Origin of the sequence: Algoriphagus taiwanensis, assembly GCF_036245645.1 — a bacterium.
GTDB classification, from domain to species: Bacteria; Bacteroidota; Bacteroidia; order Cytophagales; family Cyclobacteriaceae; genus Algoriphagus; species Algoriphagus taiwanensis.
Genome location: NZ_BTPE01000009.1, coordinates 57,672 through 173,014 on the forward strand (window position 1 = coordinate 57,672; position 115,343 = coordinate 173,014).

General features: G+C 44.6%; 94 protein-coding genes and 2 pseudogenes (2 of these 96 cut by a window edge). 46 read left to right on the forward strand and 50 right to left on the reverse strand.

What is annotated here, in order from left to right; genetic code table 11:
• The 16 genes from AAA938_RS13125 to AAA938_RS13200 all read left to right on the forward strand — a co-directional run.
• On the forward strand, nt 1-884 hold the 3' portion of the coding sequence (locus AAA938_RS13125) for a D-alanyl-D-alanine carboxypeptidase (RefSeq protein ID WP_338229195.1). 409 nt of this gene lie to the left of the window's left edge; only the last 884 of its 1,293 coding nucleotides appear in the window; the start codon falls outside the window, past its left edge; the stop codon is at nt 882-884.
• A gap of 434 nt (nt 885-1,318) precedes the next feature.
• The gene (locus AAA938_RS13130) at nt 1,319-2,173 is read left to right on the forward strand and encodes an alpha/beta fold hydrolase (protein ID WP_338229196.1); all 855 of its coding nucleotides are present in this window, start codon (nt 1,319-1,321) and stop codon (nt 2,171-2,173) included.
• Nucleotides 2,170-2,682, forward strand: coding sequence for an RNA polymerase sigma factor (locus AAA938_RS13135; protein WP_338229197.1), 513 nt, complete (start codon nt 2,170-2,172; stop codon nt 2,680-2,682). Before AAA938_RS13130 ends, AAA938_RS13135 begins: the two co-directional genes overlap by 4 nt.
• Nucleotides 2,672-3,277: a hypothetical protein gene (locus AAA938_RS13140; protein ID WP_338229198.1), complete on the forward strand. Its 606-nt coding sequence runs from the start codon at nt 2,672-2,674 to the stop codon at nt 3,275-3,277. The genes AAA938_RS13135 and AAA938_RS13140 overlap by 11 nt, the downstream gene beginning before the upstream one ends.
• A gap of 59 nt (nt 3,278-3,336) precedes the next feature.
• A complete protein-coding gene (locus tag AAA938_RS13145; protein ID WP_338229199.1) occupies nt 3,337-4,374 on the forward strand; it encodes a S66 peptidase family protein in 1,038 nt (345 codons plus the stop codon).
• Between the two features lie 117 nt (nt 4,375-4,491).
• Complete coding sequence (locus AAA938_RS13150) at nt 4,492-5,115, forward strand: SGNH/GDSL hydrolase family protein (protein ID WP_338229200.1); 624 nt, start codon at nt 4,492-4,494, stop codon at nt 5,113-5,115.
• Nucleotides 5,116-5,119: 4 nt separating this feature from the next.
• Nucleotides 5,120-5,821, forward strand: a complete 702-nt coding sequence (locus AAA938_RS13155; RefSeq protein ID WP_338229201.1) for a DUF4377 domain-containing protein — start codon at nt 5,120-5,122, stop codon at nt 5,819-5,821.
• A 108-nt stretch (nt 5,822-5,929) separates the two neighbouring features.
• Nucleotides 5,930-6,541: a fumarylacetoacetate hydrolase family protein gene (locus tag AAA938_RS13160; protein WP_338229202.1), complete on the forward strand. Its 612-nt coding sequence runs from the start codon at nt 5,930-5,932 to the stop codon at nt 6,539-6,541.
• Between the two features lie 52 nt (nt 6,542-6,593).
• Nucleotides 6,594-8,474, forward strand: a complete 1,881-nt coding sequence (locus tag AAA938_RS13165; RefSeq protein WP_338229204.1) for a M23 family metallopeptidase — start codon at nt 6,594-6,596, stop codon at nt 8,472-8,474.
• Between the two features lie 30 nt (nt 8,475-8,504).
• Nucleotides 8,505-8,954, forward strand: coding sequence for a thioredoxin-dependent thiol peroxidase (gene bcp / locus AAA938_RS13170; protein ID WP_338229205.1), 450 nt, complete (start codon nt 8,505-8,507; stop codon nt 8,952-8,954).
• 11 nt (nt 8,955-8,965) lie between these two features.
• Complete coding sequence (locus AAA938_RS13175) at nt 8,966-9,817, forward strand: transketolase (RefSeq protein ID WP_338229206.1); 852 nt, start codon at nt 8,966-8,968, stop codon at nt 9,815-9,817.
• 24 nt (nt 9,818-9,841) lie between these two features.
• Nucleotides 9,842-10,804 (forward strand): transketolase family protein, encoded by a 963-nt coding sequence (locus tag AAA938_RS13180; RefSeq protein WP_338229207.1) that lies wholly within the window; start codon nt 9,842-9,844, stop codon nt 10,802-10,804.
• 101 nt (nt 10,805-10,905) lie between these two features.
• Nucleotides 10,906-11,199, forward strand: coding sequence for a phosphoribosylpyrophosphate synthetase (locus AAA938_RS13185; protein ID WP_338229208.1), 294 nt, complete (start codon nt 10,906-10,908; stop codon nt 11,197-11,199).
• A 19-nt stretch (nt 11,200-11,218) separates the two neighbouring features.
• The gene (locus tag AAA938_RS13190; RefSeq protein WP_338229209.1) at nt 11,219-11,767 is read left to right on the forward strand and encodes a GNAT family N-acetyltransferase; all 549 of its coding nucleotides are present in this window, start codon (nt 11,219-11,221) and stop codon (nt 11,765-11,767) included.
• 58 nt (nt 11,768-11,825) lie between these two features.
• Nucleotides 11,826-13,382: a glycoside hydrolase family 99-like domain-containing protein gene (locus tag AAA938_RS13195; protein ID WP_338229210.1), complete on the forward strand. Its 1,557-nt coding sequence runs from the start codon at nt 11,826-11,828 to the stop codon at nt 13,380-13,382.
• Between the two features lie 145 nt (nt 13,383-13,527).
• Nucleotides 13,528-14,112, forward strand: a complete 585-nt coding sequence (locus tag AAA938_RS13200) for a hypothetical protein (protein ID WP_338229211.1) — start codon at nt 13,528-13,530, stop codon at nt 14,110-14,112.
• Nucleotides 14,113-14,120: 8 nt separating this feature from the next.
• On the opposite strand, the gene AAA938_RS13205 is transcribed toward AAA938_RS13200, so the two are convergent.
• Together AAA938_RS13205 and AAA938_RS13210 are read right to left on the reverse strand one after the other, a co-directional pair.
• Nucleotides 14,121-14,951 (reverse strand): DUF2490 domain-containing protein, encoded by an 831-nt coding sequence (locus tag AAA938_RS13205; RefSeq protein WP_338229212.1) that lies wholly within the window; start codon nt 14,949-14,951, stop codon nt 14,121-14,123.
• Entirely contained in the window at nt 14,948-16,915 is a 1,968-nt protein-coding gene (locus AAA938_RS13210) for a hypothetical protein (RefSeq protein WP_338229213.1), read from the reverse strand. The genes AAA938_RS13205 and AAA938_RS13210 overlap by 4 nt, the downstream gene beginning before the upstream one ends.
• A 599-nt stretch (nt 16,916-17,514) precedes the next feature.
• On the opposite strand from AAA938_RS13210, the gene AAA938_RS13215 reads away from it, so the two are divergent.
• The 3 genes from AAA938_RS13215 (at nt 17,515) to AAA938_RS13225 (ending at nt 19,771) form a co-directional block, all read left to right on the forward strand.
• Entirely contained in the window at nt 17,515-18,012 is a 498-nt protein-coding gene (locus tag AAA938_RS13215; protein ID WP_338229214.1) for a hypothetical protein, read from the forward strand.
• 166 nt (nt 18,013-18,178) lie between these two features.
• Nucleotides 18,179-19,282, forward strand: coding sequence for an alanine racemase (locus AAA938_RS13220; RefSeq protein WP_338229216.1), 1,104 nt, complete (start codon nt 18,179-18,181; stop codon nt 19,280-19,282).
• 90 nt (nt 19,283-19,372) lie between these two features.
• Nucleotides 19,373-19,771, forward strand: a complete 399-nt coding sequence (locus tag AAA938_RS13225; protein WP_338229217.1) for a hypothetical protein — start codon at nt 19,373-19,375, stop codon at nt 19,769-19,771.
• Between the two features lie 399 nt (nt 19,772-20,170).
• Here AAA938_RS13225 and AAA938_RS13230 read toward each other — a convergent pair whose 3' ends face one another.
• The 5 genes from AAA938_RS13230 to AAA938_RS13250 all read right to left on the reverse strand — a co-directional run bounded on the left by AAA938_RS13230 (nt 20,171) and on the right by AAA938_RS13250 (nt 23,509).
• Nucleotides 20,171-20,623, reverse strand: coding sequence for a putative toxin-antitoxin system toxin component, PIN family (locus AAA938_RS13230; protein ID WP_338229218.1), 453 nt, complete (start codon nt 20,621-20,623; stop codon nt 20,171-20,173).
• A complete protein-coding gene (locus AAA938_RS13235) occupies nt 20,620-20,823 on the reverse strand; it encodes a hypothetical protein (RefSeq protein ID WP_338229219.1) in 204 nt (67 codons plus the stop codon). The genes AAA938_RS13230 and AAA938_RS13235 overlap by 4 nt, the downstream gene beginning before the upstream one ends.
• Before the next feature lie 178 nt (nt 20,824-21,001).
• Entirely contained in the window at nt 21,002-21,997 is a 996-nt protein-coding gene (locus AAA938_RS13240) for an MlaD family protein (protein ID WP_338229220.1), read from the reverse strand.
• Nucleotides 21,994-22,740, reverse strand: a complete 747-nt coding sequence (locus tag AAA938_RS13245; RefSeq protein ID WP_338229221.1) for an ABC transporter ATP-binding protein — start codon at nt 22,738-22,740, stop codon at nt 21,994-21,996. The genes AAA938_RS13240 and AAA938_RS13245 overlap by 4 nt, the downstream gene beginning before the upstream one ends.
• 4 nt (nt 22,741-22,744) lie before the next feature.
• Nucleotides 22,745-23,509, reverse strand: coding sequence for an MlaE family ABC transporter permease (locus AAA938_RS13250; RefSeq protein WP_338229222.1), 765 nt, complete (start codon nt 23,507-23,509; stop codon nt 22,745-22,747).
• A gap of 96 nt (nt 23,510-23,605) precedes the next feature.
• Here AAA938_RS13250 and AAA938_RS13255 point away from each other — a divergent pair, with 96 nt between their 5' ends.
• Nucleotides 23,606-24,424, forward strand: a complete 819-nt coding sequence (locus tag AAA938_RS13255; protein WP_338229223.1) for a peptidylprolyl isomerase — start codon at nt 23,606-23,608, stop codon at nt 24,422-24,424.
• Nucleotides 24,425-24,670: 246 nt separating this feature from the next.
• The gene (locus AAA938_RS13260; protein WP_338229224.1) at nt 24,671-24,985 is read left to right on the forward strand and encodes a hypothetical protein; all 315 of its coding nucleotides are present in this window, start codon (nt 24,671-24,673) and stop codon (nt 24,983-24,985) included.
• 33 nt (nt 24,986-25,018) lie between these two features.
• Here the strand turns inward: AAA938_RS13260 and AAA938_RS13265 are convergent, their stop codons facing one another.
• From AAA938_RS13265 to AAA938_RS13275, 3 genes are all read right to left on the reverse strand, one after another.
• The gene (locus AAA938_RS13265) at nt 25,019-26,398 is read right to left on the reverse strand and encodes an MATE family efflux transporter (protein WP_338229225.1); all 1,380 of its coding nucleotides are present in this window, start codon (nt 26,396-26,398) and stop codon (nt 25,019-25,021) included.
• A 140-nt stretch (nt 26,399-26,538) separates the two neighbouring features.
• The gene (locus AAA938_RS13270) at nt 26,539-28,227 is read right to left on the reverse strand and encodes an AMP-binding protein (protein WP_338229226.1); all 1,689 of its coding nucleotides are present in this window, start codon (nt 28,225-28,227) and stop codon (nt 26,539-26,541) included.
• Between the two features lie 73 nt (nt 28,228-28,300).
• Nucleotides 28,301-29,458, reverse strand: a complete 1,158-nt coding sequence (locus AAA938_RS13275) for an acyl-CoA dehydrogenase family protein (RefSeq protein ID WP_338229227.1) — start codon at nt 29,456-29,458, stop codon at nt 28,301-28,303.
• A 144-nt stretch (nt 29,459-29,602) separates the two neighbouring features.
• Here AAA938_RS13275 and AAA938_RS13280 point away from each other — a divergent pair, with 144 nt between their 5' ends.
• Nucleotides 29,603-30,565: a phosphotransferase gene (locus AAA938_RS13280; protein ID WP_338229228.1), complete on the forward strand. Its 963-nt coding sequence runs from the start codon at nt 29,603-29,605 to the stop codon at nt 30,563-30,565.
• Nucleotide 30,566: 1 nt separating this feature from the next.
• On the forward strand, nt 30,567-31,817 hold the full coding sequence (locus AAA938_RS13285) for an ADP-ribosylglycohydrolase family protein (RefSeq protein WP_338229229.1): 1,251 nt from the start codon (nt 30,567-30,569) through the stop codon (nt 31,815-31,817).
• A 49-nt stretch (nt 31,818-31,866) separates the two neighbouring features.
• On the opposite strand, the gene AAA938_RS13290 is transcribed toward AAA938_RS13285, so the two are convergent.
• The gene (locus AAA938_RS13290; protein WP_338229230.1) at nt 31,867-32,457 is read right to left on the reverse strand and encodes a hypothetical protein; all 591 of its coding nucleotides are present in this window, start codon (nt 32,455-32,457) and stop codon (nt 31,867-31,869) included.
• 382 nt (nt 32,458-32,839) lie between these two features.
• Entirely contained in the window at nt 32,840-33,421 is a 582-nt protein-coding gene (locus AAA938_RS13295; RefSeq protein WP_338229231.1) for a hypothetical protein, read from the reverse strand.
• Between the two features lie 177 nt (nt 33,422-33,598).
• Between AAA938_RS13295 and AAA938_RS13300 the strand changes: the two genes are divergently transcribed.
• Both AAA938_RS13300 and AAA938_RS13305 read left to right on the forward strand, forming a co-directional pair.
• Complete coding sequence (locus AAA938_RS13300; RefSeq protein WP_338229232.1) at nt 33,599-34,207, forward strand: hypothetical protein; 609 nt, start codon at nt 33,599-33,601, stop codon at nt 34,205-34,207.
• A gap of 1 nt (nt 34,208) precedes the next feature.
• A complete protein-coding gene (locus AAA938_RS13305; RefSeq protein ID WP_338229233.1) occupies nt 34,209-35,282 on the forward strand; it encodes an alpha/beta hydrolase in 1,074 nt (357 codons plus the stop codon).
• A 165-nt stretch (nt 35,283-35,447) separates the two neighbouring features.
• Here the strand turns inward: AAA938_RS13305 and xylA are convergent, their stop codons facing one another.
• From xylA to AAA938_RS13320, 3 genes are read right to left on the reverse strand one after another with little or no spacing between them, the layout of a single operon-like run.
• Entirely contained in the window at nt 35,448-36,761 is a 1,314-nt protein-coding gene (xylA, locus tag AAA938_RS13310; RefSeq protein WP_338229234.1) for a xylose isomerase, read from the reverse strand.
• Nucleotides 36,762-36,819: 58 nt separating this feature from the next.
• Complete coding sequence (locus tag AAA938_RS13315; protein ID WP_338229235.1) at nt 36,820-38,316, reverse strand: xylulokinase; 1,497 nt, start codon at nt 38,314-38,316, stop codon at nt 36,820-36,822.
• A 3-nt stretch (nt 38,317-38,319) separates the two neighbouring features.
• On the reverse strand, nt 38,320-39,963 hold the full coding sequence (locus AAA938_RS13320; RefSeq protein WP_338229236.1) for a sodium/sugar symporter: 1,644 nt from the start codon (nt 39,961-39,963) through the stop codon (nt 38,320-38,322).
• A 408-nt stretch (nt 39,964-40,371) separates the two neighbouring features.
• Between AAA938_RS13320 and sdaAB the strand changes: the two genes are divergently transcribed.
• Genes sdaAB through AAA938_RS13335 form a run of 3 tightly spaced genes read left to right on the forward strand, consistent with a single transcriptional unit; the run spans nt 40,372 to nt 43,756 of the window.
• The gene (gene sdaAB, locus AAA938_RS13325; protein WP_338229237.1) at nt 40,372-41,049 is read left to right on the forward strand and encodes an L-serine ammonia-lyase, iron-sulfur-dependent subunit beta; all 678 of its coding nucleotides are present in this window, start codon (nt 40,372-40,374) and stop codon (nt 41,047-41,049) included.
• A gap of 40 nt (nt 41,050-41,089) precedes the next feature.
• Complete coding sequence (locus tag AAA938_RS13330) at nt 41,090-42,442, forward strand: TolC family protein (RefSeq protein WP_338229238.1); 1,353 nt, start codon at nt 41,090-41,092, stop codon at nt 42,440-42,442.
• Nucleotides 42,443-42,445: 3 nt separating this feature from the next.
• A complete protein-coding gene (locus tag AAA938_RS13335) occupies nt 42,446-43,756 on the forward strand; it encodes an efflux RND transporter periplasmic adaptor subunit (RefSeq protein WP_338229239.1) in 1,311 nt (436 codons plus the stop codon).
• Nucleotides 43,757-43,820: 64 nt separating this feature from the next.
• Here the strand turns inward: AAA938_RS13335 and AAA938_RS13340 are convergent, their stop codons facing one another.
• Nucleotides 43,821-45,917, reverse strand: a complete 2,097-nt coding sequence (locus tag AAA938_RS13340; protein ID WP_338229240.1) for a fibrobacter succinogenes major paralogous domain-containing protein — start codon at nt 45,915-45,917, stop codon at nt 43,821-43,823.
• Nucleotides 45,918-46,040: 123 nt separating this feature from the next.
• Nucleotides 46,041-48,317, reverse strand: a complete 2,277-nt coding sequence (locus AAA938_RS13345; protein WP_338229241.1) for a TonB-dependent receptor — start codon at nt 48,315-48,317, stop codon at nt 46,041-46,043.
• Nucleotides 48,318-48,468: 151 nt separating this feature from the next.
• Between AAA938_RS13345 and AAA938_RS13350 the strand changes: the two genes are divergently transcribed.
• The 3 genes from AAA938_RS13350 (at nt 48,469) to ggt (ending at nt 51,699) form a co-directional block, all read left to right on the forward strand.
• The gene (locus tag AAA938_RS13350) at nt 48,469-49,125 is read left to right on the forward strand and encodes a metal-dependent transcriptional regulator (protein ID WP_338229242.1); all 657 of its coding nucleotides are present in this window, start codon (nt 48,469-48,471) and stop codon (nt 49,123-49,125) included.
• Between the two features lie 154 nt (nt 49,126-49,279).
• Nucleotides 49,280-49,915: a putative polyvalent protein kinase domain-containing protein gene (locus tag AAA938_RS13355; protein WP_338229243.1), complete on the forward strand. Its 636-nt coding sequence runs from the start codon at nt 49,280-49,282 to the stop codon at nt 49,913-49,915.
• 89 nt (nt 49,916-50,004) lie between these two features.
• A complete protein-coding gene (gene ggt / locus AAA938_RS13360; protein ID WP_338229244.1) occupies nt 50,005-51,699 on the forward strand; it encodes a gamma-glutamyltransferase in 1,695 nt (564 codons plus the stop codon).
• A gap of 235 nt (nt 51,700-51,934) precedes the next feature.
• On the opposite strand, the gene AAA938_RS13365 is transcribed toward ggt, so the two are convergent.
• From AAA938_RS13365 to AAA938_RS13440, 16 genes and pseudogenes are all read right to left on the reverse strand, one after another.
• Nucleotides 51,935-53,074: a phospholipase D family protein gene (locus AAA938_RS13365; RefSeq protein WP_338229245.1), complete on the reverse strand. Its 1,140-nt coding sequence runs from the start codon at nt 53,072-53,074 to the stop codon at nt 51,935-51,937.
• A gap of 3 nt (nt 53,075-53,077) precedes the next feature.
• On the reverse strand, nt 53,078-56,251 hold the full coding sequence (locus AAA938_RS13370) for a type I restriction endonuclease subunit R (protein WP_338229246.1): 3,174 nt from the start codon (nt 56,249-56,251) through the stop codon (nt 53,078-53,080).
• The gene (locus AAA938_RS13375) at nt 56,248-57,528 is read right to left on the reverse strand and encodes a type II toxin-antitoxin system HipA family toxin (RefSeq protein ID WP_338229247.1); all 1,281 of its coding nucleotides are present in this window, start codon (nt 57,526-57,528) and stop codon (nt 56,248-56,250) included. The genes AAA938_RS13370 and AAA938_RS13375 overlap by 4 nt, the downstream gene beginning before the upstream one ends.
• Nucleotides 57,515-57,844, reverse strand: coding sequence for a helix-turn-helix domain-containing protein (locus AAA938_RS13380; protein ID WP_338229248.1), 330 nt, complete (start codon nt 57,842-57,844; stop codon nt 57,515-57,517). The genes AAA938_RS13375 and AAA938_RS13380 overlap by 14 nt, the downstream gene beginning before the upstream one ends.
• An 86-nt stretch (nt 57,845-57,930) precedes the next feature.
• The gene (locus AAA938_RS13385) at nt 57,931-58,053 is read right to left on the reverse strand and encodes a hypothetical protein (protein ID WP_338229249.1); all 123 of its coding nucleotides are present in this window, start codon (nt 58,051-58,053) and stop codon (nt 57,931-57,933) included.
• A complete protein-coding gene (locus tag AAA938_RS13390) occupies nt 58,050-58,346 on the reverse strand; it encodes a winged helix-turn-helix transcriptional regulator (protein ID WP_338229317.1) in 297 nt (98 codons plus the stop codon). Before AAA938_RS13390 ends, AAA938_RS13385 begins: the two co-directional genes overlap by 4 nt.
• A gap of 57 nt (nt 58,347-58,403) precedes the next feature.
• Nucleotides 58,404-58,547, reverse strand: a pseudogene (locus AAA938_RS13395) (hypothetical protein); the annotation flags it as partial.
• 54 nt (nt 58,548-58,601) lie between these two features.
• Complete coding sequence (locus AAA938_RS13400) at nt 58,602-58,838, reverse strand: winged helix-turn-helix transcriptional regulator (protein ID WP_338229250.1); 237 nt, start codon at nt 58,836-58,838, stop codon at nt 58,602-58,604.
• A 57-nt stretch (nt 58,839-58,895) separates the two neighbouring features.
• A pseudogene (locus AAA938_RS13405) lies at nt 58,896-59,021 on the reverse strand (ATP-binding protein); the annotation flags it as partial.
• Nucleotides 59,022-59,095: 74 nt separating this feature from the next.
• Nucleotides 59,096-61,228, reverse strand: a complete 2,133-nt coding sequence (locus AAA938_RS13410) for an ATP-binding protein (RefSeq protein WP_338229251.1) — start codon at nt 61,226-61,228, stop codon at nt 59,096-59,098.
• The gene (locus AAA938_RS13415; protein WP_338229252.1) at nt 61,221-62,534 is read right to left on the reverse strand and encodes an SIR2 family protein; all 1,314 of its coding nucleotides are present in this window, start codon (nt 62,532-62,534) and stop codon (nt 61,221-61,223) included. Before AAA938_RS13415 ends, AAA938_RS13410 begins: the two co-directional genes overlap by 8 nt.
• 30 nt (nt 62,535-62,564) lie before the next feature.
• Nucleotides 62,565-63,902: a restriction endonuclease subunit S gene (locus tag AAA938_RS13420; protein ID WP_338229253.1), complete on the reverse strand. Its 1,338-nt coding sequence runs from the start codon at nt 63,900-63,902 to the stop codon at nt 62,565-62,567.
• Nucleotides 63,895-65,592, reverse strand: coding sequence for a class I SAM-dependent DNA methyltransferase (locus AAA938_RS13425; protein ID WP_338229254.1), 1,698 nt, complete (start codon nt 65,590-65,592; stop codon nt 63,895-63,897). The genes AAA938_RS13420 and AAA938_RS13425 overlap by 8 nt, the downstream gene beginning before the upstream one ends.
• A gap of 265 nt (nt 65,593-65,857) precedes the next feature.
• Nucleotides 65,858-66,865: a UDP-glucose 4-epimerase GalE gene (gene galE, locus AAA938_RS13430; protein ID WP_338229255.1), complete on the reverse strand. Its 1,008-nt coding sequence runs from the start codon at nt 66,863-66,865 to the stop codon at nt 65,858-65,860.
• Nucleotides 66,866-66,927: 62 nt separating this feature from the next.
• Nucleotides 66,928-70,068 carry a PKD domain-containing protein gene (locus AAA938_RS13435; RefSeq protein ID WP_338229256.1) on the reverse strand — a complete coding sequence of 1,047 codons (3,141 nt, stop codon included), beginning with the start codon at nt 70,066-70,068 and terminating at the stop codon, nt 66,928-66,930.
• Nucleotides 70,069-70,089: 21 nt separating this feature from the next.
• Nucleotides 70,090-73,239 carry a PKD domain-containing protein gene (locus tag AAA938_RS13440; protein ID WP_338229257.1) on the reverse strand — a complete coding sequence of 1,050 codons (3,150 nt, stop codon included), beginning with the start codon at nt 73,237-73,239 and terminating at the stop codon, nt 70,090-70,092.
• Between the two features lie 160 nt (nt 73,240-73,399).
• On the opposite strand from AAA938_RS13440, the gene AAA938_RS13445 reads away from it, so the two are divergent.
• The 6 genes from AAA938_RS13445 (at nt 73,400) to AAA938_RS13470 (ending at nt 81,182) form a co-directional block, all read left to right on the forward strand.
• Nucleotides 73,400-75,019, forward strand: a complete 1,620-nt coding sequence (locus AAA938_RS13445; RefSeq protein ID WP_338229258.1) for an ABC-F family ATP-binding cassette domain-containing protein — start codon at nt 73,400-73,402, stop codon at nt 75,017-75,019.
• Between the two features lie 11 nt (nt 75,020-75,030).
• The gene (locus tag AAA938_RS13450; RefSeq protein ID WP_338229259.1) at nt 75,031-76,419 is read left to right on the forward strand and encodes a high affinity choline transporter 1; all 1,389 of its coding nucleotides are present in this window, start codon (nt 75,031-75,033) and stop codon (nt 76,417-76,419) included.
• Nucleotides 76,416-77,597, forward strand: a complete 1,182-nt coding sequence (locus AAA938_RS13455; RefSeq protein ID WP_338229260.1) for a class I SAM-dependent rRNA methyltransferase — start codon at nt 76,416-76,418, stop codon at nt 77,595-77,597. The genes AAA938_RS13450 and AAA938_RS13455 overlap by 4 nt, the downstream gene beginning before the upstream one ends.
• Before the next feature lie 71 nt (nt 77,598-77,668).
• Nucleotides 77,669-78,103: a hypothetical protein gene (locus tag AAA938_RS13460; protein ID WP_338229261.1), complete on the forward strand. Its 435-nt coding sequence runs from the start codon at nt 77,669-77,671 to the stop codon at nt 78,101-78,103.
• A 223-nt stretch (nt 78,104-78,326) separates the two neighbouring features.
• Nucleotides 78,327-80,573, forward strand: coding sequence for a TonB-dependent receptor (locus tag AAA938_RS13465; protein ID WP_338229262.1), 2,247 nt, complete (start codon nt 78,327-78,329; stop codon nt 80,571-80,573).
• A gap of 12 nt (nt 80,574-80,585) precedes the next feature.
• Nucleotides 80,586-81,182, forward strand: a complete 597-nt coding sequence (locus tag AAA938_RS13470) for a hypothetical protein (protein WP_338229263.1) — start codon at nt 80,586-80,588, stop codon at nt 81,180-81,182.
• A 69-nt stretch (nt 81,183-81,251) separates the two neighbouring features.
• Here the strand turns inward: AAA938_RS13470 and AAA938_RS13475 are convergent, their stop codons facing one another.
• A complete protein-coding gene (locus AAA938_RS13475; protein ID WP_338229264.1) occupies nt 81,252-81,758 on the reverse strand; it encodes a hypothetical protein in 507 nt (168 codons plus the stop codon).
• A 132-nt stretch (nt 81,759-81,890) separates the two neighbouring features.
• Between AAA938_RS13475 and AAA938_RS13480 the strand changes: the two genes are divergently transcribed.
• Together AAA938_RS13480 and AAA938_RS13485 are read left to right on the forward strand one after the other, a co-directional pair.
• Entirely contained in the window at nt 81,891-83,483 is a 1,593-nt protein-coding gene (locus AAA938_RS13480; RefSeq protein WP_338229265.1) for an ATP-dependent DNA ligase, read from the forward strand.
• Complete coding sequence (locus tag AAA938_RS13485) at nt 83,473-85,932, forward strand: ligase-associated DNA damage response DEXH box helicase (protein WP_338229266.1); 2,460 nt, start codon at nt 83,473-83,475, stop codon at nt 85,930-85,932. Before AAA938_RS13480 ends, AAA938_RS13485 begins: the two co-directional genes overlap by 11 nt.
• Here AAA938_RS13485 and AAA938_RS13490 read toward each other — a convergent pair.
• The 4 genes from AAA938_RS13490 to AAA938_RS13505 form a co-directional block, all read right to left on the reverse strand.
• A complete protein-coding gene (locus AAA938_RS13490) occupies nt 85,929-87,377 on the reverse strand; it encodes a TrkH family potassium uptake protein (RefSeq protein ID WP_338229267.1) in 1,449 nt (482 codons plus the stop codon). The genes AAA938_RS13485 and AAA938_RS13490 overlap by 4 nt on opposite strands.
• A 3-nt stretch (nt 87,378-87,380) precedes the next feature.
• The gene (gene trkA, locus AAA938_RS13495; RefSeq protein WP_338229268.1) at nt 87,381-88,727 is read right to left on the reverse strand and encodes a Trk system potassium transporter TrkA; all 1,347 of its coding nucleotides are present in this window, start codon (nt 88,725-88,727) and stop codon (nt 87,381-87,383) included.
• Nucleotides 88,728-88,869: 142 nt separating this feature from the next.
• Nucleotides 88,870-90,111, reverse strand: a complete 1,242-nt coding sequence (locus AAA938_RS13500; protein ID WP_338229269.1) for a DNA recombination protein RmuC — start codon at nt 90,109-90,111, stop codon at nt 88,870-88,872.
• Nucleotides 90,101-91,117: an alpha/beta fold hydrolase gene (locus AAA938_RS13505; RefSeq protein ID WP_338229270.1), complete on the reverse strand. Its 1,017-nt coding sequence runs from the start codon at nt 91,115-91,117 to the stop codon at nt 90,101-90,103. The genes AAA938_RS13500 and AAA938_RS13505 overlap by 11 nt, the downstream gene beginning before the upstream one ends.
• 76 nt (nt 91,118-91,193) lie before the next feature.
• On the opposite strand from AAA938_RS13505, the gene AAA938_RS13510 reads away from it, so the two are divergent.
• Complete coding sequence (locus tag AAA938_RS13510; protein ID WP_338229271.1) at nt 91,194-92,420, forward strand: NRAMP family divalent metal transporter; 1,227 nt, start codon at nt 91,194-91,196, stop codon at nt 92,418-92,420.
• A gap of 302 nt (nt 92,421-92,722) precedes the next feature.
• Here the strand turns inward: AAA938_RS13510 and ypfJ are convergent, their stop codons facing one another.
• Nucleotides 92,723-93,625: a KPN_02809 family neutral zinc metallopeptidase gene (gene ypfJ / locus AAA938_RS13515; protein ID WP_338229272.1), complete on the reverse strand. Its 903-nt coding sequence runs from the start codon at nt 93,623-93,625 to the stop codon at nt 92,723-92,725.
• A 183-nt stretch (nt 93,626-93,808) separates the two neighbouring features.
• Here ypfJ and AAA938_RS13520 point away from each other — a divergent pair, with 183 nt between their 5' ends.
• Complete coding sequence (locus AAA938_RS13520; protein WP_338229273.1) at nt 93,809-94,558, forward strand: 3-keto-disaccharide hydrolase; 750 nt, start codon at nt 93,809-93,811, stop codon at nt 94,556-94,558.
• 70 nt (nt 94,559-94,628) lie between these two features.
• On the opposite strand, the gene AAA938_RS13525 is transcribed toward AAA938_RS13520, so the two are convergent.
• On the reverse strand, nt 94,629-96,467 hold the full coding sequence (locus tag AAA938_RS13525; RefSeq protein WP_338229274.1) for a M1 family metallopeptidase: 1,839 nt from the start codon (nt 96,465-96,467) through the stop codon (nt 94,629-94,631).
• 168 nt (nt 96,468-96,635) lie between these two features.
• On the opposite strand from AAA938_RS13525, the gene AAA938_RS13530 reads away from it, so the two are divergent.
• Both AAA938_RS13530 and AAA938_RS13535 read left to right on the forward strand, forming a co-directional pair.
• Entirely contained in the window at nt 96,636-99,761 is a 3,126-nt protein-coding gene (locus AAA938_RS13530; protein WP_338229275.1) for a WD40/YVTN/BNR-like repeat-containing protein, read from the forward strand.
• A gap of 161 nt (nt 99,762-99,922) precedes the next feature.
• Nucleotides 99,923-101,200: an APC family permease gene (locus tag AAA938_RS13535; RefSeq protein WP_338229276.1), complete on the forward strand. Its 1,278-nt coding sequence runs from the start codon at nt 99,923-99,925 to the stop codon at nt 101,198-101,200.
• 5 nt (nt 101,201-101,205) lie between these two features.
• On the opposite strand, the gene AAA938_RS13540 is transcribed toward AAA938_RS13535, so the two are convergent.
• From AAA938_RS13540 to AAA938_RS13555, 4 genes are all read right to left on the reverse strand, one after another.
• Nucleotides 101,206-101,682 (reverse strand): TspO/MBR family protein, encoded by a 477-nt coding sequence (locus AAA938_RS13540; protein WP_338229277.1) that lies wholly within the window; start codon nt 101,680-101,682, stop codon nt 101,206-101,208.
• 71 nt (nt 101,683-101,753) lie between these two features.
• A complete protein-coding gene (locus tag AAA938_RS13545) occupies nt 101,754-102,203 on the reverse strand; it encodes a DinB superfamily protein (RefSeq protein WP_338229278.1) in 450 nt (149 codons plus the stop codon).
• A complete protein-coding gene (locus AAA938_RS13550) occupies nt 102,203-103,030 on the reverse strand; it encodes an N-acetylmuramidase domain-containing protein (protein ID WP_338229279.1) in 828 nt (275 codons plus the stop codon). The genes AAA938_RS13545 and AAA938_RS13550 overlap by 1 nt, the downstream gene beginning before the upstream one ends.
• Before the next feature lie 83 nt (nt 103,031-103,113).
• A complete protein-coding gene (locus tag AAA938_RS13555; protein ID WP_338229280.1) occupies nt 103,114-104,478 on the reverse strand; it encodes a DEAD/DEAH box helicase in 1,365 nt (454 codons plus the stop codon).
• Nucleotides 104,479-104,654: 176 nt separating this feature from the next.
• On the opposite strand from AAA938_RS13555, the gene AAA938_RS13560 reads away from it, so the two are divergent.
• Together AAA938_RS13560 and AAA938_RS13565 are read left to right on the forward strand one after the other, a co-directional pair.
• A complete protein-coding gene (locus AAA938_RS13560; protein WP_338229281.1) occupies nt 104,655-105,716 on the forward strand; it encodes a carboxypeptidase-like regulatory domain-containing protein in 1,062 nt (353 codons plus the stop codon).
• Between the two features lie 99 nt (nt 105,717-105,815).
• Nucleotides 105,816-107,684, forward strand: coding sequence for a gamma-glutamyltransferase family protein (locus tag AAA938_RS13565; protein WP_338229282.1), 1,869 nt, complete (start codon nt 105,816-105,818; stop codon nt 107,682-107,684).
• 49 nt (nt 107,685-107,733) lie between these two features.
• On the opposite strand, the gene AAA938_RS13570 is transcribed toward AAA938_RS13565, so the two are convergent.
• From AAA938_RS13570 to AAA938_RS13580, 3 genes are all read right to left on the reverse strand, one after another.
• Nucleotides 107,734-108,504: a helix-turn-helix domain-containing protein gene (locus AAA938_RS13570; RefSeq protein ID WP_338229283.1), complete on the reverse strand. Its 771-nt coding sequence runs from the start codon at nt 108,502-108,504 to the stop codon at nt 107,734-107,736.
• A gap of 98 nt (nt 108,505-108,602) precedes the next feature.
• Nucleotides 108,603-110,099, reverse strand: coding sequence for a calcineurin-like phosphoesterase C-terminal domain-containing protein (locus AAA938_RS13575; protein WP_338229284.1), 1,497 nt, complete (start codon nt 110,097-110,099; stop codon nt 108,603-108,605).
• A gap of 50 nt (nt 110,100-110,149) precedes the next feature.
• Nucleotides 110,150-111,166 carry an alkaline phosphatase D family protein gene (locus AAA938_RS13580; protein ID WP_338229285.1) on the reverse strand — a complete coding sequence of 339 codons (1,017 nt, stop codon included), beginning with the start codon at nt 111,164-111,166 and terminating at the stop codon, nt 110,150-110,152.
• A gap of 225 nt (nt 111,167-111,391) precedes the next feature.
• Here AAA938_RS13580 and AAA938_RS13585 point away from each other — a divergent pair, with 225 nt between their 5' ends.
• On the forward strand, nt 111,392-112,996 hold the full coding sequence (locus AAA938_RS13585; protein ID WP_338229286.1) for an amidohydrolase family protein: 1,605 nt from the start codon (nt 111,392-111,394) through the stop codon (nt 112,994-112,996).
• A gap of 28 nt (nt 112,997-113,024) precedes the next feature.
• Here AAA938_RS13585 and AAA938_RS13590 read toward each other — a convergent pair whose 3' ends face one another.
• The 3 genes in view from AAA938_RS13590 to AAA938_RS13600 are tightly spaced (at most 44 nt apart) and all read right to left on the reverse strand, a layout consistent with a single transcriptional unit that may run on beyond the window.
• Nucleotides 113,025-113,366: a zinc ribbon domain-containing protein YjdM gene (locus AAA938_RS13590; protein WP_338229287.1), complete on the reverse strand. Its 342-nt coding sequence runs from the start codon at nt 113,364-113,366 to the stop codon at nt 113,025-113,027.
• Nucleotides 113,367-113,410: 44 nt separating this feature from the next.
• Nucleotides 113,411-114,265, reverse strand: coding sequence for a PIG-L deacetylase family protein (locus tag AAA938_RS13595; protein WP_338229288.1), 855 nt, complete (start codon nt 114,263-114,265; stop codon nt 113,411-113,413).
• Nucleotides 114,262-115,343, reverse strand: the 3' end of a protein-coding gene (locus tag AAA938_RS13600; RefSeq protein ID WP_338229289.1) for a HEAT repeat domain-containing protein. 2,332 nt of this gene lie beyond the right edge of the window; only the last 1,082 of its 3,414 coding nucleotides appear in the window; its start codon lies off the right edge, out of view — the gene reads right to left on this strand; it ends in the stop codon at nt 114,262-114,264. Before AAA938_RS13600 ends, AAA938_RS13595 begins: the two co-directional genes overlap by 4 nt.

Genomic DNA, 115,343 nt, shown 5'->3' on the forward strand with positions numbered 1-115,343 from the left:
ACCAAGTCAGCCCGGCTTTTGGCTATGGCTGGCAATGGGACGATTATTACTACGATTATTCAGCGGAAAGAAGTCCCCTACCCATCTATGGAAACCTGCTGGAAGTCAAAAAAGTCGGAAACCGACCGGAAGTCTTTCCTTCCAGATTTCAAAAATCCATTTCAACTACTACGCTGCCCATCAAGGAGTTGGAAAGGGATCTGCATACCAATGATTTCAAATACAGCCCTACTACTTTTCTGGGAAGAGAGCGGTTTATCCCACTTTTGACTTCAGGTCAGCTCACAGCAGAACTAGCTCAAGAATTGACAGGAAAGACTTGGATTTACAAAAAAGAGTCCCTCCCGGAAAACAATCAGGCATTCAGAGGTGCCCCGGTATTCCCTCTCCTTCAGGAAATGATGCTCGAAAGCGACAATTTCATCGCTGAGCAGATGCTTTGGATGGTATCGGACCACCTATTCCAGACTTTAGACACCGAGCGAGCCATTGAGTATATTCAGAAGACTTATTTCTTTGACCTGCCTGACCAACCCAAATGGGTGGATGGAAGCGGGCTTTCCCGGCATAATCTTTTCACTCCCCGATCCATGGTGGTGCTGATCGATAAGCTGTATCGCATCGTCCCGGAAGATCAACTTTACGCCCTTTTGCCGACAGGCGGAAAAACCGGCACCCTCAAAAACACCTTTCAGGCGGCCCAGCCCTACATTTTTGCCAAAAGCGGGAGTATGAGCAATCATTACAGCCTTGCAGGATTGGTTCGCACCAAAAGCGGAAAGACCTACGCCTTTGCCTTTATGAATTCCAATTTCCTCGGAAGACCCTCTGCCATACGGGCTGAGGTGGAAAAGGTGATGGCTTTGGTAAGGGAAGTGCTTTGAGGTTGGAAGACGGAAGGTGAAGTCCGATGTCCGGTGTCGGATGCTCGGTGTCGGAAAAGCTAAAAGCTTGAAGACGGGCGACGAAGAAAGCACATGAAAATCCAAATCGATACAATGTAATTTTCACTTTATGTATGTCCGCTTTCTTACCAGTTACCAAATTTTATTAATGTTCACCTCGACTTCGCTCGGTGAACGTTAGATGTTTTAAGGTGGGGAGTGGAGGAAAATGCGGCTGCGCCGCATTTTCCTCCACTCCCAAAATTAACCCCAAATCCGGAGGCCGAGCTCGGTCACTGAGCTTGTCGAAGTGTCGAGGCCATTTTGATCTACTGGCATCATTACGGATAATCATATTTAACTTTTTCAAAAATTTTTCTTCAAAGTTGTAAGGAAAGCAAAAGGCCTTGGTCTAAAGAAGAAAAACAACCCTCATGAAAAAGTTACTTCTTCTTTACACTCTGATTTTTGCCCTACTTACAACAGCCCAATCCCAAGAATTACAAACTCAAATCTACGGCAAAGGACCAAATCTGATCTTTATTCCCGGTTTAGCATCTTCAGGGGAAGTCTGGGAAGAAACGGTAGCCCAACTCTCCAGCAACTACGAATGTCATGTCCTGACCCTTCCCGGTTTCGGAACCAACCCAGCTACAGAGATGCCTGAAGGTTTTCTGGAAACCATGGAAAAATTGCTCAGCGAGTACATTTTGGAACAAAAGGAAAAAGTCACTCTCATCGGACACAGCCTGGGCGGATTTCTCTCGCTCAGGCTCTCCCGGAGCATCCCCGAACACATCCAAAAAGCCATCATCGTGGACTCTTTTCCCTTTTACTCCGCTGCCTTTAATCCTGCAGCCACGGAAGAAAACATGGTCGGAATGGCCAGCCAAATGAAGCAGCTCATGCTTTCCCAGAGTCCTGAACAGTACCTCACTCAGCAAAAATCCACCATGCCCATGATGACCATCAATGTGGAAAAACTTCCCCTTGCCGTAGAATGGTCTATGCAAAGTGATCGAAATACAACCGCAGTGGCTCTTTATGAATTGATGACTACCGACTTCAGAGATGAATTGACAGAAGTGAAAACGCCCATTTTGGTCTTGGGAGCTTGGGCGTCCGGTAAAAATTATGGCTTGACCGAAGAAAGCGTGAAAAAAACCTTCTCCGATCAATACCAATTGGCTGAAAACGTCCAAATTGAAATGGCCCCCACTGCCCACCACTTTATCATGTGGGACAATCCGGAATGGTTTATGGAAAAACTCAGCGCATTTCTTCAATGAAAACTCAGAAAGAAGCTCAATTTGAGTCCCTTTACCTAGACCACAAAGACAAGATTTACCGACTTTGTCTTGGCTTTGTCCGGGAAAAAGAACTGGCTAATGACCTTTTCCAAGAAATCCTGATCAAAATCTGGAGGCACTTGGAGAGTTTCAAAGGGGAAAGCGAAATCAGCACCTGGATCTACCGAATCGCTTACAATACGGCATTAACGCATACTGCCAAGGAAAAGAAAAAAGCCATTCAGCAAACTGATTTTCCTGAAAACCTAGACCTAGCTGAACCGGAGAGTTATACTCAAGAAAAAGAAAATCAACTTCATGCGCTCTATAAAGCCATTTCCTCACTTCCTGAATTGGATCGGATCATCGCAACTCTGCTACTTGAAGGCACCCCTTACAAATCAATCGCTGAGATCAGCGGAATCAGCGAAAACTATGTGGCTGTAAAAGTCAACCGAATCAAAACTGCGCTCACCCAAAAACTCAACCCTCAACCTCATGGAAACTAACTTCAACGATATACAGCAGCTCTGGCAAAGTCAAAAAGCAAAAGATTTTGATATCCAAGGATTGATTTCCGGACTTAAAAAAACGGAACAAAAACAGCGAAAAGAGCGGATTTCGATCGCGATAATTACACCTGTTACTTTGGCATTTCTGTTTATAGCGATGCCTTGGGCAGAAAGCAAAGCCATCCTGTTTAGTTTACTGGTGATAGCAGTAGCTATGCTTTGGGTAGTTTGGTTGAGTTTCAAATCTACTTTAATGCCTAGTGACAACTCAGAAAGCCTCTCCAACCAAAAGTACCTCGAAACACAACTGGCAAAACTTCGACAACGATACAAAATAGCCGGAACCTACATGTATTACTATGCCCTTCTCTTGGCAATAGCGCTGAATGTTTCCTATTACGTGCTGCTTGCACCTTTTTCTTTGGAAATGAGAATAGCAGTCCATTTGGCCCTAACCCTTATCATTATGGTCATGATGAATTTTAGCATCAAGAGAAGATTGAAAAAATATGACCGAACGATCAAACCAATAATGGAGGAGTTGGAAAGATTGCTTTCAGATATAAAAAAGAAAGAAGTCATTTCCAATTGACCGGAATGTCCTCCTTCGGTTAAAAAAAACAGAGTAAATTCAGCTCAAAATTAACCCGAATGAACAAACGCAGCTTTCTCAAATCTTTCGGCCTCGCGGCGGCTTCAGCTCCATTTTTAAGTTTTGACATCAAAAACAATAAACAACCCCCAGCCCTTTTACCCAAAGGGATACAAAAAGGGGACACCGTAGGCATCATTTCTCCCGCAGCAGCCACAGCAAACCGCATGGAGTTTACCTACGCCAAAGAAGCCATGGAAGGATTGGGGTTCAAAGTCAAACTGGGAGAAAACCTGAAAAACCGGTTTGGGCACTTGGCAGGCACAGATGAGGAGCGTGCGGCTGACCTCAATGCCATGTTTGCAGACCCGGAGGTAAAAGCCGTGATCTGCATCCGAGGAGGTTCTGGTGCTGCTCGGATTCTTCCTTTGATCGATTACGATTTGGTGAAAAATAATCCCAAACCACTGCTTGGCTATTCGGATATTACAGCTTTGCATTGCGCACTTCAAAGTCAGGCGGGCTTGATTTCCTTTCACGGTCCCAATGGCAGTGGGAGTTGGAATAGCTTTAATGTAAGTCAGTTCGAAAGGGTGTTTTTCAACCGGGAAAAAGTAAGCTATGTCAACGAGGGAAGCAAAGGCGATGAGCTGGTTCAGAAGGCCAACCGGATTCAAACTCTTCGAGGCGGTCAGGTGGAAGGTAAGTTGCTGGGGGGAAATCTGACTGTATTATCTGCTTTATCAGGAACACCCTATTATCCTGATTTTCAAGATGCTATTTTATTCATCGAAGACATAGGAGAAGATCCCTATCGTATTGACCGAATGATGAGTACACTCGAACTCAATGGCACTTTATCCAAAATCCAAGGCTTTGTATTCGGGCAATGTACCGACTGTGATCCAGGGGGAGGCTATGGAAGCTTGACCGTGGATCAGATTTTGGATCAGTATATTTTGCCACTCAATATTCCGGCTTATTCGGGTGCAATGATCGGCCACGTGGCAAAGCAGTTTATCCTTCCGGTGGGCGCCCAAGTCAAACTAAATGCTGATGAGGGAAGTTTGTCTTTACTTGAATCCGTATTTGCCTAAGCAAAAGTGAAGTCTAAAAACCCGCGTAATTCTAAATTTCAAATTGGCATGTTTCCCCACCTTGTTTCCATCATTTTCTCCTTATTCCTTTTCCTACAGTGCAAAACAGACGAACCCATGGAACTTAAAACCCTAACCTATCTTGCCCTTGGCGACAGCTATACAATCGGAGAAGGTGTAGAAGAGGAAGAGCGGTATCCTGTTCAATTGGTAAGCCGACTCAATTCTTTGGGAGGACAATATTTCTTTCCTCCGAAGATCATTGCAAAGACTGGATGGACTGTGGATGAATTGGAAACGGGAATTAATGCTGCTGAAACCTCAGCCGAAGGCTATGATTTGGTCACTTTGCTCATTGGGGTAAACAATCAGTACCGAGGAAGGCCCGTTGCTGACTACGAGAAAGACTTTGAAGCCATGCTTCAGCGGGCTATTGCCTTTGCCCGGGGTAATCATGAACATGTCGTGGTGCTTTCAATTCCGGACTGGGGAGTGACTGGCTTTGCTAAAGCTAGAAATACCGATCAAGAAAAAGTAGCCGCTGAAATAGATGCCTACAATGCGGCAAAAAAGGCGATCTGCGACAAATATGAGATCACATTTATCGATATTACAGAGGAATACCGGCAAATCGGCGGTCAGGCAGAAATGATGGCCGGAGATCGCTTGCATCCATCCGGACTGGTTTACACCCGCTGGACGGAGAAGCTTTTGGAAGAAGTCAAAAAAATCAATTTCTAATCCTATGAAGACCTTACTTATTTTCCTCCAGTTCCTAGCTTTAGCCATGGCTTCTTGTACATCTGAAGAAAAAAGTGAGGTCGAAAACACGCTCCCAACAGAAACCTGGTGGATCAATTCGGCCAAAGTCGATTGCATGGGAGTAGGTCCCATGACCTGTTTTCAAATCCAAAAATCTGAATCAATAGAAAGCGGCAAATGGGAGCTTTTTTATGATCAAATCGAGGGCTTCAGCTACGAACCTGGAAACTTATATCGGGTAAAAGTAGAGATTACCGAGAAGCCCAAGCCCATTCCTGCAGATGCCTCTTCCCTCAGCTACAAACTGGTGGAAGTCCTGAGCAAAGAAGCGGACAAGCGATTGGCCCTGACAAACATCTGGAAAGTGGTCTATGTGGGTAGATTTCAGGATCCAAAATCCTTTAAAAACGGAAATGCGCTGACATTTGAGTTGAATGTATCGGCCGGCACCTACTTTGGAGAAATGGGTTGCAATACGGTGAGGGGGAGTTTGGTGGTAGAAGACCAATCGAGAATTACTTTGGGGCCCGGAGCCACCACGATGATGGCCTGTCCGGATATGGAAGTGGAAATCGATATGAAAAAAGCTCTTCAAAAAATCAGCAAATACAAGTTTGACAAAGGCCTGTTGTATTTTTTGGATGAGGAGGAAAAGACCATGATGATGCTGCAGGCGGTGGATTGATTTATTCAGGATATTTTCAAGCAGAGAATTTGGATAAATCGGGATAGTTAAGGAGTATTTTTTAATTTCACCGATCAAAATTGAACTACCCTTTTTTGCTCCCAATCCATGAAGATCATCTGCATCGGCCGAAACTACGCCGCTCATATCGAAGAACTCAAAAACGAAAAACCCGGAAAACCTGTCGTTTTCCTCAAGCCGGATACGGCTTTACTGAAAGGCGGCGCACCCTTTTTTCACCCGGATTTTTCTGAAAATATCCATCACGAAGTCGAACTCGTCCTCAAAATCTCCAAGGAAGGCAAATACGTTCAGCCTCAGTTTGCCCATCGCTATTTTGAAGAAATCGGCTTGGGTATCGACTTTACCGCCAGAGATCTTCAGGACCAATGCAAAGCCAAAGGTCTACCTTGGGAAATTGCAAAAGCATTCAACGGTTCGGCACCGATCGGAGACTTCAAGTCGGTTTCGGATTTTGCTGATCTCAAAGACATCGACTTCCACTTGGAAATCAATGGAGAACTCAAGCAAAAAGGAAACACCAGCCTGATGCTATTTGATTTTGCCACGATCATTTCCTATGTCTCCCAGTTTTTTACCCTCAAAAAGGGAGATTTAATCTATACCGGAACCCCGGCTGGAGTCGGTCCCGTAAAAATCGGAGATCACCTCACTGGATTTATCGGAAATGAAAAAATTCTCGATTTTGAAGTTAAATAAGCTTTGTTTGAGTAAACGTCATTGCGGACGCAATGAAGCAATCTTTGAAGTGATGCTAAACAAGCTAAATCTCCTTTTTTTTGTTTTTGCTCTTTGCCTTGTCCTACCCATTTGTAGTATTGCGCAGCAGATTGAGAAAGGCTATTTCCGCTCTCCGGTCAAACCTGGAGGAAGAAACTACCTTTCCGGCAACTTCTCCGAGCTCCGGCCCAACCACTTTCATGCGGGTTTGGACTTTAAGTTTGGTGGGGCCGAGGGAGAGCCCATTTACGCTGCGGCAGACGGTTGGATTCATCGGATCAAGATTTCATCCTTTGGCTACGGAAATGTCATCTATCTTAAGCATCCAAGCGGGCACATCACGCTGTATGGACACCTGAGAAATTTCGTCCCAAAGCTGCATGACTGGATGGTGGCGAAGATGTATGAGGCCCAGCAAAACGAGCTGGAAATCTACCCTGAAGAGGGAGAATTGCCGGTGAAAAAAGGGGAACTGATCGCATATGGTGGAAATACCGGAAGCTCCGGTGGCCCACACCTTCACTTTGAAATCCGGGACAGCCTGGATAGGGCCATGGATCCGCTTTTGGCCGGATTCTCCGAAATCCTGGACAATACCCCTCCCACTCCTCAAAAAATCGCAATTGTCCCATTGGAGCTAGATAGCCGGGTCAATGGAAAATTTCAACGGATCGAGCTTACGCCTGTGCTTTCTGGCTCAGAATATCGAATCCCCGAAACCATTCGGGTCACAGGACGAGTTGGCCTAGAAATCCAAAGCTACGACCGGCTGGATGGAGCCACTAACCAAAATGGCTTTCCCCTTTTTGAAGTGGCCGATGACACGGGCTTGCTTTTTTCCCTTTTGGTGGACAAAATCGACTATAATTACACCCGGCAGTTTTTGTTGCACACCCATCAAAACCGCTTCACCAAGCTCTATTTTCAGCCCGAATTGAAGTATGATTACATCAGTCCGGCCGATCCTGCTACAGGAGTTTTTGAAGTAGGCTCAGGCGAAAAGAAAAACCTCCAAGTTCGGCTCAAAGACACATATCAAAATACACGGATTGTCAAATTGACGCTCACCGGAGCGGACTTGGATTCAATTATTTCAGATGGGGCGGCTCCTTCTACCCCGCAAGTCAGCTATTTCCGAAATGTGATGAAGATCAAAGTTCGGCAAAGTGATAAAGGCGGATTGGCGAAGTATTTCATTGGAAATCAGGAATATGAAATCCTGCCTGCCTATCAGGATGCCCAAAGCCGAACCTACCTGTGGGATCTGAGATTCGGAATTCCGGAGAAAATTGACCTGTGTTCAGAAGTATATATTCCGGAATTGGTTGGTCATATTCCGATGGGAAAAGAGTATCTGCTCGCCACTTCCAAGCTTAGTGTGAAAACGGAGGAAAACAGCCTGCTTCAGGATTTATATCTCAGAGCTTCTCATTCAGGACCCTCCAATGCACCCATCCTGAGACTTCAGGAAACGACAGAATACCTCTGGAATCCCATCGAGTTGGTTTGGGATGTCAGTGGATACACCGGAGACAAAAGTAAAACACACGTTTACCTTCGCTCTCCCAACGGTTCCCGCTCTTTTGCCGGAGGGGAATGGGAAGGTGGTCAAATCCGCTTCCAAACCAGAAATTTTGGTAGTTTTGCTTTGGCTGAGGATAATGTGAATCCCACAATCACTCCCATCCGGGTCAATGCACAAGGCATGAGATTTACCATCAAAGACAACCTGTCCGGAATCCGAAGCTTTGAGGCTTGGGTGGACGGCCAATGGGTTCTGATGCGCTACGAACACAAGCAGGCCGTAATCTGGTCTGAAACAAAAGATAAACAACCGTTGAAAGGGGCAGTTTTACTTAAAGTCACCGATATGGCCGGCAATGTAGCCGAGTATCGATCGACCATTCCTTAAACATTTGTTCCATTCTAAAATCAAAATTTTATGTCACTAGAAGCAGGCCAAATGGCCCCCGATTTCGAAGCAAAAATTGAAACAGGCGAAACCATCAAGCTTTCGGATTACCGAGGCAAAAAAGTCGTTCTTTACTTTTACCCAAAAGACGCTACTCCGGGCTGCACCGCCCAAGCCTGTAATCTTCGAGACAACTACGATGCGCTGTTGAAAGCAGGCTACGTGGTCTTGGGAATCAGTTCTGATGATGAAAAATCCCACAAGAAATTTATTGAAAAGCAAAACCTCCCCTTCCCGCTCATCGCAGATACGGATCTGAAAGTGCATGAAGCTTACGGTACCTGGGTAGAAAAATCCATGTATGGTCGAAAGTACATGGGCACTGCAAGAACCACTTTCGTGATTGATGAGGAGGGAAAAATTGCTGAGGTGATCGCCAAAGTCGATACCAAAAACCACACTGCTCAAATCCTAAAATAAACCCCCAGCTAATGGAAAAACAATCAATTGAACAACTCCAAAAAATCTGCACACAGCTGCGCAGGGATGTACTGAGAATGGTGCATGCCGTTCAGTCCGGCCACCCCGGTGCGCCACTTGGCTGCGCCGAATTCTTTGTCGCCCTGTATTTCGACCAGCTCCACCACAATCCTGATTTTCAGATGAATGGAGAGGGTGAAGATCTTTTCTTTCTTTCCAACGGGCACCTTTCTGCCGGATGGTACTCCGTCCTTGCCAGAAGTGGATATTTTCCTGTGGAAGAGCTAAAAACCTTCAGAAAACTTAATTCCAGACTTCAGGGACATCCGGCCACCCACGAACACCTCCCGGGAATTCGAGTAGCTTCCGGCTCTTTGGGTCAGGGGCTTTCTGTGGCTTTGGGTGCTGCCCAAGCCAAAAAACTCAACGGAGACGACAAACTCGTGTACATCCTGATGGGTGACGGGGAGCTTCAGGAAGGTCAGGTTTGGGAAGCGGCCATGTATGCAGCACACTATGGAGTGGACAATTTGATTGCCACGGTAGATTACAACGGTCAGCAAATCGACGGTCCGACAACCAAAGTGATGGACCTGAAAAATCTGAAAGCCAAATGGGAAGCTTTTGGCTGGGAAGTCATCGAGACGAAAAATGGGAATGACCTAAAGTCAGTCATTGAAGGCTTGGAGTTGGCGAAGTCATTGACAGGAAAAGGAAAACCGGTGATGAACTTGCTATACACTGAGATGGGCTATGGTGTGGACTTTATGGTCGGCACCCACAAATGGCACGGTTCCCCTCCTAACGACGAGCAATTGGCCAAGGCCTTGGGTCAGTTGGAAGAAACCCTCGGTGATTATTGATTTCCCATTCCAAAAGACAAGAAGATGAGCTTAGACTTAAAATTTACCTATACTGAAAAAAAAGACACCCGTTCCGGTTTCGGTGACGGTTTCCTTGAAGCGGGAAGAAGAAATCCAAACGTGGTAGGCCTTTGTGCCGACTTGATCGGTTCCCTGAAAATGGGTGATTTCCAAAAGGAGTTCCCGGATCGCTTTTTCCAGACCGGAATTGCCGAGGCCAACATGATTGGCTTGGCAGCAGGGTTGACTTTGGGAGGAAAAATCCCATTCGCAGGCACTTTTGCCAACTTTGCCACCGGTCGTGTCTATGACCAAATCCGTCAGTCCGTCGCCTATTCTGACAAAAATGTCAAGATCTGTGCTTCTCACGCCGGTTTGACTTTAGGAGAAGACGGTGCAACCCACCAGATTTTGGAGGATTTGGGCATGATGAAAATGCTCCCTCACATGACAGTTATTAACCCTTGCGACTACAATCAGACCAAGGCTGCGACTTTAGCGATTGCTGAACATGAGGGTCCGGTTTACCTGAGATTTGGACGTCCAAGCTGGCCGATCTTTACTCCTGCCGATCAGAAGTTTGAAATCGGAAAGGCCTGGAAAATGATCGATGGAAAAGACGTCACCATTTTCGCCACAGGCCATTTGGTTTGGGAAGCGGTGGTGGCAGAAGCCATGCTTCGTCAGGAAGGAATCCATGCGGAAGTAATCAATATCCACACGATCAAGCCTTTGGATGAAGAAGCGATTTTGGAATCGGTGAAGAAGACCGGTTGCGCCGTATCTGCCGAAGAGCATCAGATCAACGGTGGCTTGGGGGACAGCATCGCTCAGACGCTTGCCCGTCACAATCCCGCTCCTTTGGAGTATGTGGGAGTAAATGACAGCTTCGGCGAGTCAGGAACTCCTACCCAACTACTTGAAAAATACGGCTTGAATGCTGAAAATATCGTGAAGGCTGCAAAACGAGCTTTAGCGAGGAAGTAAATCTTACCCTTAGATGTTAAACCACAGGCCAAAAGTCTGTGGTTTTTTCTTTTTACCCCCTTTTTCTTCGTAAATTTTTTATTCACTAAACCAATAAATCCATGCCCAACTTCGAACCCACCTTAGTCGAAACACTCGAAAACCTCCGAAAAGAAGGTTATACAGAAGACTTCAATATCCGCTTTGACAGCCTGATTTGCGGAAATGTCTGCCTGCTGCCCAATCAATTTGAAGTTGACAAAACCTTTCGCTTTGAAGGCAACACCAATCCCTCGGATGAGGCCATTCTTTTTGCCATATCCTCTGTTGACGGAGATATCAAAGGCGTATTGGTCAATTCCTATGGCACCTATGCCGATGAAATGACCAAGGAAATGGTAGATAAACTGCGCTAGTTTTCCCTTAATTTCGGGAATGGAAAATCAGATCCTTCTTTCTAATCAACTACGCCTCATCCGCATACAAAACGAAGATCAACCCAGCCTTTTTGCTCTCATGGACCAGGTCTACAAAGACCCCTATCGCTATGTTTGGGAGGACGAAGGCGATTGGTATGTAAATCTGATTTACAATCCCCAAACCCTACAAAAGGAACTTTCACGAAGCCGAACGCACTATTTTTTTGTGGAATGGCGTGAACGAAAAATCGGAATTCTGAAATACGACTTTCCTTTTTCTCCCAGAGAAATCGAAATCCCCAATGCGATGAAGCTTCATCGGCTTTATCTGCACAAGGATGCCCATGGACAGGGCATCGCAAAGGCACTTCTGGACCATTGCGAAATCATTGCCAAGCAAAACCATCTGGAGTCCATTTGGCTGGAGTCCATGGACTGTCAGGTACAGGCCAAACGATTCTATGAGAAAATGGGATTTCAGAAAGTCCTGGCTTACACTCTGGATTTTGAGCGGATTTTTCCAGAATACAGGCAGATTTTGATTTTAAAGAAAGAACTAAAGTAAACCCTAGGCTTTTCCTGCATTTTTCTATATTGAGCCTAAGTAATTTAAACTGAGCTTCATGAATCGGATTTTTCAATTTCTGTCTATTGGTTTGATTGGAAGTATTTTCATCTCCTGTCAAAAAGGGAACACTTCTCAGAGTAAATACCAATCTGCTGATTTGAATCCCATGACCAATTTGATGAATTCTACTCAAGAGGAAAGTGGGGAATTAGTCGGCGTCTACTTTATGCCCTCCTGGAATACCTCCCCCGATCCCAATGTGGATCGGGATAGTTTTTGGTCCTGTCTTCAGGATCCCAAAAACTGCGCTAGTCTTCAGAATTCAGGGATTTGGGGACCCAAAGGGAGAATCTACAATGCCCGGTTTCCCTATGAGGGACCCTATCTTGACCGCAAACCCATCAAAGATCTGAAAGGGTTCTACAAAAGAACCGATCCCGAAGTAGCCCGCAAGCAACTTCAGTACATGAAGGAGTACGGGATTGATTTCTTCGCCTACGATTGGTTTTTTGGAAGGCATTACTACTACCATCTTTACTTTGGCCCCCAATCAAAAATCTACTATCCTCAAGGCTGGAAGATCGATCCCAATCGGGATGGGCGGGTGGCCGTTCCTGGTTTGATCGAATGGGGAGACCAGTTGGAAGTGTTGCTTGCTGAGAATGCTAAGCTACCCAAGGAAAAGCAGATGAAGTTTGCTATCAACTGGTGTGACGATAGCCATGAGCGCTGGATGCTGTGGCTGAAAGTGGGCGCACCGGATGAATTGGCCCGAAAAGCGAATTACGAAGGCGAAAAGCCGAATAAGGAACTCTACCTGAAAGTCCATGAAAAAATCACCCAACTCTGGATCGATCAGTATTTCAGCCGGGGAGATTACCTGAAGGATGATGAGGGTCGTCCTGTGGTCTATTTCTACTTTCCTCAGGATGCAGAATCCCGTGCAGCCTTTTATGGCTTGACATTGAAAGACCTGCTAGATCTTTCCCAGGCCACCGCCAAAAAAGCCAAACTCCCCGGGATCAAATTTATCGCAGTGACTGCAGGTCCTATGCTCGAGCGGGAAAGAACCTACGGCCTCCCTACCCTGTGGAAAGCCAAAAATCCGGCACGGCCGTGGGAAGGCGGAGAATATCAGAAGAAAATGCTTCTGCAGGAATATGTCCCCCGGCTCAAATCCATGGGTTTTGAAGGGATGACCGCGTATGTCTATCACAATTTCATGGACAAAGACAATCGGTCCTATGCAGATATGCGGGAAACCTACCGTGGGCATTGGAAAATGTGGAGTGAAAAGTTTGCTGCCGATCCAGATTTCGAGTATCAGGTGCCCGTGGCAATGGGTTGGGATATGCGTCCGGCAGGTGGCACTTGGCCTCAGCAGACGGGTTTTCCTTCAGAGCCCTACAAAGACCGGGTCCACAGCGACAAATCCACATTCACAGCCAAACTGAAAGAAGCTCAGCAGGTCTCGAGAAAATATCGCTCTACCAATGGCAACACTGTCATGATCTGCTGCTGGAATGAGTACCTAGAAGGCAACTATATCGAGCCTACCGAGGGGCATGGATTCGATTATCTGGAATCGATCCGGGAGGTTTTTGAGCAGTGATTCCTTATTGAAAATCGAGGTATCAACTTGAACCGATTTACTTCAAATTTTCACTTTATCCTTAGGAGGGCAAGTCAAAATTGATCAAACCCTTCCAAAATCCGAGGATTTTAGCTAAATCAAGGAGTCCAAATAACTTTAGTCCATGAAACCAACCCTGCTTCTGTTTTTTGCCATTCTTTGGCTGCCCTTAAGCAGTATGGGACAGCAGGATAAAAAATTGGTGGAGACTGAAATGCTCCGCTACCTTGAGGCTATGGAGACGAAAGACTGGACTACGGTAGTCAATATGGTTAATCCCAAGTATTTCCTTCAGGTTCCCAAAGAACTCCTTATGCAAGTCTATCGACAGATGGACAATCAGCAAGGCCTTCAAATCAGCTTCCTGGAACCCAAGATCACCAGCATCAAAAAGGAGTTGATTCATGCGGATACCAGCTACATTCCGGTGGACTATTCCCTGATTATGCAGATCCGGCCCGCTCCCGAACTTTTCGATTCCGAAAGCGAACTTTTGGATTTGTTTCAGGGATTTGAGCAGAGTTATCAGGGGCAGGAAGTTGTTTTTGACCGGGATTCAGGGCTTTTTTACATTGACTTGAAAAATACCATAATCGCGTCAAGCTCAGGGGATCGGATTTACTTTTTGGAATACCATGCAAAAGATCCCTTTTTGGAGAAAATCTTACCTGCCCAAGTCCTAGACCGGTTGAAATTGGGCTGGAATTAGCCTTATTTCTAAAATACCGGCTGAAACTGTGCCTTGCTTTTTCTCTTTTTGGTCAAATCCAAGGTGTGATAGACCGAAAGTCTGACCAACCCCCGGTTGTTGTAATTGATTCCTGAGGGGCGCTGCTGAAAGCTGAAGGTATAGCCCGCCTGAAACTGAAGATTTTCATTCAGGATGTAGCCCAAACCCAAAAAGGTCCGGTTTTCTTCAAAGGGATTTCTGATGATGGTCTTTCCTGACTGCACAAAAACCTCGTTGTTTACAGACGCGAAGAGCGTTCCTTTTTGCAAAGAGGTACTATTGATGGGAATATAGGCCGAAAGCTTGTATCTCCACCGGAAAGTAAGCTGGAATGGTGACCCTTCGATCCAATCCCTTCTCCAGCGCTGTTCCGTCCGGATTTGGTGGTAAACTTTCACTCGAGAAATGGACTGCACAAAAAGCAATTGCTGCCAAAGCCGATATTGTGGGATGATGTTGTCAAATGGCTCCTCGATCTCCTGATACTCCGGAGGAGCCCAATATAGCGGCAAAACAAACCCACCGGTGACTTCCAGGCTCTTGTCGATAATGTAGGAAAGACCAAAGCGCAAGTACAGCTGCGCCATGTTTTGAACTAGCTGATCCCGAGTTCTCACATGATACTCTCCATAGTAATACAGCTTTTCCCCTATCCTGTATTTGGTATACAGACCTGTCCATAACTCACTTCGGGAGGAAATCACCCGTTCGGGCTCTTCCGCATCATCCTGAGCCTGTACATTTTCTATCCCCAGGCCAAGCAAGACCAAGCTGAGCCACACCGTGAGGCAGGCAATTTTAACTTTTAGGTCTCTCATAGCGAAAGTAATTTTTTGATTTGGTTGATGTTATTTCCTGCTTTGTTGAGCTCTCTTTCCAGCTTTCGGGTATCCAAGTCACGCAATTTTCTGGCTTGGATTTTCAGGGCATTGAGCTCAACCAGATTCTGCTCTACGTCTTCAAATTCTGAGGCATTTTGGATTTGGTCCAATTCGTATTCGGTCAGAGCAACCAGAGCTTCATACACTGGCTTTTGCCGAATCACTTCAAAATCCGTTTCGAAGGTAAATGGGTCAAAGGTCTTTTCTGTGAACAGACTTTTCAGCTCTTGCTGCAGCTGAGAAGCTTCCTCCAAGTCATCCGGAATCCTATTCAAAAATTGCAATAGCTCTACCAATCGATCTCCCAAAACAGCTTTTGCCTCAAAGTTTTCTGCCTGATTAAACTCATCCAAAAGCTCCTGATACTGCTTTTTCCCAATATTCTGATACACCTGATCCATCAATTGCCGATGACGGGAATTGGATGCTTCAGACTTGATGAAGCTGCTGTCCATCTTCGTTTTTTCTTTCAAAATTGCCCTCTGGATTCCGGTCAAATCCTTGGTCTGACGGAATCTCTGTTGACTTTCGGTGATTTTTTGGTCAAAGCTCCTGAAGTAAGAAAGCTCTTTGGCCAAGTAGGCCTGAAGGGCAAGGGAAAGCTTTTTTGCTTCAGCAGATTCTGTATAGTCCAAAACTTGAGAATCCGCGATTTCTTCGAATTGATAGTCGAGCTGAGTGCTATCAGGGAAAAACTCATCCTGAACTTCTTCAAAAAATAAGGGATCAAAGTACAAGATCTCATCAGTCCTGAGCAATTCTATGATCTTCTCCATCTGATTCAGTCTAGAATCAAGGTATTGCAAGTAAGCATAGGCACCTGCGAGTGATTTTTCCGAATTTTTGTTCAATTCCAAAAAGTCGGAAGACTTGATCAGCTCTAGATACGATTGAAGTTGCTCAAATTCAGTGATTGAGTTTTGGTAAATTTTCCTGTCCTCTTCACTTACTTCGTATCGAAACCGTCGGGTTTGGATCGGAGATTTGATCAGTTTTCCTTCGGAAAAAAAACGGGATTCGTCCCATTTTAGAATTCTCTTCAGCGCATCTTCGAGAAGTCGGGTTCCTTGGTATTGCTGCCGAAACTCCTTGCTTTCCTCCACAAAACCATCATTAAATGTCAATCCAAAAAACTGGGCTGAAGGAGTAAAATCCACCTTTTCACCGCGATTGAGCTGATCAAGCTTTGATATGGCCTGAAAAAACACAACTTCATCAATTTTCTCTCCAGTGAGTTCGTTGATTTTTTGGAGCCCGATCAAAAACCCTTTTTCATAACGGCGGATCTCCCGGACTGCAATTCCCTCCTCCTGATAGCGAAATTCCCACACACCATCCATCAAGCCTTCCCCATTGACCTGTCCTTGGATTTGATAAGTGTCCAAGGGGTCCAGATTTTTAAACTCCACCTTGCCGGAAAGGAAATCCCTGCTGAATTGAAGATTTTCAGTGAGAAAAATATCCTGATAGCGTTCCCCTAGCCAAATTCTTTCCTGAAAAGAGGCAGGTCCATCGAGAATCCCCTGACTATAGTTGGCCTTCCACTCGGCAAGTCTAGTCTCCACTTCGGCCACCAACTCCCGATTTTTGATATCCTGAATCCTGATCTGATGAGCTTCTTGAGAGTAGGTCCAGGTTTGGTCTTTCTCGTATTTCTCAAATACTCCCTTGACCTGAAGTTTAGTCAGGTTTTGTTGAGAAAGGCTGTCCAGTACTTGATAGGTGAAGGAAAAATCTCCTTGGAGAATAGGTTCGTTTTTATCATCCAGATAATAGGTGAAATCTCCTATTCCCCTCCTGTCCTGAAAGGTATAGCCTCCCTTGTACGAACGAAGATCTTGCGCAAAAGAAAGGGATGACGCCAAAAAGATTAAAAGCAAAGAAATCAGATTTAATTTCATGCCACCCCTATTTTCTAAAATCTTGCCAAAAATCCTCTCTGATTCAATGCATTGACAAGCCTAGAAAAAGGAAAAAAGGACACCTATTTTTCTATTTCTACAATATTTGGCGTTGGTTTTAAAAACCAAATAAAAAGAATGGCTATTCCCGAAAAGGGAAAATATTTGATGAATAAAAAATTTCCCAAAATTCTGACTTGAGGCCTTTGTAAATCCGAAAAAGATGGAAAAGAATTAAAACAAAAAAACGCAATTCAGAGAACTGCGTCTTTTTTGTCAGGTAGGATTTGATACCCAACTGAGTGATAAACCAACTTTTACCATTATTTTTTTACTCTCATCCATCTTCTGATCATCTCGGTCAAAATCAAAGAACCGACGATCAGAATTAAGGCTAATTCCATTAATCAAAGTTTATAATTAACATTTCGGTAATATTAAGTTCATGATTGTATAACATCCAAAAAATGTATGTTAAGTTTTTCTTTAACCATAAAAACTTAACACTAAGCATATCGTTTTTAACTCTATTATCATCATCTTGGCTTGGATATGGCCCATAGAATTCAGACTTTTATCAAAATCAAACTTTTACACTTATGATCGATCAATTATTAAAAATGGCTGACGGACCCCTGCAGGACCTACTTTCTCAGTCTGGAATGAGCGGTACCGAGAGTACGGCAAGTGCAATTGAAGACACTTTTGGTTCTTTACTGAAAAACAAGGCCCAATCCGGTGATCTCTCTGCTATCAAAGAAATGTTTTCAGGAAGCGATACCAGTCCTCAGAGTCCTGTCATTCAAAATCTCGCCGGAGACTTATCCTCAGGGCTGATGGACAGGCTTGGGATTTCCAGCGAGCAGGCTATGAGTTTGGCTAAAACCGCCCTTCCTTTGCTTATGAATTTCTTCAACCAAAGAATAAATGAAGCCCCTCAGGCTAATGAGGACATCATGAATTCCGTTGTAAAAGCCCTACAAGGTGGTCCAGGTTCCGGAGGTGCCGATATTCTTGGATCTCTACTCGGAGGTGGAAAAGGCGGGGGAATGGACCTTGGCGGATTGATGAATATGGGAAAAGGGCTTTTCAAATAGAAGGCGATCTGCAAGTAAGTTCCACTAACTCACAAATAAACCGAAACCGAATTTTGGCAGGATAATCAGTGGTCTTGTTACCGGTTTCGGTTTTCTTTTCTTGAAGCCGTATTTGTTTTTGAAAAACCACCTTTTGGCTTTAATATTAGATTTTAACCCAAGCCCCATGTCCTATTTAGACCAAATCTCTTCCCCTACTTTACTTATCGACGAAAAAATCACCCGGGCAAACATCAAACGAATGGCTGATAAAGCCGCTAGTCAGGGAAAAAAGCTGGTACCCCATTGGAAAACCGCCCAATCTCATGAAATCGGGAATTGGGCCAAGGAATACGGAATCAAAGAAGTCACCGCGTCCTCCATCAAACTTGCCGAATATCTCTGCGGACAAGGTTGGGATACCATCCATATTGCCTTTCCTTTCAATATTAGGGAGACCAAAAAACTAAATGAATTGGCAGCCAATCAATCACTTTCAGTCCAAATCGTCAATCCCATCACTGCTCAAAAACTATCCGATCAACTGACCAATCCGGTTGGTTTTTTCATAGAAATCGACGCAGGATACGGTCGCACGGGAGTTCATGTGTCTGACTTTGGTACCATCAAGGAAATCCTCAGAATCGCCAAATCAAGCAATAAGCTGAAATTCCGAGGGTTTTACCTTCACCCGGGCCATACCTACTACACACCCGACAAACAGAAAATCTACAAACAAAGCATCGATGCTCTGATCATGCTCAAAACCAAATACAGCAGCGAATTTCCGGATTTGGTCACCCGATTGGGAGATACTCCAGGATGTGCTGTGATGGAAGATTTTGGAGATGTGGATGAACTTGGTCCTGGAAATTTTGTCTTCTTTGATCTGATGCAAGCAGAATTGGGTAGCTGCTCCAGAGAAGATATCGCCGTATGTTTGGCTGTGCCTGTGGTGGATATTAACCGCGAGAGAGGAGAAATATTAATCCATGGAGGAGGTGTTCATCTGGCCAAAGATGTGCTGATAGATAAGGACGGGAACAAAAACTTTGGAGAGGTGGTAGCCCTGCATGAAAATGGGTGGTCTCTTTTGCCCGATCGATCCTATCTGAAAAGTATCTCACAGGAACACGGGGTAATCAAAGCCTCCCAATCACTGTTAAATCAGGTTCAGGTGGGAGATTTATTGGGCATTTTGCCCATCCACTCTTGTATGACGGCAGATTGCATGGGAGGATATCTGAGCTTGGATGGCCAATGGGTTGATCATGCCGAAGGTTGTCATTAATTCATTGATTTTGGCTAAGAGGCATTCTTTAATCCATATTTTGATACTGAAATTCTTAAATTCAAATCTGTTCTTCAATTCACTTTAATTATGAAACATCTAAAAACACTTTCTCTTTTACTCTTCCTTTTCGGAGTAGTTTTCGCCGCTCAAGCACAAGTGCCAAAAATCCCCAATGTAGGAGGAGTTGACCTTTCCAAGCAGGTATTGGGAATATTGGACAATACTTCAGGTCTCAATCTGACCGGAGATCAAACCAGCAAACTAAAGGAAAACAACAAGTCCTTTGTAGACCAATTGTTTAAAATCACCGGTGGTTCTGGATCAGATGATCAGAAAAAAGCAAGCATTCTCGATTTGAAAAATAAACGATTGGGATTCCTTACCAATCTCCTGGGAAGTGGCTTGGCTGATAAATATTTGGGCAGTGTGCTCAAAGGAATCAATCCTCTCAAATCCAAACTTGGGCTGGCGGCTTTAGCCTTCTAGCCAAAATGAGACGAGAAACTCCGGGCAAAACTCGGAGTTTTTTTGATTAATTGAAATTCTCTTTCCCCTTCTCAGCCTTCTTTTGGGCTTTTTCTTGCTTTTTGAAATACTTTCTGAAAGGGAAGTTGGATCGAATCGCCCCCCCTTTAGACGTAGATTCTGAGGCTGGGTGGAATTTGCCAGCCTTCCAAGCCGGCCCAAGGTTAAAATCCTTCGCAGAATGATTTCTTTACGCCTTGTCCTACCCTCATATCCTTACCAATTTGCAATTGGCTAACTATCTTCAGCTCTTTTATCATAGCAAATTACAAATTTGTATTTATATGAAGGCGTAATTGCAAGTTACGCCTAGGCAACGTCACTTTTAAACTCTAACTCAAACTACACTCAGCGGGGAAATTAGAGATCTGACCTTTTCTTTTGAATGTGGATATAGAGCTCATCTGTGGTAATAATCCTACCCCAATTTTTCTTAATTAATCCCTGAATGAGCTTCTTGTCTCCCGTCCACAATTTGGCTTTTGCATGCTCGGCGAGAGCGATGAATTCCGTATCATCAATGTCAATATCACTTGCAATTATTTCTGCCTGTGCGAAAATTTCCAGAGGTATTAATTTGATATTAATGAATCTGATTTTTTGAATGATTAGCCGAATCACTTCGGCTAGTTCAGAATCTGAGTATCCCGAAAGTAGTTTTAATTTGGCCTTATGGTCTTCTAATTCTTCTAAAAGTTGATGGGTAGCGTAAAAATTCAAATTGGTTTTTGGATGAAGGATGATCCTTCCAATTTTGCTATTGCTGTTTAAAATGGCACTAAAAGCAATATTTGTATCAATTACGACTCTCACAGCCCCAATTTGGACTTGGTTTTTTCCCAGCGACCTCTTTTTACTTCACTTACCAGGTTGTCTACATCCTCTTGGGTAGCCTCAGATTTACTGGAAATCTCTTTGTAGCGGATCAAATCCGTCAAATCCTGCAAATCATCCACATTTACTGAGGCAGGAATCCGGATAATCACTTCCTTCTTTGTGCGTTCGATTTTCATGGCTAAGCTTTTTTAAATATACAGGATTCTAAAGATAAGGTTGAAGATATTTCGGTTATGAAATTTTTCTTTCAACTGTCTTTTTTTGGGTTTTGAGGATAGATTACCCCGATAGCTTTATGAGATTGGTCTGGATTGGTGAGGGTTTTACAAACTAATCACAGTGAAGGTTTTTTGATTAATTGGAATTCTCTTTCACCTTTTCAGCCTTCTTTTGGGCTTTTTCCTGCTTTTTGAAGTACTTTCTGAAAAGAAAGTTGGACCGCATCGCTTCCATATTGGTATTGAAGCTTTCCGTGCTTTGCTCTAAGTTGATCATGGTCTGGATCAAGGTTTCTCTAAAAAGCGAGTCTTTCATCAACATCCCAACTGTCCCCTGCCCCTCTTGCACATCCTGAAGGAGAAGTCTGATTTGCTGAAGGGCCTCATTGGCTTCTTGGGTGGTTAATTCCATTTGAGCAAGGGTTCGTTCGACACTTTCAGTCAGTAGGGTATCCGAAATCAAAGAAGCAGTCAAGCCATCTCCGCTTTCCATCTCCTGAAAAAGTTCTTTACCTGCCTTTGCCATTCCAGCGGCATTATTCCCTGCCAAAGTAAAGGAACGAACTGCCCCTTTCACCTCGGAGACCAAAAGAGAATCCGACACCAAATTCCAAAGCACCTCATTTTCATTGAGTCTCTCGGTAATTTCTGCCAGATTCATCAGCGTTCTTTCCAAATAATCTCCTGAGTCATTTAGCTTTTTGAGCATTTCCTCGGTACCGACTTGGTCCAAGGGGTACAATATCACCCCTTCCTCGATCGGATTGCCGGGGCCTTCCTGGGGGTGAACATGAATGATTTTATTTCCCATTAATCCATCGGTATTGATCGTGGTGCGGGAATTGTCCAGAATGTAGGGAGCCATGGTCTTCTTGATCAGCAGACGGACTCGAATCAGCTCAGGATCCTGCATTTCGATATCCGCCACCGTACCCACATTCATGCCCTTGTACCTGACATTATTGCCCGGCAATAGGCCGTTTACGTCTTTTATCTCCACATAGACATTCATGGAAGCTCCCAGGATATTCTGATTTCTCCCGATCATGTATAGAGAGAAAACCAAGAATAAAAGCCCCTCAATGACGAGAATGCCCAATTTGGTATTGTCTAATTTTTTATCGCTTTTCATAGGCCTTCAAAGAAATCCCTGACTTTGGGATCGGTATTTTTCAATAGATTTTCAAACTGATCTTCCGCGTAATTTTTGCCTTCGATCAGCATGACGATTCGGTTTCCGGTCATTTTGATGCAATTCATATCATGGGAAATAATGATGGCTGCCGTGTTGTACTTTGCCTGAATGCTATTCATCAATTCACTGATTTCTCTCGCCGTAATCGGGTCCAATCCGGTGGTCGGTTCATCGTAGAGGATGATTTTGGGTTTTAGGATCAGCGTCCTGGCCAAGGCGATTCGCTTTCTCATCCCTCCGGAAAGCTCCGCAGGCATCATGTCGATCGTATGACCCAATCCAACATCTTCTAAGGCTTCTTTTACGGCATTTTCCGCATTGGCTTCCCGCTCCTCCTTGGACCAATGCCTTCTCAAGGGAAACATTAGGTTTTGCCGGACCGTCATGGAATCATAAAGCGCATTGCTTTGGAAGAGAAAGCCAACATCGGCTCTGAGTTGATCCATTTCATCTTGATCCAAGGCACTGATATCCTGATCCAAAACAACGATATCCCCTGAATCCGGCTCAATCAGCCGGATAATACACTTGATCAAGACCGATTTACCGGAGCCGGACTTTCCCAAAATCACCAAATTCTCTCCTTCAAAGAGGGAAAGAGAAAAGTCCCGAAGCACATGATTTTCCCCAAAAGATTTGTTGAGATTTTTCACTTCAATAATGGCTTTCTCCCTTTCCATATCTTTAAGTCAATCCCAAGACATCTGCAATCTGCACCGCAATCAAATCCAGAATAAAAACCATCAAAGAAGCCACAATCACTGCTGTGGTAGCCGATCTTCCGACCCCCTCAGTACCTTTTTGTGAAGTGTATCCTTTGTAACAGCCTACTATTCCTATTGCAAAACCGAAGAAAATGGTCTTTACCATCGAGGGAACAAAATCCCCGAAAATCAGGGCTTTGTAAGCCTGATACCAAAACAGGGACCAAGACACATCTCCTTTCAAATTGGCTCCTAAATACCCACCGTAGAGCGAAACAGCAATAGCCAAACTGGACAGAATAGGTACCATAACAGTGGAAGCCAAGACACGAGTGACTACCAGGTATTTAAATGGATTGGTTCCTGACACCTCCATGGCATCAATTTGCTCCGTCACCCGCATGGAGCCCAACTCAGCCCCGATCCCTGACCCGATTTTACCTGCACAAATCAAGGCTGTAATGACAGGAGCGATCTCACGAACCAGGGAAACAGACACCATGGATGGCAGCAGAGATTCCGCACCAAACTCCACCAAGGTGGGCCTGGACTGAATCGTCAAAACCAAGCCCATGATAAAGGCGGTGATTCCCACCAAGGTGAAAGTCTTGTACCCTATCCAGTAGCATTGGTTGACAAACTCCTCCCATTCCTGCTTGGGCTTAGAGACTTCTTTGAAGAATCGAGCCGTAAACCGGGCGATTTCTCCTACTTCTCTGAAAAAAGCATGTTCCTTAGTAGCCACAATATTTCGCTTTTTAGATCTTAGACAAGTTGGGTAGATTGCAGGAAAATAATCGCAAAGAAGATCACCCAAATCCCTGATATAAATCAGCAAAACATGAGTCCAATTCCAAGCTTTATCAGTCAGCTGCCTTTACTTTTGGTCTTGGTAATCCAATTTTTATTTGGAAATTCTGACCCAGTCAAGGTGGAAATGAAAACCAATTATGGCACTATGATCTTGATGCTTTATAATGAGACTCCCATACACCGGGACAATTTTATCAAGTTGGTAAATGAAGGCGTCTATGACAGCCTGCTTTTTCATCGGGTGATTGAGGGTTTTATGATCCAAGCTGGGGATATTCAAAGTAAAAATGCGGATTCCACGGCACGATTGGGAAGTTCCGATCTCCCCTATACCCTACCGGCAGAAATCAGACCGGAGTATTTTCACAAAAAAGGAGCGATCGGCGCAGCCCGAACCAACAATCCCCAAAGGGTATCCAGTAGTACCCAGTTTTATATTGTCCAAGGGAAAATTCAAAATGACAGTTTGCTAAAGCACAATCAGGGTAGAATCAATCAGTTTCTTTCCCGACACTATGCGGTCAATGACCCCACAAACAAACCGCTTTTGGATTCCTTGGATCAGGCAAGAAGTCAGCGAGATTCGCTTCTAATCGCCCAACTGCAGGAAAAGTGGAACCAAATCGCCGAGAATTACCGGGATTTTAAAGCCTACGAAATACCAGAATCACATCAGCAAGTGTACAAAACGCTAGGAGGAAGTCCTCATTTGGATCAAAGCTACACTGTCTTTGGAGAGGTGATTTCAGGACTGGAAGTGATCGATTCCATCGCTTCAGTGAAGACCAATCGTCAGGATCGGCCTCTGACTGAAGTAAGAATCCTTTCCATGCGAATAGTGGAGTAAGAATACCAAGGCTAATGAATTCCGTTTTCGCTTGAGGCTAAAAATATTTCCTTGTTTTAAAAATCAGAAAACAGATAATTCATTCTGAATTTTTGAAAATTAACTTCTTTAATTTTGAATAATCAAAATAAATTAAGCCATTTACAGAATTTTATTTCATTTATAATGAAAATTAATTAACCTGAATTACCTCGTTCCGTTTAGGTAGTTAGTATTACTAACCAACTATACAAACTTTATTAAACCATGAAAATTACAGGAACGAGTAACTTCAAAAAGTCAGGGCTTGCTCTCTTGATTTTTGCAATGAGTATGTGTTTTACGCTAAATACTCAGGCGAATCAGCCATCCAATCAGCCGGAGGCAGTAGAAATACTAGTTGAAATTGAAGGGCTGAAAAAGCAATTTCCTACCATCATCTTGGTGGATAAAGAGCTGAAAGTGAAGGCGGAATTTTACGGAGACGAAAAAGAGATCAAAAAAGAATTTGCGGCTTTGTTGGAGAAAACAGAGCTCCTTCTCGAACACAATTCGCATAGAATCTATCTAATCACAAAATAAAAACAAGCCTTCCTGAAGTTCAGGAAGGCTTTTTTATACCTCCATTTTCTTCCATTTTCCCTGACGGAAAAAGTAATAAGAAACCAAAGCATGGAAGGAATGACAAAATGCGATGGAAATAAATATTCCCAAGTATTTCATTCCCATCGGAAAAGCCAGAAAATAGGCCAAAGGCACTTCCATTGCCAATAATACGCCTGTATTGATCCAAGCGGGCGTTTTGGTATCCCCGGCCCCATTGAAAGCCTGAGTGAGGACCATTCCCACAGCAAAAAACACATAGCCTAAAGCAATCACCCAAAGCCCCTGAGCGGCTACATCCCTCACTTCAGGAATATCCGTGAATATCTCAGCCAACTGCTTGCTAAACAGCAAATAGATTCCCGTGACCGAGGCCATAAAGATGACATTGTATCGGGCTGTCAGCCAAACGGCATGCTCCGCCCGCTTTAGTTTTTTTGCACCGAGATTCTGCCCCACCAATGTAGCCGCCGCTCCGGAGAGGCCCCAAGCGGGTAAAATGGTAAATATCAGAACCCTGAAAGCAATGGTATAACCTGCCAAAGCTGCCGAACCGAATTCTGCATTCATCCGCGTCAAGGCTACCCAAGAAACAGAATCAATCAGGAACTGACCCATCCCGCCCAAGGACAAATCGATGATTTTTCGGATAGTCTCCCATTTGATTTTGAGGTTTTCCCGGATGATTTTGAGACGGTGCTTTCCGTTGAAAAGGTGATACATCTGGTACACCACCCCGACACTTCTACCCAAAGTAGTGGCGATTGCAGCCCCATCTAGCCCAAAACCTTCCCAGCTACCCAGTCCAAAAATGAAAAGTGGATCCAAGATGATATTCAGCCCATTGGCTATCCAAAGGGAACGCATGGCATGATGGGCCTGACCAGCCCCTCGAAATGCCCCATTGATGAGAAAAAGGAGCATAATAGCCGTATTTCCAGCAAAAACAATCCGTGCGTAATTAGTCCCCGACTGCACCACAGCCTCCTCTGCTCCCATCAAGGTCAATAAATCAGAGGCAAATATCCAGCCTGCGATCCCCATAAATATGGATATCACTCCACCCACCAGCAAAAGCTGAAATGTAGCCGAACCTGCCTCCTGATATTCTTTTTCCCCAAATCTTCTGGAAACTAAGGCCGTACCTGCCATACTGATTCCAAATCCAATGGCATAGGTCAACACAATCACGGACTCAGTCAAACCCACTGTAGCAATGGCAAACTCTCCCAATTTGGCCACAAAGAAGATATCCACTACGGCAAAAGCGGATTCCATCATCATTTCCAGAATCATGGGAATGGCGAGAATAAAAATGGCTGTACGGAGAGAAAGACGAGTAAAGTCCTGCTCCTTGCCAAGAATCGCGTCTTTGAAAAGCTGCCAGTTCATTCAGTCAAAAATTAAAGAGACAAATAGTCCAGAGTAGAAATTGATAAAGCCTGGTTTACTTGTTTTGAAAGTGCACAAAGGAAACAAAAAAACCGCGAAAACGCGGTTTTATGAGTTTAGGATTAGGTTAGTTTTTCGGATTATCCGTTTTCTCCTACTTTTTCGATATGCGCTTCCTTGATTTTTCTCCTCAGAATTTTCCCCACATTGGATTTAGGTAATTCATCTGTGAAATAAACCTCTCGAGGAACCTTATAATTGGTCAGGGACTCTTTACAATGTGAAATTACTTTCTCAGCAGTCAAAGAACTGTCTTTTTGAACCACATAGGCTACGACCTTCTCTGTTGACTTAGGGTCAGGCATTCCAATTACCCCTACTTCCAATACTCCTGGACAAGAAGCTACAGCATCCTCCACTTCGTTTGGATAGACATTAAATCCGGAAACCAAGATCATCTCCTTCTTACGGTCTACGATCTTCACGAACCCATCTTCATCCATAATTCCGATATCTCCTGACTTGAACCACTCCCCGTGCATCACATTGGCAGTTTCCTCGGGACGGTTCCAATAGCCCTTCATAACTTGAGGCCCTTTAATCAGAATTTCTCCCCGCTCTCCGGTGGCCAAAGGATTACCCTGATCATCGGCAATCATCACTTCCGTATTGGGTAGAGGTACCCCGATAGTACCAATTCGCTCGGTCCCATCGATAGGATTACAGGTGGCTACCGGGGACGTTTCAGTCAAGCCATAGCCTTCGGCAAGAGGAACTCCGGTGATGCTTTTCCACTTCTCAGCAGTAGCTCGCTGTACTGCCATCCCACCTCCCACGGCAATCTTCAAGCCTGAGAAATCCAAACTCTTGAAGGCTTCCTGATTGAGTAAGCCATTGAAAAGCGTATTTACTCCTGTAATTACCGTGAATCGCTTTTTAGCTAAATCACCAATAAAGGCCTTCATATCTCTTGGGTTGGTAATCAGCACATTATGAGCACCAATTTTTAGCATGGCCAAACAGTTGACCGTCAAGGCAAAGATGTGATAAAGAGGCAGGGCAGTGATTACAATTTCTTCCCTCTCTTTCAATCGGGGCTTCATCCAAGCCGAAATCTGCTGCATGTTGGCGACGATATTTCCATGGGTCAGTTCAGCCCCTTTAGAAACTCCTGTGGTTCCACCGGTGTATTGCAAAAATGCAGGTTGGTCCAAGGTACAAGTAGCCGGATTGAAGGTAAACGCTGAACCTTTGGAAATGGCCTGCTTGAAGGTAATTGAGTTTTTCAGGGTGAAAGGAGGCACCATTTTCTTCACGTGTTTCACCACGAGGTTGACGATGGTTCCTTTCAGTCCACCAAGCAGGTCTCCCAATTCGGTAACGACGACATGCTTGGCAGAGATTTCATTCTGGATTTTCTCGAGGTTTGAGGCGAAATTGGCGACAATCACAATCACATCCGCACCGGAATCATTGAACTGATGTTTCATTTCCGAAGGAGTGTAGAGCGGGTTGGTATTCACCACGACCATTCCTGCTCTCAAAGCGCCGAACATCACGACAGGATATTGTAGGATATTGGGCATTTGGATGGCTACTCTGGAGCCTTTCTCCAATTTCAAAACCTGAGTGAGGTAGCTGGCAAAATTCGCACTCAGCTTATCAAGTTGATCAAAAGTGAGGGTTTTGCCCATGCACTCATAGGCGATGACAGATCCATACTTTTTGACGCTTTCTTCAAACAGCTCTGTTACACTGGAATAGGCCTTGTAGTCAACTTCTTTATCCACGGCGGCCGGGTATTGCTTTAGCCAAGGGTAATCGTTCATTGGTTTGGGTGGGTTTTGGGTTTTATTTGGAACAATTACTTAAAAATCCATTGTATCACCAAGTGTTTGAATTTTACTTCAAGATTTTTCTGGCAATGAGTTCTTTCATGATTTCATTGGTGCCGGCGTAGATTCGCTGCACTCTTGCATCTGCCCAGCCTCTTGCTACCGGATATTCCCACATATAGCCGTATCCTCCGTGAAGCTGAACGCACTCATCTGCCACCTTACACTGTAGCTCGGTCATGTTGTATTTGGCTGCTGAGGCCATCGCCGAATCCAGTTTTCCCTCATTGTGTAGCTGAACCAAATAATCACAGTAAATGCGTCCCTGCTCAAGTGCAGCGGTCATTTCAGCTAGTTTAAACCGGGTATTTTGGAAGTCGGAAATGGGTTTTCCAAAAGCCCTTCTCTGCTTGACATAGTCCAAAGTAGACATGAGCATAAATTCCCCCAAAGCCACTGCTGACAAGGCTACGACCAATCGCTCCTGGGCCAGTTCAGTCATCAGGTATTTGAAACCATCCCCTACTTTTCCAAGCAGGTTTTCTTTTGGAATTTTGACATCCTCAAAAAACAACTCACAGGTATCCTGAGCATGAAGGCCCACTTTTTCGAAAGGAACACCCTTGGAAAAGCCTTTCATATCCCTGTCCACCAAAAACAAACTGATGCCTTTGGCCCCTTTGGAAGGGTCTGTTTTGGCTGCCACTACCACTACATCCGATAGATATCCATTGGTAATAAAGGTCTTGGAGCCATTGAGCAGATAATGGTCTCCTTTGTCTTCTGCCGTGGATCGCATTCCCTGAAGGTCAGAACCAGCCCCGGGTTCGGTCATGGCTACCGCACCGATGAATTCTCCGGTCACCATCTTGGGAATATATTTTTTCTTTGCTTCCTCGGTAGCATAGTGAAGAATGTAAGGCATCACAATGTCACTGTGTAGAGGGTATCCAATGGCTGGACCAGAACAACCACTTAGTCCGATTTCCTCAATCAAAATGGCATTGTACCGGAAATCCTGAATATTCAATCCTCCGAGTTCCTCCGGGGCCTGCATGCCCAAAAATCCGTTTTCTCCGAATTTCAGCCAGGATTCTCTGCTTACCATTTTATCCTTTTCCCATTGGGAATTGTTGGGGACGATTTCTCTTGCGATAAAATCTCTGACACTTTGCCTGAATAGGTCGTGTTCTTCTGTAAAAAGTGATCTGTGTAGTCCGAACATATTTGGGTTTAGTTTTTCTGTTTTCAAAAATAAGATTTTTGTCAAGAGGCATACTTGCCGTTCCTCAGACAATTGCCAAGAATTTGCAGAAATTACCCCAAAATGAAGCCAAAGCATTTACTTTTGAAACCTTGCAATTGAATTATGATAGAATTATCAGAACATAGTACACCAATAAAGATTCAAGATCTCGGCTTCTGGAATAGTGGTGAAAAGGTAGAGGAAATCAGTATCGCCGGTCCGGGAAATATGAACTTGGTGCTCAGGATAAAGACCAATCAGCGGTCTGTTATCCTTAAGCAATCCAAACCTTTTGTTAAGAAATTCCCCCAAATACCCGCTCCGATCGATAGAATCCAAGTTGAGCATCAGTTCTATCAAGTCCTGGACGAATCTGGGGCTATGCTCGAGTTTGTTCCACAGATCTTGGGCTTTGATCCGGAAAATCACCTGTTGCTCACGGAGGACTTGGGAACCGGAAAAGATTTTTCAGATATCTATTCCGGGGAAAAAAGCCTGAGTTTGAATGAAGTGGATCAGCTTGTTCATTTTTTGAATGTGCTTCATGCGCTACCTGTAAAGGACTTTCCAGACAATCTTTCCATGAGAAGGCTTAATCATGAGCATATCTTCAATTTTCCTTTTTTGAAGGAAAATGGTTTCGATCTCGATACCGTTCAGCCCGGACTTCAGAAATTGAGTTTGGAATTCAAGCAGGATCAAAACCTAAAAATGGTCATCGAGGCACTTGGAGAGCGGTATTTGGCTCCCGGAAAAACTCTCCTTCACGGAGACTTTTATCCCGGAAGTTGGCTACAGGTCAATTCTGGAATCAAGGTGATCGATCCTGAATTTGGCTTTTTGGGAGATCGGGAATTTGACTTGGGCGTTTTTCTCGCACATATGGATATGGGATTACAGGGTGAAGAGGTTCTTAGTAGGATTTTAAAGCAATACGCACATCCAATGGACCCTCGCCTATTGAATCAATACCGGGGCGTGGAAATCCTTCGGCGCTTGATTGGAATCGCTCAGCTTCCTCTTCGACTGAGTTTGATGCAAAAAGAAGAGCTCTTGAACTTTGGTAAAAAACTGATTTTGTCCTGAAATGAAGTCTTATTCTTACCTGATCGCCCCCTTGTTTTTCCTTCTCATTTCCTGTTCAAAGCAGGAAAAAAAGATTGAGCAACCTGTTTTTTCCAATGAAATTCAAACCGAATCCGCACTTACAGAAGCTGAGCTTTACGATAAAGTGCTGGGGATGCTGGTCGGTGCTGCCATCGGTGATGCTATGGGGGCTCCTACAGAAATGTGGAGTAGAGAAAGTATCAATTTGGAATATGGCTATGTGGAAGGACTTGACTCCATGATTCGTGAAGTCTCTCCCGAAGGTACCTGGAAGGCCAATCTTCCGGCTGGAGGCACTACCGATGACACCCGATGGAAAGTTCTGGCTACAGATTATTTACTGACTCAGAAACCGGGTGAGTTAGAGGCAAAGGATTTTGCCAAGCATATTCTCAACAGCTATGAACAAAGCCTGAAGAAATTTCAGCAACTGGAATCCTTGGACCCGGAACCCTATGAGCAGGTGATGCTGGAGGTAAACTGGCTTTCAGAATGGGCCAAAGTCAGTCAGCCTTTTCTGGACAACAATCTGATCGGGTACGCCGACTCTCTGTCCAAATTCTATGGAGGAGAAATGGTCTGTGCTGGGTTGCTTTATGCTCCTGCGATCGGAGTGTATTTTCCCGGACACCCTGAAAAAGCCTATCAGGAAGGATACAAACTTAGCTTTTTTGATTTGGGCTATGCTCGGGATATCTCTGCCTTGGCTATGGCCATGACCGCAGCTGGAATGAAACCAAAGGCAACCAAACAAGACCTCCTTGCAGCTTTAAGACTGGATCCTGAAAGCTATTTCCAAAGCCGATTAGTGGGAAGAACTTCCTACAAAATCCTCAGAGATGCGCTCTATATCAATCAGGAAGCAAAAAAACTGGACAGTTTGCCTTCGGCTATGAGCTCAAACAGTCCTGCCCTAGCCTATGCATTTACCCAACTGGATCAAAAGCAGCAGGACATGCCTTTCCATGCCGGGGAGATTTTTCTTCAATCCCTGACGGCCATAATTTATTCCGATTTTGATTTCAAAAACTCCCTGGTTTTTCTGACCAATTATGGAAGAGACAATGATACTACGGCTGCCTTGGTAGGAGGAATTTTAGGAGCTTGGTATGGCTTTGAAAAACTACCGGTAAAGGAAAGGGAGCAAGTGTTGAAAATCAACAAAAGTGAACTTGGGATAGACCTTACTGAGACCGCTCAAAAACTCACTTCACATTTACTCAAAAAATAACCCCGGCTCTCAAAAGAACCGGGGTTGGCTACAATAGGTGGTTTAATCGTTATTCGAAGTGGATGGACTTCATTTGTCCTCTTGTATCTATCACTTCAAAATAGACGTCCTGAGCTTCAAGTCCTTTTAGCGCGTAATCCTTCTTGAAAGCGTCTTTTACATTCAAATCTTCCGAATAAATCAACGCGTTGCTTCCTTCTTCCCGGATGCGAACTTTTACTCCCTCTTCTACGATTCCGATCACAGTCAGCTCGATGGTGTTATGATCGGTCATTTTACCATAAGCAGTAAGAGGGGAAGCTGCCATTTGCGCAGGTCTCTCAAAGGTGTTTACCTTGTATTCTACCTCTTCTGAATCCGATTCGATCTTGACGGTAAACTCTCCGCAAGGCAATTCGGATAGGTTGTAGGGAATGACTACATCTTGGTCTTGTACCTTGACTTTTTTCTGATGAAGCTTTTTCCCTGAATGATCAAAGATGGCGATTTTGGCCTCTCCTACTCCTTCTTTAAGGAGAACGTTTACTTTTTTGAAATTAGCTTTGACATCGGAATCGGCTCTCAAGTCGTCGGATGCAAAAGAAGCAAGGCTACCTAAAGTCAATGTGCCTGCAAGTGCGAATGTGAATAAGGTTTTCATAATGTTTGTGTTGGTTTAGTGTTGTTAGCCTTAGTGCGAACAGAATACCAAATGCCAACTGACCAAAAAAGGAAAGCCTTCAGGAGGGTTGTGAATTAAGATTTTTTTAAAAAAATAGAGGCAAAAGCAAATAAATCCTTCACGGAAAATTGCTGAAAAAATGATCGACTCTGGGAAAACCTCCGTTCGAATGTCACATTTCCGTACAAATCAGGGCAAAAACTCCCCAAAATCCGGGTTGCATGATATTGCTTAGGTTAAGAGAAATTAATTTTAAAAAATTTCTAACCTATTGAAATCAAAGCTCTTGGCACAAAAAAACCTGTACGCTTACGTACAGGCTTTGTCCGATTGGAATCAAAATCCGGGATTTTTTTAGCCATTAAAAGGCGTAGCCAAATCCAAATCCGGCATATAGAGGCCAAAAACCATTATTGTTGAAGATCGGAGTCAATGCTACTCTCCAAGTAAATCCTCCATCCACAGGCACTCTTCGATAGCCAAAGTTCATGGTTCCCATCACACTTGGCGAACCATCCACATCCAAAATGTAATTATAGCTACTCGTTTCCTGAACGGTAGAAGTACATATGTATTGACCATTGGAATCAAAGAACCCATTGGCGCAATAAGAATAGCTGTATTCATCAAAGGCGAACAAAGTGGCACCAAAACCCAACTCAAAGTAGTGCGGCCCTTTTCCATAAAGTTTATTGACCATGATGGGAAGGGAGAAAAAAGAATCTCCATCGGTGGTATAGCCTCCAAACCCCAAACGCATTCCCCAAGAATCCATTCGACTGCGATCAAATCTAAAGTCATAATTGAAGGAATAAGGAAGTCCAGCCCCTCCTACTTCCAAAAAAACGGATTGATAAGGAACTTTCGTTTCAACCGAATACAGGTCCTGTGCCTTTGCAAAAGTGGCAGTGGTCAAAAAGAGAAGAATTAGAAGCTTTTTCATATTGGAGCATTTAGGTTTAGTTTTCAACGCTAAAACTAGGAAATCCGCTACATTTTAAAGCAAAAAGTAGCTATCACAGTCAAAAAATTTTCAAAAACCAGATTATTTCTTTTGCTAAAAAACCTGAAAAAAGACTCGAAGCTCCTTGATCCTCATCCAATTGTTTAATTTTAAGTTATGAAAGCGGCGGGAAAGTCATGGATTGGAATTTCAAAAAAGTGGAAAGCCACAGTTTCCATCAGCCTTGCCTACCTTTCAGCGTTGGTTATTTTTTCCTGCGTAGAAACTCCCGAATTGGATGACTTATGCCCCGAACCTGCCGAAGCGGATGCGATGGGGATCAAAGATGTTTTTTATAGCCCTTACACCAATCAGCGCTATTCCAGTTCATCGGACACCGTGCCTTTAAGTGAATTTAGATTCAATTTTGAATTGGAAATCCAGAGAAAAGAAAACCCTTCCGGTGGAAGTTTACCCGGGCAGGCTTTTGCTTTGAGCTGTTTGGAGACTTTTACCATCCGCAATATTTCCAACATTTCGGTGATTTTGACAGCACCTTTTGCCGGAATTCCAGTTGGGACAGATATCGCTTATCTTTTGGAGACTCCCGAAGGGGAAAAATTATCCGAGCTGCGAGCTTTTGAAGGGATTTCGGTTTACTTTGGCACCCGATTGACCATCACCCCAGAAAATTATTCCCAATTGAAAACAAGAACCTTTTTGTTTTTAAGAAATGGAGACCGCTCCTTTATCGATTCTTCTTCTCCCTATTTAAAGATCAATTAACATGCTCAGAAAGATTTTTCTAGGCGTATTTGCCACAGCCATGGTTTTGGCGGTCGTCTACATGCTAGGACCAAAAACCAAAAAAGAAGACTTAACTGTTCATTTCCCGGAAGTCCCCACCCGACTGTCCGAATTGGAAAAGTATGTTCATGACCGGGAGGACAGCGTCATTGGGCTGAAGGAGGGAAACGAAGCCTATATCCAGTGGGCAGATAGTCTCAACAAAAGAAAAACTCCCTACTCCATTATTTATATCCATGGATTTGGTGCAGGTCCAATGGAAGGAGATCCCGTTCATCGTTTTCTTGGAGAGCATTTTGGGGCCAATGTCTTCGTGACACGCCTTCCTGACCATGGCATCCGCAGGACAAACGGGATGGAATATGTCAGTGCCCAAAAACTGGCCGATGCCGCCGGAGAGGCCTACCAAATCGGAAAAAGCCTCGGTGACTCAGTCATCGTGGTAGGCACATCCATGGGAGGAGCTCTTACTTTGCTTTTGGCTAGTCAACAGCCCGAGATCGCTGCTGTAATTTTATATTCTCCTGCGATCCGGGACAATGGAGAGCGACTCTCTTACCTTTTTAGCCCTTGGGCAAAAGTATTGATGAAAAGCGCTATGACCGAAAATGGGGTCGTGGATATGAACAGAACCGGAGAAAAAGCGCAATACTGGTCAGAAATCCAGCATTTCAATGCCTACGAGAGTCTGGGTATTCTGATGTACAGCGCTATGAACGCCGAGACTTTTGCAAAAATCAAACAGCCTCTTTTTCTGGGCTACTATTTTAAAAACGATCAGGAACAAGACCGGGTAGTCTCAGTTCCCAAAATGCTGGAAATGTACAGTCAGCTGGGAACTCCAGAAAATCTCAAACGCGAACAGGCTTTTCCAAATTCAGGAGATCATGTGATTGCCAGTTCGATTACTTCCAATGACTGGCAGGGAGTGCTGTTTGCAAGTATTGATTTCTTGGAAAATGTGGTCAGGGTCAGGCCCAACCCCAAATATCAAGAACAGGTCGAGGAAATGGCTAAAGCCAAAAGTCTGGTGGAAAGCCTGGATCAGGAATAAAAAAGAGGCCGTCTCAAAAGTGAGTTTGTCACATTGAGCACTTGAAAGACGTGAGTCTTGAAATCGAAATGTCGTCCAGAAACCTGGAAATGGCCTTCGACTCCGCTCAGGCTGACAACCATACGATTTATGAGACAGCCTCTTAATTTTTAATCTTATCTCAAATCAAATAAACCGATTGATCAGATTTTCGAAATATTCCTGCTTACCAGAAATCTGCTTTGGCTCTCCTACTTCCATAGCATGAGCACGAAGGTCTTCGAGGGTCAGTTGACCTGCTTCAAAAGCCTTTCCTTTGCCGGAATCATAGCTGGCATATCTGTTTTTTCTCCGCTCGAGATAATCTGACTTTTCCATAATATCAGAAGCAATAATCATAGCCCGTGCGAAAGCATCCATACTACCCACATGTGCAAGGAATAAATCCTCAGGATCTGTGGAGTTTCTTCTCACCTTCGCATCAAAGTTTACTCCTCCTCCCTGCAAGCCACCTGCAGCTAGGATTACCAACATGGACTCTGCCAGCTCCTGAAGATTAAGTGCAAACTGATCGGTATCCCAACCATTTTGATAATCTCCTCGGTTGGCATCGATAGAACCCAAAAATCCTCCATCAGCAGCCACCTGAAGCTCATGCTGGAAAGTATGGCCTGCTAAAGTAGCGTGATTGACTTCGATGTTGAGTTTGAAATCCTTGTCCAGTCCATAATGTCTTAGGAATCCAATCACCGTCTCGGAATCATAATCGTATTGGTGCTTGGTTGGCTCCATGGGCTTAGGTTCGATGAAGAAGGTGCCCTTAAATCCATTTTTTCGAGCATAGTCTCTCGCCATGGTCAGGAAGCGAGCCAAATGATCCTTTTCCCGCTTCATATCGGTATTCAAAAGGGACATATACCCTTCTCTTCCACCCCAGAAGACATAATTCTCTCCACCAAGCTTAATGGTAGCATCCAAGGCATTCTTCACTTGAGTCCCGGCAAAAGCCAACACATCAAAATTAGGATTAGTGGAGGCTCCATTCATGTAGCGGGGATTGCTAAACACATTGGCAGTACCCCAAAGCAACTTGATTCCGGAGGCTCTTTGATGTTCCAAAGCATAATCAGTGATGATTCCCATTCTTCGCTCATATTCTGCGAGATTTGGTCCTTCATCAATCAAGTCGATATCATGGAAGCAATAGTAATCCACTCCGATTTTAGAGATGAATTCAAAAGCTGCATCCATTTTGTCTTTTGCTCGCTGTACAGGGTCAGGATCGGCATCCCAAGGATGAACAATAGTACCCGGCCCAAAGGGATCTCCTCCGGTACCACAGAAGGAATGCCAGTAGGCAATGGCAAATTTGAAATGCTCCTTCATGGTCTTTCCGGCAATGACGCGATTTTCGTCATAGTACCGAAATGCCAAAGGATTGTCGCTTTCCTTTCCTTCAAATTGGATTTTGCCGATGTTGGGGAAATAGGTCTTAGCCATACGTTTTAGGTTATTTTGAAATAGGTTTATAAAATAGGTTTTTTCGAAAGTTTAAAATCTAGTTGCTCAGCCACTCATTTAGGCGGGTTTCCCATTGCTGATAGGCTTCCTCATAGGGCTCAAAGAAGTTGACATTTGGCTCCAAAGTTTCCAGAAGGCCTAATCCCTGAAAGGCTTCAGCCTCAGAAGCAAAAACTCCAGCCCCTATACCTGCCCCTCTAGCTGCTCCTTGAGCTCCATCCGTGTCATATAACTCCAAAGACACCCGATTCATGTGCACAAAAGTCTTGCGGAAAAGCGGACTCAGAAACATATTCGCATGTCCGGCTTTGACCGTCTGAAGATTCATCCCCATGTCTTTCATGATTCTGAACCCATAAGTCAAAGCTGAGACTATTCCCTCCTGAGCTGCTCTCACCACATGGCTTTTATCATGCTTGAGCAGATCCAATCCCAAAAGATGGGCACCTACGGGACGATTTTGAATGATTCTCTCCACGCCGTTGCCAAATGGAATAAAGACAAGGCCCTCAGAACCAATCAATGCACTGCTGCCAATCCGGTTCATTTCATCGTAAGTGATTCGGGCACCCCCCATGAGTTTTTTCAGCCAGGAATTCAGAATTCCAGTGCCATTTACGCAAAGTAAGACACCATAGGAAGGACTTTTCTCTGAGTGGTTGACATGAACGAATGTATTGACTCTGGATTTGGGATCGTAGAGCGGCTGGTCACAGACTCCATAGACTGTTCCGGAAGTTCCGGCCGTGGTAGCCAACTCTCCCGGTTTGAGTACCTGTAGGGAAAAAGCATTGTTGGGCTGATCCCCTGCACGGTAGGAAATCGGAACTCCTTCCTCCAAGCCGGTTTCTTTAGCCGCTTTTTTACTGACTTTTCCCTGAATGGAAAAGGAAGAAACGGCTTTTGGAATCCATTGCTCTGGAATCTCCATTTGCTTGAGCAGCTTTTTGCTCAGCCCATTGGATTTGAAATCCCAAAAAATCCCCTCCGAGAGTCCAGTCTCAGAAGTCAGGATTTCTCCACTCAGCTTCATGGCGATATAGTCCCCTGGAAGCATGATTTTATAAATTTTGGAAGCTACTTCTGGCTGATTTTCAATCACCCATCGGAGTTTGGAAGCAGTAAAATTCCCCGGAGAATTCAACAGGTGAGGGAGACAATAGCTTTCACCAAGCCCTGCCATTGCTTTTTCTCCAATGGAAACCGCCCGGCTATCGCACCAAATGATAGAGGGTCTCAGGACATTTTGATCCTGATCCACACATACCAAGCCATGCATCTGATAGGCGATACCAATTCCCTTGAGTTCTCCTTTTTTTACTCCAGCCTTTTTTAAAACAAAAGCGGTGGTTTCCTTCACATACTTCCACCACATCTCAGGATCCTGCTCAGCCCAGCCAGTCTCAGGAGAGGCTATCGGCATTTCCTCTTCAGGAAATGCTTTGGAGGCAATGGATTTGCCGGAGTCAACGTCAAGTAAGGAAGCTTTTACCGAACTGCTTCCTAGGTCAAGCCCTAACAATAATTTTCTCATCGCTTACCAGAAAATAGTATACAGACCTGCAATAATTCCGGCAATCAAAATCGCTCCGATCTTGAATTGGGTACTTGTCTTGAATAGGTCTCTATTGACATCAATGCTGTTCGGATGGTCTTTTCCTTTACCTTCTACCAAGGAGATGACGATCATCAAGGTAGCCAAAACAAGGAATACCACACCCATTCGATCGATGAAAGGAAGGTTAGGGAAAACGGCCTTTAGTACCACGGAAAGAGGAATACTCAAAGAGGCTCCAACAAGGGCTGCATTGGAAGTGGTTTTCTTCCAGAAAACACCGAAGAAGAAGATCGCAAAAACTCCCGGACTGATAAAGCCAGTGTATTCCTGAATAAATTGGAATGCCTGATCCAACTGCCCCAATGCGGGTGCTACGATCGAGGCAATAGCAAATGCGACCAAGGCAGTAATTCGGCCCACCGTCACCTGCTTGGACTCCGTGGCATTTTTACCGAAATACTTGGTATAAATATCCATGGTAAAAATGGTGGAAGTACTATTAGCCATGGAAGCCAAAGAAGAAACAATCGCGGCAGTAAGCGCAGCAAATGCCAAACCTTTCAACCCTACAGGAAGTAGCTGAAGCAAGGTTGGATAGGCTCGGTCAGATTTCACCAATCCGGTAGCCGGGTCGGTCATGGATTGGATGAAAGCAGAGTCTCCACCGTTTTTTACAATTACCCAAGCAGCAATTCCGGGAATTACCACAATCAGAGGCATCAAAAGTTTCAAAAATCCGGCGAAAATCATCCCTTTTTGGGCCTCGTCCAAGCTCTTCGCAGCCAAAGCACGCTGGGTGATATACTGATTGAATCCCCAATAGCTGAGATTGGTAATCCACATCCCTCCGATCAGTACGGAAAGCCCTGGAAGCTCGAGATAAGCATCTTTGGTTCCGCCTTTTCCATCCGGTATCATCATTTCACCTTTGGAAAGAATCATGGAAAAGTGGCCAGGAACTTCTTTCCTCAACAGGCCCAAACCCTCCCAAGCATCACCGTTACCTACCATACTTAAGGCGATGTAAGTCGTAGCCAAACCACCGGCGATAAGGAATACTACCTGTACCACATCCGTCCAAGCCACTGCTTTGAGTCCACCATAGATGGAGTAAATCATGGCGAATAGTGCCAAACCCACAATTCCTGTGAATAAAGGCACGTCCAAAATCGTATTGAGTGTCAACGCTCCGAGATAGAGAACTGAGGTCAGATTGACAAAAACATAAAGCAGAAGCCAAAAGACAGCCATAGTGGTCCTTACCCGAGTATCATATCTGTCCAAAAGGAACCCGGGCATGGTGTAAATGCCTTTTTTGATATACACGGGAAGAAAAAAGATGGCCACTACCAAAAGAGTAGCCGCTGCCATCCATTCATAAGTTGAAATGGCAAGTCCAAGGGCAAAGCCCGAACCGGACATTCCGATAAACTGCTCTGCAGAAATATTAGAAGCGATAAGGGAGGCTCCTACTGCCCACCAGGGAAGTGCTTTGGAAGCCAAAAAGTAATCGGAGGAGTTTTTGACATGGCCTTTTTTCTCACGGGATACGAAGATGCCCATACCGATAATCAGGAGGCAATAGCCGATAAAAACGGCTAGGTCAATGGGTTCAAGAAGCATAGGATTGGGTTAGGTTGAGAGTTTTGGGTATAAAGAATCAGGATTAGTTCAAATTTTATTTATTAAGGTCGATAAATATAAGGCTTTGATGCAAACGTCTGCAGAGATTTTCTCCAAGTAGCGATTTTTTTAAAAAAATCCATAAAAAAACTCCACTCTTGGAAGGGAACGGGGATCTTCTTTTGCAAAAAATGACAGAAGAGCATATTCCTGATATCTCCGATACTTGTCTCATATCCGCTCATTTTATTGTTCAAAATCGAACACTTTTGTTATCTGTTCTTATTATCAAAACCTAGACTGATTCTAGAAAGAGTTGATTTTTGACTGAATATGCCGTTTAAGGAAATATTTTTTTAATCTTCGGGGGAAAATTAGGCTTAGCATTAATATTGACTCAAAAAGCCCATGGCCAATAAGAGTAGTGTCTTTGATATGATAGGTCCGGTGATGATCGGCCCCTCCTCTTCACATACAGCGGGAGTGGTTCGAATTGCCAGATCAGCTATCCGGGTTTTGGGTGGAATTCCAGATGAGGCGGACATTACTTTTTACAATTCCTTTGCTCGTACCTACGAAGGTCACGGGAGTGATCGGGCGATTTTGGGAGGTTTGATGGATTTTAAAACAGATGATCCCAAAATCAAAGATGCCATAGAACTCACCAAAGAAAGAGGCTTGAAGTACAAATTCAAATCCATCGGAAACTCCTCCGTTCACCATCCCAATACTATCAAGCTCAATTTGAAAAAAGGAGAAAAAGCAATCGAGGTAGTCGGAGAAAGCCTCGGAGGAGGAGTCATTAATATCGCTGAAGTAGACGGTTTTGTGGCTAATTTCTCCGCTCAATCCCATACCTTAATCATTAAGGCAAAAGATACCGCCGGTGCCATTGCATTCATTGCGAGTGTGATTGCGCAGGAAGGTTCCAACATTGCCACTATGTCCGTTTCCAGAAAAGGAAAACATGATACGGCCTGTCATGTTATTGAAATGGATTCAGGCATTCGACCGATCACTACCCAATATTTACAGTCTATACCTTGGATCAAGGAGTTGATATACATTCCTGATATTGATCTTTAAAACCCATTAAATTCCAAACATAAACCAACTGTCCAACCGAATGAAAAAGTTGTTCTTATTCTTTTTACTGACCACAGGAGCCTTTTTCCAGGCTTTTTCTCAAGATGAAATTCCACGTGGTCCATTTGACCTTCAGACCTGTGTGGATATCGCATTGGAAAATAACCTAACCCTCCAGCGTACCCGGCTCAATCAGGAAATTACTGAAGCCACTTTGCTCCAAAATCAAGGGCAAAGGATCCCCAGCTTTTCCATGGGAGCAAGTTCAGGGTATCGATGGGGTCGTTCTATCAACCCGGTAACCAACCTCTTCGAAAACAACCGAATCGGAAACATTAACCTGTTTGCCAATTCCAATGTGACGGTATTTGGAGGGATGAGAATCAACAATTCGGTAGCCCAAGCAAGAAAAGACCTAGAATCAGGGGAATTCAACCTACAGGCAACAACCAATCAGGTTACTTTGGATATCATCAATCAGTTTATCAATGTGGTTTTCAACCGAGAGCAGGTAAAAATTGCTGAAAACCAATTGAAATCTACCTCAGAGCAGCTGGAAAGAACTACCAAACTGGTCAATGCAGGATCTCTTCCCATCTCTGACCAATTGGATCTTCAGTCACAAAATGCCACCAACCAACTGGAGTTAATCAATGCCAAAAACAATCTAAGACAAGCAAAACTTGCGCTTGCGCAGGCCATGCAGATTCCATTTTCAGAAGACTTTGATGTAATCGAGCCTGAATTTGAGGTTACGGCTTACGATTTGGCGACCAACGATCCCGCAAAAATTTATGAAATCGCGATCAACATCATGCCCGAGATCAAAGCCAGTGAGGCAAGTATTGAAAGCGCAGAATATGGCGTGAAAATCGCCAAAGGTGCCTTCTACCCTACTTTGGGTCTCGGAGCAAACGTATTCTCCAACTATGTAGACCAGCCGGGATTTGGCCAGACTGAAATTCCAAGCTTTGGTGATCAGGTCGAACGAAACCTTTCCCAGTCTGCCAATTTGCAGCTGAACATACCGATTTTCACCAATTTCAACAACCGGGCGGCAGTACAGCGAGCCAGAGCTCAAAAGGCTTTGGCTGAAGTAGATAATCAGCAGGCCAAAAACCAACTTCGTCAAGACATCGAAACCGCTTACAACCAAGCTCTAGCAGCTGAGCAATCCTATGAAGCTTCTCTAGTTCGGGTAAAAAGCCTGGAGGAAACTTTCCGTATCGCTCAGCAGAGATTTGATTTGGGCGCGATCAACTCTGTGGATTTTCAGGTAGCTCAAAACAACCTGTTTAATGCCCAAGCAGACTTGCTCAATGCTAAATACACTTACATTTTCAGAATTAAAGTACTTGATTTCTATATCGGTAACCCCATTAACTTAAACTAAACCATGGCTAATAAAAAGTCCAACAAACTATTGTATTACCTCCTAGGAGCTGTTGTCCTGATTATTCTTTTCGCAGTCATCGGGCGATCTGCCGGATGGATTGGGGGAGCAAAAGAAACCGAAGTGGAATTTGCTACCGCCAAAAAGACCTCCATCGTGGAAAAAGTGAGTGCCTCAGGAGAAATACAGCCTGAAGTAGAAGTCAAGCTATCTCCTGACGTAGCCGGTGAAATCATCGAGCTGAATGTACAAGAAGGCGATTCCGTGGAAGCGGGAAAGCTTTTGGTCAAAATCCGCCCTGACAACTTCGTCTCCGCACTGGAAAGAAGCCGAGCAAACCTCAATCAGCAGATGGCAAATTTGGCCCAATCCAAAGCTACCCTTCAGCGATCTGAGGCTCAATACACACAAGCTGAGCTAAACTTCGAAAGACAAAAAGCACTTTATGCTTCGAAGGCTATTTCTGATGCAGATTTTGAAACTGCTCAAGCCAACTTCCTTTCAGCAAAAAATGACTTGGAAGCAGCCAAGCAGAATGTGGTAGCGGCCGAATTCATCATCAAAAGTTCTCAAGCCTCCGTTAACGAAGCTGCTGAAAACCTCAGATTGACCAACGTAAATTCTCCCGTTTCAGGGATTGTATCCAGCCTTTTGGTAGAAAAAGGGGAACGTGTGGTAGGTACTCAGCAGATGGCAGGTACTGAAATGATGACCATTGCAGACCTTTCCAAAATGGAAGTGCGAGTGGATGTGAATGAAAATGATATCATCCGATTGTCTTTGGGTGACACGACCATTATCGACGTGGATGCCTACTCCTCTACAGGAAAAAAATTCAAAGGAATCGTCACCAGTATTGCCAATACAGCCAATACCAAAGCTTCTGCCGATGCAGTGACAGAATTTAAAGTGAAAATAAGAATCCTGAACAGCTCCTATGAGGACTTGGTCAAAGCGGGCAACCGCTACCCTTTCCGACCAGGAATGACTGCATCTGTGGAGATTTTGACGACGTCCAAGGACAATGTCCTTTCGATCCCATTGGCTTCTGTAACCACCAGAGACAACGTAGTAGATACCTTGGCCGGAGGTACTACCAAAGTGAAGGAGCTTGTATTTGTACATGAAAACGGAAAAGCTGTGCAGCGAGTAGTGAAGACAGGAATCTCCGACTACGAAAACATCGAAATTCTGGAAGGAATCAAAGAAGGTGAAGAAGTTATTTCAGGTCCTTATTTTATCGTTTCCAAGCAGCTGAAAGATGGGGATTTGGTGAAAAAGATGAGTGCTGCTCCAGCGGCTAAAGAAGAATAAAACCAGCCTTAAGCAAAAAAAGCCCGCGTTTGATTTGAACGTGGGCTTTTTTTGCTCCAAAGACTTATTCTTTTTTAATGCACCGGATATAATGGCCTTCAAAAAAGAAACTGGATCGAAGACTGATTTGAAGGGAACTCGTTCCGGCTTCCAAGAGGGCAATGGTATTAGGCAATAAATCATCGTTAGCAGAATTCCTGGCCCACCATCCGGTAAAAACACCTAAACTTTCAAAGGAACCAAACTGATTTTTCAATCCTCCCGCTCTTGCATTAAACCCTGACTCATTCGAAGAATAGGGATAAGACTCCTCCCAGCTGCCTCTTTTTTTGAGCATTTTGCCAGCTTCAAAAGCTCCACCAAGTTCTCTTGCCAAGGCTTCAAAATCCTCTGTAGTTGGGATTTCCCATCCGTCCGGACAGAGGCATCCCGGCAAAGCATGAAGGTTATAGAGGTAGCCATAATTTCTCTCAAATTCCGAATCATTAATATAGGGTGAATAGGAAGCAAAGTCGAAATTTTGTGGGCTATTGGGATTCGGAGCGGGCCAATCCGATCTCCTTGGCACTGGCCTCCCATCAATCCGAATGGTATTTCGAAGGTTTTCGGCCATCCACCAGCGGTCTCCTATTTTAACGGTTGTGTACTCATTCCCTTCCCTATCCATGACTTCACCGAATTCTGGAACAAAAAATTCAAGCACTATTTCCTCACCGCCTCCTCTTACTATTACTGAATGATTTCCCGAATTAAAAGTCGCTTGGGTTTCGTTGATAATTCCATTGCTCCATTCTATCATGAGAGGTGCCATTCCGGAAAAAACCTGAAGAAAGGCTGTCCCCGAGTCAAAAAACAAATCCAGAATCAATTCTGATTCATCAACCACAATTCCTTTAATAGTTCTTGAAACTTGGAATCCATCGAAATGGATATCCAAAACAAAGTCAAATTCCTGTGTGCCCTCTCCCAACTTAGAAAAGGCCAAATACAATTTTCCATCAACTATTTCACCTTTTGAATAACTCACTCCTGGATTGGAAATGGACTGAACCTCAAACTCAAATTCAGTCAAGGCTCTTTTTTCAATAAAATTGGTAAGCGGGAAATCGTAATAAGTGATAAAAGAGAATGTGGGTAATTCCAAGTTCCTTTCTTGCTGAATTGAAAAAATAAGGTCCCGGTTGGATGAATTCTGATTTTTTATCGATTTAATGTAGCTAACCTTCGCCCCCAATCCATTGAGGCTTTCACTTCCATCCAAGGCACGAAGAGGTGAAAACCCTCCGGTCAATTCCAATGCAAGCGAATTCCCGGAATTAAATAGCAGAGGATCAGTCCCCAACACACCAAATTTGGACTTCAAATCCACTTCCTTAACTATCTTACAAATGAAAATTTGGGATCCTAAAAATTCCTGAACCAATAAATTTCTCAAAATCAAGTCTCCGAGAAATGATAAAAACGCGTCATTGAAAGTTGATTTTGGCAAAAAAGCAATCCTTGCTTTAAGCTGATTCAGTTCCCAGTCTTGTTCAAAAGTATTGAGTTGGAATAGGGTGAATTTTTCATCAAGACAGTTTTCAAATTCCCCTTCTGCCTGAAGGCTAAAAGGAACAAACTTTTCAAACCCATTTTGATAGATCAGGTAAATCAATTCATTTCTTTCTTTGGAGGAAAGGTTTGAATATTGGGAAAGGAAATGATCAGACCATTTTTGGACATCCTCCAGAAAATACTGATAGGTAGGATTTTGGCTAAGGCTATCCTTTATTTGGGCACTTCCTTCAAAATAATTGGACCAAAAACCCGCTATTGCCTCCGGAGATATGGAATTTTCAACTAGAGTCACATCCCACACTCTGATTTCTTTCTGTAAGTCCAACTTTAGCTGATACTTTCCCGGAGGGAGGTCAGGCACTTTGAAAACAACTTCATTTTTTTCAGTAACACCAGCTTCTATAGGAACCTCTCCAAAAAATCCGGTGACTGTTTCAATACCAGATGCCAAAGGCCCTGGACTAAAATACCTGATCTGATAAGGGAAAAACTCCTTGGAAATGGAACCCTGATAATTAAAATCATCAATCACAGGAACTTCTTCCTGATTGCAAGCAACTACGGCCAAAAGAAGCAGAAAAATGAAATAGCTAATCTTTCTCATAGCCCTGAAGAAAGGATGTATTGTTCTCAACAAAGAACCCAATTTCAATCAGGAGAATGAAAAATAGTAAAAATTAATTTTCAGGCTGCTTACTAAACTCCCTGCCTATTTTATTGATAATTATTAATTGACGGTCAACCTGATTCCCAAAAACCCTCTAATCCCCTGATTCGGTGCAAACATATAGGAAGGATCAAAGGTCAAGGCATTGGGATTGTCAGGAGTAGGTATAGCCTGTCCTGCATCATCAAATACCACTCCCCGATCAAATGGATCAAAGGCTCGGGCAATACTGTTGGCCGGAGGGGTATAGTTGAGCAGGTTTTTCACCCCACCGTAGACTTCCCATTTCTTCCCAAAGCTTTTGGTAACCTGAATATTCTGCAGGCTCCACCAAGGAGAATATTCCGGACGGTCGTCCAACTCTCCCAAAAGCGGCAATCGCATCGGTCCATACACATTTCCTGTGTAGTCAATAGTCAATTCCAAGGGATGGAAATGATATCCTATGGTCCAGACCCCCGAGAATCTCTCCGTAAGTAATTGCCTCTCTCTCACCCCGTTTTCTGTAAAGGAAACATCCATCAAAGTTACTCCAGAAAGAACTTTCAGTCCGTTGGCCCAAAGGGCATCAAAACTCAAACTGAGCCCTTGGCTTCTGGAAGTCCCCTCAAGATTGGCATAGATGATCTGATTGGGATTAGTTTCGTAGTCAGGGATGATCTTGTTGGAGAATTGGGTGAAAAATGCAGAGGCATCCCAGCTGAAGTAATTCCCCTGATCAGTATAAATCTTTTTGACCAAGTTGGTATTTACATTCCAGCTTCTTTCCGGGTCCAAATCCTCCTCAAAAACCACCTGACGGGCTCCTGTCAAAGCAGCATGGTCTTCGGTAAAGACATTAGCCACCCGGAAGCCGTTGCCTACAGATGTCCTCCAGATCAAGGATTTATCTTTGGAACTCAGCTTGTAATTGATCCTCGGGGACCAAATCCCTCCATGGACAGAATTGTAGTCGTAGCGAAGCCCTGCCAAGAGACTTTGATTGGTCTTGAATTTGAACTCATTCTGGGCAAAAAACCCGGGCAAATGAATCTGAGAAGGATTGTTCCCTATTCCTCCCGATTCCGCTGTGGCTGGAGTATTGTCGTCATAGTAGGTATACCGATACGCCAGGCCTGTTAACAATTGGTTTTTGCCCAAGGTCTTGTTCCAAGTCAGCTGGCCAAAACCGATCCGCTGATCTGCCAGATAAAACATGTCCCCGTAGTAGGAATCCTGTTTATGTCCATTGGCAGAGACCTGTAGATTGATTTCTTCCTTCACAGGCAATTGGTAATTTCCAAAAAGCTCCCAACGACGGGTGCGGATACTCTCTCCGTAAACTTCATCCCCTCCCCGGTCTGCCGGAGTCCAGTTGAGCTGTCCTCCCCATCGGTCTTCCTGAATGTACCTTCCGGCCAAGGAAAGGGTTTTTCCATTTCGCTGCTGAATCTGAAACTTCTGGAAAACTGAAAACCGCTCCTGCAAAGTCAGGTCAGTTAAGCCATCCCCATTATTGTCAATAGGATTGTCGTAGTGAAAGGCATTGATTCCCGTCAGGGACTGGACCTTTTCACCAAATGAGGACCGAATCCCTAGATCCAGATTCAACTCTCCCCAGGTAGTTCCCATTGCATCTGCAGACACTAAGGGAGCATTTTCCGGTCGCTTGGTGATAATATTGATCAATCCGGCAACAGCCTCCGAACCATAAAGCGTAGATGCAGGCCCTTTGACCACCTCGATGCGATCGATCAGAGATTGGGGAATGCCGGAAAGCCCATAGACTGTACCCAAACCACTGACCAAGGGCATTCCATCAATCAGAATCATGGTGTAAGGTCCCTCCAATCCGTTGATCTGAATATCACCGGTGTAGCAAATACTGCAATTGACTTGTGGTCTGACCCCGTTGATATTTTGGAAGGATTCGAAAAGAGAAGGACTGCGGTTGGCCTGAAAAAAGGAGCTCTTGTACACTTCCACCGGCACGGGACTGTCTTTTCGGGAAATCTCCTGAAGCGTACCACTGACCACCACTTCATCCAAAAGGGCTTCTACCCCATTGACATTCAAAGTCATTTCCTTCCCGCCACTCGGCACATCTATACTTTGCTCCAAGGCCTTTTTTCCTAAATAGCTGACTTGCAACAAGTACTGACCGGGAGATTCCAAATCGAGAATAAATCTCCCCTCCTCGTCAGAAACTGTACCTTTCCCTGTCTCTTTCACCAAAAGTGTAGCATAAGGCAAAGGCTTGCCATCTGCAATCACCTGACCGGATAGCAAGGAATTTTGGCCAAATGAGCCAGTAACAAAGCCTAAAATCAATCCAAATACCAAGGCAAGCTTTCTCATCTCTGTTATTTTTTCAAAAATGCAACATTATTGCATTTAAAGAAAATTAATCTCGAATTTTAAATTTAGAAGACCAAAATTACATACTTAGATTATTCTAACAAATTTGTTTTCTAAATAAATTTTCGATTTTTGAAGAAAAACCCAATCCATGGCATCTTCGACAGAAGAGAATTACCTCAAATCCCTATTCAACCTGGCCAATGAGCAGGGAGAAGTCAGCATTTCCGATTTGGCACAAAATCTCCATGTGTCCATGCCCACAGCCAACAGCATGGTCAAGAACCTCCAAAAACAAGGTTGGGTGGTCTATGAAAAATACAAGCCGGTAGTCCTGACCAAAGAGGGAAAAAAGGCGGCAGCTTTGGTAATCCGAAAGCATCGACTGACCGAAATGTTTTTGGTCAAAAAGATGGGCTTTGGCTGGGAGGAAGTCCACGAAGTAGCTGAACAGATCGAGCATATTCATGCCCCAAAATTCTTCGAGCGAATGGATGAAATGCTGGGTTTCCCTACCATCGACCCACATGGATCGCCTATTCCTGATGCTCAAGGTCGAATGCAGGAATTTTCCTACCAACCTCTTTCAGCCTGCAAGGTGGATCAGGAGGTACAGCTCACTGCTTTGACCAACTCTTCTACCGAATTCTTGGAATTCTTAAACGGTCGTTCCTTAAAGCTTGGCCTTCATTTAAAAATCCATTCTCGGGAAGCCTATGACCAGAGCATGATCATCAGCTACGAAAATCATCCGAGTGAAACCCTCAGTGAAAAGGTCTGTGAGCGACTTCTGGTGAGGGTGATTTAAATCTTTTGACCTAATACTTTATCTACCCGTTAAATTATCAGTTCAAGGAATTAAACCTTCTGTTAGAGCTGGAATTTATGGGTCAGTCTCATGTTAAAACCAGGGAACTGTCGAACCTTTTTCGAAGTTCATCAGATGGTGTATCTTTGACTAAATGCAAAACCACCTAAAAGATGAAATCAGAGCTATCATTTCAGGAAAGGGCCAAGTTAGGCATGGAGCAGCTATCCAAGCAGCCGCCAGTTACCTTAGCTATGGCCAAGCAACAAGCCCAAAATCTCAAATCTCAAAGCAAGTCCAAGAACAAGAAGCAAAAGATTTAGAGAAGTATATTTCAGAAAAACACTTATGGATTTCTGAAATAGATTTTTCTAAATACGTTAGTGAGGGGGCAGAACAGCGAGTTTTTTTGAAAGATGAAGAAAGCGTAATTAAGCTGAATGATGGGATTTATTATAGCTCATGGAGGGACTACTTTTACAACCTTCTTCTTCACAATTTTTTCTTTCCCGATACAGCCTATCAACTCCTTGGTTTTACCAAAGAAGAGAAATCTTTATTCTCGGTGGTTAAACAGGATTTCGTTTCAATCACTGAACCTACTGATATCAATCAGGTAAAATTATTTTTGGAGTCTAATGGATTCCTGAATACCCGAAACAATGATTATTTCAGCCCTGCATTAGGTATCATTTTGGAAGATTTACATGATGAAAATGTTCTAACTAGAAATGGGATATTATATTTCATTGATACCGTTTTCTACTTGACTGATTCTTTTTGGAAATAGCACAATCCTGATTTCCCCCTACCGCTCAAAAACTTTCCCTTGAAACAATTCCCGGACTGCTTTAGTATCGCATTACTAATGCTATCCCTATGAGACGTTTTTACTTCCTTTTCACCCTTCTATTCATTTCCTCCCTAGCTGTGGCACAAGACCGGGTCAGCGGCAAGCCTTTCGCCACCCGTTCGGAAGTCATCGCCCAAAATGGAATGGTCGCTACCGCCCAACCCCTAGCTACTCAAGTCGCTTTGGATATTTTGAAAAAAGGAGGAACAGCTATGGATGCCGCCATCGCTGCCAACGCCATGCTCGGCTTGGTGGAACCCAATGGCTGTGGAATCGGTGGAGATGTCTTTGCCATCATTTGGGATGCCAAAACGCAAAAACTCTATGGCTTCAATGGAAGCGGTCGAGCGCCTGAGCTTTTGACCATGGAAGTTTTTCAGGAAAAAGGATTGAAAAATGTGCCTTTATTGGGTCCGCTTCCCGTTTCCGTTCCGGGTTGTGTGGATGGCTGGTTTGAGATGCACGGACGATTTGGCAAGCTTCCGATGGAAGAAATCCTTCAGCCTGCCATTGACTATGCAAACAATGGATTCCCAGTCACCGAAGTGATTGCCTGGCAGATGGACCATATGTGGCCGGAGATGCAGGACATTCCTGGCTTTCGCAAAACCTACATGCCCAACGGCAAAAATACCCCGAGAAAAGGCGAGGTTTTCAAAAATCCAGATTTGGGCAGAACCTATTCCCTGATTGCCAAGGAAGGAAGATCTGCTTTTTATGAAGGAGAAATCGCCCGAACCATCGATCGCTTCATGAAAGAAAACGGAGGCTATCTTCGCTACGAAGACCTGCAAAAGCACAGGTCGGAATGGGTCGAACCCGTCAGCACCAACTATCGTGGCTACGACGTGTGGGAACTTCCCCCCAACGGACAAGGCATCGCTGTCCTCCAAATGCTCAATATTCTGGAAGGCTTCGATATCAAATCCATGGGTTTTGGCAGCACAGAATACCTACACGTACTCACTGAAGCCAAAAAACTGGCTTTTGAGGACCGGGCAAAGTTCTATGCAGACCCTGATTTCAACCAAATTCCGGTAGAAACCCTGATTTCCAAAGAATACGCAGCTGAACGAAGAAAACTGATCGATCTCAACAAAGCCGCTCAATCCTACCCTGCCGGAGAAATTGAAAAGGGAAATACGACTTACCTGACGGTCGCTGATAAGGATGGGAATATGGTTTCCTTTATCCAGAGCATTTACGACGAGTTTGGCTCGGGAATGGTGCCGGATGGCTTGGGCTTTGTTCTGCAAAACCGGGGACAGCAGTTTAATGTGCAGGACCCCAATCACTGGAATTCGCTAGCCAAAGGAAAGAGACCATTTCACACTATTATTCCGGCCTTTATCACCAAAGACGGCAAGCCTTACATCAGCTTTGGCTTGATGGGAGGTTCGGTGCAGCCTCAGGGACATACCCAGATTGTAGTCAATCTGATTGATTTCGGCATGAACCTGCAGGAAGCCGGTGATGCGCCACGAATGCGGCACAATGGCAGTTCAGAACCTACCGGGTCCAAGATGACCAATGGAGGCTCCCTCAATCTGGAAAGCGGATTTTCCTACGAGGTCATTCGCCAACTGGAAGAAATGGGCCATCGGGTAGAGTTTAGCGTGGGGCCTTACGGAGGCTATCAGGCCATTCTCTTCGATGCCATCAATAAAGTCTACATAGGTGCCTCCGAATCCCGCAAGGACGGACAGGCAGCGGGGTATTAAGTTTTGGGCTAAAGCCCAGCAATTGTTTTTTGGACTTTTTGGAATGGGCTAAAGCCACATTCCTATACAAAATATCATTTTCAGAAGGAATGTTTTAAAGCCAAATTCCTATTCAAAAGATACTAATCCAGATTTTGAATTGCCTCCACCTTTAGGTTGAGGGAAAGAAGGATCCCCAATTATTTCTGGGCTTTAGCTCTTTAGAGTTGTTTTATTATTGCTGGATAAATTCATATTAAAGTTTAATTCCTCTATAGAACTTATTTATGAAATCTTCAGGAATAGCGCCTTTTGTTTGAATAGCTTTTTCAAAACTTTCTTCGAGCCAAATTGCACCTGCCTCGCTCAATTGAATATCAGCTTTTTGCCTTAATGCGCTTTTAGGTGAAATGTTACCACTACCATTTTTATGATTTCTTGAAGTTGATTCAAAACTTTCAAAATCCAAATCATTAATTAAATCATTCATCTTTGGACAATCTTTATATGTCCCATTTATAAATTGAACCTCTTTTAGTCTTACAAAAATAGGCCAGTCTTTTATCCAATCAAGATGCTTGAAATCTTCTGGACCAGCTACATCCCTAAACCTATGGTGCTTTATGGTTACAGCTCTAGCAAAAATGGAATAGTCATTTTGGGAGTGCCTTGAAAGCTGAGCCATAAATACGATATCTCCATCTCTGTATCTATTTGGTCTTCGATCATTAGTCGTTTTTGAAAATGACAAAGCATAATGAGCTACTCCGTATCTAATGTTGTCTTCAACCAAAGTATTCATATCAGCTCTATCATTACCTAAACCAAAAAATTTAATGAAGTATTTCCTACCTTTCGTCACTTGCTCTACATACGAAGCTCCGTAATCCTTTAAGTTATCTAATTGAGAATTAATCTTTTGTGGATAATTATTAATTTCTAGAATCCAGTCCTTTAATTTATTTCTATTCAGTAATAAAGGATCTATTTGCCATAATTTATTAAAATAAGATTCTGAACTATTTACTATTTGTGAGTCGTTGGTAATTAATCCGAATTCCCTATTATTAAAAAATCCACCTGATGTAAAATTTGCGGAAGTAATAATCACAGAATTAGAATCGAATAAATAAATCTTAGCATGCAAGCCTTGAATTCCTTTAATTTCTGCTCCATTTTTCAAAAGTTTTTCAACTGCTTTGATACTAGAGACACCTGATCTAAAATCATTTAGATTGTATCTTGTTATTACTTGAATTTTATCCCCTTTAAATTCCTTAAGCAAATGGTTTACCATAATCTCAGAAATAAAGGGTGATATAATTTTCACCTTTAGTACTCCAGTTAAATTCTCTTTAAAAATTTTCAACCAATTTTCATGAATTGTTTTGATCATATTCTATCCTTTTTGATACCTCTTAAAATTCTCCGCCTGCTCAAAAATCTCCTTGTAGACCTCGTCCCGATCTACTGGGGGATAATCGTTCTCAGCAAGTAGAATAATCAAATCCACTTTCAACTCAGCCTTGATATCATCCCGTTTGCTCCAGTCGGTGTACTTGGCCTTGTCGTCCACCACATCCTTGACCTGCTGAGCCAGATGAATCAATTTCTCCTCCGGATAGACAAAGTCATACTTAATTGCTAAGGCCTTGAGAATATCATAAAAAGCCTTTTCCTCGAAATCAATCCCCAACTCAGCAAAAGAATCCTTCTCCTTTTTCATCGCATAATAAAGCTCAATAATCTCCTCGGTAAACTCTTCCAACACCTCGCTTCTCAAAACATCAGCTTCCTTGCGCTCATTGTACTTCTCGACCAGCTGCTGCATCTTCTTGGAGAACTCGATACCCTTCACCCGATTCACCTTTTTGAAGGCATCAATCGCCTTGGCCAACAACTTTTGGAGCAATTTGATCTTGGTATTGGGAAGCTTGATCTTGTCGATTTTAGCCAAATAATCGGCTTCGAAAATATCTACCTCCTTCTCGTCTCCTTCTCCCAGTTTGAAAATCTCCTCTACCCCTTCACTGATAATAGCCTCATGGATCATCTCCCTTACCTTGGCATTCATCTGATCCGTATCCGGAGCTTCTCCTTTGGTCAGTTTGAAAACAATAGAACGTACTGCGATGTAGAAATGAATTCTGTCCTTTTCCACATTGCTGAACACCGCACTTCCTGAGCAAATGTCATAGGCAGCTTTCATCCGCTTAACCAAATTCATGAAGCGTCGCTCCAATTGCTGGGTGAGCTGAACGAATTCAGCGGCTTGGTTTAGGGTATTCAGCTGCTCTAAAGGACTTCCTTCGAAGTACTTACTGGAATCAAATTTATGAAAGACTGTTTCCAGCAGATTTAGGTGATCCTTGACCACCACGATGGACTGTTCAATGTCCTCAAAATTCTGGCTATCTACTTTGGAATATTGCTTTAAGGCCAAATTCATCTGCTTCTTGATGCCGATGTAGTCTACGACCAAGCCCTTTTCTTTACCTTCAAACTTTCGGTTGACTCTGGATATGGTCTGAATTAGGGAATGCTGCTGCAAAGGCTTGTCGATGTACATGGTATCCAAAAAAGGCACATCAAATCCCGTCAACCACATATCCACCACTATGGCAATCTTGAAATTGCTCTTGATGTTCTTAAACTGCTTGTCCAGCTCCTTTCGGTATTCCTGAGTCCCGAGCAAGTTCCAAAGTTCTTCTTTATCATCCTTGCTTCGGGTCATGACCATATTTAGCATTGCCAAAGGCTTGAGCTCCCGTTGGTCTTTTTCAGAAAGCTCCGTTCCCGGTTCCGCGATACGAACCTCCCCCCATTCTGGTCGAAGGGCCAGAACTTCCTGATACAGCTGATAGGCAATCTCACGGGTGCTGCACACAAACATGGCTTTACCTGCAAGGGTACTGCCTTCCGCTACACGGGACTCATAATGCTGGACAAAGTCAGCGGCTATGGCTTGGATTCGGCTTGGATCTCCCAAGATCGTCCGCATTTGGGCCATCTGTCGTTTGCTTTCCTCTATTTGGTATTCGTTACCCCCATCTTCCGCGACCATTCTGTAGTACTGCTCGATCTCTTGGAGTTTTTGATTTTCCACCAACACTTTGGCTGATCTTCCTTCATAGACGATCCTCACCGTGATCTCATCCATCACGGACTCGGTCATGGTGTAGCTGTCCACAATCTCCCCAAACACATCCATGGTGGCATCGATCGGAGTGCCGGTAAAACCCACGTAGGTAGCATTGGGAAGGGAGTCGTGGAGGTGCTTCGCAAAACCAAAGCTCTTTTTTACTCCCTTTTCAGTAATCTTTATTTTCTGATCGAGATTAGTCTGACTGCGATGCGCTTCATCCGAAATGCAAATCACATTACTGCGCTCAGTCAGGAGTTCGGTGTCCTCATTAAACTTATGGATGGTGGTCAAAAAGACCCCTCCGCTGTTTCTCCCCTTGAGTTCTTCTCGCAACTCGGCCCGGCTTCCCACACTCTTGATCACATTGTCCCCGACAAAGCGCTTGGCATTGGTAAACTGCCCGCTTAGCTGTTCATCCAGATCTGTTCGGTCGGTAATCAGTACAATGGTCGGACTGGCAAAGTCCAAACTCTTCATCAGCAATCGAGTCAGGTAGAGCATGGTGAAGCTTTTCCCGCAACCGGTGGCCCCGAAATAGGTGCCTCCTTTGCCGTCTCCCTGAGGATGCTGATGGAGTTTGATGTTTTCAAAAAGCTTGGTCGCAGCGTAGTATTGAGGATAGCGACAGACGATCTTCTCCTCCCGCTTGGAAGTGTCCGGGAGATAGATAAAATTATGAATGATATCCAAAAGACGATGCTTATCCAGCATGCCCTTGACCAAGGTATAGAGACTGTCTATTCCATGAACTTGGGTGGATTTTCCCGTTTTGGGATCAATTTCCTTATCCAGTCCTTCGATTTTCCTCCAGGCATAGAAGAATTCATAGGGGGCAAAAAAGCTTCCTCCCTTGGTGTTGACCCCGTCGGAGATCACACAAAAGGCATTGTATTTAAAGAGATCAGGGATATCCTTTTTGTAGCGAATAGTAAGTTGTTTGTATGCTTCATAAATGCGAACGCCTTCCCTGATAGAAGACTTAAATTCAAAAACCACCAGCGGTAAGCCGTTCACATAAAGAATTCCATCGGGAATTCGCTTCTCAAAACCCTGGATCTCCAACTGATTGACAAACTTGAAAATATTCCGCTCGGGATGCTGATAGTCAATCAGGGAAATGTAGATGTCTTTCTGCTTTCGGTCTTCCCGCTTCAATAAAAAGCCATCTCGCACCCAATGCATGAGAGTTTTATTGGTTTCGTAGAGATCGGAGGCGGGCAACTTTTCCAGATCCCGGATAATTCCAAAAATCTCATTGGGAGTGATCCGTTCTTCTGAATATTGCTCCTGAAGAAAATCCTGCAAATCCTCCCGAATCAGCACCTCCTCCTTGGATCGAATAATCTCCTCTCCGGGTACATAGGGATAACCTTGCGCCTCCAAAAGCGAGATAAATACCTGTTCGAGTTGGGATTCGGTGAATTTCATAGGTTAAATTCTGCGAACCGAAAAGCCCTGGCTTTCAGTTCGATTTGTTGGTTGGGGATACCAATTTTTTTGGCGAGAGTTCTCCATTGAAGCACAGCCTTGCAGATTTCTTCTTTGATCACTAAGGCTCTTTTCGGTTTGATTCTGAAAAAGGGAGTGACATCCATTGCCAAGTCCAGGCTTAAGGAATTGTCATTTTCTGAAATATTCAGTTTCAATCCAGAACCAGTTTCAACCGGATTGATGTCATAGGCTGGCGAAAGCCTCCATCCACCTTGGGTCAAAATAAATCCATGATTTCTCAAATGGTCATCCACATTACTAACACAAATGCTAAAAACTATCCTTCGCCAGAGTTCCTCCAAGTCTTCTTGAACAGAAGCGCTGCTACTCGCAATAAACTCTGCCAGTTCAAGATAACTAATTCCATCTAAATAATCTTGACCATCTCTATATCCTAGCAAGGTCATCGCTGAGGCAAAATGAATTCGTGTTCCATTTGCTCTCCTGTCAAATCGTTTGGTAAGAAAAGTATGATTACTGGAGGAAAAACGCTGAGCCATGCCTTCAGCCATCTGTATGCCAGCACTTAAGGCCAACTGATGGACTACCCATTCCCATCCACCGATATCTGAGTCATCCTGTTTACTTGGGAACTTTGCAATCCATAGGTTTTGATCAGTATCCAGCACACTGGCTTTTGGTCTTGCTCCACCTAGGGAGGAGCCGGGGGCAACCAACATTTGAAGCCAACGCAAATATTCCGGATCATTTGAGACATCCTCTTCCTCGAGGCGAAGACTAATCTGCTCCAATTCTCGGATGGAAGTCCAGGGAGGACTTGCCAGCTTGGAGTCATTGCTCAAAAATGGCCCTTCAGCATCTAGTTTAAATCGCAATCCCCCCATTCTGTGTCCGTCAAATACGCCCAATAAATAGTCGGATTCTACTAAATTCCTTTCCTGTCTTCCTTCTATTCGAGCCAATGCGGCCTCCCTTCTGCGCATCAGTACCCTTCCCCAGCGATCAGGAGAGGAATCGAGAAATACCCCAAAATTGGATTTCTCGGAAGTGTTGACATATTGCTTTCCTCCATAGAGCTGAAGGTCCGGATCCAAAAGTTGAGAATGAGGGCTTTTCAGCCAATAAGGATCGTACTCGAAAGAGAGGATTTCCTTCCCACGAAGCAACTCTGCCTGAAGTTTCCCCATGAGCATGGGATTATCGATCCCTTCCCAATCGGCATATACCCAAATGCGTTGTTTAGTCCCTGCCATCAGTTTTCTTTTTAGGAGCGCGCTCTTTGGTGATCAGTTGGGCGTCTTGCAGTTTCCTCCCCAGCTCATCATCCTTGGCCAAAAGCAAAAAGTCCTGCTCCAGACCCAAGACCCGCATCACATTCAGGTAATTCCCTATGCTTACACCGGGATGTCCCTGCTCAATTTTTACTAAAGTAGAGCGCCCGATACCTGCGCGCTCAGCCACCTGCTCGCTGCTGAGCTTTCTTCGTAAGCGGGCCAGTTTGATGTTTTCGCCCACCTCACTGAGGATTCGCTGAAGTTTTGGAAAAAGGACAGGAGAAGTATTTGCCATAATGTATCAATAATGACACAAAATTAAATAAAATGTTTAAATAATGATACATTATAACTTAAATCTAGCTGATACCTCTATCAAAATCAATCCCGAATCAGAACTTCCTCCTTGGATCGGATAACCTCCTCTCCTGGCACATAGGGATAACCCTGCGCCTCCAAAAGCGAGATAAATACCTGTTCGAGTTGGGATTCGGTGAATTTCATTCCATCCCAATTATAATCCACATACCTGTAGTTTCCCCTTCTCTTTCAATCATTTTTTTCTTTTTGAGGGCATCCGTGTGCTTTTGTACTGCTGATTCATTTATTCCTAGTTTTTTAGCCAGTTCTTTCCTCGAAATCCTTGGGTTTGCAACAATGAGTTCAAAAACGGCTTTTTGCCTTTCGGTTAAATTTCCAATTTGACCACCTGCTTGACCACCTGCTTGACCACCTATTTGACCACCCATTGTACCACTTTTTGTACCACCCATTGTACCACCTTCCTGCTTAAACAAAGTCACCTGAATTCCTCCATCTTTTTCCTGGATTTCAGGGTCGGGTAGTCCTGCTTCTTTACAGGCTTCGATAATTTTTAGCGTGCCTCTTCCCCAAGCATCGATATAGCCGGATTTGAAGCAAGCATCGGCCAGGATAGGATTTCTGGGGCAGAGACTATGCTCAACCTTGCATTTAGAGGTTTGTGGGTGGCACTGCACCTCCAAAAGCGAGATAAATACCTGTTCGTTTGGGATTCGGTGAATTTCATAGGTTTACTTCAGAATTTTCCAATATCTGGATCGGTCACTGCCTACTCGTTCAATTACTCCTTTTTTCTTTAATACGGCAATATTTTTATCTATTGCGGTTGAACTTATACCTATTTTCATTGCCATTTCAACTTTGCTGACCTTAGGGTTTTCCGCAATCAGTTTTATGATCTGCTCTTGGCTTTCTGCCAACCCATCTACCAACCCATCTACCAACCCAACTTTTGTGGTTTTAAACAAAGTCACCTGAATTCCTCCGTCTTTTTCCTGGATTTCGGGGTCAGGGAGACCGGCTTCTTTACAGGCCTCAATGATTTTAAGGGTGCCTCTTCCCCAAGCATCAATATAGCCGGATTTGAAGCAAGCATCGGCAAGGATAGGATTTCTGGAGCGGGATTTATGCTCAACCTTGCATTTTGAGATTTATGGTTGGCCCTGCGCCTCCAAAAGCGAGATAAATACCTGTTCTAGTTGGAATTCGGTGAATTTCATAGATTTTAAAAAATATCATCTAAATCAAGCAAATCGGAATCATTATTAAGGTTATCTGTACTTTCCTCCTCTTCCTCCTCCAAAGAATTGGACGGAGCTGATGGTGTTCTTTCTTTTTCTTGCCAATCATCAGCAACTTCTTTCCAATTTACTTCACGCATGACATCTTCCTCCTGATCATTTTTTCTTGTCCATACATTCCAAAAATCAGGATCATCTGATTGTGGTCTTTGTTCAAAAGGTAGATCACGTACTTTCATCAATATTGGCAATTCAGATGCCCACCCAAGTAAAACAGCATTTTGGGATGGTAATGAGGGAAGTTCCCTTAGTAAACCTCGAAAAGTATCTGGAAGTAACCTACTTACTAATTCCTGATCCCGATCATTGCTAATACGGTGTAAAATGTAAGAGTTGCATTGGGAAAGAACCGTAGGAGATAGTTCTGAAGGTCGTTGAGAGGAGAGTACCAACCCTAGACCAAATTTTCTTCCCTCTCGTGCGATTTTTTCAAATGCTTTAGTGCAAATGGAGGAGCTATTTCCTTCAGTATTATCATTATAGCGTGTAATAAAGGAATGTGCCTCCTCCATTACCAAAACAGAAGGGAGCACTTTTTTATTTAACTTCCTGTATCGTTGAAGTGCTTCAAATACTATTCTTGAAATTACTGATGTGGTTATATGAACTATTTCAGAAGGGACTAATGAAAGGTCAATAATTGTAACGGAAGTCTTTTCACCAGTTCCAAGATATTTCTCTAACCATTTGTCAAGTTCCCTTTCCGTTCTTGCACCAAGAATAGAATTCATCCGAGAATCCCCAAGTAGTGTTCTAATTCTGGCGTTTAGGAATTCCAAGTACTGTTCATTACCAGTTTCTTGAGCCAATGCTTCTAAATAACTTAGAAAAACATCCCCATCAAAGGGAATGGGGATATCCTCATTTTTCGGGTAAAGTTCGCTATCACTACCCCCGAGGTCCATAAATGTCTCCCTTGTAACTTTTATAAGAGATTCAATATCCTCTACTGTATACTCAAAGTAGTTTACCCATCCATTTTTTTGTTCAGCTTTGTGGCCATTTATTAGTTCTTCAATCCGCTGAATAAGAGCATTCAAAAGCTCAGCCTCCAAGTCAAAAGATTCCAATGACTTTTTCCAAGTAATCAGTCTTTCCGTGAAATTCTTGTTATGTGGAAATCCCTGATAAGGCTCACCTTTGTTCTCACTTGCAATGGTAGATTGAAGAATTATGCCAATAAATTTCTTAGCTTTTAAATTTACATCAGACTGGAAAAGAAGTTCTTCATTCCTCATAGCCCTTAAGGCTTGTTTTAGGAGTGGTAACTGCGCTCCTGACTTTGCTTGAGTAAATGCGCGCCATTCCTCACTATTCCAGAGCCAGAGAGGTACTTGCAAGCAATTCTCGCCTTCTTCACTTACTTGAAGGACTTTCGCAATACCTTCAAATGCTTTGGAATATTCGCCGTTAGGGTCAAGAATAATAAATCGTGCATTTGCATTTTCTCCTTGCATTGTGGCATCCAAAGACCATTGAATCAATCCTGCAACTGTACAAGATTTACCACTTCCAGTATTTCCCAAAACAGCAAGATGTCTTCCAAACAACCTATCTGGATCAATCTTAACCTCTGCATTTGCAGTCAAAGGGCTCGTACCTATAAATACTCTTCTGTTAGAACCAGATTCGACTATTGAATTAAGCTGTAAATCAGTAGGAATCAATACAGGCGAGCCTATACTAGGAAATGAATGAACACCACGCTGGAATTTAAATTCCTCGTTTGAATTCATTTTCAAAATGCCCAAAGGAGCCACTTTCATTTTACGGATTGGAAATGGCAAATCGATTAAACCATAGTCTTGATAGCCTTTTCTTTTTGGAAAAGCCGAACGTTCTATATTAATCCATTCTACTTGGCATACAATGTGACCACGCTCGTTCGGTATTAAAACATAACTATTTATCCTTGGGAATTCCCTTGGTAATCCAGCATTTGCAGCAATACCATCAGGCGCTTCCAGGTCAAGTTGAACCTTTATTTCATCGGGAGCTATAAATTCAACAACCCCAATTCGTAAGTCAGCGTGGTTTTCAATAGGAGATCTACTCATGATCTTCAGATTTTTCCTCTTTTTCTGATTCATTTAAAGGTCTAGAAGTCACTCCTCTTGCTTTTAATAGATCTGCCATCTTATAGGTTGTTCTATCAATTGCAGGTTTAGGCAAAAAATGATCGACAAGTGTCTTTAAATTGCCAAAATGATTTCCAATTAAAAGGGTTATTTGGACTGGACGTTTAGCCTTTTTGTAAAAATTTTGAATACGATCTCCGGTGTCTTCGAAAGCTATAATTACAAGATGTGTTGAAGGAATTGTAAGCATATCTACCAAAACACGATTTATATGATCATCTCCAAAACTGTAGCCATAAGTTACAACAGTCGAATTTGGCCTGATCACGGACCCAGCAAAGTCACGGAACAATTCCACGTAGGGATATTCTGAAGTTTCACGGTCTTTTGATGAATTTGGATAAATCATTAAACTTCCACCATCTGTATTGTAGGTAGTGATGTCAGTTGCACCGTAAGGCAGCGCAAATCTTCTGACAACTCCATCTTTTTCAGACCAGTCAATCGATCCATGAAGTTTTGTAAAATTTACTACCCCTTCAAGATATCTTGGTTCCCCTCTGATGCCAGGTGGGTTATAATGAAGATCAATATTAAGTCTTGATGAACGGAAGATTGGAGAAATACTACCTACAAAACGATCTATCAAATGCAATCCTGCTAATTCAGCCCCGAACTCCAAAACTCTATCATAATTAATGGTAAACAGGTTTAAACGTTCCCGAGTGGCAATCCTACTAGCAAAGCTTAGTAGGAAGTTCATAAGGTACTCTGCCGCTTCATCTTTAGAGGATGTTACAATATTAGATTCAGCTTGCAATACGTTATTTGAAAATTCCTTAATACCATCTTCTAATTCACTCTTAAGTGTTTTTAATTTATCAAGGAATTCTTTGTCCGTTTTTTCAGAAGCATTGCATAAATAAACATCAAGCCCTTTTATAAGATCATTAATAGTGCGAATTTGATCTTCTATATTAGGGTCAGATCCTCTTCCGGCCCTCTCAGATGATTCTTTGGATTTCTTTATAATTTCATTTTTAAAAACTGAAATATTTATCTGGGACATCCCTGCTCCAGCGGAACCCGTAGCTATAAAATGTACTGCATTAGAAATACCTGCACCAGTAAGAAGAGCAAGGTGTTCACTTTGAAACAAAGCAGTAAGCCAAGGTTCTATTTGATCTCTTAAATTTTCACCATCAGGATCTTCAATTTCAGTTGGAACTTTATAATCCCTAAGTTTAATAATGTTCTTATTCAGCCAAGAAATGGACTCTTCCATGATTCACTGTTTTTTGATTTTTTAAACTTGTTAACAAATCCTCACCCTTCCACTAATCAACTCCGGTAATAACCTGTCTCGAAGTTGAGTTAGGGTTTCAATTTCATTTTGTATTTCAACTTGTTTTAGAATGAGATCCTTAACCATACTTTCAAAGGCATTACATACATTTTTTGGCGCTATAGGGATTTGCTTGGCAGCTAATTCCATCCAGTGTCTTCTATATTCTTCAAAAGATTGTACTCCTAATAAAGAAAAATAGGTCCAAATAGTATTTCTAACCTTTCCTTTTAAAGCAATAACATTGGCTGATATTGAGAATGGTTTCATTCCTAACTTCATAACGCATGTATGATCTCCGAAAATAAAGGCCGGATCATCAGATGTAGCGATTATGTCTGGTTTTCCATTATGGTATCCCATTAGGATATTCGCACCTTGCTCATAAACTGGTGTATTCCCAAAGGGAGATAAATCTTCTTTTTTATAGCGAATAGATACTTTTAGCCTATTTAGGACTAATTCAACCTGTTCATTGGTCCACCCCTCAGGAATCCATTTCCCCAATGTCTCATTAAAGACAAAAGATGCTGGAAACTGAGCTGCTAGGCTTGGATTGGTGTGGAGGAGTTTTTTGTCAGTTGGGACTTTTTTCCTTTTAGCTGCTTTCCTTTGAAGCTCCTCGGGGATTTCATTGTCTTGGGCGATGGCGTTATCCAACACCGGATCGAAGTCCACAAACCAAGACTTAAATAGGGCTTGGGCCATGGTCTCCAAGGTTTGGTTCATTTGGCGGTTGAGCTCGATCTTCTCATCCAAGGAACCTAGAATATGGGCGATAGCTTTTTGCTCTGGAAGAGGAGGATAAAAAATATTTACATCGCTTAGTATTTTAGTATTGATGGAAGGCATTGTTGCTCCAACAGCAATACTTCTTATATGATTTTTAAAAGATTCAGTTCCGAAAAAATATGACAGGTATTGTGGGTCAATTTTTGATTTATTAGCCCTAACTCTTAGACATCTGCCAGAAAACATCCAGCCCTCTTCTTTCTTTCTTACAAGGCTTCGCCGATCTACTGATCCCACCCTAGAAAACACAATATCCCCTTCTTTGAGAGTATATTTAATTAACCTTTTTAAATCCTCATTTGAAACTCTTGGTGCATTATCTCCATTAATAAAGCCTGAATCTAAATGTTCAACTGTAATTATTGGAGTACCATTAATAACATAATCTTCTTTGTGAAGTTGGCTTCCAAATGGTCCAGTTTGAATCCCATCTTTACTAACACAAATCTCTTTTAAGGTTGAATTTTGAAGATTTGAGGCAATTTTCCCATACTCTGTATTTATCCACTCACTCATACCCCAAACCCTTTAAATTCTCTAAAATAGCCAAATCCAGTTCTTTGGCTTGTGCCAATTGGGATTTGAAGGCGGCAGTCAGTTCGCTCATTTTTTCCTCGAAAATCTCTCCGTTGTCCTCTTCCTCGGCTATGCCCACATAGCGTCCCGGAGTCAGGACATAGTCGTTGGCTGCGATCTCGGAGAGGGTGGCGGACTTGCAGAAGCCGGGTACGTCTTCGTAGGCTTTCGTCATGGCGAGCGGAGCGCGGCCATCTTTTTCGTTAGGAGATTGAGATTGCTTCGCTCCTTCGTCGCTCCCGCCACGGCGGGCAGGCGCAATGACGTTTCCATCTTCCCCCTTCAGGGAAATCGAGGGGGTTGGGATCGAGGGGGCATTTCGCCAGTTGTGATAGGTAGACGCAATTAGCTCAATATCCTCCTTGGTCAGTTCCTTCTGTGTGCGGTCGATCATGGTGCCGAGTTGGCGGGCATCGATAAAGAGGGTTTCTCCCCGTCGATCTCTGAATGATCTGCCGGAAGCCGAGCTTGTCGAGGCCTTATTTTTGGTCACAAACCAGAGACAAACCGGAATCTGTGTGGTATAAAACAGTTGCCCCGGCAGTGCAATCATGCAGTCCACCAAGTCCTTTTCCACCAGTTCGCGACGGATATCTCCCTCCCCGGAGGTATTGGAGCTCATGGACCCATTGGCCATCACAAAGCCGGCCGTGCCGTTTTCCGATAGCTTGCTGAGCATGTGCAGCATCCAGGCATAGTTGGCATTGCCGGTGGGCGGAGTGGTGAAACCCGACCATCTCGGATCGTCTTCCAGCTCGTTTTTCTCCCTCCACTGACTTTGGTTGAAGGGAGGATTGGCCAAGATGAAGTCGGCCTTCAGGTCGGGATGCTGATCCCGGAAAAAGGTATTGGCAGGTACCTCGCCCAGATTGGCGGCAATGCCCCGGATGGCGAGGTTCATCTTGGCGAGTTTGTACGTCACCGCCGTAAACTCCTGCCCATAAATGGAAATGTCCTTGGTATTGCCCTGATGACTCTGCACAAACTTGATGGACTGAACAAACATCCCACCCGAACCGCAGCAGGGGTCATAGATCTTTCCCTTGTAGGGTTCCAGCATTTCGGCGATCAGATTCACAATGGATTTGGGCGTGTAGAATTCCCCGCCTCCCTTGCCCTCAGCAGCTGCAAAGCGGCCGAGGAAGTATTCGTAGATCCGACCGACTACATCTTCTTCTTTGTCTCCGACCGTATCGATATTATTGATGGTGTCCAGGAGGGCAGCCAACTTGCTCGGATCCATAGCCAGTCGGGAAAAGTAATTGTCCGGCAAGGCTCCTTTCAGGGAAGGGTTGTTTTTCTCGATGGTATGCAGGGCTGTATCCACGATCAGGGCGATTTGATCCTGCTTGGAGTTTTCCATCACATGGGACCAGCGGCTTTCCGGAGCGAGGAAGAAGACATTCTTCATGTTGTAGAATTCCTTCATCTCCAGGTACTTTTCCTTGCCCTCGGCAATGAGTTCGGCTCTTCGCTCTTCAAATTTGTCCGAGGCAAACTTCAAAAATATCAATCCGAGGACGACATGCTTGTATTCTGAGCTTTCGACAGTTCCTCGCAGTTTATTGGCCGAATCCCAGAGGGTTTCTTCCATGGATTTGGTAATCTTTTGGGCTGCTTTTTTAGCCATTGGTAATGAGCTGTAATTAAGTTTTGAAAGGATTTTCCCCGAAATTTTAATGGAGCCAAAAGTTGATCTCCAAATCCTTGAAAAAATCTCGGGATGGTTTTGAAATTAAAGATATAAAACTTGGACAGTTGAAAAAGACTATTCATCAAAAATCATCCTCTCGGGCTAAAAAAACCTGAAAGGCATAGGCCTCCGAATCCCGAAAAGATGGGCAGGCCGCGGGGTACTAAATCAAAAAGAGCCATCGATGATGGCTCTTTTTGATCTATAGGCTTTTCTGCCAATTCCAGCTGTCCCGCATGGAGTCTTCCAGGGAGAATTTGGGATACCAGCCCAGCACCTGATTGATTTTGGTGGTATCCGCCCAGACCTGCACCACGTCGCCGGGTCTTCTTGGTCCGATTTCGTAATTGAGCTTTTGCCCACTAACTTTTTCGAAGGTTTGGATCACTTCCAAAACGGAATTGCCCTGACCTGTACCCACATTAAATACCTCGTAGAAATCGGCAGGCTGATTTTCCAGATAGCTAAAAGCCCTCAAATGGGCATCGGCCAAGTCCACCACATGAATATAATCCCGGATGCAGCTTCCGTCCGGAGTGTCATAATCATCGCCGAAAACCGTGAGTTTTTCCCGGATTCCCGCGGCAGTTTGGGTGATAAATGGAACCAGATTGTTTGGTGTACCCAAAGGCAACTCACCGATTTTGCTGCTCGGATGCGCTCCTACCGGGTTGAAATACCGAAGAGAAATCACCCGGATTCCTCCCTTGCTTTTTACCACATCGATCAGAATGTCCTCACATATTTTCTTGGTATTGCCATAGGGACTTTCAGCTTCCTGACGTGGAGTAGCCTCGGTCACAGGAAGGATTTCAGGCTGACCATAGACCGTGCAGGATGAGGAAAACACCAAATCTTTGATCTTCATATCCTGCATCCATTCCAAAAGGACAATCAGTGCGCTGACATTATTCCGGTAATATTTCAGTGGCAATCGGGTACTTTCTCCTACAGCTTTAAAAGCGGCAAAATGAATTACTCCAGCCAATTGATGCTCACTGCTGATGGTATTCAGGAGGTTTCGATCGCTACAATCCCCGGAGTAAAACTGAAATCGCTTACCCGTGATTTCCTCCAGGCGATCCAAAACTTTTGGGTCTGAATTGGATAAATCATCCAAAATAACGGGCTCAATTCCTGCAGCCCAAAGCTCCACTGCGGTATGGGAACCGATATATCCGGCTCCTCCGGTAATCAAAATTTTCTTCATTCGGTATAAAAGTGAATTCAGAACAAAACTATTGCAAATCCTCCCAATTCAAAGCAGAAAAGTTATCGGATTAAGGTAAAAACTCCCTTTTGCTCCTCGGTGACACGCTCTCCTTGCCACTGATAGCTATAGCGGATTAGGAAGGAGAAAGATCCCGGAGGAGTCTCGGTGCCATTCAAAAGTCCATCCCAAGGCTCTCTTCCCCGATAAACCAATCCTCCCCATTTATCCCAAATGAAAAGTTCATAATCAATGCTGCAATTGGAAACCGGACCGAAGCGTCCACGTTCCGGATCAAAACCTGTCGGCATTCTGACCTGTGCTTTGGCCTGATTGACTTGGGCTTTTCCGGTGAGCACGCATCCCTCCGCATCGGTAATGGTGTAGCCAAACTCCCCAAATGGAAGCTCTACCAGTCTATTTCCTGTTTGTCCATTGTCCCAAATCACTTCATAAGGACCGGTTCCACCACTGATCTGCAATTCCAATTCTCCATCCAAACTTCCCTCGCAACCGGGATTATTGACCAAAGCCAAAACCGTAAGCTCATCGGGAGACTCGATTTCCAGGGAAACCCCGATTTGACAACCGCGTTGGTCCTCGACAAGAATCTCATTTTCTCCAGCCTCCAAGCCCAATACCTGAAGGACATTCCCATCCCAAATGGATTGAAAGCCTACTGCCGAATAAGGTGGGGTTCCTCCCCTGAGTCGGATTTCAGCCATTCCGTCATTTCCTCCAAAGCAAGAAACTGAAAACGCATCAGGTTCGCCCTGAACCTCCAAGGCTTGAGGCTCTTCCAAGGTGATGCTAAGCTGCTCCTCGGCACAACCCGAACGATCTCTGACCCAAACCTCATAGGTTCCGCTGGGAAGTCCCTGAGCGACCGCCGAGTTGAGCTTGGGGTCATGAGACCATTCAAAATCATACACGCCAGAACCGCCTTGAGGATTGACCTGAATCCGGCCATTGGATTGACCCGGACAGGCTGGAGTCAATACATCGGCGCTTCCCAAGCGAAATTCAGGGTAAATCACCACGCTCAAAGCTTCAGAAACCCCGAAACAGGACGGATTGGCTGTATTTTTCTCCTCATAGAAAATCTTCTTTACCGGGGCATTCAGATCCCAAGTCACGTTCACCTGAGCCGTTCCCTGACCGGAAGTCAAAACACCTCCGGTAACGGTCCAGGTATAGATTCGATTTTCATTGGGAAAAGGAACTTCATAAATCAAATCATTCTCCCCACCACATAGCCCTGAATCCCCTTTGGGCAAAGCCGGTTCAATCGCCTCAGTAATTTCCACATTTAGCCGGACCGTTTCTCCCGGGCAACCCTGATCGGTGAATGGGGTGGCGCGAATAAAAGCTGTGGTAGAAGGAGCTCCCCATCTCACTTTTACCGACTCTAAAGATTCTTCCAAAATCTCTCCTCCCTCAATCTCCCAATCGACCCGATGGACATTTACGGTATCAGTCAGGTTGTAAACTTGCTCATCCAAAAGCGGACAAACCGACTCCGGACCGGAGATTTGAGCGGAAATCTCCTTTACTTCCACTTCAAAGCGGAAGGTTTCCTGCTCATCACAGTCTCCCGAACCCGATGAGGCAAACACCTCCACGAGATACTTACCCGGCTGGGTGAAGGTATGGCTTACCTCCTGCCCTTGCTTCAGGGATGTGCTATCTCCGAAATTCCACTCGAATTCGGTGAAAATGGGATCTTCGGGCAATATCTTCCAAGTTCCTTCCTGATTCAGACAACCTACCCGATCTCCCTCCACTTCAAAAGCATAATTAGTCTCCGTCTCAAACTGGATACTTTCCATTCCAAGACCAATAGGATATCCGTAAGATTCGACCTGACCCGAACCATAGACATAGCCAATAAACCCTTCCGGGTTACTCAGGATATGCGGCCCCTCACTTACTTCCATTTGCAGGTACTCAAAGTCGGCACCTAGGACCGAACGAAACAAACTTCCTATATTCTGCCCGTCCAGTTTAGTCTGAGAGGCAGTCCCTTTATTGACCAAGACATTGATATAATGCTTCAGGGAAATATTGAATCGCCCATAAAGCTTGCCTGTAGAGAAGGGAGCTTCACGGATCATCTGATTGGTGGGGGAATAGGCAAAAAGTGTAGGGTCACCCAAGGAGGCCACGAAGAACTCATTGCAAAAGCCGCTTTTGGACAGAACGGCCATAGAAGCGGGTTTGGAAGTTTCGATATGCACCACTTGGCTCTTGTCAAACTCCAGTTGGGTGTATTTTCGGGCATTGAGACGGGTCTCCAGTCTCCCGTTGACATAGACTTCAGTATTGTCTTCCATTGCCAGAATTTTGACAAACTCACCTGAGGTCCGGTCTTTTAGCGGGATATGGACAAAGGATTTTCCCCAAGTATTCGTAGGATAAGCCTGATGAAAAAGGTGATCCCCCGTAGTCCCGCAGATTCCCGAACTGGACATTCGGTTTCCACCAAACACCGCGACTTTCTTACAATTGGTTTCGTTGTCATTGATCACCCGAACGATTGTTCCTGTCAAATCCGCATCGGCTTTGATTTGATAGGCATCGCCTTGATTGAGGGTGATTTTTAAGGAGTAATTGATGGGAATGCCCGTTTGGGTTCGAGCTGAGGGAATGATTTCCACCTCAGTGTTGTCCTCTGTTCCTAAGACCAAAAGGGAACTTTCCAGGGTGGTATGATTGAGGGAAGACCCGGTAATCAGCGCCCTCTCGTGATGGGACATGACCAAGTAATCCAATCCGAGAGACTCTTTGGGCAAAACCACGGTTCCGTCCGTACTGTAGGACCGACCATTTAATGCATGTACGGCCAATTCTCCCGAAGATACAATCTGCACAAATCGCTTTTCTACCCTTCCGGAAGCCGAGAGAATGAGCCCTTCTGCATTGGCATCAAACTCCCGGACAAACTGCTGCCCTTTTTCCAATTCAAAAGGAATACTCTGTCTTGGAGTAGTGATCGTTCCAATTGACCTTTCATTGGCTGTAAGGATGATCAGTGCTTTTTCAGGAGCTACATTGACTGAGTCAAGAGGCCTTCCATTTTCCAGAAAACCAACAAAAAACTCCTTGCCTAGGGTATTGACCTGAGAAAAGCTTTCCAATGGCAAAAGAAATAAAAGCAGGGCCAGTATGCTGCTTATTCCGATTGCTTTGCCTTCCAGTCTCATTTACCACCCCAATTTGAGTTTCTATCTAACGAGAAAAAATGAACCTTGCAATTCCTTGTTTTCAGGAATTCCTTCCAGAGAGTACGAATAAATGGCTCTGTAGGTGTAGGTCCCTGTTGGCACCTCTTCGCCTTGGTAAGTTCCGTCCCAGCCTGTGTTTCCAAAATAGATCAATTGTCCCCAGCGATTGTAGATAAACAACTGAAAAGCCGCCTCACAGTTTGAAACGCCTTCATAAAGCCCCGGGGACTGTCTCGGATCAAAACCTGTTGGCATCCGGACTTGGGGGGCAGCCTCAGAAACTATCCCTCTTCCCAGACTTACACAACCATTCGCATCTGTAACTTCCAGATCATATTGACCGGCACTTAAGCCATCGACCGAAGCCCCTGATCGGGACAGCGTATTCCACTGGAATACGAAAGGCCCGTTTCCTCCTGCTGGCAAAGCCAATAATTCTCCCTCAGCACCTCCCGGGCAAGCAGGCTTTTCCAATCGGACATCTACTTGCAAAGCTGGAGGTGAATCTATATCAAAACTAACCGGAATCCTGCACCCATTGGCATCGATCACTTCCCACTGATACGTCCCTTGAGGCAATTGATCCAAACTTAACCGACCGGAAAATACATTTTGGCCATTAAAATCTACTGTGTAGGGAGCTACACCTCCAGCTATCTCCAATTCCAGTTCACCATCCGCTTTTCCAAAGCAAGAAGTAGCAACAGGGGAAACAGATACTACGCTCAAGGCTTCGGGTTCTACTATTTCAATATTCTCCACCGTTCTGAGGCAACCCCGCTCATCTCTAATCTCAACGGTGTAAACTCCGGCCAAAAGCTGATTCGCATTGGGAGAATTCAGACTGGAATCGTGTGACCACGTATAGGTATAGCTTCCCGTCCCGCCTGATATTTCCAGACGGATCGAACCGGAATTATCTCCATTGCAGGCTACATCCTGGACATTTTGAATCCTTGCGGTAAACTCAGGAGCTATACTCACCCGATGAACAGGAGCTTTTCCCTCACAGGAATTATCGATCAAGCTGAAAGCCACGTACTCGATTTCGCCCTCGATCCCCGGCTGATCCCAAATCACTTCCACACGAGAAGTACCTTGTCCAGAAACGACTTGACCTCCTGTGACTGTCCATTCATAGCCTCTCGAACTACTGGAATTAGGTGCTTCATAGAAATAGGATAGGCTCGGATCAAAGCAAATTTCCTCTGCCCCTTCGGCCTCAGTCACTTCGATGCGCTGATTGATCACCACCGGCCATTCGATGGCTTCCCCGGGGCATCCATTGGGAGAAAACGGAATCAATCGAACAAGGGCTTCAGGATTTGCAGCTCCCCACTTTACCAATACCGAATCCCCGTAATCCTGCAAGATTTCCCCTCCTTCTATTTCAAAAATCCCACCAGCCACATTCTCTTTTCCCTTTATGCGATAAAGAACCTCCTCGACCTCAGGACATACTGACTGCTCGCCTAAGATCTCCGCCTTCGTCTCCAAAACTTCCACTTCAAATACCACTTCCTCCTGCTCATCGCATGAATTAGGACTCAAAGCCGCGGTGATTGTCACTTCATAGACCCCCGGCTGAGAAAAAGTATGTGGCACTTGCTTTCCTACTTCCGGATCCGAACCATCCCCAAAATCCCAAACAAAATAGCTGAAATCAGGATTGTCCGGCTTCACATCCCATACTCCTTCCACATTGAGACAAGCCACTTTTTCGCCCACAACATCAAATCCATACTCCGTCTCTGTCTGAAAATTGAGATTGTCCAATGCGGCACCTGCGGCGTACCCATAAGATTCCAATTCCCCAAATCCATAAACAAAGGCATTAAATCCTGAGGGATTATTCAATCGGTGCACTCCTTGAGTGATGTTGACTCGGGCGTATTGTAAATCAGGATCACCGGGAAGCGGAAAAAAACGCCCACCGATATTTTGCCCATCCAAAAGTGTTCTGTTTTGCTCGCCGGTCTTGACTACAATATTGACATAATGACTTGTAATGGATGGAAGATTAAGTGAGTTGAAAGTAAGCTGGGTAAGAAACTGCTCGGCAGGGCTGTAGGTAATCATGAATGGATCTCCTGAAAGTTGGCTGGGAGAATTTGGCTGATTACAGGCCATACTTTTGGAAAAAACAGTAACTGAGGCGGGTTTGGATGTATCGATTTTCCCTGACTCATTGATCCCAAACTCAAGAGAAAGAAATTCTCCCCGGTTGATGCTTCCACGGGAGGCTCCATTGACGAATACTTCCGTATTATCCTCCGAGGCCAAAACCTTGACCAATTCTCCGGAAGTCCGTCCATTCAGTGCAACATGGGCAAATGAAGTCCCCCAAGTATTCACCGGGTAAGCCTGCTGAAAAAGGTGATCATTTGCCTCTCCACAATTCCCAACTGAGGTCCATTTATTTCCACCGAAAACAGCGATTTTCTTGCATTCATCCGCATTATCTCCTACGACCCGGACTCGTGAGCCTGTCAGGTCAGCTTTGGCTTTGAGCTGATAGCTTTGACCCCGATTGAGATTGATGGTAAACGGAGAGCGGGCTGGATTTCCGCTCAAAGTCCCGACAGAAGTAGTAATTTCCACTGTGGTATTGTCTTCAGTGGCTACCACAAGCAAGGTACTTTCGTCATTCAGGTTTGCATTGTAATTGACCGGGGCAGTCATGATTTCATAATGAGAAGTGATGTAATAGTCCTTTCCCAAGGCCCCAACAGGCAAAACCACCGTACCGTCTGCACTTCTGAAGCGCTCATTATAGGCATGCACAGCTACTTTTCCTGTGGAAGAAATATAGATCCCCTTTCGCTCAATCACTCCTGAGGATCGATGCAAAAGGTCCAAATCTTCCGAAGGAACCCTAATCGAAAACTGCTGGCCGGAATTGATAGAAAAAGGAACGGATACATTCAAATATTCTATAAATCCTGTCGCATCCTCATTGGCAGTGATGATCAAAACAGCAAAATCAGGTGCTCCGGGGTTGTTTGGACCGCCACCTAGCACCCGGTTGTTGTCCATAAAGCCTACCCAAAATTCTTTGCCTACGGTGGAAAGTTGGCCATAAGAGGAATATCCGTGGACAAACAGAATCAAAAATGAAACGAAAGCAATAAATACTGGCCTGATGGACATTTTGGGCAAATTATACGCTTTACAATATAGCCAACGTCCTTTTTAATTTATTGTCATTGGTCAAATTTTCCTCCTCGCTTTTGAGTAAGGGCCTAGAGGAGACTCCATGGAAAAATTATTATTCCCTATCTTTGCGCCTTCTTAAAGCAAAAACACACCCATGATTTCAGTAGATAATCTTTCCCTTAAGTTTGGAAAAAGAACACTTTTTGAAGATGTCAATCTCAAGTTCACTCCCGGCAACTGCTATGGGGTGATTGGGGCCAACGGAGCCGGAAAATCCACTTTTCTAAAAATCCTTTCCGGAGAAATCGACTCTACTTCAGGAGCCATCAATATCACTCCAGGTCAGAGAATGGCCGTTTTGAAGCAAAATCACTTCGAATTTGATGAGGTGGAAGTGCTGAAGACCGTATTGATGGGTCACAAAAAGTTGTATTCCATCATGGAAGAAAAAGATGCCATCTACCTGAAAGAGGATTTTTCCGAAGCAGACGGAATTCGAGCTTCTGAGCTTGAAGCTGAATTTGCGGAAATGGATGGCTGGAATGCAGAATCGGATGCGGCTGCCCTCCTATCCGGCTTGGGGATTTCTGAGGACATCCACTACACTCCCATGAAAAACCTGGCCGGTAACCAAAAAGTACGTGTCCTCTTGGCACAGGCTCTTTTTGGCAATCCGGATATCCTGATTCTTGACGAACCTACCAACGACCTTGATGCAGAAACCATCGTTTGGCTGGAAGACTTCCTGATTGATTTCAAAAACCTGGTCATAGTTGTATCTCACGACCGTCACTTTTTGGATACTGTCTCCACTCATATCGTGGATATTGACTTTGGCAAGATCAAAATCTACTCAGGTAATTACACCTTCTGGTATGAGTCTTCCCAACTTGCTCTCAAGCAGCGCTCCGACCAAAACAAAAAGGCAGACGAAAAGCGAAAAGAACTTCAGGAATTCATCGCCCGATTCTCTGCCAACGTGGCTAAGTCCCGTCAGGCTACCGCTCGAAAAAAGATGCTCGAAAAACTTAATGTGGACGACATCGAGCCTTCCAGCAGAAAGTATCCGGGAATCCAGTTTAAGCAGGAAAGAGAAGCCGGAGACCAAATCTTCATGACTGAAAATCTGGAATTGAAGGAAGACGGAATCACCTACTTCACTGATGTGAACCTGATGGTGGACAAAGGGGATAAAATCGCTTTCATCTCAAAGACTAAACAGGCGGTTAATAAGTTTTTTGAAGTCATCATGGAGGAAAACAAGCCCACCAAAGGCAGCTTGAAATGGGGAGTGACCATCAACAAAGCTTATCTCCCCAATGACAACTCCAAATATTTCCAGTCAGAATTGAATCTGATCGACTGGCTGAGACAATATTCCAGCAATCAGGAAGAGGCTTACGTCCGAACCTTTCTGGGAAGAATGCTTTTCACGGGCGAAGAGACGTTGAAAAAGTGTTCTGTTCTTTCCGGAGGGGAAAAGGTCCGCTGCATGATTTCCCGAATGATGCTCCAAAATCCCAACCTTTTGGTCATGGATGAACCGACCAATCACTTGGACTTGGAATCCATCACTGCATTCAACAACGCGATCATCGAATTCCAGGGAACCGTATTGATGAGCTCCTATGACCACACCTTTGTGCAGTCTTCCTGTAACCGGATCGTGGAATTCACTCCAAATGGCACCATTGATCGCAGAATGCCTTACGACGATTACTTGGCAAGCGAAGAGATCAAAGCTCTGCGAGAGAAAATGTATGGAAAAAGCTAAGTCCTACTGAATTGCTACTCACCGCAATTCTAATCTATTTGGGGGTGACCGTCGGCATTGGCGTGTGGTCATCCAAACTGGTGAAAAACTCCGGTGATTTTGTCCTGGCTGGACGATCCTTGCCCCTATTTCTCTCTGCTTCAGCTCTTTTCGCCACTTGGTTTGGTTCGGAGACGATCTTCGGGGCTTCCTCGGTGTATCTGGAAGAAGGTCTTTTGGGAGTAATCGAAGATCCTTTTGGTGGAGCTCTTTGTCTGATTCTCTTCGGAATGTTTTATCTGCGGCCCATGTATGGAATGAATGTGCTGACGATTGGGGACGTATTCAAAAAGATATTCGGAAGAAGGGTTGAGTTTTTTGCCTCGATCTTCATGATTCCGGCCTATTTCGGCTATGTCGCTGCCCAATTGGTAGCTCTCAGTTTGGTCTTGGGTGCAGTAACTGATCTGACCCTACTTCAAGGTATTCTCATTTCAGGAGGCATTGTGGTGTTTTACACCTTCCTGGGAGGAATGTGGGCCATTTCTATCACGGACTTTATCCAGACCACCATGATAGTAGTCGGGTTGGTTTGGGTAGCAGTGACCGTTGCACAAGAGGCGGGTGGGGTTCAGGAGATATTTGCGCAAGCACCTCCCGAAAGCTTTCAGTTTTTCCCGGAAAACACCTGGTCAGCTTGGACCAAATACCTCGGAGCATGGGCAATTCTGGGCTTGGGAAGCATTCCATCCCAAGACATCTATCAGCGGGTCATGGCCTCCAAATCGCAAAAAGTAGCCGTTCAGTCCACTTATTTGGCAGGTATTTTCTATTTGACCTTTGGCTTACTTCCTCTTTTCATAGCCTTGGGTGCCAAAGTACTTTATCCCGAGCTTTACCTGGAAAATAAGCAGATGCTGCTTCCCTCTATGATTTTGCAGCATGGAGGAATCGGAATCCAGATTGTTTTCTTCGGCGCCTTGATTTCCGCAATCATGAGTACCACAAGTTCCGGGCTATTGGCCCCTTCTGCGATCATTTCTGAAAATATCATTCGTCCCTACTTTGGGGAAAAACTGGATGACAGGCATTTTCTTTGGATATTGAGAATCAATGTGGTCTTGGTAGCCCTCATTGCTATCTTGATGGCTTCTTGGAAATCCAATATTTACGAATTGGTAGCCGGTGCGTCCATCTTGATGCTCGTATCCCTTTTCGTACCCCTTACCGCTGGACTCTATTGGAAAAAGGCCTCCAAAATGGGGGCACTGATGTCTATGGTGTTTGGGATGATTGCCTATCTCGCAGCCGAAAATTACGACTGGGTGGAGGAAACCCATCTTTTTGGATTGGGGGCAAGTATAGTATCCATGATCTTGGGAAGCTTTTCCTTCCCTGACAAAAAATCAAGCAGAGCATGAATTATCCTAGGTTATTTCTTCAAAAAGGCAAAGAGATCTCTCTCTATCGCAGACACCATTGGGTCTTCTCCGGAGCTGTGGCCAAGGCTGAACCCAGTCTGGAAAACGGGGAATTGGTTTCGGTTTATTCCTATAAAAATGAATTCCTTGGAATCGGCCATTTTTCCAATGGTTCCATTCGGGTAAGAATCATTTCCTTTGAGGAAAGAGAGATTGATCAAGCGTTTTGGAAAGAGAAAATTGCTTCGGCCTTTGATTTAAGAAAGAGAATTGGATTAACTGATAATCAAGAAACTAACGTGTATCGATTAGTCCATGGAGAAGGAGATTTGGTCCCGGGTCTGATCATTGATTATTACAAAGGAACCGCGGTAATCCAAGCCCATCATGTAGGGATTCATCGGCACTTGGAAGATATTGCACAAGCTCTTCGGGAAGTATATGGAAGTGAACTGAAAGGTATCTACGACAAGAGTTCAGAGACCCTTCCCCGGGATTCCGGTATTGCTTCCAATCATTGGGTATGGGGAAAAGCAGACACTGATTTGGTCCAGGAATACGGTGCCAATTACAGAATTGACTGGGAAAAAGGGCAGAAAACAGGCTTTTTTATCGATCAGCGGGAAAACAGAAAACTGGTCTCCACCTACGCCAGAGGGAAAAAAGTACTCAACACCTTCTGCTATTCAGGAGGGTTTTCAGTCTTAGCTCTTCAGGAAGGCGCAAGGGAGGTCCATTCGGTGGATATTTCCCCCAAAGCCATTGAGTTGACCGAGGAAAATGTGAAGCTAAATCCAGGCTTTGAGGGCCGTCACGAATCCATTGTGGCTGATGTCGTCAAGTACATTCGTGAAATCGGGGATGATTTTGACCTGATCATTTTGGACCCTCCGGCATTTGCCAAAAACATCAAAGCCCGCCACAATGCCGTGCAGGGCTACAAAAGGCTTAATCTTGAAGCAATCAGAAAAATTAAACCCGGAGGCATCCTTTTCACCTTTTCCTGCAGTCAGGTAGTGGACAAGAATCTATTTGCCCACACCATCACTGCGGCAGCTATGGAAAGCAAAAGAAAAGTGAAAATCCTACACCACCTCTCCCAGCCTGCGGATCATCCGGTGAATATTTTTCACCCTGAAACAGAGTATCTAAAAGGACTGGTTTTATATGTCGAATAAAGAATTCGAACAATAGGGAGCTTTTCCTACTTTCATTTGTGCTATTTTCACATCGGTAAAAAAATACAACTATGTACACAGGACTTCAACATGCCCATTCAGGACTGGCTTATTTGGCTCTAGCTGCTTTGGTTTTGGTAATCATCTATGCGCTGATCGGATCACTTTCAGGACGAGCATTTACTGAAAAAGACCGAAAAATCGCCATGATCGCCTTTATCCTTTCTCATACCCAGCTTTTGATCGGATTGATTCTTTACTTCGTAAGTCCCTTGGGCTTTTCCTTGTTGACCGGCGGTGGTGCTATGTCTGACTCAGCCGCTCGCCTGACCGCTTTGGAGCATCCTTTGATCAATATCGTAGCGATCATCTTGATTTCTGTGGGATATATTCGCGCAAAGAAACTGGTAGATTCCCGAGCCAAATTCAGAAGTATTTACATGCTTTACGCAATAGGTCTGGTATTGATTCTAAGCCGTATTCCATGGGCGGCTTGGTTGGGTTAATCTCCATCAAAACAAACTCAATCCGGTTTAGCAAAGCCGGATTTTTTTTTGTCAATTCCAGCTCCTTCAATACATCCAGTTTATCGACCACTTAAAAATCTATGCAACTTTGTTTCAAAAAGATTGGTTAAATGAATTAGCAAAAACTACTTTTGCAACGGTGTTACAAAAAGCGTTTCTCTTCAGCCTTCTTTCTTTTTTCCTCCTAGGAAATGGATTGTCTATGGCTCAAAGATGCAATCTGGTGCTCAGAGGTAAAATTCTTCATCAAGAAAATGACAACCCAATAGAGGCAGCCTATGTGATGGTACTGGAAAACAGAACCGGAGCAGTTTCGGATGCAAATGGGAATTTTATCATCCGTGACCTCTGCCCCGGAACTTACACCATAATGGTTCAATATATCGGACACCAGGAAATTCGTACAACCATAGAATTGAGCGGAACATCACTCAATCAGACTTTCAGAATGAAGGAAGAATCCATAGGCTTGGAAGGAGTAGAGGTGCATGGACACAGAGAAAGTGTGCAGACCACCACGGCTGTCACCTCCCTTTATGGTGAAGCCCTTCTCGAATCCAGAGGAGAAAGCTTGGGTGAAAGTCTAAAAAGAGTGGCCGGGGTGACTACTTTTTCTACCGGAAACACCATTTCCAAGCCAGTGATTCACGGCCTTCACAGCAATCGAATCATGATCCTAAACAACGGAATCCGTCTGGAAGGTCAACAATGGGGTGCAGAACACGCACCGGAAATTGATCCTTTTCTGGCTGATGAAATCACGGTGATCAAAGGTGCGGAAACAGTGCGTTTCGGTCCGGAAGCGATGGGCGGAGTCATTTTGGTCAATCCTCCTTCCCTGCCCACCTCGAAGAAAAATCAAACTGATATTCACATTCTGGGAGGAACAAACTCTTATATGGGCAACATTTCAGCTGCTCATACCGGAGGTTCGGACAAGATCAAAGGGCTAGGTTACCGGGTTCAAGGTTCGGCTAAACGTGCCGGAAATGTCCGAACACCCAACTATTATCAGGGAAATACCGGAATGGCCGAGTACAACTTCTCTGCTTCCACAGGCTACAGTTCCCAAAAGTTGGGAGCGGAACTCTATTACAGCTTCTTCAATACAGAAATTGGGATTTTGAGGGATTCCCACACCGGAAATCTTTCCGATTTGCAGGAAATCATCAACAATGGAGAGCCTTTTATCAAACCCGATTTCACCTACGAAATCAACAATCCAAAGCAGGTAGTATCCCACCATTTGGCCAAAGTCAAGACCCATTATCACCTATCTCCGGAATGGAAAATAAATTTTCAATACGGATTCCAACTCAATCAGCGACAGGAGTTTGATCGAAGAAGAGGTGAGCTGAACAGCCGACCCAGTTTGGATTTGGAATTATTTACCAACACACTTGATCTCTTTGTGGATCACACCCGGAAGAATACATGGAGTGGTTCTTTTGGAGTGAATGTAATTCAACAGGCTAATTCTAATGTACCGGGTACTGGAGTTACACCATTGATTCCTAACTACGACATGATCAATGCCGGAATCTATGCGATGGAAAAGTACCTCAAAGGTCCTTTGGAACTGGAAGGGGGTCTGCGCTATGATTTCCGAACCGTCAGCGCGGCCCGATTTGTCGGAAGTGAGCTTCAGCAGGCAGATCTGGATTACCAAAACTTCTCTGCCTTCTTTGGGGGTAGGTATCAATTGAGCCCTTATTTCTCCTTCACTTCCAATCTGGGAACAGCTTGGAGACCACCTAATATCAATGAGCTTTTCAGCCAAGGCCTGCATCATGGCGCCGCAGCAGTAGAAATCGGAGATCCGGATATGGTATCTGAAAACTCCGTGAAATGGGTCAATGGCCTGGAATACGAGAGCAAAAAAGCACTGATCGAGCTCACTGCCTATGCCAACCGGATCAACAATTACATCTACCTCAATCCCACAGGAGAGACCTTTGTCAGTCTGAGAGGAACATTTAATGTGTACGAATACCTTCAAGCCGACGCCTTCTTCTATGGGGTAGACTTGTCGGGAAGCTATTCTTTCACTGACCAGTTCAGTGGCTACCTGAAAGGATCCCTAATCCGGGCTCGAAATACAGAGGAAGACAGCTTCTTCCCTTTCATTCCTTCAGACAGGATGGATTGGGGACTTTCTTATCAGTTTGGAAAGAAAGACCAGCCAAATAACAGAATTACATTAAGCAACTTGTTGGTGGCTCAGCAGACCCGGGAGCCTGATTTTGACTTGGCACCTGCCCCACCGGCCTATGCCCTGTTTAATCTGGGATACCAAAGGAAAATCAAACTCGGTGACAATTCACTTAATCTCGGGCTTCAGGTGACTAACCTTTTCAATACTGAATTCAAAGAATACATGAACCGTTTCCGCTACTTCACCGCGGATATGGGAAGAAATATATTAATCAAACTCAACTATCAATTTTAACCAAAAATCCTTATGAAAAACTACACCAAACTACCGTTGTACCTATTTGCAGCACTTGGCTTTGCCTTTGCTTCTTGCGAAAGTGATGATCCGGTAGAAGAAAACGATGGCGAAGTAATCACAGATGTAACGCTTTCCTTCCAAGAAGTGGATCAAAGCAACAACCCGGTAGGCAGTCCATTTTCTTTCACAGCGAGTGACCCTCAGGGTATAGAAGTAGGTGGTTCTCCCACTATCGAAACAGTCACCCTTACAAGAGGAAAAACCTACCTCATGTCCATTGAGGTATTTAACTCTATCGAAAACGAAGACATCACAGAAGAAATTGAAGAGGAAGCTGATGAGCACCAATTCTATTTCTTAGGAAGCGGTTTTGATAGCAATATCCTGACGATTGCCTATTCAGACCCTAACGGAATCGCTTTAGGTCTTCTAAATCGACTTGGCGTTTCTTCTTCTCCTGGAACTAACAATGCCCAAATGAGAGTAGTCTTAAGACACGATTTGGACAAAAACTTCCCTGGTGCGAACAATCCTAATTTTGCGAATTTCGTACAGGCTGGAGGCGAATCAGACTTGGATATCACATTCCCGGTTGTGATCAACTAATTCAAAAAATGACCCAAACAAAAAAAGCAGCTTTCGGGCTGCTTTTTTTATGCTTTATGTTCAGTTTGTTCAGAAATCTTTTCCGCAGACTGCAACTTTTTGGGGATCAAATCCGGCTGATGGATTAACTCCTACATTTCCTGCTACCAAAATCACCTCGTAATCAGGCCCTTCGTTAGCTAAGTGGATTTTGACATGCCCGTCAAATAGGGACATTTCTTCAAAGGTAAGTCTTGACCCATTGGATAATTGACCCAATTGGGTAACCGATTTCAAGTCTTTGGCAGAGACAGGATTTAAAATGAAAGCAATCGGTGAGTCTGCCTGGTCGTAGCTTCCAAAGTGAAGATGGGCCGGAAATGAATAGTCCGTATTGGAAGTAGGCCCATCCATTCTCAAAGTCAACTCCAAGTTACCATCGGTCAGCTCTTTCACGACCAAGTTTCCATCAAAATCATAATCACTGGACTTAAAAAGTTCAAATTCCAATTGACGTCCTGTATAAAGATCGGGCTCTTGCTCGCTGCAAGACCACAAGCCAGCCATTACGACCAATCCAAGGATTAACTTTTTCATAAATTCCGAGTTTTTCATTTCTAACGAACACTTCTGGGAAGCTGTTCATTTATTAGCTAAAATTATCAATTAAAACCACATTTTCGGTGATCTAGCTCACTTTCCTGAGCTTCACCTTTTGAACATCCGCCCATGAAGCATTTTGCCCAACTCATCTCCCGATTGGACCAATCCAACAAGACTGGAGACAAGGTGGACGCATTGCTTCAGTTTTTTGAAGAAGCGGCCGATTCTGATAAAGTCTGGGCCATTGCAGTTTTTTCCCACCGGAGGCCCAAAAGGCAGGTCAATACCCGACAACTGCGGGAATGGTGCATGGAAAAGTCCGGGATTCCCGAATGGCTTTTCGAAGAAAGCTATCATACGGTTGGGGATTTGGCCGAAACCATTGCTTTACTTCTCCCCCAAGCCAAACAATCCAACTCGCTGACGCTTTCGGAATGGATTGATCGATTGATTTCCTTGGAAAATCAAGAAGAAGAATCCAAGAAAGTCTTCATTGTTCAGGCTTGGGACGAGTTGGACCGCACGGAGCGCTTTGTATTCAACAAGCTGATCACAGGAGGCTTTCGAATCGGAGTCAGTCAAAACTTGATGATCCAAGCCTTGGCAAAGTATCTTGACCGGGACAAATCCCAGATTGCCCACGCACTGATGGGAAATTGGGATCCGCTAAACCTGAGTTTTGACGACCTATTTGACCAAGGCGAAATTGAGCAGGACCTGTCCAAGCCTTACCCTTTCTTTTTGGCGCATCCATTGGAGGCCGAGCCGGAGGAGTTGGGAGAAAGAAGCGAGTGGTTTGCCGAATGGAAATGGGACGGAATTCGGGGGCAGCTTATCCGTAGACAAGGTGAAACTTTTGTCTGGAGTCGAGGAGAAGAACTGGTCAATGAGAAGTTCCCTGAGCTTCTGGATTTGGCCGAAAATCTCCCGGACGGAACAGTCCTAGACGGTGAAATTCTCGCCTTCAGTGAAGGCAAACCCCTACCCTTTGCACTTCTCCAAACCCGAATCGGAAGAAAGAACCTTAGCAAAAAGCAGCTGACAGAAGCACCTGTAAGTCTTCTCGTCTATGACTTGCTGGAGTGGAAGGGAAAAGATATCCGGGATTGGCCTTTGGCAGAGCGAAAAAAAATTCTTCATGAACTGCATCAATCCCATGCTCATCCCGGATTTGAGCTTTCGGAGGCATTATCCCCCAAATCTTGGAAAGATCTTGGGATCATCCGACAGGAGTCCAGAGAGCACTTTGCCGAAGGCCTGATGCTAAAAAAACTCGATTCTCCCTACGAAGCTGGAAGAAAGCGGGGAAGCTGGTGGAAATGGAAAATCGAACCCCTGACCATTGACGGGGTGATGATTTACGCTCAAAAAGGCCATGGACGGAGAGCTGACCTCTATTCGGATTACACCTTTGGAGTGTGGGAAGGAGACCGTTTGGTTCCTTTCGCCAAAGCCTACTCTGGGCTGACCGATGCGGAAATGCGAGAGGTGGATGCTTTTGTGAAAAAGAATACCAAGGAGCGCTTTGGGCCTGTAAGGACCGTGAAACCTGAGTTGGTTTTTGAAATTGCCTTCGAAGGAATTCAGGACAGTCCCCGTCACAAAAGCGGGATTGCATTGAGATTTCCCCGAATTTCACGCTGGAGAAAAGACAAACCTATGGAGGAAGCGAATACACTGGAAGACCTGAAATCCCTGCTCAAAGTCTATGGAGGATAAGAATCTGGAAATCGGCTTGGAGTTTTTCAGGCAAAAAGGCTGGAATCCTTTTCCTTTTCAGTTGGAGACCTGGAGAGATTTTTTGGCAGGAAAGTCAGGACTTCTCAATGCGCCTACCGGTTCGGGAAAGACCTTTGCACTTTGGTTCCCAGCCATTTTGGAATACATCCAAAATCATCCAGATACTTGGAAAACCCCAAAAAATGACGGAATTCAGTTGATTTGGGTCACTCCTCTCCGAGCTTTGGCACAAGACCTCCAAAAAGCCATGCAAGAGGTCTGCGACACCATCGGCCTTCCCTGGCAGGTCGTAGTACGAAATGGAGACACCGACGCCAAAACCCGAGCAGCTCTGAAACGTCGGCCTCCCCAATGCCTGATTACCACGCCGGAGACACTGCATATTCTCATTTCCCAAAAAGATCACAGGAATCTTTTTCAGTCTCTGAAAGCAGTGGTCGTAGACGAATGGCATGAACTGGTAGGAAACAAGCGAGGAGTGCAGGTTCAGCTGGCTTTGGAATACCTTCAGGCCATCTGCCCCAATCAGTTCAGAAGATGGGCTGTCTCGGCTACCATTGGCAACCTTCAGCAGGCCGCCCAAACGCTATTGGGTAATGAACTTCCCATCCACATCGTCAAAGCCAAAGTAGAAAAGGAAATCCTGATTCGTTCTGTCTTTCCGGAGGAAATCGAAAAATACCCTTGGGCAGGCCACTTGGGCATTCGCATGCTTGATCAGGTCATCTCAATCATTGAAAGCGGCAAATCAGTACTTCTCTTCACCAATACCCGCTCCCAAACAGAAATTTGGTACCAGAAAATCCTGGAAACCCGACCCGACTGGGCAGGCTGGATTGCCATGCACCATGGTTCTTTGGATATGTCCGTGAGGGCCTGGGTAGAAAATGCGCTCCATGAAGGAATCCTGAAACTGGTGGTGTGCACTTCAAGTTTGGATTTGGGAGTAGACTTCAGGCCTGTGGACCGGGTCATCCAAGTGGGAAGCCCAAAAGGAGTCAGTCGCTTTGTACAGCGGGCTGGACGGGCAGGCCATCAACCCGGACTTCCTTCAGAAATATTCTTTGTCCCCACCAATGCACTTGAACTGGTCGAAGCAGCAGCTCTCCGGAATGCCATCGAAAAGGAAGAAATGGAATCCCAGTACACTCCTGAACTGCCCTACGACGTGCTGATTCAGTTTTTGGTCACCTTGGCTGTTGGAGAGGGATTTGATCCTGAATTTATTTTTCCTTTGGTCAAGAGGACCCGGTCTTTCTCCAAACTGAATGAAGAGGAGAAACAATGGATCATGGACTTCATCACCAAAGGAGGAGCTTCATTGGGCAATTACGAGGATTTTCTCAAAGTTGTCCTAGATGAAGATGGGCTCTACCGGGTCAAAAGCAAGAAAATCGCCATGAAGCACCGGCTCAGTATGGGCACCATCGTCTCGGATGTCAATCTGCGGGTGAAGTTCAAGAATGGCACTTATCTCGGTTCGGTAGAAGAGTATTTCATCTCCAAAATGAAAGTTGGGGACCGTTTCTTTTTTGCAGGACGAAGCTTGGAACTCCTTCAGGTGAAGGGGATGGATGTTTTTGTGAAAGTGTCCGAAAAGAAGACTTCAAATGTGGTGAGCTGGATGGGAGCAAGAATGTCTTTGTCTTCCATGCTTTCAGATAAGATTCGGGAGATTTTCAAGGAATACAACCAAGGAATCATCCGATCTGAGGAAGTGCAAAGGGTGTTGCCCATTCTTGATCTGCAGAGCAAACTATCCGTAGTACCGGATGGGGAGACTTTCCTGATCGAATCCCTTCAGTCCAGGGATGGATATCATCTGTTTTTCTACCCTTTTGAGGGGAGAATGATGCATGAATTGATGAGTGCCTTGATCGCTTATCGGATTTCCCAAAGCTACCCCGTCTCTCTGAACATGGCCATGAATGACTATGGCTTTGAAATCTTGTCTGATTCGCCGATTTCGATCGAGGAGCTGATTGAGGAAGATATTTTTACCCTGAAAAACATTGAGGAAGATATCCTTCACTGCGTCAATGAAAGTGAGATGTCCCGAAGGAAATTCAGGGAAATCGCCAGCATTGCGGGATTGGTTTTTCAGGGCTATCCCGGCAAGCCCACCTCTTTCAAGCACATTCAGGCCAATTCCAGCTTGCTATTTCAAGTTTTTGAGCAATATGACCCGGAAAACCTCCTTCTTACACAAGCTCGCCAAGAGGCACTCAATCAGCAGATGGAGCAGGAGATGTTCATTCGGGCAATGAAAAAACTGAACCGCTCCCGATTCAGCATTCAATACCCGACCCAGTTTACTCCTTTCTCCTTTCCGATCATGGTAGACAGACTCAGCCGTACCAACATTTCCTCAGAAAGTGTGGAAGATAAGGTGGCCAAAATTCTGGCTCAGATGGAAGAAGTGGATTAATTGGCTCTCCAGAAAAACGGAGTAAACAGAATCAGAATCGTGAACAACTCCAAACGACCCAAGAGCATCAGGAAGGACAGGATGTACTTTGCCGCAGGCGAGAAAAAGGCGAAGTTATCAACCGGACCTACTTCCCCAATTGCCGGACCCACATTTCCCAAACAGGTAGCCACCGCTCCAAGTGAGGTGGAAAGGTCATAGCCAAGCAACGAAATCGCCAATGAACCTCCCACAAAGGTGCTGAGGTAGATCAAAAGGAAGTTCATGATGTTATTGATGATTCTTCCTGTGACCCGCTCTCCGTTGATGATCAAGGGTACGATCGCACGTGGGTGAACGATTCGCTTGAATTCAAGCCAAGAGTTTTTGAGGAAGGTCACGTGACGGATAAACTTGATCCCTCCTGCAGTGGAACCTGCGGAACCACCCAAAAACAGCATCATAAAGCAAATGTAGGAGATGCCTTTTCCATATTGGGTATAATCATCCGTAACAAATCCTGTGGTGGTAATCAATGAAACCACCTGAAAAGAAGCCTTCCTAAAGGATAATTCTACCCCATTGTCGGAGTTGAAGAAAATGCCTACAAAGAGTCCCAAAGTGAGCAAAATGACGGCTCCACTATATGCTTTAAACTCGTCACTTTTCACAATTCTGGAAAACCTTCCCACCAATCCAAAGTAGATCAGCGTAAAGTTAGTCCCCGCCAAAAACATAAAAAAGACAGCAGCATATTGGATAAATGCCGAATCATAATAGGCCATGCTGGCATTTTTGGTGGAAAAACCTCCCGTAGCCATGGTGGTCAAGCCATGGTTGATCGCATCGTAAAAAGTCATTCCCCCGATCCAATAGGCCAAAGTAGCTAGCGCAGTTAAGCCCACATAGATATACCACAAACGCTTCGCTGTTTCAGAAATTCTGGGGTGTACTTTATCCGAAGTGGGTCCGGGCGACTCAGCTACAAAGAGTTCAGACCCACCAATTCCCAAAAGCGGGAAAATAGCAACAGTCAATACGATGATTCCCAAACCTCCAATCCACTGAGTCATACTCCGCCAAAAAAGGAGGCCTTTGGGCATGGCTTCGATGTCGTTAAGAATAGACGCTCCGGTTGTGGTCAATCCGGAAACCGTTTCAAAAACTGCATCGGAAAGACTGGTAATTTCTTCCGAAAGCAAGAACGGCAACATTCCGAAAAGAGACATGATTACCCAGCTCAAGGCAACGATCAAGTATCCTTCCCGCTTCCGGATGAGCTGATCATATTTGGCAAAAGAAAAGAAAAAGACTAGTCCAAGAAAAACGGAGATAGCTGCTGAAATAGCCAATGGGGCTGAATTTTCTCCGTAAATCCATGAAATACTTACCGCAGGTAGCATCAGAACCCCGATCAAAAACATCAAGGCTCCCATGATTTTACCTATAGCTTTGAGATGGACCATCGCTTAATGAAAGAGCTTTTCCAAAGTTTGCTTGGCCTCAGGCAATGCCAAGACGATAGCTTTATCATCCATGTGAAGGGTAAACTCCCCATCCGGAATAAATACATTTTCCCCTCGGATCACTCCGGCCACAATAGCCGTAGACGGAAAATGGAGGTCTTTTAGAGGATGCTTGGTAAGACGATTATTTTTGGAAACGCTGTATTGGATAAATTCGGCGTCCACTCCATAAATCCCTGATACCGCATCCACTTTCCCCTTTCTCAGGTATCGGGTGATTTCATTGGCTGCCACCAGCTTTTTATTGATCAGAGAATCCACCCCGATGCTGTGTGAGATATGGATATATTCCCTTGTATCCACGTGGGCAATGGTTTTATATACCCCGTGATTTTTAGCCGAAAGACTGGTAATGATATTGGTTTCCGAAGATTCGGTCAGTGCTAAAAAGGCATCCATTTGCTCCAATCCCTCTTCCACCAGTAATTCGATGTTTTTATAATCTCCATTGATCACCAGCGTATCCGGAAGCCGTTCGGCAAGCCATTTGCACCTTTCCTTGTCATTATTGACCAAAGTGATCCTATAGTCTCCCTGAAGACGGATAGCCGTGGTCACAGCCATGTCATCGCCACCAATGATCATGATGTTTTTGATCCGGACCTTTTTCTGACCCAAGGCTTCAATGATACTTTCCGTGTTTTTCTTGTGGGAGATAAAAAATGCGTGATCATTGTTTCGAATAATCGTACTTCCTCGGGGGATAATCGTCTTTTGGTCCCTTACGATGGCAATGATCCGAATGTCCTCATAAGTGGGATCCTCTTTGGTGTCCATTATCCGCTGATTGACCAAAGGACTGTATTGGTCCAAAGTAATCCCAACAATGTTCAGCTTGCCCCCACCAAAGTCAAAAACCTCCGTAAAACTCGAGTTTTCGATCATCTTGGCAATCTCCTGAGAACAAAGCATGGTAGGAGAAATCAAGTTGTCGATTCCAAGATTATTGAAGTAGGGGACATTTTCTTCTTTCAGATACGTGTGATTTCTCACCCTTGCCATCACTCGCTTTGCCCCTAATTGCTTGGCCAAAACCGCCGTGACCAAGTTGGTCTTTTCCGAAGTGGTGACCGCCAAGACCATGTTTGCATTTTGGACATTGGCCTGATCGAGCACGTCAAGAGAGGTTGCATCTCCCTGAACGGTCATTACGTCCAGTTTGGAGGCCACATAATCCAAAACATTCCGGTCGGTATCAATGAGGGTGATGTCCTTATTGTCGAAACTTAATCGCTCGGCTAGGTGGTAACCCATGTCCCCAGCCCCGGCGATTACAATGTTCATTCCCATGTAGGTAGCGTGAGTGAATTGAGGGACAAAATTAAATTCTTTTGGCAGTGAAACATGGAATTCAGTGTTTTTCTTTTTACCAATTCCACGAATTATTCCATATCAATCTTCGATCCCAAATCCCGATTCCGGACAGGATTTGTTATTCATCCAGCAGGTTTTGGCTTTCTGAATCAGGTAGCTCTTGCACCTCTTTCAGCTTCCTTTGGATCACCCGAGTCCTTACCCCGACTAGTTTGTCCAGCTCAGAATTGGCTTCACTGAGCTTCTTCTGGGTTTTTTCGAGCAGGTCGCCAAATTTTCCAAACTCGTTTTTGATCGCTCCTAGTATCTGCCAAACTTCCGAACTTCTTTTTTGGATGGCAAGAGTTTTAAAACCCATCTGAAGGGAGTTTAAAATCGCCGAAAGTGTGGTCGGTCCTGTCACGATCACCTTGTATTCCTGCTGAATCTGCTGTGCCAATCCCGGTTCACGAAGTACCTCCGCATAGAGGCTTTCCATGGGAAGAAAAAGCAGGGCAAAATCAGTGGTTGCCGGAGGATGAATGTACTTGTTTTGAATATCCGCCGCCGACTTTTTGACCGCTTTCACCAACTCCAGTCGAAAAGCGTCGATGCTGATTTTATCTCCTGTCTCGTAGGCATCAACCAGTCTCAGATAAGATTCCTGAGGAAATTTGGAATCAATCGGCAAAAGAACCATTTCGTCCTGCCCGGGCATTTTCACGGCAAACTCCACCCGCTCTCGAGAGCCGTTGACCGAGGCATTGGAAAGAAATTGGTCCGGAGAAAGCATATTTTCCAAAATCGCCTGAAGTTGATATTCCCCCAATACCCCACGGTTTTTTACATTGCTCAAAACCCGCTTGAGATCTCCTACCCCATTGGCCAAGTGCTGCATCTCTCCCAGGCCTTTTTGCACAGCTTGTAGCTGATTGCTTACCAATTCAAAAGATTGTCCCAACCGGGTTTCCAGCGTTTTCTGCAACTTCTCATCCACTGTCTCCCGGATTTTTTCCAGTCGGGTCTCCGTATTTCTCACCAACTCCTCCTGCCTTCTGTTGAGCTCAGAAAACTTCTCCCGCTGCATCTCCTGCAGGTCTCTCATACTTTGCCGGACAGTATCCCCGAATAGCCGCAAAGCCTCACTTTGATCCTTTGCTCCTGCCCTTTGAGACTCAAAAACCAGCTGGAATTGCTGAGTCAATCGTTCGGAAACCTCCTTTCTGTTTTCCTGGAGGGAAAAAGTCAGTTCCTTGGTTATTTTGGAAAATTCCTCTGAAAGCACCTGCTTCTGATTTTCTCCTCCTTTTTTAAAAAAGAGAAAGAAAAGAAGCAAAACCTGAAGCAGGAGAACCAGATAAATCAAGTATTCAATCGGCATATACCATTTGTTTAGGTGGATCAAGGTAGTTTTTTCTAACCTCCACCCCTAAAAATGACAGGTATTCCGCGACAGATTCTGTCGGTATTTCTTCCATGGGCACATGTCCTGCATCCGGAAAAACGATCAGGTTGGCCCCTGGAATGGCTTTTTCCAATTGCTGTCCCTGAGAAAAAGGAATCCAAGTGTCCTTTGCACCCCAAAGGATCAAAGTCGGCATGGTCAGTCTCTCAAAATCAATCGTGGACCTTCTGCCTTGGGTCATTCTATCCATGGTGGCTTGTCGGTTTCCTTCCCGAAGCATCAATTCATAGTATCTGTCCACCACTGTAGAAGAAACTTTGGAATCATCCCCATATACTTCCTTCATATTCATGGCAAAAAGGAACTTTGGAGTGCACTTGAGTAAGATTTTGGAAAAAACCGGGTTTTCGATCAGTTTGAAAATCCAGGCACCTCCACCTCTGTTGGTAATAGGAATAGAATCCAGACTTCTCACCTCCCTCCTCGGGGCACCTGAAGCATCGATGAGATTCAGGGAAAGAACTTTGTCCGGACGATTGGATGCAATATTCAGGGCCACTGCCCCACCCATGGAATTCCCCGCCAAGTGAAACTTGGAAATATTCAGCTTTTCAGCCAACCTCATCACCAAATGACTGTAATCCTCGATGGTATATCGCTTCAATTCATCCGGTCCGGTCAATCCATGTCCCGGAAAATCCAAGGAGATTGTCATGAAATAAGGACTCAACTCCTGCTGCCAAATATCCCAGGTATGCAAAGAGGAAAAACTTCCGTGAAGAAGGAAAATGGGTTCACCATCCCCCAAAAACCGAACATGCACATTGACTCCGTCGATTTCTATGAAGTGGGATTGAGGGGTTGCGTATTTGGTATTGATCTCCTCAGCCGAGATATCTCCCCGGTAAAGAAGTGCCAGAAAAAACACCAAAGCCAAAATGAGAACGGCTAAAACTTTTGAAATCCTAGAAATCCACTGCATGCACTATTTTCTTTAAGAGGTATAACAATTCCTACAAAAAATCTTCCCAATTCTCTATTTTCCCAAAAAATCTGATTTGAAACTCAAAGACCTCCTGAAAAAAATCGGTCCCGGCCCTCTGGTCACTGCTGCTTTTATCGGTCCGGGAACAGTCACTGTCTGTACCCTGGCGGGGATTCAGTTTGATTATACCCTGCTGTGGGCCTTGGGATTGAGTTTGGTAGCCACACTTTACCTTCAGGAAATTTCCGGCCGACTGGGATTGATTACCCGCATGGATTTGAGTGAATTATTGAAAAATCAATCCCAAAATCAAATCTTCAAAATCTTCTCCCTGATTTTGGTTTTTCTGGCCATTGGCTTGGGAAATGCCGCTTACGAAGGAGGAAATCTTACCGGTGCCAATTTGGGTTTGGGCGTCTTTTGGGAAGCTCCGGTTTGGAAAATGGGCTCTCTCACGATCCAAACAGGCGCGTTGCTTTTTGGGGCAGTGGCATTTTTTCTCCTTTGGTCTGGAAATTACAAAGCGCTGGAAAAAGTGCTGATTGCCTTAGTCATCTTGATGTCTTTGGCATTCCTCTTCGCAGCTGGCCTGACCCGGCCGGATTGGTTGGCTGTATTCTCAGGATTTGTCCCTGTGTTTGATTCGGAAAAGCTCCCCACCATAGTGGCTTTGATTGGGACTACTGTAGTTCCTTACAATCTTTTTCTCTATGCCAGCCTCGCCAAAAACAAGTGGAATAAACCAAGTGAAATTGGTCCCATGCGATGGGATATCAGTATGGCTGTGATATTGGGTGTGGGCGTATCGATGAGCATTCTTATTGTAGGTGTGGTAAATCCTGTCAACGAACTCCAAACCGCTTCGGATATCGCACAGGGACTCAGCGGAGTTTTTGGGAAATTTGCTTCTTTTCTGATGGGATTTGGTCTGATGGCAGCCGGATTGACCTCTACCATTACCGCCCCTTTGGCAGGAGGATTGGTGATTTGTGGTTTGCTGGGAAAAAGTCAGGAAATCCAATCCACTTCTATGAGACTCAGCATGGGGAGTATTTTAGTGCTGGGAGTGGTGGTTTCATCTCTTGGAGTTCGGCCATTTTACTTGATTACTCTAGCCCAACTCGCGAATGGAATTCTTTTACCCATCATCAGCGGCTGGCTGATTTGGGCAGGAAGTCAAAGCCGCTTTTTGGGAAATCAAGTGAATTCCAAAGCTTGGACCTTGTTTGGCTTTTTGATTTGGGTCCTTACCCTGGTTTTGGGCTTAAAAAGTCTCGGGTCTGTTTTGGGATGGTTTTGAAGTTAGGAAAAGGAAATGCCAAGCTCTAGAATTTAATTACGAATTACGAGGTACGATTTACGAGATGAAATCGAACTTCAGACTTTATTTTTTCTCTTTAAACCATCGGTCTGTTTTATTTACGAAGGGCGATTTACGATTTACGACCTTAACCGAAACCTTTACTTTAGCTATTCCAGTTTAAACTTTTCACTAAAGAAATTCCAACCGAGATCTCCTCCGACAGCGGTCATCCAACACCGGACATCCGACTTCCGACATCTGACATCCGACATCAGATCCGACATTAATCCTCCTCTTCTTTACAGCTCTTTCGCCTGAAACGTATTCCCCTGACTTAGATCCCCCGTTTCAAATCCCCTTTTGAACCATCTCATCCGCTGGGCAGAAGTCCCATGGGTAAATGAATCCGGCACCACTCTTCCTGTAGCTTGTTTTTGAAGTCTGTCGTCGCCAATGGCATTAGCAGCATTGAGGGCTTCTTCCAAGTCACCCGCCTCCATCATGGCTGATGATCTTTGGCTGTGATGTGCCCATACGCCCGCCAAGAAATCCGCCTGCAACTCCAGTCTGACTGAATTTTCGTTGTATTCCTTTTGGCTTACTTTTCCCCTCAGGCTATGCACCTCATCGGTGATTCCCATGATTTTCTGAATATGATGTCCTACTTCATGGGCGATGACATAAGCATAGGCAAAGTCTCCTCCTGCGCGAAGTTTGGTTTCCATATCCTGAAAGAAACTCAGATCGATGTATAGCTTTTCATCCGCAGGGCAGTAAAATGGACCTGTAGCAGCACTGGCATTTCCGCAGGCAGAAGAGACCGCCCCGGTGAATAGCACCAAGGTGGGTTCCCGATAATTATCCAAAAGCTGATTCCATACATCCTCCGTATCCGCGAGAATGGTTGCTGCAAAAGCAGCCATCTCTTCCTCCTCAGCAGTTGGAGTATAGCTGGTCTCAGTGGTGAACCCCTGTCCACCACCTCCACCCAAGAGCCCTCCCAAAAGACTGAGAGGATTGGTTCCGGTGAAAACAGAGAAGGCAATGAACAGACCGATGATGACTAATCCAGTCTTCGAAAATAGGATTTTCAATAAAGGACCTAAGAGCAAGGGGTTGATTCCGCCTCCACCACCTCGTGGACCTGCTTGACCTCTCCGGTCATCAATATTTGAGCTTTGCCTTCTACCTTGCCATTTCATGATGTGTGCTGTTTTCGTAAGGAAAAATGAATCAATCCTACCCTTTTTCCAAAGACAATTTGGCTTCTGTTTTTGCCTCTTGTCGGAAATCCTGTTTGATTTCTGATAAATTTAAAGAAATTGACGAGGTGTTGAAATCAACACTAAGTTTTGATCGCTCAAAATCCAAAATCAATCAAACCCATGAACCTAAAATTTCTATCTTCAACGCTCATCTTATTCATTGGAGCTATCACTTTAGGAGTGGCTCAAGAAGCCTCCTACCTCGGAACCCCAGCACCCAAAGGAGCCAAAGTTTATCTGGATGGTACGGCAAAGTCTCTGCATAAAAACTGGAAATACTGGGAGGGCCCTCGATTTTCTGCAGAAATGCCCATCAAATGGGCTGAGGTAATTGACCCGGTAGATGGAAAGCCGGCCATTTCCTCCAATGACCCTTCCGGTGCAGGAGGAAAATACGGTGCGGCAGATATTGTGACCAAGGACGAGTTTCGGGATTTTGAGGCTCATGTGGAGTTTTTGGTGAATAATGAAGGCGGCAACAGCGGAGTTTATCTTCAAAACCGATATGAAATCCAAATTCTCGATGGGGATTACGGACTCCATGGCATGGCCGCAGTGATCAATGAGCATTTGCCTACCCAAAAAGTGTACAACGGAGTCGGCAAATGGAATGCCTATGATATTCAATTCCGAGCAGCCCGATTCGAAAATGGAAAGCTTACCGAAAAAGCGAGAGTGACTGTCGTTTTCAACGGAGTGAAAATTCACGACAATGTGGAGATCCAACAAGTTTGGGGAGGTCCCAATTCCGGAATTGACGGAGGAAATGATGGTGGAAAAGGCATCACCGATACTCCGGGCGGACTCAAGTTACAGGCAGAAGGACACGAGGTGCTTTACCGAAATATTTGGATCAAACCTTTGAAATAGTTCTTTTCTAATCCAAAAAGAAACGGCGACCTGAAATCTCAAGTCGCCGTTTTTTTATGGAAAGTCCCTATTAAAACTCCACCTTATTGTTTTCCTGCTGCACATCCGCCAATCGCTTGGAGGGATCAATTTCCACAGATTTGATCGTGCTGAATGGCTTAGAAATAATAAGGGACTTGGTCAGGTTGGTCCATGGCCAGGTTTCCGTATGAATTCGCTGTGGAGTAAAGGACTCCTGAGCTTTTTCACCTCTCATGATCACTAAGGGTAGGTAAACAGATTCTTGAGAACCGTCCTTGTAGGTAATCACCAAATCAATAGGCATTGGCATCAGTCCGATTCTTTCCAAAGTAATCTCCGTGTTATTTCCATTTGCCTTTACTTCTTTGACCGCATAGTCGATCTTCTTGGTGGTGTAAACAAAGTACTCCTTGTACCAATCCAATTCGATACCGCTTTCCTTTTCCATCACACGAATCAGGTCATTGAAATTCGGATGCTTAAACTGCCAAGTATCCCAATAGCGAAGCAATCCTCGATTTCTTACTTCTTCCCCCAATACGTAGCCCAATTGAGCCAAGAAAACTGCTCCTTTGGAATAGGCCGCCGAACCGTAAGCCTGATTGGTGTGGTAGTGGTCAGAATGGGTAGACATGGGTTCTTCCAAACCAGAAAGTGCCAATCGGTAATAGCCGGCATAAGAACCCCGCTGTGGATTGGCACTAGCCTGGAAGATGTTAGCCATAGCCAAATTAGTAGCATAAGATGTAAAGCCTTCATCCATCCATGGATAAAGGGATTCATTGGAAGCCAACACCCCATGAAACCAGCTGTGCGCCAGCTCATGAACCATCACTCCTACCAAACTTGGCAAAGAACGCTCTCCCGTCACCAAGGTAGACATCGCATACTCCATACCTCCGTCACCACCTTGGACTACAGAAAACTGCTTGTAGGGATACTGACCGAAGTTCTCAGAAAGGTAGTTGATCGCTTTAGGAGTGAATTCCTTCAGCTTTTCCCAGTTTTCAGTGGTCTTTGGTCCGGGGATGTAAAAATGGTGAACGGTGATTCCGTTTTCCATCTGCACTCTGTCGTGCTTGTATTTGGGATCAGCTCCCCACATGAAGTCGTGAACTTTAGGAGCTACAAAGTGCCAAGTAAGCGTATTGCCTTGAGGAGCGGGTACGGTGACGCCTTCGTCCTCGTATCCATGGCCGATTTCATTCGGGTTTTGCAAATAGCCCGTGCCACCTAGCACGTAGGTTTTGTCGATGGTGATTTTCACATCAAAGTCACCCCAAATTCCATAAAACTCCCGGCCAATGTAGGGGTTGGCATGCCAGCCTTGCTCGTCATAATTAGCCATTTTGGGATACCATTGAGACATGGAATAGCGAACACCTTCCTCACTGTCTCTTCCTGATCTTCTGATTTGCAAAGGCACCTGACCTTCAAATTCCATATCAAAAGTGACTGTGGTATTAGGAAGAATGGGCTCAGGCAAACTTACCTCCAGTATCGTTTCCACCTCTCTGAATTGAACCGGTTTTCCGTTCATGGTCAAGGACTTCGTATGGAGATATCCGATTTCATCAGGCTTTAGCTTTGAAATGCGGTCTCCCACTCTTCTGTCCGGATCAGCAATAGTTCTGGACCGGATATCCATCATGCTTCCAGGCTGGAAAGCATTGTAATACAAGTGATAAAAAACCCGGGTAAGTGTATCCGGAGAATTGTTGGTATAGGCCAGCTTCTGCTTTCCCTGATACTGATTGGAATTGACATCCATTGCTACTTCCATCTTGTAATCCACGGCTTGCTGAAAGCGGCCGGTTTGAGCGGAAAGCGGGCTGCCGATCACAAAAAGAAAAAGCCCCATCAAAGGCTTCATGAAATTCTTATGCATAACGGTATTCTTTTTTTTCGAAAGAAAAGGAAAAGAAATGCCTAACCCAAACCATCAGTCAAATTTTGAATCTTCTCCAAAAAGGCCAATTTTCCATTGAAATAAATTATTAGAGATAATTCAAGCCTTTTTGATTTAATTGAAGGCAAGAAAACCATCAGAAACCCTATGAAAAAAATCAGTTTATTGATTGTTCTGGCACTGTTCAGCTTGGGAATCCAAGCCCAACAGGTGGACATGGATTGGTTCAAGTCCATGAAAGCCAGAAGCATCGGTCCCGGTGCAATGAGCGGAAGAATCACCGCCATTGATGCCGTAGACGACAATCCTTCTATCATTTATGCCGGATCGGCTTCAGGCGGACTTTGGAAATCTACCTCCGGAGGAATCACTTGGGAACCCATTTTTGACAACGAGAAGGTGCACTCCATCGGGGCTATCTCCATCTATCAGAAAAATCCCAATATCATCTGGGTGGGTACCGGAGAAGGTAATCCGAGAAACTCACTCAATCTGGGCTATGGAGTCTATCGATCTCTGGATGCAGGTAAGACTTGGGAATTGATGGGATTGGAAAAAACGAGAGCCATTCACCGAATCATCGTCCATCCGGATGATCCCAATACCGTCTTTGTAGGAGCAATTGGTTCTCCTTGGGGTGAGCAGGAAGAACGAGGCCTCTACAAAACTACAGATGGGGGAAAAACCTGGTCCAAAATCCTCTACATCGACACCAAAACCGGAGTAGGTGAAATGATCATGGATCCAAATAACCCTAACAAGCTATTTGTCAACATGTGGCAGCACAGAAGATATCCTTGGTTTTTTGAATCAGGTGGAGAGTCTTCCGGTCTATATGTGACTCATGACGGAGGCGAAAACTGGAAAAAACTTACCGCTGAGGAAAATGGACTTCCAAAGGGAAATTTGGGAAGAATGGGCTTGGCAATTTCCAAGGCTAATAGCAATAAAATCTATGCTTTGATCGAGTCTTCTAAAAATGCCTTGTATGTATCTGAGGATGGGGGCAAAAAATTTTCCATGATCAACGACAAGGATGAAATCGGAGATCGGCCTTTCTACTATTTTGAGATTCATGCAGATCCCAAAAACGAAAACAGGCTCTACACGCTCTACTCCAGAGTTGGTATCACCGAAGACGGAGGAAAATCCTTCAGACAGCTTTTGGAATATCAGGGAGTGCATCCCGATCACCACGCTTGGTACATCAATCCCAATGATCCCAAACTGATGATTGACGGCAATGACGGTGGGTTGAACATCACCCGTGACGGAGGAAAGACTTGGTACTTTGCCGAAGGAATCCCTGTGGGGCAGTTTTATCACATCAATGTAGACAATGAGCTTCCTTACAATGTCTATGGAGGTATGCAGGATAACGGTTCGTGGACAGGTCCAGCCTATGTCTGGAGAGTAGACGGAATCAGAAACACATACTGGCAGGAAGTTTCCTTCGGGGACGGCTTCGACGTAGTTTCTCATCCGGCTGATTCCAGATATGGCTATACCATGTCTCAGGGAGGAAATGTGAGCCGATTTGACAAGCTTACCGGCCACAACCGATTTATCAAACCCACTCACCCGGATAAGGATGTATTCCTGAGATTCAACTGGAACGCAGCTATTGCCCAAGACCCGCATGACGTAAATACCGTGTATTACGCTTCTCAGTTCCTCCATAAGTCCACAGATTCCGGCGAGACTTGGGAGATCATTTCTCCGGACTTGACTACCAATGACTCTACCAAGCAAAGACAGCAACAGACCGGAGGTTTGACTTTTGATATCACAGGTGCTGAAAATCACACCACCATTCTGGCTATCGCTCCTTCCCCAGTTGACAAAAATGTGATATGGGTAGGAACAGATGACGGCAACCTTCAGCTGACTACCGACGGAGGAAAGTCTTGGACCAACCTGTCTTCCAAGCTACCCGGCTTGCCAAAGGCCTCCTGGATTCCTCAAGTGCAGGCTTCCAAGTACAATGCCGGCGAGGTTTGGGTGATTGCCAACAACTACCGAAACAATGACTTCAGCGCTTACGCGTACCACAGTGCTGATTATGGAAAAACCTTCACAAGAATTGTGGATGACAGCAAAGTGTGGGGCTATACCCTGTCTATTGTACAGGATACCGAAGTCCCTGAGTTGGTTTTCCTAGGCACTGAATACGGGCTTTATGTATCCTTTGACAAAGCCAAAACCTGGAACAAGTGGGAGCATGGATATCCTAAGGCAGTTTCTACCTATGATATGACCATTCAGGAAAGAGAAGCCGACTTGGTCATTGGCACTTTTGGCCGTGCCATTTATGTCTTGGATGATATCAGACCTTTGAGAGCTTTTGCGAAAAATGGAGGAAAAGCTCCATCAGGAAAAATCACGGCTTTTGCAGCTCCGGATGCCTATCAGGCTGTGATTCAGCGAGCACATGGAGAGCGATTTATGGCTGATGGAAAATATGCCGGAGAAAACAGAGAGTTTGGCGGCAGACTGAGCTTTTTCCTAAATGATGACAAAGAAAAACTGGATACAGTCACTGTAAAAATCTTCGATGCAGCTGGAGAGCAAATCAGAACCCTCAAAACAGTGCCTCAAAAAGGTGTGAACAGAATCACCTGGAATCTGGACAGAAAATCCACCGCAGATATGCCAGCCCGATCCGGAAGAAGATCAGGATTCTTTGAGCCTGGCGGCGGTGATGCTTTGCCAGGATTGTACAAAGTTGTATTCGAATATGGCGGAGAATCTTCGGAAACCTCTATCCAAGTCAATATGGACCCTAGAATCGAGTACCAACTGGCAGACCTAAAAGCCAAAGACGACTTCCTTAAAAAGCTCGAAGCTTTGAATACCGAGGTAAGCGAATCCACCAAAATGCTGGAAGATGCTCAAAAAGTCATTGACAAGGTCAATGCAATGATCAAGGATGTGGACACTGAGGAAGCAAAAGCCTTGGCAGATGCCACTAAAGAGATCAAGAAGAAATTGGATACAACAAGAGAAGCCTTCTATGGTCCTACCCGAGAAGGTCAGGGAATCGTAAGAAACCTTTACCCAACTACAATGACCCGTCAGTTTGCACCTAGAAGCTATGTGAATTCCAGCTTTGGAGCTCCAGGAAGCACTGAGGAGAGACTTTACAATCAGGCTAAAGAGTCTGCCGATGAAGCCATGGCTATTGTCAATGCTTTCATGAACGGAGACTGGAAGGCATATGAAGAAAAAGTAAAAGCCACGCCTATCGATTTGTTCGAGGTAGTTAAAAATTAATACCAACCTTAATCCAAAAAAAGCATCCGGACTACTTCGGATGCTTTTTTTAATTTATTTGGACTTACTTTCATAGAATAAGTTTTCCAATGCTCATTCTCCAAGGGAAATTGAAAAGTCTTCAATCTCCCTTGATTAAAATCATTTTAGATAGCCAAATCTTGAGTTACACCACCTCCAAAATCTCCTGGAAAACCGCAGCAGGATTGGTCATAGCCAATATGATTGGAACAGGCGTATTTACCAGCTTGGGCTTTCAGCTGGCGGAGGTTCAAAATACTTGGTCTATTCTCTTACTCTGGATTTTGGGTGGGGTAATGGCCTTGATCGGTGCTTTGGTCTATGCAGAATTGGGGACTCATTTCCGGAAGACCGGAGGAGATTACATTTTCCTTTCGGAGACCATCCACCCATCAGTCGGCTACTTGTATGCCTGGATTTCGCTTACTGTAGGTTTTTCTGCCCCGATAGCAATAGCAGCCATGGCGATGAACTTCTACCTCTCTCCCCTCTTTGGAGAGCAAATTTGGGTGGGGTTGTTTTTTCTTTTGGCTGTCCCTTTAGCCCATATTTTCTCCATCAGTCGCTCGGCTTGGATTCACGATTTGCTGACTTTGGTAAAGATCCTTTTCGTACTGGCCTTGATTGCTTTGGGAGTACTTTTCAGTTCGCAAGTGGAATCTTCCTCTCTTCTTTTCTCAGACAGCTGGAAAGGCGAATTCCTAGAACCTGGCTTTGCTGTTTCCCTGATTTATGTTTTCTACGCATACACCGGCTGGAATTCGGCAGCCTATATCACCGAAGAGGTAGACCAACCGGCAAAAAACCTACCTAAAGCACTGATTTGGGCTACTATGTTTGTGATGGGCGTATATATCCTGCTTCAGTTGGTTTTGCTCAAGCATGCCAGCTTAGGGCAGCTCACAGGTCAGGTGCAGGTAGCAGATATTGCCTTTGGAAATCTTTTTGGAGGAAAAGGTGCTTTGTGGGTGAGCTTTTTTATTGCTATCCAACTTATCGCCACGATATCAGGGTACAGTTGGGTAGGACCAAGAATTACCTATGCCATGGCGAGGGATTTCCGACTTTGGAAACCGCTTTCTCATCTCAATCCTCAGGGAATACCTGTAAGAGCTATTTTCCTGAATACAGCCATCAGCCTTTTGCTATTCCTCTCGGGATCTTTTGAGCAGGTGATGATTTATGCAGGATTTATCCTGCAATTGATGGGAACGATCACCGTCTATTCTTCACTGAAAATCAAAAAAGAAAACGGGTTTAAAACTCCATTTAAGCCAATTCCCCAGTACATCTATCTGATTTTCAGCACTTCGGTTTTGATTTACCTGTTTTGGAGTAGGCCTTGGGAAAGTTTGGCTGGGATTGGAATTCTGGTTTTGGGACTCCTTATTTTTTTGGCAGATAAAAGGACAAGCTGATTCGCTTACCTTCTTTCCATTCGCAACTGTCCCAAAATGATCATGGTGGCAAAAAAGGTCCAAGCAACGATTGGGAAAACAAAATAGGAAAGATTGGCTGAGAGATCTGAAACCATTCGCCCCACCCAAAGAGCAACCACAATCACCAAAATATTTCCTCCCAATCCAAACTTGAGTGCAGAAATACCGGTGAGTTTTTCCAGTCCTAGCGTGTAATACGCATAAGTAGCGCAAACCAAGGCGAGCAAAATCACCATCAGCGCCAGTCTGTCAGCATTGATCTGTAGTAGCTCGTATCTCAGATAGCCCAAGAGAAGAAACAAAAAGATCCAAACGATAGGTATAACAAATCCAGGAGGCTCAAACCAAAGCCTTCTTTTGGGCTCATTTCCCTCAAACCTCAATCCTAGAAAATAGGCAGGCACATTGGTCAAAAACAATATTCCCAAAAGAAGAAGAAGGTTGGCAAAAAGACTGTTCATTACCTTAAAGGTAAGGCATTAATTTTCCTTTGTTTACCTATTTCAACTTTTTATTGCAATTTTTAACTGTTTTATCCCGGATTTATCATCCTTCGATGATAATTTATTTGGCCTAGATGGTAATTGAAATGGCCATAAAGGTGAATAAGAAAGTAGCCCTGGCTCATCTCATACCCAAAAAAATGATGAGGGGATATTTTTTCCAGTTCCTGCGGATTCAGTTGGGTTAGCGAGCGACCTATTATTCCTTTTACCAGATCGATTTCGTCCAAGAGTTCTTTCCTAGGTATATCCCGGGCGCCAAACTCCCGCTCTCTATCTCTAGTGTAGGGAATATTACCCAAATCCAGCCCGACGAAAGCCTGAAGATTGCCCAGTAAATGTAAAGTGAGATTCCCTCCGGAATTGCTTGTCCCGGGAATGATCACCCAAAGATCTTCCTCCCTTGCATAAGCTTCTACTTCTTTTTTCAATCGGTCCAAATCCCTATGAAACAGAAGGTTAATTTCACTGAGCTTCATTATTGATTGAGGTATTTTTGGTAAGCATTAGCCAGCTTGATATCATACTTGTTCACATGATAGCTGGGACCGTTGTAGCATTTGGCAAACTTAGCCCAATCCTTGGTCTTGAGATGAGCAAGGCAACCAAAGACCGAAAGGTATTTGCCAAAGGCCTCGAGCTGATTCCGCTCGTGGATGTACATTTCATCCACGAAGGCCTGCACGGATGCATAGCCCAATTTGGTGGCATGAAAACCCATGATTTGGTAGCTTCCCCAAGATGCTGATGCCAAAGCGGCCTCTCTGACCCGAGGATCAGAAAGTAGATTGGCTGCTTTTTCCAACCGGTCATATTCCCTAGGTCCTCCGATGTAGTGAGAGCGAGTCCATTTGGAGTAGAGCACGTCGGCATTTGATGCATTAGCGAGCGAGGAAGGATCAATGCCCCTATCTCTAAGCTGTCTCCAGAAAATATGTCCCTCAAAGAGAATCTTGGGTCTACCATCGACAAAAAAACCTTTCCCGCTGCTTTCGACTTCATTGACTGCCTTGACCGCTGCCAGTTCTAGTTGGAAATTTGCCGCAAAATCAATCAAATCCTGCTCCCCGAGAAACTTGTCTTCGAGCTTTTTGGCAGGTTTGGTTTTTTCCATCAAAACAGTCCATGTCTTTACTCCTACTTTTCCGTCGTCTACGAGGCCGTTTTTTCGCTGAAAATCCTTTACGGCAGACTCTGTCATCTGCCCAAAATAGCCCGTACCGGGAATTTGATAGCCAAGCTTGCCAAGTAGTTCTTGAAGATAGGAGACAAACTCCCCTCTCGATCTGTATTTAAGTGTTTGCATGGGTTTATTGGTTTGATTAAAAAAAGAAAAGTACTCCAATTTACCTGAAGTACTTTACAAATCCGCAAACAATCCCCTGTAAATCAGGAATCAATTACATTTTTTCTATTTCCAAATCGGCTGGGTTTGGTGTCCGGCTTGGGCGATTCTGCCTGAGGAGCTGAAGGCTTTGGAGCAGTTGGCTTTGGCGCTTTTTCTGCATGGCTTCCTTCCGGTTTTGGACCTTTGGAGCCTTTGTTGAATGGTTTCTTTTTCTTCTTTTTCTTGAAAGACTTCTCTGCATCTCCGGATGATTTGGGGCTATCACCTGAATAGACAGGTCCCTCTCCCAACTCCTCAGGAAGAGGTATCTGAGTCACTTGCATGCCAATCAATCGCTCAATTCTGACAAACTTGTACTGATCCTTGGGATTCACAAAGGTAATGGCCTCCCCTTCTTTATCTGCGCGGGCAGTTCGACCTACTCTATGTACATAATCTTCCGGGTCAGAAGGTGTATCGTAATTGATTACCAATTCGATCCCGACAACATCGATTCCTCGGGAAATGATATCAGTACCTACCAAGATTTTGACCATCTTATTCTTGAAGGCAGACATGATTTTCTCCCGCTCCACTTGGTCTAGATCCGAGTGGAAAGCCTCCACATCAAAGCCTTTTCGAAGCACTTTGTAGAGGGCTTTTACTTTTTCTTTGGTCGAAGCGAAGATAATTACAGCTTCATACGCTTTCTGGGATAGGATTTTTCGTACCAGATCTTCCTTCTGAGTATCATAAACCGAATACATGGATTGGGTGACCCCCTCGGCGGTTTTGCCAATGGCTATTGAAATTTCCTCTGGCTTGTTCAAGATTTTCATGCTGAACTGCCGGATTTTTGGAGGCATGGTAGCAGAAAAAAGCACAGTCTGACGCCGTGTAGGCAGATAGTTGACGATTTTTAGAATATCATCAGAAAAGCCCATGTCCATCATCCGGTCAGCTTCATCGAGTACCAAATGTTCCAAAGTGGACAAGTCCATTTTACCCCCTGCCAGCAGAGCAATTAATCTGCCGGGTGTGGCTACTACGATCTCCGCTCCAGTTTCCAGAGCGCGCTTCTGCTGCTCCCAAACTACCCCGTCTCCCCCACCATAAATGGGAATGGAACTAATGCCAAGAAAATAGGCAAAGCCCTGAATCTGCTGATCTATCTGCAAAGCCAATTCACGGGTTGGAGCCAAAATAAGCGTATTCAGACTGTTAGAGCCTGACTTGGAAATTTTGTTAAGGATCGGAAGAATAAATGCGGCAGTTTTTCCGGTTCCGGTTTGAGCACAGGCAATCAGATCTTTGCCTTCCAAAATAACCGGGATCGCCTTTTCCTGAATGGGTGTGGGCTGTTCAAAACCCATCGCATCGAGGCCATCCTGAAGGTTTTCCTCGAATCCAAATGATTTAAAATTCAATGTTTGGTGATTTTATAAAAGATACTTGCAATAATGCCAAGCTCTTCAAATATAAGACCTTAAACGATAGAAAGCGAATTTACCTGTCTACCTCACCAAAATCGAGGGAAACATAAATCATTTCGCAACAATGAAGAGTTTACCTTATATTCCCCTATCCAAAGAAATCTGAATTCATGTACTACCGCACCCTACGATATTACTTATTACTAATGATGGTTTTGACTTTGCCCTTAGTCACTGCGGGTCAAAATTTTTCTATCAAGGGAAGACTGATAGATTCTCAAACAGAGGAAACCTTGGGAGGAGCATCCATAGTTCTCCGAAACACCCCTACGGGAGTTCAGAGCAATTCAGCGGGTGGATTTATTCTTGAAAATGTGATGGCCGAAAAATACACCTTGGCGATCAGCTTGCCGGGGTACAACATCCAAGAGAAAATCATCATTTTGGACAAAGACATAGACCTCGATGTCATCCGGATGGTCAAGTTTGGAAGTGAGGGTACAGGAGCAGCATTACAAAAAACCATTCGTTCAGCCAATGTGAGCCGTCTTTTGGTCGAAAGACCCAATTTCATCGGGGGAAATATGTTCTACGGTATCCCGCCAGAACCCAAAGAAGTGGTAGGAAATTTTTACCTCGATACCAAATGGAACCTCGCCTCTATCCTACTCTATCGTGATCAACAGGTGCTGGAAGGCTTCAGAGTGAGGTACAATATCAATTCCAATATGTTTGAGATGATGGAACCGGAAAACAACCTGGTCTCTGTAATGCCCGGCTTGAGGATTCAAAACATTGTCTGGATGGATAGCTCCTACAAGGTCCCAAGGTATTTTGTCAATGGGATGGATTTTAAAGAAGATGGAGTGCCTATTTCCGGATTTTTTGAGGTATTGGTGGAAGGGAAGCTTCCTTTGATGAGAAGAACCATGGCGGTATTCAAAGAGTCCAACTACAATACCGCCCTGATGGTCGGCAACCGAAACGATGAGATTATCAAAAGGAATGTCTATTACTATTTGATGGGAAAAGATCTTTTCGAAGTACCAAAGAAAAGGAAAGACCTCTTTCAGATATTTGGAGACAAGGCCGAGGAAATGGAAAAATTCGTAGAAGAAAACTCTCTCAATCTCAAGGAGAAAAGTACCATTTTCCAGCTATTCACCCATTACAATGCCCAATACCCCGGCTTTGTACCGATTATGACCCAACTTCTCGATGAGTCGGATTAAAATCCAAAACAGGCCGGGCAATCATTAATACCGATTGGAAATCACCCTTTTCCCCGCCAGAAAAAACTGAAAACCCAAAGAATATCAACCCCAAACCTTATGAAAAAACTCTACCTATTGGCACTCTGCTGTCTGCCTTGGATGAGCCAAGCCCAAAATCTCCCGGGAATGGCCCCGGGATCCACTCCCAATGAAAAACCCATTCTTCATGGAAAAAACTGGGTAGCTATCACAGGAAAACCCCTTGCCGCGACAGCGGGAGCAGCTATTTTCCAACAAGGCGGAAATGCCGTGGATGCAGCCTGTGCGATGATTGCGGCGACTTCTACCATGTGGGATGTCCTATCTTGGGGCGGTGAGACCCAAGCGCTCATCTACCACCCTATTGAGAAAAAAGTCATCGCCATCAATGCCATGGGTTATGCTCCCACAGGAGCGACAGTGGACTTCTACAAATCCCAAGGAATGGATTATCCTCCTCAATTTGGGCCTTTGGCAGCGACCACACCGGGAACTCCCGGAGGTATCATGACTATGCTCGCTGAGTACGGTACGCTCAGCCTTGAACAAGTTCTGACCCCGGCCATGCAACTGGCCAAAGGCTATCCCATCGAAGCGCAAACTGCCAACGCCATAGAATCCGGCAAAGGCAGAATTAAGGAATGGCCTTACTCCAAAAAGGTGTTCTTGCCCCATTTGGGAGAGGAAAGAGAAGGTCCTTCTCCGGGAGAAATCTTCGTACAAGAGGATCTTTATCAGACCCTTTCCAAACTGGTAGAAGCGGAAAGAGCCGCGCTAAAAGCCGGCAAGTCCAGAAAAGAGGCCATCTATGCAGCGTATGACAGATTTTACAAAGGAGATATTGCAAAGGAAATCGTAAGAGGTACTCGGGAGCAAGGTGGTCTGTTCACAGAGGCAGATTTGGCCAATTGGAAAGTAAAAATCGAAGAACCGCTCCATGTCAATTACAAGGGAATCGACGTGTACAAACTTCAGGAATGGACTCAAGGTCCTGCCCTGCTTCAGTCCCTGAATATCCTGGAAAATTTTGACCTTAAGTCCATGGGCTACAATTCCGGTGAATACATCAATACAGTATATCAAGCCATGAGCTTGGCCTTTGCTGACCGGGATTTTTACTATGGAGACCCGGCATTTGTCAAATCACCCATGAAGGGTCTGCTGTCCAAAGAATACGCAAAGGAAAGAGCCAAACTCATCGGGGAAAAGAACGATCCCAAAATCACGGCAGGTGACCCCTATCCATTTCAGGGAGAAACCAATCCCTACCTCGATATCCTAAACAAAAACAAGGAAAAAATCACGGCTTTAGACCCTTCACAAGCCAACTCGACCCTTGATGAAACCTTCTTATCCGCATTCCAGAGCGGAACCACTTCTGTAGAAGCTGCCGATGCAGAAGGGTGGGTCGTCTCTGTCACTCCTAGCGGAGGATGGATTCCTGCAGTCATCGCAGGAAATACCGGAGTTGGACTTTCTCAGCGAATGCAAAGTTTTGTTTTGGATGAAAACCTGAATCCTTACAATCTCCCCGAACCGGGAAAAAGACCGAGGGTCACACTCACTCCAAGCTTAGCCATGAAAGACGGAAAGCCTTTCCTTGCCTTTGCTGTACAGGGAGGAGATTCTCAGGATCAAAACCTCCTACAGCTCTTTTTGAATATCGTGGAATTTGGAATGGATGTGCAGGAAGCCACGGAAGCCGCCAACTTCAATACCTATCAGATGCAAAGCAGCTTTGGGGACCACGAGATCAAACCCGGTGCAATTACTCTCAGGGAAGATACTCCCGAATGGATTCGAAAGGATTTGCTAAGACGGGGCTACAAAATGGATTTTTGGCCAAAAACATCAGGCCCGATCAATGCCATTTGGTTTGACTGGAAGCATGGCACATTCTGGGGAGGCTCCAGCAATTATGGAGATGACTATGGAATAGCCTGGTAAAAGAATCTAAAAAAAGAGGAGCAAGAAAAATTGCTCCTCTTTTTTGATTTTATACCAACTCCTTCCCTGACCAAGAAAGGCTAAATTCCCAATCTTTAGTCTGACAATTATCCGAGACATTGGGAGTCGTGCAGGTTTGTTGGGTCCCGGAAATTTTGACCCCTTCTCCGGATTCCAATGGGACTATATCCTTGGCGTAATCATTGAAGAACTCTCCATAGGTCTTCTGCCACAAAAATTCCCCATTTTCATCCACTTTGATCAGGAGAATATCATAATTTCCCTGCCCAAAGGAGCTCGTAGAACCGAGAACCAAAAAGCCTCCATCGGACACAGGCAAAACAGCCACAGCTTTGTCGTAGCTGGAACCACCAAAGATTTTTTGCCAGAGGATTTCTCCGGTATCGGATTTTAGCGTGACTTGAATATCGCATTCTGATGCGGTACCGCAGTTGACCGTGGCAATCGAAACTGGAACATCTTCAAGAAGAGAGTCTTGAGGAGAAAGACTGCTCCATCCCCATAGGGAGAGAACCAATGCGACAGAACCGAGAATAAGGGCTGGAAAGTGTGTGGTGATGAGGTTCATAAATTTTCGTTTGAAGTGTTGAAAGATATTGGATTGACTTTCGGTCAGCTTTGATGAAAAGTCCTCTCCGAGCACTTCCTGCACCTTTTTCAAAGTGAAGAGACTCGGAGATGATCCATCTTTTTCCAATCGCTGAATAGTCCTTTCGGACAGTCCGCAACGCTCAGCTAATTCGGCTTGCGTCCAGCCTTTGGCTATTCTTAATTCTCTGATTTGCTTTCCTACAGCCACTTCACAAATTTTCTATGAACAACTCAAACTATTTACGACAAGGACCTGACACTTTCCTGACTTTCACCTGAAAGTCCTTTAACCAGTCAGAAAAAAACTCAGCCCATCTTCTTGGAATAGATATTTCCAAACCTGTCTTTGGCTTCAACCACCAGATTGGAGTCCGATTCGGGCTTGAAGAAAAACATATGGTCATTCAACTGTGGCTCTACCCACTTCCTTCTTGATGGCAATTCCGGTCCGGAGTGTAGGGAAATACTTAAAGGATCCAAGGCCATGATTTTATCAGGCTGCCCTTTTTTGATTCCATTTTCATACCATGAAATTTCCCAAGCCGGATCATAATTCCAGCAATTCAAGGAATAAAAATCGGGAAAATCAGGATGCTCACCTTTAGAATACACTCTAAACTGCTCGGAGATATCCAAGCCTGTCCCTTTGTATTTCCATTTCAATTCCGAGCCTTTGGCCTCATAGATTGCATATCCACTTGGAGTACCATCATAGCAAATCGGTCCTGACCACCAAGCCCCACAGACTGTACCGTGACAATGCTCATAGACGTGACCGTTGATCATGTTGTCATTGAAATGAGTATGTCCCGACAGAATATGAACCTGATACCCCTCCAAGAGTCGATAGAGATGCTCCCGATTGCTCACGGTGCCTCCCAGAGTATCTCTGTCAGGATAGCGTTGCACCGCCCCGGTATAGGTTGGGATATGCAAGGCGACCACCACGGTAGTTCCTTTTTCTACCTGCATCAAATCCTGCTCAAGCCAAGCTAGCTGCTCCTCAGGAATATAGCCTATGTATTTGGACCCTGTTCCTAGGTAAAAAACATCATCCAAGACCACATAGTGGATTTCCCCTCTATTCCAAGAATAATAGGTCGGCCCAAAATGACCTTTGAAGGTATCGGTAGTTCCTTCATCTGACCTCACCCCAAAGTTCATGTCATGATTTCCGATGACTTGGAAAAAAGGCACGCCATAGGAAGCCACCGATTCATTGTATTCTTTGAATAGCTCCAGGCGATCATATACCAAATCCCCACAGCCAATTCCAAAAACATTGGGATCATTTAATTCAGTCAAGGTTTTCCTGACGTCCGGAGCGGCCACATTCAGCAGCTGTCCGGCTTCGTATTCATCTTGAATTTGGGTATCCGAAAGCAGCAAAAAATGGTGATTTTCGTCAGATGAAGCCGTTTTTTGCAGATCAAAACTGATTTGCTGCTCCTCCTGGTTTTTATTGATTCTTTGAAAAAAAGAAGAAGAACCATTTCCCTGTTTGGGAATTTCAAACCCGGAAGGAAGCGAAACAAAAACAAAATCACGATCCGAGGAGGAATTCAAACTATATTCTCCCGAAGAATTGGTCCAGACTACACTCCTTCCATCCGAAACAGCCACCCGATAAAGGCCCTGGCCTGAAGTAGTCACCCGACCTCTAATGCGAATCGGACGAAAAAGAGAGGGAAGATTCTGAAGGGAAATTTCCTTTTGAATTTCTGCCAAAACGGGATTTCCCAAACTCACCCAGCCCAAAGAGGCCAAGCTCAAGCCTTTGATGAATTCTCTTCTTTTAAACATGAATTTGTCGGTTATGTGGTCAATTTAAAGCGTAAAATTTTTCAGCTACCTCAGTTAAAAGGGATTTTCTGTGTGGCATAGACAGCCCCGTTCTCCCCTTTTACTTCAAAAGTTATTTCTTGCTTTGCCCAATCAATGCTGGCCAGACCATAATTCAGCTTGGCAATCAGCTCACCAACTCTATACTGATTTGGCTCCTCCGCTATTCGACTCCAGGTATGGGTCAGGCCGCTAGATGTAATCTCATACAACCCCTTGGGAAATCTGGAGTCAGTCAACTTCATCACCTCAGCAATATGCCGGTCACCACTGAGTAAAATCGGAGTTTTGGCTCTTGAAGCCGCTATTACATCCAATAATCTCTCACGCTCTTTGGGAAAATTGGCCCATTTCTCATAAGCATGCTCAGTTGGCAAAAATTGAATCCCGGAAGCAATCAAATTGATTTTGGCTTGGCTTTCTTTCAGCTCTTTTTCCAGCCATTTCCACTGGGCTTCCCCCAAAACTTCCCCATCTATATTGGGCTGATAGACCCCATCTACACGCTCCAGGGTATCCCTGAAGTAGCGGGCATCCAGCAGAATAACTTTCACCTGCTGCTCACCGGAGCCGAAAACATGAGAAGAATAGGCGCCTTCCCGCTTTCGCTCAGGAGCATTGGCGGGAACTTCCAAAAAATCAAACATAAGGTCTCTTGACTCCTTCTTTTGGGCAAAAAACTTTCCCGCATCATTTCTACCGTAATCATGGTCATCCCAAACTCCGATGATCGGCACAGACTCTTTCAGATTGGAATACTCCGGGTTGGCATTTTGCCTGGAATATTTTGCCCTGAGCGTATCCATGATGGGAGAATCCCCATAAATATTGTCTCCCATCCAAACCCAAAGGTCAGGCTGATCAGCAAGAATTGGATTCCAAAGTGGCTGTGGGGCATCTTGCCTATTACAGGACCCAAAAGCTATGCGTGTGATCTCATTTTGGGAGGAAGTTTCCTTTTGAGTTTTGCAAGAAAAGCAGGCTGCCAAGATTAGGGCAGAGAGGAAAAAGATGGGTGTTGATTTCATTCGATGACTTTTAGCTAGTGGAAAATGGGAAGAATGCGGGGGAAAATTTCGGCCACAGATCAAATTTATCAATTTCTTAATGCATGAAAGCCCTTCAAAAAACCTGAATCGAACTTGCAATTCCCTCTATTTATCAGGAACTTATATCGATTATTCTCCTTAAGAAATCTCTTTGATTTTCAAATTTTAAGCAGCTTATCCTTTTTCAACCCAACCTAATTCATCATGAAAAGAAGATTTTCCGATCTGCATTGTCACAATCACATGAGGGCACATTTTCACATGCAGGAAAAGCAAAAGAAGTTTGCCCGAAAGGGTGAGTTTAGTCCTTGGACGGTCATTGCCTCCAATTCAAAAAATAAGGATAAGGGGAAAATGGGAGCCAGCTACAGTCAGATCGACTTGGTCAAATGCTGGAACTCCAACCTGAGACTTACTTTCAATTCCCTCTACCCTTTGGAGCGGCAGTTTGTGATAGGAATGGATCCGAAAATCGGGGAAGATAAGTGGTACAATTTCCTGGCTAGAGGGATCTTGGGTCACTCTGGAATCAAAAGAGACCTTCTTCAGACCGCCTACATGAGAATTCCCGACAAAGTAGTCGACTTCTTCCAATCCAAGCAGTACGATTATTGGGAATCTCTCAACAGGGAAAAGGACTTTGTATTGATGGACTCCGGCAGGCGGATTAAAAAAAATGAAATCCATGTACCTCAGGCGCTATTCGGCGACAAAAAAGCAGCAGAAAAGCGCGCCAAAGCAGAACCGGAAGTCTATGTGGCAGAAAATGCCTGCTATCGAATTCCAAAAGACAAAGCCGAGCTGAAAAAATCACTGGCTGACGATTCAGAGATCACGATGATCCTCACTATCGAAGGGGCGCATGCCTTGGGAACGGACCGACTTCGATACGTGCAGGACATTTCGGATCGGGTTCAGTTCATCAAAAAGATGTGGGAAGCGCCGGTCTTCTTCATCACGTTTGCCCATCATTTTGACAATCACTTATGTGGTCATGCCCATTCGATCCCGGGCATGGGAAAAGTTCTGATGAATCAGAAAAAACACATGAATGAGGGTTTCCGGAGAAATGGAAGAAGGATCATCCGGGAAATGCTGGGGCTAAACAGCCAATTTGAAAAAGATCCCGAGCTAGGTTACAGAATCCTGATTGACGTCAAGCACATGGCTGCCCGATCAAGAATGGAATATTACGAGATGGTCAAAACCTGTATGGAGAAAGGTGATAGTATCCCGGTGATAGCATCCCATTGTGGCTATTCTGGTATGGCCTCTCTGGAGGAACACATCAATTGCGAGAAAAAAGAAAAAGACGACTACTGCGATCCGAGCGGAAAATTCAACGCCTGGAATATCAATATGTGTGATGAGGACATTGAGATGATTGTGAAGACGGGGGGATTGTTTGGAATTTCTTTTGATCAAAGAATACTGGGGATCACCAAATCCGATTTGAAAAACAACCCCAAGCGCAACGGAATTCGGCTGATTTGGGAAAATATCGAAGGAATCGTTTTGGCGGCCTACTCCAGCAAAAATCTAAGCGAGGAAGAAAAACCGAATATCTGGAAATGCATCACAATCGGGACGGATTTTGAAGGCTTAATCGACCCGGTTGACCCCTATCCTACCTCCCTTCACTACGAGCAAATGGCCAATAATTTGGTATTTGAAATCGATCAGGCAAGGAAGGATCAGAAGGCAAAGCACTTGGCTCATTTCAAATCCAGAGAAGAAGTAGAAAAATGGGTGGATGATTTCTGCTATAATAATGCTGAAGCATTCGCACTCAAAAATTATCCTGTTTGATTGATATTCAAGACACGAAGGGGGGTGTTCAAGCCTTCTTTACAAACTCAGATTTGAGGGCCATCGCCCCAAATCCGTCTATCTTGCAATCAATATTGTGGTCTCCTTCGACCAAGCGGATATTCTTTACTTTGGTACCTGCTTTTATGGCTTTAGGAGCTCCTTTCACGGGAAGATCTTTGACGATAACGACTGTATCTCCATCTGAGAGCACATTGCCGTTGGCGTCTTTTACAAGCCCTTCGGGTGTTTCGTTTTCATTTATTTCTTCTGGATTCCATTCCAGACCACATTCCGGACAAGCTAAAATCTCCCCTAATTCATAGGTGTATTCCGAATTGCATCTGGGGCACGGTGGCAATTTTTCCATTTCCAAAAGTAACTGATTTGGCAAAATGCCTGTCTGAAATGAAATTATTTTACCTCGTGAAAGTACTCCCTGTCAAAAACCCTGGAATACATCCATACCGGAACCCGGTCATGAAAGGGCATTAGGTCTTTGAGCACCTTCTTTTGGCTCTCATGAGCATTCATTACTTCCAATACCTGAGGAAAATGTTCCTGGGTCTTCACTGAAAAATCCGGTTTCGGTAATCCCTGAGAAGGGTCTTCCGGGTAGTTTTTATTGAAACTGGAAGAAAGCTTCATGGCTACTTTGATCTGCTTGGAGCAAAGCGTAACCTGAAATAGGTTTTGAGGTTTGAATTGGGGATTGGATGAGTTTTCCTGAAAGACTTGCTCCACAGCCAAACCGGACAATCGATGATCAGGATGGCCATAAAGCCCCACTTTGGAATCATAAGTAATCAGGACATCCGGCTGAATTTGGTCTATCAAATCTGAAACAATCCCTTTCAGAGAATCCAAACCGATCGCAGACAAACCGCTGTCCGGATAATCCAACAGGTGAAGTTTCGAGGCTCCAATCAGATCAGCCGCTTCTTGCATCTCTTCAGAGCGGATTTCTGCCAGGACTTCCTCATCCTCGATGCCTGAAGATTTGCCTTTTTCCCCTTTGGTCAAAGTGGCAATTCGGATTTCATGCCCGTCTTCTTTTAGCTTCATTAGGGTTCCTGCCACAGTCACTTCATCATCTGGATGTGGAAAAAGTGCCAAAATCACCTTTTTTGGCGCTTTTTCTACCAAATTCTCTCGCTGGGTTATTTTAGGATCATGCAGTTGCTCTTTAGCAAAAAGAATCAGCATCCATGGTGTAAGCACAATGATGACCAATAATATCCCTAAAGTAACAAACAGCAGCTTTTTCATTCAGTACTCAATAAGGTGCTCAAATAGGAAACCAAGTCTCTGATTTCACGCTTGCTCAATAAGCCCCCCATGGCAGGCATGCTGGATGGGGCCAATTGAGAAGATTTGATATCTGCTTTTGAAATGGTTTTGTCCTCCGAACCTACTCTAATTTGAAAATCCTTTTCATTCTCCTCAAGCAAGGTTCCGGTCACCTTTTCTCCGGAATTCATCTCCAAAGTCACAAAACCATAACCCGGTGCCAGCCTTTTGCTAGGCTCTACCAAGGCGATGAGTAATTCCTCTCGGGACAGCTTTCGGCCTATCCCATCCAAAGGAGGTCCAGCCGTGCCTCCCATATCCGTGTAGGCATGACACCGGATACACTGTGCTGTTTGATTCTCGAAGAAAATGGATCTGCCCAACCGTACATTCCCCTGTGCCAAAGCTCCTGAATATTTCTTCCACTCTTCTCCCCCGGCTTTGGCATCCAATGCAGCTGTAAATTGCTTTTTGAGTTCCTCAGAACCGGTCTGCTCTATAGCCTCTTCCAGTTCTATCCAAGTTGCTTCCGGCATTTTCCCGGCTTCAAAATCACTCAGAAACGTCTTCCAAACCGGGAAAGATTGGCTTCCTTCCAACCCTGCCAAGGTCAAAAGACCCGTTTGCTTCTCGGGGACAGTTTGGTTTTGGATAATATCAGTCAATAGCTGCACCTTCTGATCGGAAGGAAGGTCCAGCTCCGCCAAGTAGCTTAACCCGGCAACTCGAACGGACTGAGATCGATCTTTCATCGCAGAGGAAATCGCCTCTCCCAACTTATCCGAATTCAAAGCAACCAAGGCATCCAAGGCTTGTATTTTCACCCCGTCAGAAGGGTCTGATTTCAATTTGAGCAAAAGCAAATCCTGAGCATCTTTTACTCCCAATCTTCCCAAAGCCTTGGCCGACTCCATTCTCAAGCCTTCGGCAGGCTGATTGATCTGAGAGATGAGCACCGGTTTCACCTGATCGCGGATCAATGCAGGATCTCTTTCGACCACACCTCGATATCGACCATCTACCCGGTCAACCAAGGAGGGTTTTGCCCAAGTACCTA

Coding starts and splice junctions, on each gene's coding strand:
- AAA938_RS13300 (WP_338229232.1), top strand. CDS start 33,599: ATGAAAGCGGCGGGAAAGTCATGGATTGGAATTTCAAAAAAGTGGAAA.
- AAA938_RS13345 (WP_338229241.1), bottom strand. CDS start 48,317: ATGAGAAAGCTTGCCTTGGTATTTGGATTGATTTTAGGCTTTGTTACT.
- AAA938_RS13480 (WP_338229265.1), top strand. CDS start 81,891: ATGAAGCATTTTGCCCAACTCATCTCCCGATTGGACCAATCCAACAAG.
- AAA938_RS13545 (WP_338229278.1), bottom strand. CDS start 102,203: ATGAAGCTCAGTGAAATTAACCTTCTGTTTCATAGGGATTTGGACCGA.
- AAA938_RS13295 (WP_338229231.1), bottom strand. CDS start 33,421: ATGAAAAAGCTTCTAATTCTTCTCTTTTTGACCACTGCCACTTTTGCA.
- AAA938_RS13225 (WP_338229217.1), top strand. CDS start 19,373: ATGAAACATCTAAAAACACTTTCTCTTTTACTCTTCCTTTTCGGAGTA.
- AAA938_RS13160 (WP_338229202.1), top strand. CDS start 5,930: ATGAAGATCATCTGCATCGGCCGAAACTACGCCGCTCATATCGAAGAA.
- AAA938_RS13475 (WP_338229264.1), bottom strand. CDS start 81,758: ATGAAAAAGTTAATCCTTGGATTGGTCGTAATGGCTGGCTTGTGGTCT.
- AAA938_RS13340 (WP_338229240.1), bottom strand. CDS start 45,917: ATGAGAAAGATTAGCTATTTCATTTTTCTGCTTCTTTTGGCCGTAGTT.
- AAA938_RS13270 (WP_338229226.1), bottom strand. CDS start 28,227: ATGAACGATTACCCTTGGCTAAAGCAATACCCGGCCGCCGTGGATAAA.
- AAA938_RS13520 (WP_338229273.1), top strand. CDS start 93,809: ATGAACCTAAAATTTCTATCTTCAACGCTCATCTTATTCATTGGAGCT.
- AAA938_RS13220 (WP_338229216.1), top strand. CDS start 18,179: ATGTCCTATTTAGACCAAATCTCTTCCCCTACTTTACTTATCGACGAA.
- xylA (WP_338229234.1), bottom strand. CDS start 36,761: ATGGCTAAGACCTATTTCCCCAACATCGGCAAAATCCAATTTGAAGGA.
- galE (WP_338229255.1), bottom strand. CDS start 66,865: ATGAAGAAAATTTTGATTACCGGAGGAGCCGGATATATCGGTTCCCAT.
- AAA938_RS13285 (WP_338229229.1), top strand. CDS start 30,567: ATGAAGTCTTATTCTTACCTGATCGCCCCCTTGTTTTTCCTTCTCATT.
- AAA938_RS13290 (WP_338229230.1), bottom strand. CDS start 32,457: ATGAAAACCTTATTCACATTCGCACTTGCAGGCACATTGACTTTAGGT.
- AAA938_RS13445 (WP_338229258.1), top strand. CDS start 73,400: ATGATTTCAGTAGATAATCTTTCCCTTAAGTTTGGAAAAAGAACACTT.
- AAA938_RS13455 (WP_338229260.1), top strand. CDS start 76,416: ATGAATTATCCTAGGTTATTTCTTCAAAAAGGCAAAGAGATCTCTCTC.
- AAA938_RS13255 (WP_338229223.1), top strand. CDS start 23,606: ATGAGTCCAATTCCAAGCTTTATCAGTCAGCTGCCTTTACTTTTGGTC.
- AAA938_RS13370 (WP_338229246.1), bottom strand. CDS start 56,251: ATGAAATTCACCGAATCCCAACTCGAACAGGTATTTATCTCGCTTTTG.
- AAA938_RS13590 (WP_338229287.1), bottom strand. CDS start 113,366: ATGGAAAAATTGCCACCGTGCCCCAGATGCAATTCGGAATACACCTAT.
- AAA938_RS13525 (WP_338229274.1), bottom strand. CDS start 96,467: ATGCATAAGAATTTCATGAAGCCTTTGATGGGGCTTTTTCTTTTTGTG.
- AAA938_RS13420 (WP_338229253.1), bottom strand. CDS start 63,902: ATGAGTGAGTGGATAAATACAGAGTATGGGAAAATTGCCTCAAATCTT.
- AAA938_RS13200 (WP_338229211.1), top strand. CDS start 13,528: ATGAAACCAACCCTGCTTCTGTTTTTTGCCATTCTTTGGCTGCCCTTA.
- AAA938_RS13140 (WP_338229198.1), top strand. CDS start 2,672: ATGGAAACTAACTTCAACGATATACAGCAGCTCTGGCAAAGTCAAAAA.
- AAA938_RS13320 (WP_338229236.1), bottom strand. CDS start 39,963: ATGCTTCTTGAACCCATTGACCTAGCCGTTTTTATCGGCTATTGCCTC.
- bcp (WP_338229205.1), top strand. CDS start 8,505: ATGTCACTAGAAGCAGGCCAAATGGCCCCCGATTTCGAAGCAAAAATT.
- AAA938_RS13375 (WP_338229247.1), bottom strand. CDS start 57,528: ATGGCAGGGACTAAACAACGCATTTGGGTATATGCCGATTGGGAAGGG.
- AAA938_RS13135 (WP_338229197.1), top strand. CDS start 2,170: ATGAAAACTCAGAAAGAAGCTCAATTTGAGTCCCTTTACCTAGACCAC.
- AAA938_RS13505 (WP_338229270.1), bottom strand. CDS start 91,117: ATGCAGTGGATTTCTAGGATTTCAAAAGTTTTAGCCGTTCTCATTTTG.
- AAA938_RS13235 (WP_338229219.1), bottom strand. CDS start 20,823: ATGAAAATCGAACGCACAAAGAAGGAAGTGATTATCCGGATTCCTGCC.
- AAA938_RS13305 (WP_338229233.1), top strand. CDS start 34,209: ATGCTCAGAAAGATTTTTCTAGGCGTATTTGCCACAGCCATGGTTTTG.
- AAA938_RS13585 (WP_338229286.1), top strand. CDS start 111,392: ATGAAAAGAAGATTTTCCGATCTGCATTGTCACAATCACATGAGGGCA.
- AAA938_RS13595 (WP_338229288.1), bottom strand. CDS start 114,265: ATGAAAAAGCTGCTGTTTGTTACTTTAGGGATATTATTGGTCATCATT.
- AAA938_RS13185 (WP_338229208.1), top strand. CDS start 10,906: ATGCCCAACTTCGAACCCACCTTAGTCGAAACACTCGAAAACCTCCGA.
- AAA938_RS13540 (WP_338229277.1), bottom strand. CDS start 101,682: ATGAACAGTCTTTTTGCCAACCTTCTTCTTCTTTTGGGAATATTGTTT.
- AAA938_RS13165 (WP_338229204.1), top strand. CDS start 6,594: ATGCTAAACAAGCTAAATCTCCTTTTTTTTGTTTTTGCTCTTTGCCTT.
- AAA938_RS13240 (WP_338229220.1), bottom strand. CDS start 21,997: ATGAAAAGCGATAAAAAATTAGACAATACCAAATTGGGCATTCTCGTC.
- AAA938_RS13180 (WP_338229207.1), top strand. CDS start 9,842: ATGAGCTTAGACTTAAAATTTACCTATACTGAAAAAAAAGACACCCGT.
- ggt (WP_338229244.1), top strand. CDS start 50,005: ATGAGACGTTTTTACTTCCTTTTCACCCTTCTATTCATTTCCTCCCTA.
- AAA938_RS13260 (WP_338229224.1), top strand. CDS start 24,671: ATGAAAATTACAGGAACGAGTAACTTCAAAAAGTCAGGGCTTGCTCTC.
- AAA938_RS13245 (WP_338229221.1), bottom strand. CDS start 22,740: ATGGAAAGGGAGAAAGCCATTATTGAAGTGAAAAATCTCAACAAATCT.
- AAA938_RS13425 (WP_338229254.1), bottom strand. CDS start 65,592: ATGGCTAAAAAAGCAGCCCAAAAGATTACCAAATCCATGGAAGAAACC.
- AAA938_RS13205 (WP_338229212.1), bottom strand. CDS start 14,951: ATGAGAGACCTAAAAGTTAAAATTGCCTGCCTCACGGTGTGGCTCAGC.
- AAA938_RS13150 (WP_338229200.1), top strand. CDS start 4,492: ATGGAACTTAAAACCCTAACCTATCTTGCCCTTGGCGACAGCTATACA.
- AAA938_RS13460 (WP_338229261.1), top strand. CDS start 77,669: ATGTACACAGGACTTCAACATGCCCATTCAGGACTGGCTTATTTGGCT.
- AAA938_RS13190 (WP_338229209.1), top strand. CDS start 11,219: ATGGAAAATCAGATCCTTCTTTCTAATCAACTACGCCTCATCCGCATA.
- sdaAB (WP_338229237.1), top strand. CDS start 40,372: ATGGCCAATAAGAGTAGTGTCTTTGATATGATAGGTCCGGTGATGATC.
- AAA938_RS13355 (WP_338229243.1), top strand. CDS start 49,280: ATGCAAAACCACCTAAAAGATGAAATCAGAGCTATCATTTCAGGAAAG.
- AAA938_RS13380 (WP_338229248.1), bottom strand. CDS start 57,844: ATGGCAAATACTTCTCCTGTCCTTTTTCCAAAACTTCAGCGAATCCTC.
- AAA938_RS13265 (WP_338229225.1), bottom strand. CDS start 26,398: ATGAACTGGCAGCTTTTCAAAGACGCGATTCTTGGCAAGGAGCAGGAC.
- AAA938_RS13215 (WP_338229214.1), top strand. CDS start 17,515: ATGATCGATCAATTATTAAAAATGGCTGACGGACCCCTGCAGGACCTA.
- AAA938_RS13560 (WP_338229281.1), top strand. CDS start 104,655: ATGTACTACCGCACCCTACGATATTACTTATTACTAATGATGGTTTTG.
- AAA938_RS13195 (WP_338229210.1), top strand. CDS start 11,826: ATGAATCGGATTTTTCAATTTCTGTCTATTGGTTTGATTGGAAGTATT.
- AAA938_RS13440 (WP_338229257.1), bottom strand. CDS start 73,239: ATGTCCATCAGGCCAGTATTTATTGCTTTCGTTTCATTTTTGATTCTG.
- AAA938_RS13550 (WP_338229279.1), bottom strand. CDS start 103,030: ATGCAAACACTTAAATACAGATCGAGAGGGGAGTTTGTCTCCTATCTT.
- AAA938_RS13575 (WP_338229284.1), bottom strand. CDS start 110,099: ATGTTTAAAAGAAGAGAATTCATCAAAGGCTTGAGCTTGGCCTCTTTG.
- AAA938_RS13350 (WP_338229242.1), top strand. CDS start 48,469: ATGGCATCTTCGACAGAAGAGAATTACCTCAAATCCCTATTCAACCTG.
- AAA938_RS13130 (WP_338229196.1), top strand. CDS start 1,319: ATGAAAAAGTTACTTCTTCTTTACACTCTGATTTTTGCCCTACTTACA.
- AAA938_RS13435 (WP_338229256.1), bottom strand. CDS start 70,068: ATGAGACTGGAAGGCAAAGCAATCGGAATAAGCAGCATACTGGCCCTG.
- AAA938_RS13415 (WP_338229252.1), bottom strand. CDS start 62,534: ATGGAAGAGTCCATTTCTTGGCTGAATAAGAACATTATTAAACTTAGG.
- AAA938_RS13365 (WP_338229245.1), bottom strand. CDS start 53,074: ATGATCAAAACAATTCATGAAAATTGGTTGAAAATTTTTAAAGAGAAT.
- AAA938_RS13175 (WP_338229206.1), top strand. CDS start 8,966: ATGGAAAAACAATCAATTGAACAACTCCAAAAAATCTGCACACAGCTG.
- AAA938_RS13580 (WP_338229285.1), bottom strand. CDS start 111,166: ATGAAATCAACACCCATCTTTTTCCTCTCTGCCCTAATCTTGGCAGCC.
- AAA938_RS13280 (WP_338229228.1), top strand. CDS start 29,603: ATGATAGAATTATCAGAACATAGTACACCAATAAAGATTCAAGATCTC.
- ypfJ (WP_338229272.1), bottom strand. CDS start 93,625: ATGAAATGGCAAGGTAGAAGGCAAAGCTCAAATATTGATGACCGGAGA.
- AAA938_RS13145 (WP_338229199.1), top strand. CDS start 3,337: ATGAACAAACGCAGCTTTCTCAAATCTTTCGGCCTCGCGGCGGCTTCA.
- AAA938_RS13565 (WP_338229282.1), top strand. CDS start 105,816: ATGAAAAAACTCTACCTATTGGCACTCTGCTGTCTGCCTTGGATGAGC.
- AAA938_RS13410 (WP_338229251.1), bottom strand. CDS start 61,228: ATGAGTAGATCTCCTATTGAAAACCACGCTGACTTACGAATTGGGGTT.
- AAA938_RS13210 (WP_338229213.1), bottom strand. CDS start 16,915: ATGAAATTAAATCTGATTTCTTTGCTTTTAATCTTTTTGGCGTCATCC.
- AAA938_RS13330 (WP_338229238.1), top strand. CDS start 41,090: ATGAAAAAGTTGTTCTTATTCTTTTTACTGACCACAGGAGCCTTTTTC.
- AAA938_RS13470 (WP_338229263.1), top strand. CDS start 80,586: ATGAAAAACTACACCAAACTACCGTTGTACCTATTTGCAGCACTTGGC.
- AAA938_RS13315 (WP_338229235.1), bottom strand. CDS start 38,316: ATGAGAAAATTATTGTTAGGGCTTGACCTAGGAAGCAGTTCGGTAAAA.
- AAA938_RS13385 (WP_338229249.1), bottom strand. CDS start 58,053: ATGAAATTCACCGAATCCCAACTCGAACAGGTATTTATCTCGCTTTTG.
- AAA938_RS13490 (WP_338229267.1), bottom strand. CDS start 87,377: ATGGTCCATCTCAAAGCTATAGGTAAAATCATGGGAGCCTTGATGTTT.
- AAA938_RS13275 (WP_338229227.1), bottom strand. CDS start 29,458: ATGTTCGGACTACACAGATCACTTTTTACAGAAGAACACGACCTATTC.
- AAA938_RS13530 (WP_338229275.1), top strand. CDS start 96,636: ATGAAAAAAATCAGTTTATTGATTGTTCTGGCACTGTTCAGCTTGGGA.
- AAA938_RS13500 (WP_338229269.1), bottom strand. CDS start 90,111: ATGCCGATTGAATACTTGATTTATCTGGTTCTCCTGCTTCAGGTTTTG.
- AAA938_RS13485 (WP_338229266.1), top strand. CDS start 83,473: ATGGAGGATAAGAATCTGGAAATCGGCTTGGAGTTTTTCAGGCAAAAA.
- trkA (WP_338229268.1), bottom strand. CDS start 88,727: ATGGGAATGAACATTGTAATCGCCGGGGCTGGGGACATGGGTTACCAC.
- AAA938_RS13465 (WP_338229262.1), top strand. CDS start 78,327: ATGGCTCAAAGATGCAATCTGGTGCTCAGAGGTAAAATTCTTCATCAA.
- AAA938_RS13335 (WP_338229239.1), top strand. CDS start 42,446: ATGGCTAATAAAAAGTCCAACAAACTATTGTATTACCTCCTAGGAGCT.
- AAA938_RS13155 (WP_338229201.1), top strand. CDS start 5,120: ATGAAGACCTTACTTATTTTCCTCCAGTTCCTAGCTTTAGCCATGGCT.